Below are 110,415 nucleotides of genomic sequence, written 5' to 3'. Positions count from 1 at the left end.
CATTTTTTTCCTAGTTAAGAAAATATTTTTTCCTAACTGGAGAATTATTTTTTTCTAACTGGGAAAAAATAATTGCAAGACTGGTCAGTTTTCAGTCCTTTCTGGGAAATCCATTCTATCTGAGTTCCCGATAATGCAAATTCCCTTTTTCGGTCCTCTGTTCCGAAAAAGGGAATCTGTATCAGTCGGTCTGATCCGTAGCCAGTCCCGACACTTTTCAGTATAATATCGCCTCCGGTTATTTATTAGCTATTTTCACCGAAACTATCGGTTGTTGCTTTTCTGCATCCAGCGGAACGGCGCGATACTTCACTTTGCTGAAATCAATCGTCTTCAGGTCGATGCTGCGGATGGCACTGTTGTACATCGTGCGGTAGTAGATGATGCGGTCGGCCATGTCTGTTGCCGATGTCCACTGCGTAGCGCTCGGAATGTCGGCAGGTATCTTGCCCGCCTGAAACTCGATGCCCACGGGAATATCGAAGTTGTTCAGTATCTGGAAACCTTGAAGCACCGTCTTCAGTGCCGTGTCCTGCACCGGTGCCGTAGCCTGATAGAAAGCTGCCCGCACAAAGCGTGAAGGAGGTGTCACGTCGCCCGGTATACCCAGGAAACCACTGCCCGCTCCAAACGAAGCAAGCTTTGCACCGCCCAACGACTGAGCCGGAGCCGTACCCGGATAAAGGTTGACGTAATTGTTCAGGTTGGTAAGCTGCCAGTCGAAACTGGGCGAATTGGTCAGCACACCCAGCGGATTCTCATAGAACTTGGGCTTTCCATCAATCATTTCCAGCACAATCTGACGTCCCGACGGTTCGGTAAAACGCCAGTGAACGGTAGAGGCACGCGGATCTATATTAATAATGTGTACCTCGCTCACCGCCTGTTTCACTTCGTCCACGGTGGCACACTGGCCCAGTATCCACGAAACCAATTGCAGGTCGGCAATACTCTTGTCCTGCAATGCCTCGTCAAACTTCTCGTACTCACCATAATTGGGGAAGTAGAACAGCCCGGCCGAAAGCCCCGCTTCGTTCAGCCCCTCGGCCACAAAGTCTTTCTGTTCTACAGCCAGTCCCACGTATCCGTAACGCGCCTTGAAGGTCATGCCCGTAACACCCGCAGGCGTATATGAACGCTGCTCATAGCCGCGGGGCACAATGACGTATTGACTGTTGAGGTCGCTTCCGCCCCACTCGATGGTTCGTGCCACGACAGTGACACTATCTTTACTTTTCAGGGTAATGCCCGTGCAAGCCTCGGCAGGTAAAGAATAAGCAAACATGCTTCCTATGCCCATTGCAATTGCCAACAAAATCCTTGATTTCATACTCTTATACTTATTTATATATTAAAACTTTATTCATGCCTTATCGACAGAAAACAAACATACAACTTTTTCAAATCGCTACTGTTCTGTTTTACTCTGCCCTTCGTGCAGTTTTAAGTCATTTGAGAAGAAACAAAATCAGAATAGAATATGTTCAGTCATTTCAACAAACCAGCGGCTTTATTCCGAGAGCCGACAAGCATCAGGCATCTTTGCGCATAAGCGTTCTTTCGATATTGTATCGGGGTCGGTCTTTTACTTCGATATATATTTTTCCAATATATTCGCCGACAATCCCCAATGCAGCCAAGATAAAACCGCCTACTAACCAGATTGAAATAATCAGTGAAGCCCAGCCAGGTACCGTATCGTGAATGTAATGAGTGTACAGCGTCCATATCGTCACCCCAATCCCGATAAGTATAAAGACACAGCCTAGCCAGAAAATCATACGTACCGGCTTGACGGAAAAAGAAGTTATTCCGTCGATAGCGAAGTCGAGCATCTTCTTTAGCGGATATTTAGACTCTCCAGCCCAACGCTTGGATCGGTTATAATAGACGCACGTAGTCTGATAACCTATCAACGGAACCAAACCACGAAGAAAAAGGTTACGCTCACGGAAACGGGCCAACTGCTGTAACGCCCTCTTACTCATCAGACGATAATCGGCATGGTTATAGACCGTCTTTACGCCCATCATGTTCATCAGCCGATAAAAAGCCTGTGCCGTTTCACGTTTGAACCAGGTATCGGTTTTCCGTTCCTTACGTACTCCGTAAACTATGTCATAGCCTTCCTTATACCGGCGAACCATCTCCGCAATGACAAGGATGTCGTCCTGCAAGTCTGCATCAATAGAAACGGCAATATCGCAATAGTCCTTCACCAGATCAAGTCCTGCCATCAAAGCATTCTGATGTCCCACATTTCCGGCCAGATTCAGTCCGCACGCATAAGATTCGTGCTGATACAAGTCTTGAATGATGGGCCAGGTCTGGTCGGTACTACCATCGTTCACATACAATACATAACTGTCAGACGCTATCTGCTTTTCTTCTATCAGCTGGTCAAGCAACTGACTCAGCCTTTTGTGGGTTTCATGCAACACAGCCTCTTCTTTATAGCAAGGCACAACAATCGCCAGGCAGGGGATTTCTTTCATACCAAAACCAAGAGTTTATATTACTTTCTGCAATATTCGTAAGAAAACATGAGATTTGCAAATTATCGCCGCCGCTTTTTAGGCTTCCTGCGACTTTCCGTCCAGCCGCTTATTTTTAAAGACAAACCTTACGAGCAGAAAATTGACCGGAATAGCAATGGCAAACACCGGTACGGGCGCCAACGTTTTGGAAATGCCCAGCCACAGAAACAGATTCAGCAGCCCCATGTGAAGCAGGTAATTGACCAGATGCGCACCACCAAAACCGAAAGCTTTGCCCCACGAAGGCTTTTGTCCGAACGTGAAATAAGCCGTCAGATAGAAGTTGGCTACAAAACTGATGGCATAACCCAGCGTATAGGCCACATTGACATTGATGACCCACTGCAAGACAAAATAAACACCGTAATGCAAGGCTGTGGCAAACACGCCCACCATCACAAAACGAAAGAATTCGGGTAATTGTCTCAGCTTCTTTATATCCATATTTCGGTTCATGCTATCATTGCTGGTACAAAGTTAGGTATTGTTTCAGAATTATTCGTACTTTTGCGGCTGGAAAACGTAAATAAGAGACAAAGATTATGCTGGACAAAAAGCAAGCGTTCTGGTTTATCGCCCTACTGAGCATTCTGGTGATACTCCCCTTCATTGGCGAAACCATTTTCTACTCCAAAGGAGAACCGCGTGAAGCCATCGTGGCCGTTTCCATGCTCGAAAGCGGAAACTGGATACTCCCCGTGAACTATGGCACTGACATTGCCTATAAACCGCCCTTCCTGTACTGGTGCATCGCAGCCTTTTCGCTGATACCGGGCGAAGTAACCGAATTTACGTCACGCCTACCGTCTGCCTTATCGTTTCTGGCCATGCAAATGGTCTTCTTCTGGTTCGTAGCCAAGCGGAAAGATACGCAGACTGCCGTACTTACCTCATTGCTTCTACTCACTTCGTTCGAAGTTCACCGTGCGGCAGTAGCCTGCCGGATTGATATGCTTCAGGTATCACTTATCGTTATTTCGTTGTGCCTGCTCTTCCGTTGGGATGAGAAAGGAGCAAAAGGAATACCTTGGGTGGCTGTTTTACTGATGGGCTGTGCCACTCTGACCAAAGGGCCTATCGGCTCCATCTTTCCCTGCACTTGCATCGGTATCTTCCAATTGCTGCGCGGACGGGCATTCTTCAAGACGTTCGGTTCGCTGTTTGTCATCGGCCTGCTGACGCTTATCCCGATGGCCATCTGGTTCTATGCCGCTTATCTGCAAGGCGGACAACCGTTCGTTGATCTGATGCTGGAAGAGAATACCGGACGATTTGCCGGAACGATGTCGTACGAATCACATTATAATCCCATGTGGTATAACTTCCTGACCATCATTTGGGGATGGATTCCCTGGACGCTGGTACTGGTTATTTCGCTCTTCGGCCTCAACTGGAAAGGCATCCGCCTGCTGCCGGCCGGTGACTCGCTGAAGCAGCGCCTTGCCAAGGCTTGGAGTGCTTTCCGTAACCAGTCGCCTCTGCAACTGTTCACATGGGTGGTGATTCTGTTCATCTTTATCTTCTACTGCATCCCCAAGAGCAAACGCAGTGTATACCTGCTGCCTATCTACCCGTTCATGGCTCTGCTCATTGCCCAGTACCTGCTGGCGCTGACAAGCCGCTGGGCCAAGGCGTTCAAAATATCAGCCTACATTTTTGCTTCGCTGTGCTTCCTGCTGACAGTGGTCTTTGCTGCTGTCCGTCTGGGACTGATCCCCGACAGCGTGTGGGGAAACGGCCGTCATGCAGCCGAAAACATAGGCTTCATGCACGCACTCAAAAACGTCTCACTGCCCGTAGTGAAGTGGCTTATCGTTGCCCTGCCTGTTGTGGCCGGCATCTGCACCTTGCGTGCATTGGCAAAAAAAGCTGACGGGCGCTCGCTGCTCTACGCCACTGCAGGCTGTATGCTATGCCTGTTCGTATCGCTTGACGGTGTTTACCAACCTGTGGTGCTGGCCGAGAAGTCGGACAAGAAACTGGCCGAATGTTTCAACCAGTATGTACCCCAAGGCTACATCTACTCGTACACCGACCGCATGATACGTTTCTACGGCGCCAACTACTACCTGAACGACCGTATGCGCAACTTCACCCTGGAAAATCCCGAAGGCGAAGGCTATGTGGCCGTGTCGGTCAAAGACCAGGAATCCTTCCTGAACTACTGCAACGGTACGTACCAGGTAGAAGAAGTATACCATACGCCCTACCGCAGTTGCGACCTTCGGGCCGAAATACTGATTTACAAGTTTTCGAAACAATAACATTTATACAGTGATTTATGATGTCTCCCGAACTGTTGATTGACAAATATTATCCTGAACCGAACGAACTGAAACATATCTTACTGACTCACAGCCATTCGGTAGCCGACAAAGCCTTGCAAATGGCCGAGAAGCATCCGGAACTGAAGCTGGACAAAGAATTCATCTACGAAGCAGCCATGCTGCACGACATAGGTATCTTCCTGACAGACGCCGACGGCATCTACTGCTTCGGCGACAAGCCCTACATCTGCCACGGCTATCTGGGAGCCGACCTGGTACGCGCCGAAGGCTTCCCGCAGCATGCTCTGGTGTGCGAACGGCATACGGGCGCCGGCCTGTCGCTGGACAGAATCATTGCCGACAACCTGCCTGTGCCCCATCGGGAAATGGTGCCCGTCAGCCTGGAAGAACAGATTATCTGCTTTGCCGACAAGTTCTATTCGAAGACGCATTTGGACAAAGAAAAGACAGTGGAAAAGGCCCGGAAGAGCCTTGAACGCTACGGCGAAGCCGGACTGCAACGCTTCGACCGCTGGTGCGAACTCTTCTTGTAGCAATCTAAATTTCTTTAAAAAAGAGAATTATACGCATAAAATACGTACTTTTGCCCCTTCAAAGCGGAAACTAATTAGTAAATAACGTCATTGAAACCAAGAATAATCATATCGTTCGTACTGCTGTTCGTCTTGCTTTTCCTCTCGGGTGAGGCCGTGTCGCAACGACGCCGGGGAAAAATGATCCCCCCCAAGAGCCAGACAACCTCATCGCAGGCTGCAGGCGACTCGCTGACGACAGATTCTCTCAGAACAGATTCGCTGACTGCAGGCCTTTCCGGAAAAGACTCGCTGGCAGCAGACAGTGTACCCGTCGCTCCTAAGAAGGAAGGACTGGACGCGCCTGTCACCTACGAAGCTACCGACTCCATCGTATTCACCCAAAGCGGATTCGCTCATCTGTACGGCGAAGGAAAAGTGGTCTATCAGCAACCCCGCAAACCTATCGAACTGACTGCCGATGTCATCACCATGAACATGGACAGCAGCACGGTGTATGCCCACGGCGTGGAAGACTCGTTGGGAAACGTATCGGGTACGCCGGTCTTCAAAGACGGAGAAACACCCTACGAGACAAACACCATACGCTACAACTTCAAGAGCAAGAAGGGACTTATCAGTAACGTGGTGAGCCAGCAGGGCGAAGGATACGTGACCGGAAACAATGCCAAGAAAGGAACCAACGACGAACTTTACATGAAGAAAGGACGCTACACGACGTGCGACAACCACGAGCATCCGCACTTCTACATGCAGATGACCTATGCCAAGGTACGCCCCAAGAAGAACGTCGTAACCGGTCCTGCCTATCTGGTAGTAGAGGATGTACCCCTGCCGTTGGCCGTTCCGTTCTTCTTCTTCCCATTCTCAAGCAGTTATCAGTCGGGATTCCTGATGCCGACTTATATGGACGACTCTAACCGTGGTTTCGGTCTGACCGACGGAGGTTACTATTTTGCCATCAGCGACCAGATGGACCTGAAAGTACGGGGAGACATCTTCACCAAAGGTTCGTGGGCACTGAATGCAGAGTCGAACTACATCAAGCGATACAAATACTCCGGTCTGTTGCAGGCCAGCTATCAGGTGACCAAGACGGGCGACAAGGGTCTGCCGGATTATTCGGTAGCCAAGGACTTCAAGATTGTATGGTCGCACCGCCAGGATGCCAAAGCCAACCCTAACCAGACATTCTCGGCCAGTGTAAACTTCGCCACCAGTAGCTACGAGCGTACCAACATCGACAACATGTACAACTCGCAGGCCATGTCGCAGAACACCAAGACCTCCAGTATCAGCTATACACGCTACCTGTTCGACAAGAAACTGACGCTGTCGGCTACATCGAACATTGCACAGAACATGCGCGACTCGTCGATCAACGTAACTTTGCCCGACTTGAACATTTCGCTGACCACTATCTTCCCTTTCAAAAGAAAGAAAGCTGTGGGCGAAGAGAAATGGTACGAAAAGATTTCAGTACGCTACACCGGACGAATGAAGAACAGCATACAGACCAAGGACAACCTGCTCTTCAAGTCGAACCTGATCAGAGACTGGGAGAACGGTATGCAGCACGAAATTCCCATCAGCGCCACCTTTACCCTGTTCAAGTACTTCAACGTGACTCCCAGCGTGAACTACACCGAACGTTGGTACACGCGTAAAGTGATGAAAGACTGGGATCCGACAGCCGGCACCAACGGTACAGGTGCGGAAGTAAGCGATACGATATACGGCTTCAACCGCGTGTACAACTATAGCGCCAGCATGAGCGTCAACACCAAGATATACGGTATGTACAAGCCGCTCATCTTCCCGAAGAAAGCCATACAGATACGTCACGTCATCACGCCGTCCATCTCGTTCAGTGCATCGCCCGACTTCGGAGCCGAGCGTTACGGATACTGGACATCGTACATCAAGCCTAATTCGGACGGTCGTCAGGACACCGTAGTCTACTCACCCTATGCCGGACAGGCCTTCAGCCCACCCAGCCAGGGACGTTCGGGAAACATCTCCTTCAGCGTTTCGAACAACATCGAAATGAAGTTCAAGGATAAGAATGACTCCATCCGTAAGATCAGTCTGATAGACGAACTGGGTGCCAGCATCTCGTACAACACGGCTGCCAAAGTACGTCCGTGGAGTAACCTGAACCTGAACCTGCGTCTGAAACTCAGCAAGAACTATACATTCAGTATGAGCTCCACTTTCGCCACCTACGCCTATGCCTTCGACAAGAACGGTAACGTGGTGCAGAGCGACCGTACCGAATGGTCGTACGGACGATTCGGACGATTCCAAGGATATGGTACATCGTTCAGCTACACCCTGAACAACGACACGTGGAAGAAACTGAGAGCCCTGTTCACCGGCGAAAAAGCCGATGAAGGCGAAAACAAGAACGGCGAGGGACAAGGCGACAACACCACCGACGGAGATGCCAGCAACGAGGCAAACACATCCAGCCGCAACGAAAAGAAGACCGAAAAGGCCGCTGCCGACAGCGACGGCTACCAGGTGTTCAAGATGCCGTGGTCCATCAACCTCAGCACCGGTTTCAACATCAGCGAGGATACCAGCAAGCCTATCAACCGCAACACCATGCGCTACCCGTACAAGATAAGCTTGAACGCGCTGAACATCAACGGAAACATCAAGATCTCCAATAAGTGGGCCATCAACTTCAACTCGGGTTACGACTTCGAAAGCAAGGAAATCGTACAGACGGCCTTCAACATCACGCGCGACCTGCACTGCTTCAGCATGTCGGCCAGCCTCTCGCCCTTCGGACGCTGGAAGTACTACAACTTCACGATACGTGCCAACGCCAGCATCCTGCAAGACCTGAAGTGGGAGCAACGCAGCCAGACGCAGAGCAACATACAGTGGTATTAATCCCGCCAACAGGCTCCGGCGCATTCTTTCAGCCTGCCCCTTCGGCAGCACACATACGGATGAAATCGGATACACACCTATCATAAAGGCCGGTAACACGGGTTACCGGCCTCCTGATGACTTGCTGCAAACTCACTGCACACAAGTTGCAGCAACGCTGCACACTGGTTGCAGAGTCACTGCAAACGGGTTGCAGTATCACTGCAAACAAGCTTGCAGTATCGCTGCAAAGCGGTGTGCAGTAACGCTGCAAACAGGCTTGCAGTAACACTGCAACCCGCGTGCAGCAGTTCTGCAGTCAGCAGTTTCCACAAAAGATACTTGATGTTACCACACGATTTCCGCCTCGCCATGCTCGCGCAGATAGGCATTGGCCTGACTGAAGTGGTGGTTTCCGAAAAAGCCGTGATAAGCAGAAAGGGGAGAAGGATGCGCCGAAGTGAGCACAAGATGCCTGCTACGGTCGATAAAGGCACCTTTTCGCTGCGCATAAGCTCCCCACAGGATGAACACCAGATGCTCGCGCTGCTCGGCCAGCAGGCGTATGACGGCATCGGTAAAGGTTTCCCAACCGCGGTTCTGATGCGAACCCGCCTGATGCGCCCGCACAGTCAGCGTGGCATTGAGCAGCAGTACGCCCTGCTGAGCCCAGCGGGTCAGATTGCCTGTAGCAGGAATGTCGGTTCCTATGTCATCCTTGATTTCCTTGAAGATATTCACCAACGACGGCGGAAAAGGAATACCGTCGTTCACCGAAAAGCAAAGACCATGGGCCTGTCCCGGTCCGTGATAAGGATCTTGCCCGATGATAACGACCTTCACTTTATCGAAGGGGCAAAGATTGAAAGCATTGAAAATCAGCTTTCCCGGAGGATAGACAGGCCCATGGGCATATTCCTGGCGCACGAATTCGGTCAGCGTGCGGAAGTAATCTTTTTCGAACTCAGGCTGCAAACGCGCCTTCCAGCTCTCTTCTATCTGAACATTCATAATATATTTGTACGATTAGCATTTCGGCAGCTAAGATACAAATATTTTTCATCAAATCAGGTGTATGCCGCAAGCCTTGCACTCCTGACGCATGGATTCGGGCCAGATACTTGCCTGAATTTCGCCAATGTGCGCCTTCCGCAAGTAGAACATACACAGACGCGACTGCCCGATACCACCACCGATAGACAGCGGCAGTGTGTCGTCCATCAGTCGTTTGTGGAAGTAAAGTTCCAAGCGTTGTTCCTGTCCTTCTTCCTTCAGCTGTTGCAGCAGTGCCTTCTTGTCCACACGGATACCCATCGACGACAGTTCGATGCTGCGTTGCAACACGTCGTCCCACAACACCAGGTCGCCGTTCAGGCCCGGCAGGTCGTTCAGGCCCGGCGTCGTATAGTCATCGTAGTCCGGAGCACGTCCGTCGTGCTTCTTCCCGTCGCCCAGTTTGCAACCGATACCGATGATGAACACCGCTCCGTACTTCTTCGTGATGGCATGCTCGCGACACTTGGGTTCCATGTCCGGATACAGACGGCGCAATTCCTCGGCATGTATGAAGTGCAGCTTCTGCGGCAGGCAGGGCTTGATTTGCGGATACATCTCGTACACCATGTATTCCGTACGCACCATGGCAGCATAAATGCGGGTAACGATTTCTTTCAGGAAATCCACGTTGCGGTCGGCCTCGGTGATGACACGTTCCCAGTCCCACTGGTCGACGTACAGCGAGTGCAGATTGCCCAGCTCTTCGTCGGCCCGAATAGCGTTCATGTCTGTGTAGATGCCATATCCCGGCTCAATGCAATATTCGGCCAGCGTCAGGCGCTTCCACTTCGCAAGCGAATGCACCACTTCGGCCTGCGCATCGCCCAAGTCTTTTATCGGGAAGGACACAGCACGCTCCACACCATTCAGGTCGTCGTTGATACCCATTCCCTTCAGTACAAACAACGGTGCCGTGACACGGCGCAAACGCAATTCAGACGAAAGGTTCATCTGAAAGAAGTCCTTAATCTGTTTAATGCCAAGCTCCGTCTGCTTCAAATCGAGCAAGGGAGTATAGCCCTCAGGTTTTATCAAGTAACTCATGACTATTTATATCTTTCTTTAATTGTAAATTTGTCCGGCAAAGATAAAAATAATATTGATACATGCTACAATTTACACAAGAAAAACAGCAAAATGAAACACATTTAGCTGTATACATTCCAAAATAACAGCATAAGCAGACAAAAAGAACGACATAAAAAAAGAAAATTGTTAGGATTATGCAGAGATTTTTTATACTTTTGCCCTGCAAACGGCGCCGGTGATACCACCGTGTCTGCCGTCAAGGCATCAAGCACCTGTAGTTCAATGGATAGAATACTGGATTCCGGTTCCAATGATAAGGGTTCGATTCCCTTCGGGTGTACTACTTCCCCTCACATTTTCCCGTTACAAACTTATTGACATGCAAGGCTTTCAAGCCCTGCTATAGTATTGTGTCCTGCCTTCAACTACAGACCGGTACACCAACAGCCCCCACTTTACCTTACGACGAAAAGAAACAAAAAAGGCACATCGTTACCGATGCGCCTTTCTTACGTATGTTTCAGATAAACTTTCTGCGATTAAGCCTCTTCAGCTACCACTTCGAAAGGAATTTCTACAGAAACTTCCTTGTGAAGCTTAACGATAGCCTTGTAGTTGCCAACTTCTTTCACCGCATCTTTCACAACGATAATCTTGCGGTCGATGTTGTGACCCAGCTTAGCCAGCTCGTCAGCAATCTGAATGCTGCCTACAGAACCGAAGATAGTACCAGTAGAGCTTACCTTTGTAGCGATCTTCAATGATACGCCTTCCAGCTTAGCAGCCAGTTCTTCAGCATCTTTTTTGATTTTCTCCAGTTTGTGAGCACGTTGTTTCAGCTCTTCAGCCAGCATTTTCTTGGCAGCAGGAGAAGCAATGACAGCTTTACCTGTCGGAATGAGGTAGTTACGACCATAACCAGACTTAACAGTCACGATGTCGTTCTTATAACCCAAGTTGATAACGTCTTCTTTCAAAATAATTTCCATACTGTCTCCTCCTTATTATTTCATCATATCGGTTACATAAGGCAGCAATGCCAAGTGACGTGCTCTCTTAACGGCCTGAGCCACGCGACGCTGATACTTCAGTGAAGTACCTGTAATGCGACGGGGAAGGATCTTACCCTGCTCGTTCAGGAATTTCTTCAGGAACTCGGGATCTTTGTAGTCGATGTACTTGATACCGCTCTTTTTGAAACGACAGTATTTTTTCTTCTTAACGTCTACTGAGGGCGGAGTTAAATATCTGATTTCTGATTGAACTTGTTGTGCCATGATTAATCCTCCTTTTTAGTTGATTTTACACTTCTTCTTTTTGCAGCGTATTCAGCAGCATACTTGTCTTGTTTGAAAGTCAAGAAGCGGATCACACGCTCGTCACGACGGAAGTTGATTTCCAGTTTCTCAATAACAGTCGGTTCTGCATTGAACTCAATCAGCTGATAGAAACCTGTAGACTTCTTCTGAATAGGATAAGCCAGCTTTTTCAGTCCCCAGTTTTCTTCATTTACAATCTCAGCACCTTCAGCAGTAAGGATGCCTTTGAATTTCTCTACCGCTTCCTTCATCTGAACATCAGACAAAACGGGAGTTAAAATGAAAACGGTTTCGTATTGATTCATACTCGTTTAATTAAATAAATAATTTATTTGTTTTAAAAATGCGGCGCAAAGGTAGGCATTTTATTTTGAACTACAAACATTTAATGTTTTTTATGTGTCGATATAGGATTTATCGCCGAAGTGAAGTATCTTTGCCAAGTTGTTTAAACAATAATTTCATGATAGAACAATTCAATTTCGACATCCGCCTCATCTTTGCAATCTTAAACGGTAAAGTATCTGCCGCCATCAACCGCAAATTATCACGCAACTTCCGTCAGAACGGCCTGGAGATCACTCCGGAGCAATGGACTGTCCTCATCTTCCTGTGGGAAAAGGACGGCGTCACCCAGCAGGAACTATGCAATGCAACCTTCAAGGACAAGCCCAGCATGACCCGCCTGATAGACAACATGGAACGGCAGCATCTGGTAGTACGTATCTCCGACAAAAGAGACCGGCGCACCAACCTCATCCATCTGACCAAAGACGGTAAGGAACTGGAAGAACAGGCACGCATCATAGCAGGCAAAACGCTGAGAGAAGCCTTGAACGGAGTCACTGTCGAAGAACTCAGCATCGGGCAAGAAGTGCTGAAAAAGATATTTTTCAATACAAAAGACTGACCAAAAAGCTTTCTTTTCATCCCTTTACCGTTCATTCTTTATTAAAATATAGTTTTTTTGCACAAATAATTTCGCTTGTTAAAGAATTATGCTTTTCTTTGTAGCAAGAATACACAGCATATAATAATCTATTAAAAATACACACACATGAAAGGTTTATTAAAAAGTCTGGGACTGATATTAATCTTGATAGGAGTTGTCATCCTGATTGCCTGCTCCTTCACCGGCAATGTTAACAACAATGCCATATTGGGCACATCAGCAGTGCTGATTGTAATAGGTCTGGTTTCCTATATTGCCATCAATAAACGAGTTACAGATTAACATCAGAATAAAATGGTAAACAAAAAGGGCGGTTGCATAAACAACCGCCCTTTTTGTTTCTGCCCTCTTCTGGCAGACACGCCATCAAGACTCAACTTCGGGAGTAATCAGCTTATAGCCTTTACCATGAATATTGATAATCTCGATCGAGTCATCTTCCTTCAGATGCTTACGCAACTTTGTGATATACACATCCATGCTGCGTGCATTGAAATAGTTATCGTCAATCCATATTGTCTTCAAAGCAAAATCGCGCTGCAGAATCTCATTGGCATGAGCACACAACAAGCCCAGCAATTCAGATTCCTTGGTTGTCAGCTTCGTCTGTTTCTCCGGAGTAGAAAGGATCTGCTTCTGAGTATCAAACGTAAACTTACCTATCTTATAGATATTGCTTTCCTTGTTTTTCTTTCCACGCACACGACGCAGGATAGCCTCAATTCTGAAAGTCAACTCTTCCATGCTGAAAGGCTTGGTAATATAATCATCAGCACCAATCTTGAAACCTTCCAGAATATCTTCCTTCAGTGTTTTGGCAGTCAGGAAGATGATAGGAATCTCGGCATTAGCCGCACGAACTTCCTGGGCTAACGTAAAGCCATCCTTCTTAGGCATCATTACGTCAAACACACACAAATCATATTTATTCTTCAGGAAAGCCTTATAACCAGCCTCTCCATCAGGGTACAATTCAGCAGCATACCCCTTTGCCTGTAAGTATTCTCTCAAAAGCATGCCAAGATTTTCATCATCCTCGCACAGCAAAATACGCAATTTCTCGTCCATATTAATCATTTTTTAAGTAAAGGTAATGCAATAATAAATTTAGTTCCCACATTCATTTCACTCTCAGCCCTTATCGTTCCCTTATGGTCTGTGATAATTTTCTTCACATAAGCCAAACCCAGGCCAAAACCTTTCACATCGTGCAGATTACCCGTATGCACGCGATAGAACTTATCAAATATCTTCTTTAAATTCTCCTTCTTAATTCCGATACCGTTGTCCTGTACCGAAATCATCAGCTTACCCGATTCATTCCAAGTCCTTACCATCAGTTGCAAATCCACATCCGGACGTTTGTACTTCACGGCATTGTCCATCAGATTGAATATCACATTGGTCAAGTGCATTTCGTCAGCAGAAACCACCGCATCGGTTGCTTCCAATTCGGAATCAATCTTACCATTATAACGCTCTACCTTTAAAGCAAAGGTATTGATAACACTTGTTATCATTTCGTTGACATCCAAGTCCTTCATCTTCAAGACAGCCTTCTGGCGGTCAAACATAGACATCTGCAACACCTTCTCGACCTGAAAGCGCAAACGCTTCGTCTCATCATTAATCACTCCAGAGATATGCTGAAACATGGCAGGCGATTTTGCTACAGCCGGATCCTTCAACATCTGAGCCGCCAACGAAATAGTAGAAATCGGAGTCTTGAATTCATGTGTCATGTTATTGACAAAGTCATTCTTCATTTCCGTCAGCTTTTTCTGCCTGAAGACTATATATATGGTAAAGACAAAAGTTATCAGCAACACAAAAGTAAATATCATCGACGGGATCATAAAGAAACTGACCGAATCGAAAATATAACTATTCTTCCCCGGGAAATGAATCTTCACAATGCTCATGCGTGCCGGCGGATCGTTCAAGAACAATGGCTGCGCATACGAACTCTCACTGCCTTCGTCGCTATAGTCCGAACAACGGTACACTTCCCTGCCATCTCTGTCTATTACCTTGAAATGATAATCCAGATCAATGCCGTTATCAATCAAACCTGATTTCAAATATTGATCCAAGTTCTTGAAATTGACACGCTCAGCAATCGGCTTATTACTGGCGTGATAGATCATTTGCCAAACCACATCATCCATTAAGGCACGCTGATACAAATATCTGTTCTTTACAGCATCTACCAGCGAACGCGATGTCTGTGGAATGGTTTTCGTACCATGCTTGCGCGAAATCATAGCTCTGGGTAACTCCGACGGCTTATTGGTAAACGTCTTCAACTCAATCTTCGAACCATCCGGCGAAGTAATCATAAAACGTTGTGTCTGCACCATTGCTCCCTGCGAGCTCTGTTCCCACGCTTTCTTTTCAGCTTCGGAGATATCTTCACGTATCCAGCGTTCAACCTCCGCAGATTCCACATCCTTTGAAGCTGCCATCAAAGCACGCTTCACGGATTCATCAAACTGCTCGTTACGCATCTTCACCATTTCCTCAATATAGCTGATCTGCAGAAACAGCAAACTGAGAAAAGCAAGACCCATTACGGCACTCAATATCCATATCGTAGACTTTTTCATAGCGACAAAATTAACACTCCCTAATTAACATTCCTAACTCGTTAACCTGATTTAACCGGGCATTCTCGTTAATTAACCGTAAGCGTTTTTTTAAGTTACACTATATACACTACAACACCAAAAGTGGTCTTCTGTTTGCAAATTTAATAAAAAATTAAATATTCATATTCACATTTCCCCATATAATCGTGCCTCAAGACTAACTGAAGAAATATTTTTTCCTACTTGGGAAAATATTTTTCTCCAACTAAGAAAAAAATACTGCCTCTTACACAGATATTTTTAACATTCTCCATCGGTATCCATATAAATGTTAGAGCACGAATCATACAAAACTAGCAGATAGAACATATCTGTTAAAGTCTGTATAACTCGTGCTCTAAAGCAGTAAACGAAATCCAGCTAAGATATACTTTAATATTATCAGTTCATCCGTTACGACTAAGACAAACTAAAATTATCACAATCGGAACCCTGAACATAATAATTTCATTCAGTACATCCTACTTATTACGTAAAATGAATGCAGTCCATCAATTATTCTTCAGTTTGTTTAGCCTCAAATTCCTTAATAAGCTTATCCTGTACATCGCCCGGAACAAGTTCGTAGCTGGCAAACTTCATAATGAAAGAAGCACGTCCACCTGTCAATGAACTTAAAGCCGTAGAATATGAAGACATTTCCTTCAAAGGAACTTTCGCTACCAGTTTTTCATAACCGGCTTCGCTGCTCATACCCATAATCATGGCACGACGTCCTTGCAAGTCGCTCATTACATCACCCATCTTATCAGAAGGAACAAATACTTCTACGTCATAAATCGGTTCCAGAATCTTCGGACCCGCATTCTTAAAGGCTTCACTAAAAGCATTACGTCCGGCCAGCATGAACGAGATTTCATTGGAATCTACCGGGTGCATCTTTCCATCGTAAACGATAACACGTACGTCACGGGCATAAGAACCTGTCAACGGTCCCTGTTCCATACGCGACATTACACCCTTAAGGATTGCCGGCATGAAGCGGGCATCGATGGCACCACCAACCACACAGTTAACGAACACCAGTTTACCGCCCCATTCCAAAGGAATCTCTTCGGTTCCTTTCACATTCATCTTGAATTCCTGACCACCGAAACGGTAAGTATCCGGAGCAGGCATACCTTCGTAATAAGGTTCAACGATCAGATGAACTTCACCAAACTGTCCGGCACCACCCGACTGTTTCTTATGACGGTAGTCGGCACGTGCAGCCTTTGTAATAGTTTCACGGTACGGAATGCGAGGTTCTTCAAACTTCACTTGCAGTTTTTCATTATTTTCGAGACGCCACTTCAAAGTACGCAAATGGAATTCACCCTGACCGTGAACAATAGTCTGACGTAATTCTTTGGACTGGTCGATCACCCAAGTCGGATCTTCTTCATGCATACGGTTCAGAATAGCCATCATCTTTTCAGTATCCGCTTCGTTCACCGGTTTAATGGCACGTGAGTACTTGGAGTTCGGATATTTGATAAAGTTGAAACGGTTTTCAGCTCCCTTGCCATTCAGAGTATTTCCGGTATGTACATCTTTCAATTTGACAGTACAACCTATATCACCGGCCACCATCTCCTCTACCTTAATACGGTTGGCACCTGCACAAGCGTAAATCTGCGCAATACGTTCTTTCGAACCACGATCGGCATTCGAGAAATCATCACCTTCGTGCACCTTTCCACTCATTACCTTAAAATACTGCACATCACCAATGTGCGGCTCAACAGCCGTCTTAAAGAAATAAAGTGATGTCGGGCCGTTAGGATCCGGCTTCACGATTTCACCACGAGTATTATGTACCGGAGGCATTTCATCAACAAACGGAACTACATTACCCAAGAATTCCATCAGACGACGAACACCCATGTCTTTGCCTGCACATACGCAGAACACAGGGAACATGCCGCGAGAAGCCAATCCTTTACGGATACCCTCACGCATTTCGTCTTCTGTCAGCGAATCCATTTCGAAGAATTTCTCCATCAACGTTTCATCATGTTCAGCCGCAGCTTCTACCAATGCTTTATGCCATTCGGTAGCTTTTTCGATTTCTTCGGCCGGGATATCTTCGATAGTGGGAGCACCACCTTCGGGAGCCCACGAATATTTTTTCATCAGAAGTACATCAATCAACGAATTAAAGTTCGGACCAGTGGCCAAAGGATATTGTACAGGAACTACCTTCGAACCGTAAATAGACCTCAACTGCTCCAGAACCATATCATAATCGCACTTCTCGCTATCCAACTGGTTCACCAGGAAAATGACCGGTTTACCTAACTTTTCTGTATAACGGAAATGATTCTGTGTACCTACTTCCGGTCCATATTGTCCGTTCAACAATAAAATGGCCGTATCGGTTACGTTCAACGCTGTCATAGCAGCACCAACAAAATCATCACTACCCGGGCAGTCGATAATATTAAGTTTCTTTCCGTTCCACTCTACATGGAAAACGGTGGAGAACACTGAATAGCCATATTCCTGCTCCACCGGGAAGTAATCGCTGACTGTATTCTTGGCAGTAATTCTGCCACGACGTTTTATAATACCACTCTCATAGAGCAGCGCTTCCGTGAGAGTGGTTTTACCCGAGCCGTCATTGCCAAGAAGAGCAATGTTCTTAATTTCATTCGTCTGATATACTTTCATGATATATAGAATTTAAAGTGAATAAATCAGCTGCTTCCGCAAGCCATTGTCTTTTTGTGTGGCGCAAATTAGGCATTATAAAAAAGAAAAACAACGATTCGGGCAGTGTTACTAAACTATGTTTTGAAACATACCATTTTTCTTTCACCGCTTATAAAAGCCTCCCAAAGCGTCCAGAAACTAGTTATAAAGAGGATTTTGGTCTAAAATCCGTCATTCTTTGACAGATTTGTCTACCCCCATTCCACATTATTTCTGCTATCTTTGTAGCAGTGAAACTTTATTTTATTAATATCTGATACTACAATACCAAAGATGAAAAAGTTATTTTGGAGTTTGGCTCTGTTTATCGGAATTGTTTGTTCGGCTTCGCTGAAAGCCCAACCCGCAACGACGAACAATGCCATTGTACCGGGTGAAGTATGGAACGACACCGAAGGCAACCCTATCAACGCCCATGGAGGCGGAATCCTCTACCATGAAGGTACCTACTACTGGTACGGTGAGTACAAAAAAGGAAAAACCATCTTGCCCAAATGGGCCACTTGGGAATGTTATCGCACCGACGTGACCGGCGTAAGTTGTTATTCCTCGCAAGACCTGATGAACTGGAAGTTCGAAGGTATCGTCCTACCGGCCGTAAAAGACGACAGCAGCCACGACCTGCATCCCAGCAAAGTTCTGGAACGTCCGAAAGTCATCTACAACCAACGAACCGGCAAGTTCGTCATGTGGGCTCATGTAGAAAGTGCCGACTACAGCAAGGCTTGTGCCGGAGTAGCCGTCAGCGACTCGCCCACTGGTCCGTTCACCTATCTCGGCAGCTTCCGCCCCAACAATGCCATGAGTCGCGACCAGACCGTATTTGTCGACGACAACGGACGCGCCTACCAGTTCTATTCGTCCGAGAACAATGCTACCTTATATATAAGTGAACTTACCGACGACTACCTGCGCCCCAGCGGACGCTTTACCCGCAACTTCATAGGGCAGAGCCGCGAAGCACCGGCAGTATTCAAACACAACGGTAAGTACTATATGCTGTCGTCAGGCTGTACAGGATGGGATCCCAATCAGGCTGAACTGGCTGTAGCAGACTCCATCATGGGACCGTGGAAAGTAATCGGCAATCCCTGCACCGGCCCCGATGCCGATAAGACGTTCTACGCCCAAAGCACCTACGTACAACAAGTCATGGGCAAGAAGGACTGTTACATCGCCATTTTCGACCGCTGGAATAAGAAAGATCTGGAAAACTCACGATACGTATGGTTACCCATTTCGTTCGAAAACGGAAAAATCACCATCCCTTGGCGCGACCAATGGAATTTTGACTCATTTGCCCAGCAACCACGCTTCGAAGCCGGAAAAGGAACTTTCCTGCTGAACGGAAAGCCGTTCATCGTGAAAGCAGCCGAACTGCACTACCCTCGTATCCCCAAACCTTATTGGGATCAACGCATCAAGCTGTGCAAAGCTTTGGGCATGAATACCATCTGTCTGTACGTATTCTGGAATGCGCACGAATCGCAACCGGGCGTATTCAACTTTGAAGGCCAGAACGACCTGGCCGAATTCTGCCGCCTGTGCCAGCAGAACGATATGTACGTCATCCTGCGTCCCGGTCCCTACGTTTGTGCCGAATGGGAAATGGGCGGACTGCCTTGGTGGTTACTTAAAAAGAAAGATATCCGCCTGCGCGAATCCGATCCTTACTTCCTGGAACGTGTAGCCATCTTCGAAGAAGCCGTAGCCAACGAAGTGAAAGACCTGACCATCGCCAATGGTGGCCCCATCATCATGGTACAAGTCGAAAACGAATACGGTTCTTACGGAGAGAGCAAGCAATATGTATCGCAGATACGCGACATCGTACGCAAGAACTTCGGCAATGTCACCCTGTTCCAATGCGACTGGGCTTCCAACTTCACCAAGAACGGACTGCACGATCTCATTTGGACCATGAACTTCGGTACGGGTGCCAACATCGACCAGCAGTTTGCCCGCCTGAAAAAACTGCGCCCCAACAGTCCGCTGATGTGTAGTGAGTTCTGGAGCGGATGGTTCGACAAGTGGGGAGCCAACCACGAGACACGACCGGCTGCCGACATGATTGCCGGAATTGATGAAATGTTGTCCAAAGGCATTTCGTTTAGCCTTTACATGACCCACGGAGGTACCAACTGGGGACATTGGGCCGGAGCCAACTCTCCGGGCTTTGCTCCCGACGTGACATCGTACGACTATGACGCCCCCATCAGTGAATCAGGACAGACTACCCCCAAATACTGGGAACTGCGCAAGACACTGGAGAAATACATGGACGGTGAGAAACAGGCCAAAGTTCCTGCCCTCATCAAGCCCATCAGCATTCCTGCCTTCCAGTTCACTGAGATGGCACCGCTTTTCGCCAACCTGCCTACTGCCAAGAAAGACGAAAACATCCGCACGATGGAAGAGTACGACCAGGGCTTCGGCAGCATTCTGTACCGCACGACATTGCCCGAGACCAAAACTCCAGCGCTGCTCACCGTAAACGATGCGCACGACTATGCACAAATCTTCATTGACGGCAAGTACATCGGCAAGCTGGACCGCCGCAACGGCGAAAAGCAGATTACCCTGCCCGCCTGCCGCAAGGGAGCACAGCTCGACATCCTGGTAGAGGCCATGGGACGTATCAACTTCGGACGTGCCATCAAGGACTTCAAAGGCATCACGAAGAACGTAGAACTGACCATCGACATGAACGGTTATCCCTTCGTCTGCGACCTGAAGAACTGGGAAGTATTCAACATCGAAGATACGTACGAATTCTACAAAGGCATGAAGTTCGAACCCATCCGCTCGCTGAAGGACGAACAGGGACAACGCATTCCAGGCTGCTACCGCGCTACCTTCAACGTGAAGAAGCCCAGCGACACTTTCCTGAACTTCGAGACATGGGGCAAAGGATTGGTTTACGTGAACGGATATGCATTGGGACGTATCTGGGAAATCGGTCCGCAACAGACTCTCTACGTACCGGGATGCTGGTTGAAGAAAGGCGAAAACGAAATCCTGGTATTCGACATCGTAGGTCCGAAGGAGGCTAAGAGCGAAGGTCTGCGCGAGCCGCTGCTCGACCAGTTGCAGGTCAGCAAACCGCTGACTCACCGCACCGAAGGACAGAATCTGGACCTCACGGCCGAGAAGCCCGTACTCAGTGGCAGCTTCAAGCCCGGCAACGGATGGCAGGAAGTAAAATTCGACCAGCCTGTCAGCGGACGTTACATCTGTCTGGAAGCACTCAGCTCGCAAGACGGAAAAGACCTGGCCTGCATTGCCGAAATGTATGTACTCGACAAGGATGGCGAACGCCTGTCGCGTGAGCCCTGGATTGTGAAGTATGCCGACAGCGAAGACGTAGCTCACGTCAACCGTTCGGCCGACAAACTGTTCGACCTGCAGGAATCTACCTACTGGAGTACGACACCGGGCACAGCCTACCCGCACTCGGTAGTCATCGACCTTGGCGCCACCCACACCGTAAGCGGCATCCAGTACTTGCCCCGCATGGAGAGCGAAGTGCCGGGCGGCATTAAGGATTTCAAAGTTTACGTGAAGAAAGAAACATTCAAATACTGAATACTTCCCTAATAAAGACAGCGAGTCCCGCAGAACACTTCTCCGATCAGCAGCATCTTGCCGCTACGTCAGAAGTTCTGCGGGACTCTCTTTTATTCCTTTCCTTTATCCTGCCGTCGCTTGAAAATTCCCCATATCTTATCCGTTGTTAGCTCTGTTTTCTGTTTCATATTGCTTTAACCTGATCAAACTATCAGTTTATTGCGAATAAACAGACTGTTTATTTCTGATAAGCGACAGCGTGCCTGTACATTCCTCCTAGCATTCAAGCAGTAAAAAGATATAGAAACTTTATTATTACCTCCTTCCATCGCAGCAAACCATTATATATATGAAAACAGGAAAGGTGCACTCTCCATTACAGGAAAGTACACCTTTGAAAGAAAAAGATTACACGAAAGAGATAAGTCAATCTTACATCATTTGTTGCGCGTAACGGTATGCAGCACTTTGCCCGTCTTGTCAATCATGCGCAGTTCAAGCGTCTTGGGCGTGGCCGAGATGATGGAGAATCCCGGTTCGGGGCTACAGAATACTGTACCTTCGATGGGCTTCACCTTACGGCTGAGCGAACCGCTAGAGTTGGTCACATAGTCGATGTCGCTGCCATTGACACGCACATGCTGGAAGTTGTGGATGTGACCACATACATACATATCTACATGATGACGGCGCAGAATGGGGTCGACACGCTGCTGCATGTTCTGACGTTCGATTTCGTCTTTCGGCGTCTCGGCATAGATCGGATGGTGACCGACTACAATCACCCAGTCTTCTTTGGCTGCAGCCAAAACACCGTCCAGCCATTGCAACTGGTCGTCAACGTTTTGCAGACAGGCATCGGGATATTTGTCGTTCTCCTGACGATACTTGTCGATGAGCGGAGTAGTATCTATCCATACTATACGCACAGTAGTACCTTCTTCGTTGAAAGCCTTGGTGTAGTAACGGGCAGGCATCGTCCAGCGACGGCTTACGCGAGCATAGTCGAGCACAGCCTGCGTATTGCCGCGGTATTCGTGATTACCACAAATGGGGAACCAGTCGATCATCAGTTCGGGATGGCTGTAGATAAGTTCGTAATTGGTCATCCACAAAGGGTCGTTCACCGAACGTACGCCTTCGAAGTGGTGTACGTCACCGGCAGCAATCACAAATTCAGGTCCCACTTCTTCGGCCATCTCGCCCATCAGTTCGGCAATGGGTTTCTGGTCGTAGTAGCCGTTACGGCCCAGGTCGTTGGCTACATAGATGTTGAACTTATCGTCGTAAACCGAATAGTCTATCTTGTTTTGGGCAATGGCCCACTGGCCCAACAGGGCAAGAGTAAACAGCAGAAATAGTTTCTTCATTTTCATCATTTTGCTTTAAAGTTTATAATTCTGGTTAAACACATTTTTTATCGCTTTTTGTTAGTGCAAAAATAATTCCATTTTTGGGAAGAATTCTGGATAATATCAGCTTAACGAGAAAGAAAGGGAATCGTGTCAAAGCACAGACACCTCCCCCCTCTTTCTTGAACTGCAATTATTTAACAAATGAGCGATATAGAGTCATCTTTCAATCTTATCTGAATCAGAAATTGATTTTGAAACCGGCATTGACACGTACTCCATAGTATTCGGCCTGCATGGAGCGGTCGGAAGTTCCCTGATAGTAGCGCAAGGGCTGGTTCAGCAGATTGGTAGCTTCGGCATAGAAGGTAGTCTTCAGTTTCTTGCCAAAGGTGTAGCTGGCGTTCACGTCCAGGTAGTTCACCTTGTCGTAGTAGCGGTCGTAGAAGGCTTCCTCGCCTACTTCGTCGATGAAGTCGCTAGCAAAGTTATAGCTCAGACGGATGTTGAATCCTGCCTTGTCGAAGTAGAGCGAAGCGTTGGCCGTGTGCTCGGGCGAACCGGGCATGCGGAGGTCTTCGTTCTCACGGCCTTCGAAGTTGAAGTTCTTCACCTTACTGTAGGTATAGGTGTAGTTGCCGTAGAATCCGATGCACTTCAGTGCGGGAGCTATGAAGCCGAAGTCGCGCTGATAAGCCAGTTCGATGCCCAGTACGTCAGCATCGCCGGCGTTGCGGGGTTGGGTCAGAACGTCATACGTATGATTGTTGTAAGTGTAGTTGGTGATGCGCTGATCGACGATGAAGTCGTTGATCTTCTTGTAGAACAGACCTGCGCTGACCAGACCTACACTTTTGAAGTAGTACTCGGCACTGAGGTCGAAGTTGTAGGACAGGGTCGGAGTCAGATTGGGGTTACCCATCTCCAGTTCGTTGTCACTGCTCTTCACCACTACGTTCGGAATCAGGTTGGAGTATTTGGGACGTGCAATGGTGTTGGTGAACGAGGCACGCAGCTTAAGGTCGTCGTTGACGTCGTACTTCAGCAGGATGGAGGGCAGGACGTTGATGTAGCTGTCGGTGTAGTCGCCCGTGGGGTCGAGGCTTTCCTTGATGCCCTGGTCTTTATCCTTTTCGGTATAGACCCATCCGCTGTATCTCAAGTGTGTATTTTCCAGACGTACACCGGCCATCAGGTTCCAGCGTTTGCCCAGCTGCTGGTCGAAGCGGATGTATCCGGCACTGACGGTTTCGTGCGCCTTGAAGTTTCCGCCTTCTTCTTCCAGGTTTTCTTCGCCTTCGAACTTGCTGCTGTCACCGAAAGGCAGGCTGCCCAAGTATTCCTTGGTAAAGGCATCGCCCACTTTATAGCGGTCGCCGGCCATGTATCCGTCGCGATTCTGGTTCTTCAGGTTGGCCAGTGCTTCGGTCATGAATGTGCTTTCGTAGTCGCCTACGGGTTCGTAGTCGAAGAAAGTGATGTCTTTCTTCTTGTCCTTGTCAACGACTTTTGCTCCAAACTTCAGCTTGTTGGCATACTTTCCTTTGGCCATCGGCAACTCGAAGTTCAGGCTGAACTTCAGGTCTTTCTCCTTGATGTCTTCGAAGCTTTCGGTCAGTTCGTCCAACCCGTAATCGTCGGCGTTCATAATCAGATCGTCGGCATTCACAGCCGACATGTACGGACGGCGGATGTCGCTCCAGTCGGTATTCATGGCTACGCCTTCGCGGTTGAAGCCAATGTATCGTTCGTTGGGACGTTTTTCACCGGCCTGTGCATAAGAGGCTTTCCAGTCCATCTTCAGCCGACCGAAGAGGTGTTCACCACCGAGGGTGAAGTCCATGGTGCGCTGTTGCTCCAGACGGGCATTGCGGTTGTCGGGCGTACCACCCTTGGTCTGATAGATGACTTCGTATTCGTTGGGTGTGTCGTCGTCCCACTTGTAGGTGACGCGGTAGCGGTTCTCCCAGTCGTTACGGTTGTTGAAGATTCCCTTGAAGTCTATCTTGTGGTTGGCATTAATTTCCCAGTCCAAAGCCAGCGAATAACTCTGGCGTTCGCGGGTGACGTAGTACTGACGTATTTCGTATTCGTCGATGACCACATCGCCGTTGTCGTTCCGCTTGTAAGCCATCTCCACGTCGTCGCTGCCGGCAGGATTGTTCTGATAAGAAGCAGAAAGCATCAGTCCAAGCTTGTCGTTGAAGAAACGGTCGCCATAAGTAAAGCCCAGATTTAAGGCAGCCTTACCGCTCACCCAGTTGTAGCCGGTTCCGGCCGTAGCGGCAATGGTGCGTTTGTAGGGCGAGTTCTTGGTGACGAGGTTGATGCTGCCGCCGATGGCGTCGGCATCCATATCGGGAGTCACTACCTTGTTCACTTCGATGGTCTGAATCATGTCCGAAGGTATCAGGTCGAGCTGGACGTTGCGCGTGTCGCCCTCCGCCGAGGGGATGCGGTTGCCGTTGATAGTGACCGAGCTGAGGTCGGCACTCGTTCCGCGTACCTGTCCGAAGCGGGCCTCGCCCTGGTCGTACTGAACGTTGATGCCGCTGATGCGCTTCAGCGCGTCGCCGATGTTCGAGTCGGGAAACTTGCCCACCTGGTCGGCCGATACGACGTTGGTGATACCCAAACTGTTCTTCTGCGAACTCATGGCACGGCGTTGTCCGTGGAAGGCACCACCTACGACAACTTCCTGCAGTTCGACTCCTTCCTGCAGCACTACGTCCCGGTCTAAAGTCTTGCCTTCGGGAATGGTGATGTTCAGTTCTACCGGCGAATAGCCTACGTAGGTCACCTTGACAGTATAAGTTCCCGGGTCAAGGTTGGAGAATGTGTAGAATCCGTTGACGTCGCTCGTCACACCTGTGTGCAGTTTCTCAATATAGACAGAAGCACCCGGAAGAATTTGTTTGGACGCATCGACGATACGGCCGCGAATGGTCCCTTGTTTCGTTTCATTTGCTTTTCCGTCAGCCCAACTCACGTTGCTGACGCCCATAAACATAAATAAAAATAAGCACGCTTTTACAATCTGTTTCATACTTGTTTTCGCTGTTAATATTTTGCCGCAAAAGTACGGGGGTAGCGTTACGTGTATCTTGCGAAACATTGAAGAATGGGTAACAAAATTGTGACAAACATGTTACATGCACTGGAAAAGAAGAAGGGCCGGCACTACTCCCTTCCCCCCTCAAAAACCCTGTCAGAAGGGGCTTGTGAGAGGCACTTGTATGGCTCGCGAGAGACACTTGTACGGCTCGTGAGAGACACTTGCACGGCTCGCGAGCAACACTTGCACGGCTCGCGAGCAACACTTGTGTCGAACAAAGGGAGAAAAAAGGGCATAAAAAAAGGCCGTCTCAACCCCTCGCGGGAGAGACAGCCCTGCCTTAGTTAAAAATACCTATTAAAAACGATTACTTAAAACTAACAGTCTTTTTCCTTATCACTAATTCCTATATGAAATACAATCTTAACTATACAGTATTAATGTCTTTAGACTATGCAAATATACATATACTATTCATTCGAAAGTAGCATAAATCGGTCAGATTATGGCAAAAATCATTCAAAATTGCAAATTCCAACGATCTTTCCACTCAATTACAGGCATTCCGGCCTCGTTGAAGCGAATCGGCAACCAGATGTAAGCAGAATACATCAGACTCTTCGGTTTCCATACATCGGCCATGAAAATATACTGTCCTTCGCCTACCGGCAACACGAAAGTACTCTGTCCGCCGAAGGTTTTCTCTGCATCCGGACCCACCATCGGACTGGGATGCTGCGTCCACGGTCCCCAGATGGAAGTGGCCGAAAACATACGCGCCTCGTTCGGATCCCAACCCGTACAGCCCGAAGTAATCATCCAATACAGGCCATCGTGCTTGAAGATGGCAGGCGCCTCGTTGTGTCCGCCGGGGAAGATACGGATATACCGACCCGTATGTCCTTGGTAGTCGTCTGTCAATTCGGCTATCTGCAAAGTCAGGTTCTCCTCGGACGAATAGATGTGATACGCCTTTCCGTCGTCATCGACAAAAAGAGTCATGTCGCGCGACATTTGTCCGCCAGCCAGGTCGCGCTTCACAAACAGTCCTTTGTTCACGGCCTCGCGCCAGCGGGGTGTCCACCATTCTTTATATTCGTCCATGTTCCATTCCGTCGCACGTTCTTCGTCTGTCATGTTTTCCGGATAGATGCCGGGATTCACACGGCCGGAACCGACGTAGCGATATGGTCCCGCAGGCGTATCGCTGACAGCCAGTGCGGCACGGGCAGCCTCGTAACCTTTTCCTTTCAGTTCAAGGTGGAACCACATGACAAACTTCTTCGTACGCGCATTGTATATCACCTTGGGACGCTCCATGATGCAACCCACCTCGATGTCGTCGCCTGCCTTGTCGGAAACAGCAAGAGCTACGCCTTCGTACTTCCAGTGACACAAATCATCGGACGAATAGCAGTTCACGCCCACTTTGGTCGAGAATCCTTCGTCCGGCCGGTGTTCGCCAAACCAATAATATTTTCCCTCGTAATAGAGAACCCCGCCGCCATGAGCGTTAATATAGGTTCCGTCCACATCGTTCCAAACTCCGGCAGGCACAATGGTGCCGCCTGCTGCGTCGGCTTTGCCGTTTTTTGTGTGAGCGCAGCTGCCCAGCAGGCAGGCCAGCAACATCCATACGGATAACAGATACTTCTTCATAAGCACTTCAGTCTTTGTCATTCAGTTTCTTTATGTTTTTCAATAACCATGGACAAAGTTAGCTGTAAATGCCTTATTTCGAGGTATAGGATTGTGTCATAAATACGAAGAAATGTTTCAAAGTTCGTCCCACGCAGGCGGATTTACCTTGAGCAGGTTCCTTACAAAGAAATCGTAACGTTTGTGCTCGCCGAAATCCTCGCCCATCGTATGTCGTGCTCCGGGAATGACAACCAGTTCAAAGTCTTTGTTCGCCTTGATCAGCGCATTCACCACCTGCATGGTCGAAGCCGGATCTACGTTGTCGTCCATCTCGCCCACTACTAGCATCAGCGGACGGGTCAACAGGTGGGCATTCTCAACGTTTGAGCCTTCCCGATACTGTTCGCCTACAGGATAGCCCAGCCACAGTTCGTTCCACCAGATTTTATCCATGCGGTTATCGTGGCAGCCACAGGCCGAGTAAGCGGCTTTATAGAACTCCGGATGGAACAGTACAGCCGTCATCGACTCCTGTCCACCGGCCGAACAGCCATAGATGCCCACGCGATCGATGTCCATATAAGGATACTTTGTGGCAGCAGCCTTTATCCAAGCTATGTGATCGGGCAGTCCGGCATCCTTCAGATTCTTGTAGCAGACGTTTTCGAAGCTGCGTGAACGGAACGAAGTACCCATACCGTCCACCATCACCACAATGAAGCCCAATTCGGCAATCGAGGTCATGTACCAGTTGTAGGGAGTAAATGTCTTGGGCACATACTGGCTGCCCGGTCCCTGATAGATGTATTCCAGTACCGGATATTTCTTATTGGGGTCGAAGTTCGTAGGTCGGATGATAATGCCCCACATGTCGGTCTTTCCGTCACGTCCCTTTGCCGTAAACACTTCTGGAGCCTTCCAGCCCTCAGCAACAAGACGGCTGATGTCGGCCTGTTCGAGCGGCATCACTACACGACCGTCGGTTGCACTGCGCAACACAGCCACCGGCGCTTTATCTACCATCGAATACACATCAACCAGGTAGCGCATATCGTCCGAGAACCAGGCCTGATGCATTCCCTCGTCGGGTGTCAGGCAAGTCAGTCCTGTACCATCGAAACCAATGCGATAATAGCGTATCAGATAGGGATCTTCGTCGGGCTGTACACCGTTGGCCGAAAAATAAATCTGACGGTTTGCCTCGTCCACCCGCACTACCTGGCGAACATACCATTCGCCTTTCGTTATCTGGTTGACAACTTTTCCCGTTGTACGGTCGTACATGTACAGGTGATTCCAGTTGTCCCGCTCGCTTGCCCAAATAATGTGTTTGCCATCCTGCAAGTCGTAACGGTAGCGCAAGGGATAATTCACGTACTTCTCACTGGTTTCCTCAATCAGTGGACGCACTTTTCCTGTTTCGGCCGAAAGCTCCAACACGCGATACACCTGATGTCCACGCTGATTATACTCAAAAGTCACTGCCCGGCTGTCGCTGTCCCACTGTGGTCCCCACAAGTCGTACTGGCGATCGAACAGTTCGGTCGAAGGCTGTATGGCCTTCCCGGTTTCCACTTCGTAAATGCAAGGCACCTTGAAAGGCAGTTCGTCGCCGGGTTTGGCATACTCCTGCTTATGCAAACGGGGTTGTAACTGGTCCTTGGGTGACGATTCCACGTAGTATACGTAGCGTTTCTCCACAGGCCGTATCTTGCAGGCAGCCACCTTCTTGCTGTCGGGCGACCAACGAATGTAGGCTGAATAATAATTGCCCAGCGTTCCGTCTATACTAAGCTGACGTTCCTTTCCGGTGGCCTGTTCTTTTACATATATATTATGGTTCTTGATGAAAGCAGTATACTTACCATCCGGCGATACTACCGGAGCAGCCGTTTTCTCATCGTCTACCTCCATCCAGTGACGCTGTTTGCCCGGCGCAGGCACAGCCCCTTGGTCCGTCAGACGATTCTTCCGCACAGCATACATCCACTTGTGTCCGGCAAAAGCAAACCGGAGCGTATCCAGTCCACTGCTTACCGAAAGCCGTTCCAGCGAAAGAGCAGTCGATTCGACTTTCTGCCCGGAAGAAGCAGAAAGAGCTTCGGCCAGCCGTTTGTGGTCGAATAATTCTTTCCGCGAGCTCTTATCGGCATTTACCAGAACATATATACGTCCTTCAGGCGTACGACGCACATACCAGAAACTGTGAGTCCCGTCTATCCAGCTGGGAACCACGTTGGAGTAATACACTTTGTTAGCACTATATTTCTCCCTCAACGAATAGGCACGGCGATAGTCCTCAGCCGTACCCTGTGCCAGAGCTGTGCCGCAACAGCACATCACCCCGAGCAACCATAAACTTAATCGAAATAACTTCATAGAAAGATACGTTATACATAAAAAAGAGGCACGGATGTTACGGAATGCCACAGAAGTATCAATCAACCATTCTGTGAAATGCCGTATGATCTGTGCCTCAAACTATACGTTAACAGGTGATACGATCTTATTCTGTATCAGAGTCTGCTATTAATAATCCATTTTCACACTGTTGCACACCGGAGTCAGTACAAACGAGAACTCATAGTCTGCATAAGGAACCTGATACTGCGGCAATGGCCATGCTCCCCAGCTGTTTACACAGCCCAAGCCCATCTGTGCTTTATCGATACAGAGGTTGGTCAGGTCAGCTTCTTCCACTTCGGGAGAGTGACGCTGGTCTTTACCCCAACCATCGTCAAGCGATTCGATGGTATAATGCAGTGCAGAAGCCGAGAAAGGTGCGTCGGCTACAATCTGCAAACCACGGTTGGCTGCATTCAACTGCTTCCACCAACGGATATCAGTCTTTGTTCCGTTCTCCTGCGGACGAATGTAAGAATAGAACTGTTCGTCTACCGACTGGCGGTAAATGCCCAGATCGGTGCTATGGTTACGGTCGCTGTAGTTCTCAATCGGACCACGACCATAGTATTCAACTGTCTCGAACGACTTCGGCATCTGCATCTGCATTCCGAAACGGAACATCGGAGATACTTTTGCCTGCGGATCTACTGTCATCTTCTGAGTAACTTTAACAGCTCCCTTGTTGTTGATGACATAAGTCAGGTTCAACTTAGCAGATACTTGCTTCATATCATAGTCGGCATATACCACGATCTGTCCGTCCTTGCTTTCCCATTTGAAAGAAGTCAGCTTCAGTTCCGGGTTCTTCCATACAGCATATTTATGCTGCAAACCTGCACCCATATCATTATCGGTCGGAGCACGCCAGAAGTTAGGAGTAAGTGCAGCGCCCTCGTTCATCAGTTCCAAACCTGCTACACGGTAGCGGCTCAAGTAACCGCTGTGTTTATTGAATTCCATGCGGAAGTCTTCACCGTTTACAATCAGATAATTCCAATCGTTTTCCTGAACTTGGGGAACAACGGTTTCTACATTGACGGTTTCTACATTTTTCAGTTCAAGCGCAGGAGCCTTGTAAGCATTCAACACGAGCTGGTCTTTAGCTACAGCATATCCGGCAGGCAATACACCTTCTTTTTGTTTCAGGCGATAAGTCACGTTCAAGAGCCACTCTTTGCACTCGCAAACCTTACCCAGGTCAAGCTTTATCTTGGTAGTCTGGTGAGGTGCAACGTTCAGGTTCTCGACACGTCCGCTGCGAACGGCTTTTCCGTTGGCCAATACAACCCACTCCATGTAGTAGGCAGAAAGGTCGCGGAAGAAGTTTTCGTTGTAGACATTGATTTCGCCCTGTGCAAGGTTGGCCGGTGTGGTCCAGATGTTCTGATAGTAGTAACCTACTTCATACATGTGCGGATTGGGCACACGGTCGGGGCTGATAAGTCCGTTGTCGCAGAAGTTGTTGTCGGAAGCATCGAAACGGTTGAAGTCGCCTCCGTAAGCATAGATGGATACGCCATCTTTGCCTTTCCAACGTACAGACTGATCGACAAAGTCCCAAATGAAACCACCCTGCAAGTGAGGATACTTGCGGATGAGGTCCCAATATTCCTTGAATCCGCCTTGCGAGTTACCCATAGCGTGCGCATATTCACACTGTATCAACGGCTTCGTCAGATCGTTGCGCTTAGCGTATTCTTCCATATGTCTGTAGTCGGCATACATCGGACAGTAAACATCGGTAAATTCATTACCATGTGCCTGCTCGTACTGTACGGGACGGCTGGTATCTTCCGACTTGATCCAGCGATAGGCAGCTTCGAAGTTCGGTCCGAAGCCTGCTTCGTTACCAAGTGACCAGAAGATGATACTGGGGTGATTGAAACCACGTTGCACGTTGCGTTGGTTACGTTCCATGTGAGCTTTTGCATAGTCATCACGACGTGCCAGTGTAGATTCGCCATATCCCATACCGTGAGATTCGACATTGGCCTCGGCTACTACGTAGATACCGTACTTGTCGCACAGATCGTACCACAGATTGGCATCGGGATAGTGACACGTACGTACAGCATTGATATTGAATTTCTTCATCATCTGGATGTCCTGCAACATACGCTCGGGCGATACGACATATCCGCCGTCAGGATCCATTTCATGACGGTTGGCTCCCTTGAACAGCACTGCCTGACCGTTGACCAGAATCTGTCCGTTCTTCTGTTCGATCTTACGGAAACCTACTTTTACGGGAATTACTTCGTTGCTGCCCTGAAGTGTGGCACGCAATGTATATAAATAAGGTGTCTCGGCACTCCACTTATTGGGGTTCTCAACATTGAGCACTGTGGTCGAGCTACCTTTGGCTGTTGCTGTAGCCACTTGCTTACCTGCTGCATCGAGCAGTTCCAGATTGACTGTTCCGCTACCCTTCAGGTCAAGCTTAACAGACAGAGAACCGTTCTTGTATTCAGCATCGAGGTCGGGAGTGACACGGATGTCCTGAATACGTTTCTTGTCGCGAGCGTAGAAATAACAGTCGCGACCTACACCGCTATAACGGAAGAAGTCCTGATCTTCAAGATAAGTACCGTCGCACCAGCGGAATACCTGGAAAGCAATCAGGTTTTTCTGGCCGGGCTTCAGATAAGAAGTCAGGTCGAATTCGGCTTCCAGCTTGCTGTCTTCGCTATAGCCTACGTACTTACCGTTTACCCACAAATACATGTTGGAAGTAACGGAACCGAAGTGTGCAATGATGTCCTTGCCTTTCCACGAAGCGGGAATGACAAATTCGCGACGATACGAACCTACGTGATTATTAGCAGTAGGAACTTCGGGAGGATTGTTTTTGTACTGATTGCGCCAAGCATAGCCTACATTGACGTAAATGGGGTCGCCATAACCGTTCAGTTCCCACATGGCAGGCACTCGCATGTCATCCCAGCCTTTGTCGTTAAAACCGACTTTCCAGAAGTCTGTAGGACGAGCATCGGCATCTTTCACCCAGAAGAACTTCCACAGCCCATTCATGGTCATATAGTTGGAAGACTGCTTCATGTTTTCCTTAGCTGCCGCGTCGGCCGACTCGTAAGCAAAATAGTTAGCGTGCATCGGAGCACGGTTCACTGCATTCACCTGCGGATCCTGCCATTCCTTGAAAGACTGTGCACTGCCGCTCACGGCCAAGGCGGCAAACAGTCCTGTAATGAGTTGTTTCTTCATGATATAATTTTTTATGTTTGTAGCAGCATGGAGTGTTTTTCTTTCCACGCCGCTACAAAGATAAGGGAAATGCTGTTACAAACAGGAAAAATATGTTTCAAAATAGGGGCAATTTAATTCAATTGCAAACGATAGACCCCAAAAAAGTGTTCCGGAAGCTGCAATTCGAGCGTCTGACCTTTCACTTGTACCGGACGAACGCGCGGAACAAGTGTTTCCTGTTCCAGTGTATTGACCGTCTTCAAGTCGCCGTCGTGCAGATAAGTGCAGGTACCTGAAACGAGCTGACGCTTCTTCAAACCGGTAAAGTCTATCTTCACCTCGGCAGGATGACTTGCCACATTCACCAACTTGACGATAATTTCGCCTGTCGGTTCGTCCCAAGCCGCTGTCGCGTAAAGGCTGTCCTGTCCGGTGACGGGCTTGCCGTCCATCTGCAACTTCAGCACATCGGTTCCGGTATTCATGCCGTACATCTGCTGCACGTAGTAGTTGGGGGTGCGCATCATACGCAGGTTGTCGAACCAGATAAGGTCCGGATTCCACTGCCAGGCATCCACGTGTGCAAACAACGGAGCGTAAGTGGCCAGATGAACCACGTCGGCATTGCGTTCCAGTCCGGTCATGAAGGCTGCTTCGGAAAGTGCGGCATACAGATTGTTAGCCTTGCCGCTGGCATGATCGTGTGCGGCATATTCGCCGGCAAACACTTTCGGACCCTTACGGTCGTAACTGTCGTAACGGGCTGCGTTGGCCAGGAACCAGTCGGGAGCCATGTAGTAGTGTTCATCCACCAGATCGACACCGATACGTTTCATTTCGGGCCACAGATAGTCGAACTGTTCGCCACCTGCACTGGGGCCAGAAGAACCAACAACCTTAATGTCGGGATACTTGGCACGGATGGCTTTCGTAAAGACTTCGAGCCGTTCGGGATAAACTTCGCCCCACTGCTCGTTGCCGACGGCAATCATTTTCAGGTTGAAGGGAGCAGGGTGGCCCATGTCGGCACGTACCTTACCCCAGGTGGTATTCACATCGCCGTTGGCAAACTCTATCAGGTCGAGCGCATCCTGCACGTAGGGATCAAGCTGGTCGAGGGGAACGATTTCGTTGCTCTCGTACTGGCACGAAAGGCCACAGCTCACTACCGGAAGCGGTTCGGCACCGATATCCTCGCTCAGCAAGAAATATTCGTAGAAGCCCAGACCCAGGCTTTGGAAATAGTCGGGGAAAGCTTTGTGCTTGAATGTATAGTTCCAGCGGTTCTCGTTCAGCGGACGGTTTTCGACCGGACCGACCGAGTTCTTCCACTGATAGCGCGTAGCCAGACTGTTACCCTCGATGATACATCCACCGGGGAAACGGAAGACACCCGGATTCAGGTCGTACAGTGCCTGTACCAGATCGGCACGCAAACCGTTTTCACGTTGCTTCCAAGTATTAACCGGGAAGAGGGAGATATGGTCCAAATCGACCGTACCTTTGCTCTGCGCCACAATGCGCAGGCGCGAATGAGCATCGGTAAAGGAAGACTTCAGCACGACTGTTACCTTCTGCCACTCCTGTCCCTTGATTTCGATTTCCTTCTTTACGGGGTTTTCAGCATTGGAATTGACCAGCTCGACAGACAACTTCACCGGCGTAGCATCGGGTGTGCGGGCATAGACCGAGAAGCGGTATTCCTCGCCCTGCTTCAGGCCGATGCCACGGTAGCCTTCATTATCGATGCCAGCACGCAGCAGGCGACCGTCGTTGACAATACGGATGTAGTGCGGATTGCGGTCGAAGCAAGGTTTCTCGTCTTCTATCGTTACTTGTCCGAAGGAAACCCACCCAACAAACGGTTGCGGGAACTCGAACGAACGGTTCTTCACCAGTTCGGCATACAAGCCTCCGTCGGCTCCGAAATTGATGTCCTCGAAAAAGACACCGTACATGGTAGGCTGTATCTTGGCTGTCGGTTTGGCGACATCCACCGTCATTGTGTGCTGAGCCTGTACGCCCAAAGCCAATGACAAAGCTAATAATGCAGTCAATCGTTTCATTTTCTTTATATTAAGTTTCGGTTGTTCATTCTGTAAAAGCACGTTTCACAAGGGGCGTGAGCCGTGCAAGTGTTGCTCGCGAGCCGTACAAGTGTCTCTCATGAGCCACACAAGTGTCGCTCGGGAGCCGTGCAAGTGTCCTACAAAAGGGGGACAAATGCCCCCTTTTTGCCTGTTGCGGACACATCTTTATTATTTCTTTTCCAGATTCTGGTGGATTCTGATTACCGTGAACGAATAGGCAGGCATGCTGTAAGCAAAATCACAGCCCGTCAGTTCGAAGTCGGAAGTCACGGGACGCGCCGTCTTATCCTTCGGATCGCCCGTCAGGACGGTCTTCACGGCAGTAGGAGCTGTCAGCGTCACGCCATCCAGCTTCACTTTCGAATTTACTTCGACGGGAAGCATGTTAACCAGCTTCACGATGTAGTCGCCGGTTGCATTGTCCTTCACCACCGATACGCCGACACGCTTCTTCACACCGTCCTGCCAGTTGTTCAGCTGCACAGTCGAGGTGATGTATTCGTCTCCGGCATTCTGTCCGTACATCTGTTGGGTATAGTAACCCACGGTAGGCTTCACTTCCGTATTGTTGAAGTAAATCAGGTCGGGATTCCATTGCGTATGTCCCTCTTTGGCCAGAAGAGGCGCATACGAAGTCATGGTCACCACGTCGGCGTTGCGTTCCACGCCTGTCAGGTAGAGGGCTTCGGCCAATGCAGTCTCGATGTTGTTGGGTCGTCCCGGCAAATGAGCTGCATACTCGCCCAGATATACCTTCGACTTGCTGCGGTCGTAACGGTCGTAATAGTCCTGATTGTGGATCAGCCAGCCCGGAGCCACGTAATAGTGTTCGTCCACCATCGGAATATCCAGTTTGGAAGCCAGCTTCCAGCCTTCATCATAGTCGGTACCTTCGTAGAAGGGGCCTACCGTACCAATGACAGTAATGTCGGGGTACTTGGCACGCACGGCATTGTATATCATGGTGAAGCGTTCCTCGAACACGTCGGTAATCAGGTCTTCGTTTCCAATCCCGATGTATTTCAGTCCGAAGGGTTTCGGATGTCCGGCTTCGGCACGCTTCCGTCCCCACTCCGTCTTCTTGGCATCGCCGTTGGCATATTCTATCAGGTCGAGTACGTCCTGCACGTAGGCATCCATTTCCTCCATCGGAACGCCGCCCTGCTGTCCGCTGCATCCCAGTTCGCCTTTCGAATGATGGCTGCATGTACCCGAATTCTGGCAAGGCACACCTGCGGCCAACACCGGTACCGGCTCTGCGCCAATGTCTTCGCAGAACTGGAAGTATTCGAAGTAGCCCAGTCCGCGCGTCTGATGATAGCCCCACAGATTGCGCAAAGGCTTGCGGGCTTCCAGCGGACCGATGGAGCCTTTCCAGTCGTAGATGTTGTCTACACCGTCGCCGTGTGACACACATCCGCCAGGGAAGCGGACAAAACGCGGCTTCAGGTCGGCCAATGTTTGCGCCAAATCGGCACGCAGACCGTTCTTCCGCCCTTTGAATGTGTTTTGCGGGAACAAGGAAACCATGTCCAGATGATAAGTACCTGCCGATTGAGGTTCGAGCGACAGCACACCGGCACGCACGTCAGCCGTTACTTTCAGTACGGCTTTCAGCTGCTTCCAGTCTTTCGACGAAACGTTTACAGTTGTCCGTGCTGCTTCATTGCCCTTCTCGTCTAGCAGGCGTACCACAAGCTTGCCGCCTTTACTGCCCTGTGCCACACGGGCAAAGAGAGAGAGGTCGTACTTCTCGCCCTGCTTCAGGGCAATGCCGTCGTAACCGCTGTTCTGCAAAGAAGCACCCGCCTGCTTCACGTCGAGCACGGCATAGTGGGCATTGTTCGCATGGATGGGATCATCGGTTGCAATGGCCAGGCTGGCAGCCGCATCGCCTCCCTGCACTGTCCAGGCATAGCTGTGATCCCAGCGCTGATGGGCTTTATCTTTCTCCGAGTATTCAAAGTCACGGTTCTGCACCAGTTCGGCATACAGTCCGCCATCGGCTCCGTAGTTGATGTCTTCAAAGAAGATACCGATGAGATGCTCGCTGATGGCTTTCTTCTGATCGGTCTGTACGGTAATGGTGGCCTCAACGGGCTTCAGTCCGGCAAAACGGACAGCATCCTGCTCGGTGCGTTCGTCGTAAAGCATGCCACGGAAGTTCTTGTGGTCGGCATAGCGTTGCATTTCTTCGATCAAAGCATAGGGCACGCGTTGCACGTAGCCGCTTTCTTCCCGTCCGCCGATTGTAGCCTTTGCCTCGGCAACAGGAAATGTCTCGGCCGGAACATGCTGGGCGCGTTCGGCAGGCACAAAATAACTCTGACGCTCCCACTTCAACAAGTCAGACGAAGCGGCATGTGCCACTACCTGACCGCTTTGGGTGGCCTCCCACGTGCAGTGCCATTTTCCATCGGCTTTACCCTGCACCAGACGGGGACGGAACATCTTCTTTCCACTACCCCACGGGCCGAAGTCCGACCTTACATAATTATAACCTCCAGCCACCGGTGTCCAGTACTGACGGTCGCCACTCCAGGCAAATTTCAAGCCACTTTGACCGTTGGCATCAGCATACGAAAAGAGGTATACCGAGTCGGGCACATTGGCTACTCCTGTGATTCCGGCATGCAGGGAAACGCTTCCCATAGCCAGAAGACATGAAAATAAAATCTTCTTCATTTTTCAAATGGTATCAGTTTATCAGATTATTACATGCAAATGATTCCTCCTTGCGGCGCGATGGTTACTTCGGCCACGGAACCTTTCTTCAGTTTCAGTTCTTTCTGCACCGGTGCCAGTTGTTTGTCGTCCGTGTAGAAAGAAACTGTTTTGCGGCCTTCGAACATCGGCAACGATAACTTCAGCTTCAGCGGTTCTTGTGTGGCATTGATACCAGCCACGTACCACGCATCACCATGACGGCGTGCCAACACAACGTACTTGCCCGGATAACCATCGATGAAGCGGACTTCATCCCACGTAGTAGGCACCTGCTTCATGAAGTTAATGCACAACTGTGGAGCATCTGTCAGATTGTTGGGAGCCAATGCAAAGTTCTGGATCGGGTTCTGGAACAGCACGGCAGTCGCCAGTTGGAAGACATCGGTCGTGCGACGGGTAGTGCCACCGTCGTTACCACGATTCAGACGTTTGTTGAGGAACGTACCGCCAAACTCCATGCAACCTACCGTATTGCGGATAAACGGATGCAGGCAGGCATTAAACGCCTCGTTGTCGCAGAAATGTTGGCTGAATATCAGGTTTTCGGAAGCCAACACAGCTTCGCTACCCACATAGTTGGGATACATACGCTCCCATCCGCGGGGCAAGGTGCAGCCGTGGAAGATAACCATCAGTCCGTGGTCGTCGGCATCGCTCAGCAAGTCTTCGTACAGGCGTATCGTTTCCTGTTTGTCACCGCCCCAGAAGTCTACCTTGATACCTTTCACTCCCTGGCTCTGCATCCAGCGCATCTCCTGTTTGCGAAGAATGGCGTTGTCCATTCGATTGATAGGTCCTTGTTCGATATCGTTCCAATAACCACTGGAGCTGTACCACAGGAATACATCAACTTTTTTGCTATGAGCATATTTGATCAGGTCTTCCATTCGTTCGCGACCGATATAGGTATCCCACCAGTTATCTATCAGCACGTATTCGTAGCCCATTGCTGCAGCCAGGTCGATGTAGCGGACCTGATCGTCGTAATTGATGCTGCCATCCTGCCACAGAATCCAGCTCCAGGTTCCACGCCCCATGCGATAATCGTGCTTCGTGGCGTAGCGCGGCTCCACCACATCCCAAGGAACGGTAGTCTCGACAATCGGTTTCAGACTTTCGCCCACAGTAATCGTGCGCCAGGGAGTGCTGCCGGGCAGGGAAAAAGCAGGTTCGGCAGTGCCGTTGCCATTGTTCTCCTCGGGCATAGGGAAAGCAATCTGATACATGCCATCCTTGAAGTCGCCCAGACGGGAACCGCAATAACGGCTGTCCACACCCGTCTCGCTGAGTAATACCCAGCCGTCTTCGCCCACACGGAACAGACAGGGAAATGTATAACCGTGCCCATACTGCGAGCGTACATCCATCGGTGCATCGGCTTTATACTCTTCTTCGTAACTGGGCTTGGTACGTTTCCAGCCAATCATGGCATCACTCTGCGGACAGAGGAATGTTGTGGTCTGTTCGGGGAAGCGGAATCCGGTGGCTTCGGACATGACGCGCACACTGCCCGTACCGTTCTGTCGGGGAAGCGTATAGCGGAAAGCGACATCGTTGTTGCTGACGCGGAAAGTGACCGACATCTTCTTTCCTTCAGCTGTCTCGAATGAACAGACCAACTGATTGGCCTGATAATGAATGTTTGAAGCCTTGATGCGCGACTGCTGATAAACGGTGTCGATGGCCGTTGTTGAATGTCCGGTCAGTTTCAGTTGTCCGGCAAAATCGCCCATATTGGTTTTCAGCCCCAAAGGAGAGTCGAGCAGCATCACTTTGCCGTTGTAGGTTACGGAATACGAAGCACCTTTGTCTCCCGAACAATTGACAGCAAGCTGCAACTTACCGTCGGGGCCGGCTACCGTCGCATCTTGTGCAACTACCGGCAAAGTTGCCATACACAGGAAAAGAGCCGGTATCAGTTTTAGTTTCATGGTATAAAATATTATGTTTGTTTGTGATTTGGATAATGTTTAAAAAGTGGGCACTACCGGTTGAATGGTACCGTCGTCGTTGAACTGCAGACGATCGATGCACACTTCACGGTGTACGCCCGGGGCATCTTTGAGATACCATTTATTAATACGATGATAAACGATCATCCACTCATCAGTACCGGGAATTTGCAGTACGGAATTATGGGCGGTACCGTAAATCTGCTGTTCGGGATTCTGCTTCAGCACAACGGGCTGCGCTGCGACTTCGATGGGACCCAAGGGCGACTTGGATGTGCCGTAAGCCACATGATAGTTGGGCGAACCCGTATCGTCAACCGACCACATGAAATAATACAGTCCGTTGCGATAGAACACGTAAGGAGCTTCGCGATAGGCATAGTCCTGCAACGTACCACCTTTGGGGGTCATCACGGTGAGGGTTTTCTTCTTGATGGATACCATGTCTTTGTTCAGTTCGGCTCCGGCCATGTAGCCGTTGCCCCAATACAGGTAGGTCTTACCCGAAACGGGGTCGGTAAACACGTCCACATCAATCTGCTGGCCACCACCCACGGGCGATTCGGTGATGATGGGATGACCCAGATCGACAAACGGGCCTGTGGGCGAGTCGGCCACGGCTACGCCGATCTGCTTGCCCTGACCGTTCTTGGGATTACCGCTGTAATAGAAGTAGTACTTATACTTACCCTTCACCAGTTTTTCTTCGATGCAGGGTGCCCAGGCGTTACCGTTGGCCCAGGGAACCTGTTCAGATTTCAAATCGAGAATGACGCCCTCGTACGTCCAGTGTTTGAGATCATCCGACGAATAGGCTGTGAAGTACCAGCCTCCCCAACCCGGCTGTCCGTCGGTGGTGGAGTAGATGTAGTATTTCTTCGTCTGATGCGAGTAAACGATTTCGGGATCGGCATGGAAGCCTGGCAACACGGGGTTGTTGGGAAGCTGTCCCAACTCGGCAGGTTTGCCCCACTTCTCGGTGATGCGCAACAGTTCGTCGCGAGTGATGGGGATGATGGTACCATGACGCGGATGGAAGTTCATCTTCACGTCGTTATCTATCACCTTGAAGTTTTTCAGGTCGGTCGTTTCGGTGAACTGGTAACGGCCTTTCATATAGACGTCGTACATCAGGATGTACTTGTCCTGCCCTATCAGTTTGAAGGTTCCTGCGCCTTCGACGGCATCGGTAGTCTGCTGCTTGTAGTCAGGCTCTTCGGTCCACTGTCCGGAAGTCAGCGAACGGGTAGTGGCCACTTTAATGCCGTTGCCGTGTCCCTCGGTCTTGTAGAACAGGTGGAACACGCCATCCTTATACACAATGTCGCCATCGATGCACGACTTGCGGTTCTCGGGCAAGAAGAGGACTTTGGGTTCGCCTTCCAAGTCGGTGAAATCGTCGTTGGCATAGGCATAATAGATGATGTCCGGACCGCCTGCATACTGCATGGACCAGTAGACCATGTATTTTCCGGCTTCCGGATCGAAGATGGTCTGCGGCGCCCATACGCGCTTCAGCGATTCCTGACCTTCGTACTTTTTCTGCATGTTGATGACGGTGTGAGTCCAGTTGACCAAATCGTTGGACTTAAGCAGCACCATGGCGCGGTTGGAGTCCCAGCCGTTGGCCGATACCATATCGGTCAGTACCATATAGAACGTTTTGCCGTCCTCGCCACGAAGGATGTGAGGATCGCGCACGCCGCCCGTCGAACTGATAACTTTGGAATCGAGCACCGGCTTGCCACCGTTGAGTGCCCAGTAAGAATATCCGTCCATGCTGACGGCATAGCATACGGCCTCTTCACTGATGTGATTGCCGGTGAAATAAGTGAATAAATAAGCTGCATAATCTTTTTCCTGAACTTCTTTCTGCTGGGAAAAAGCAGACAAAACTACTGAGAAAATCAGGCTGATTGCTACTGCAATGGATTTAAAAGTGCTTCTCATGGTTACGACGCTTTTGTTAAGTGGATTTTTTACATTTTTATTTGGTGTCAAAAATACACAATCAGACAGACATATGCAACTACAAATCAATCAAAATGGGGGCAGAAATGGTTCATTTGGCATAAAATTCTGTCGCAACCCATGCACAAACCTGTCAGACGAGTCAAATAGCAGTTTTTTTTTCTTCTGGCATGTCCATTGTCCTCGCCCTGACTTTCTACCAAAATCGACAAGAGACGTCACCCTTCCGCCACAGCATTTCATCCTGACACACAATCCACGACGAATCACTTTATTTTGACACCATCAAAAAGAGGAAAAGCTCTTTGTCCACCGCGCAAAAGCCCATTTCGAAACACACGAATGCAATGCCCGAGACAGACACTTGCGTGGTTCGCGAACAACACTTGTGTGGCTCGTGAGCAACACTTGTACGGCTCGCGAGCCACACTTGCACGGCTCACGAGCAACACAAGTGTAGAACAAGCGGGTAATCCACATATTCACAAAACACTGATTACCAAAAGAATAGTAAATCCATAAAAGAACTGTTTTCCGAATAAAAATGAGTCCGCAGACCACCTTCGAAAAAAGCGGCTGCGAACACCCAAGAATAAAGAAAAATTTGAGAAATCGTTATCGGTACAGCCTCACGGCTACAAACAATATTTACATCAGATAGCGCACCATCTCGCAAGCGGCCAGCAGGAATGCTCCGACTCCGAAGTTGGAGGTAGACTTGGCATCGACTACCTGGCCTGGTATGGCCTTTTCGCCAATGGGCTGCACATAACCCACACTGCCATCGGGCTGCAAAGCCACGGTAGACAAGTATTTCCAGGCTTTCATCACTACGGGTTCGTAGGTAGCCTTGTCCAGTAAGCCGTTGTTCATACCCCACAGCAAGCCGTAAGTGAAGAATGCCGTTCCGCTGGTTTCGGGGCCCGGTGCATGTTCAGGGTCGAGCATACTGCGCGTCCAGTAGCCCTTGGGTTGCTGGCAGGCAGCCACGGCCTTGGCCATGGTCTGGAAACGGTCGATATACTCCTGACGGTAGCGGTCGGTTTCGGGCAGGTCCTTCAGCACCTTGGCCAGTGCGGCAAGCACCCAGCCGTCGCCACGTGCCCAAAAGTCTTTCTTTCCGTTCAGACTCTTGTGTTTGGGATAGACGTACTTGCCGTCGCGATAGTACAGGCCTTCTTCGGCATCGTACATGATGCTGTTGGCGTATTCCCAGTATTCGTGCAGTTTTTCCAGATAAAGCGGATTGTTGGTCAGCTTATACATTTTGGTCATCACGGGCATCACCATGTACAAACCGTCGGCCCACCACCAGTAGTCATTCTTGTCGGTACTCATCTGATATTCCATCACCTCGCGGGCACGGGCTACTTTGTAATCGGCCGGTTCCACGTTGTACAGGTCGACGTAAGTCTGGAAACAGATCTGATAGTCGCCGAAGAGGACATACTCGTCGCTCTCGCCGTAGCTGTATTTCCACTTCGATTTGTCGTCGCTCTTGGCTCCCTTCCACTCGTTGTGTTTGGCCCAAGCTTCGGAATAGTTGTAGTAATCACGGTTACCGGTCAGAAAAAAGGCTTCCATGTTGCCGGTGTGATAGGCTGCGTTGTCCCAGAAAGCACGTCCGTGCTTCGGATGCGTCTCCTGCCAGTGACGGTTCACTTTGTCGATTATCTTGACCACGTTCTTCGCTTTCGGGCACTGTGCCAAGCACGGTGTTCCTCCCAGGCAGAAAGTCAGGGCCAGCAATGCAAAAATAATTTTCTTCATAATGTCTGTATGTCTTTGAGTTGTTTTATGATTTCATGTAATATGCAACAGGTCAGCGACCGACTTCCAGCACGTAGACCGGTTGCGGAGCAAATTCGACGGTACGTTCGCCGTCGCCCTGACGGGTGTGCTGTACGAAGAGGTGCAGACGACGCTGTTTCTTCCACAATTCAGTGTCGTGCGAGGGTTCCCAGGCATCTACGGCAAAGTCGGTCAGGTCGGCAAACTGCCACTTGCCGTTGGCCACATCGGCAGTATGGGCCACAGACACCTTGCTGTCCCGTTCTTCGTCGCGAAAGACGTAATATATCTCGCCGTCATCCACCACGATACGCGGACGCGCAATGGGAATCATCTTCGTACCTCCGCCCTTGAGCGAGAACGGAACAGTACGTTCGCCTACCTGACGGCTATGCCACTCCAGCCCGTCGTGCCACACAATGCGATACTGGGGCACGTCGCTGTCAGGGTCACGCCAATAGGTAGCGATGTACGGATTGCCTCCGGCATCGGCACTCATGCTGGTCTGGTTGATCAGTTCCGAATTCTGCGGAATGCGACAGGCATACTCGGCGTTGCCCAGACGGATGGGCAAGTCGTACTTTCGTCCATTGGCCTTGTACCAGGTGACGCCATTGTCGTAGGAACGGGCGTAACAGAGGTCGTGATTAGTCTCCACATGCCACGTTTCGCGCCACACCCACGACAAGTGGATGGTACCCTGCTCGTCCACGTAGAGTTGCCAGTAAGCATTACGCATGTCCTCGCCATCAATCAGCACGTCCTGCACCCGATGCCATCGCCCGGTCTTCACGTCGTAACGGTTCAGCATCAGGTTACCCCGCCCCGATGAACCGGAACGGTAGGCAAACAGCAAATCGCCACCCGACAAGAGATAAAACTCCGGATAAGTCACGTTACCTTCGTCGACACCGGTCATCGGTTCCTTCTCGCCCAGTTCGAGCGAATAAGGTTTCAGGCTGCGACAATAGTTCAGCGGATGGCCGTGATGGTCGAAAGCCACGTGCAGATAGCCCTTGCCGTCGATCATCATGCTGATGACGTTGTGGGCATCCTTTACATTTCCCTTGTACTGTGTGCGGTGCAGTGTCCAACGGTCGGAACCGAGCTTGCGTTTGCCCAACATCAGATAGCCGTCGGCATCGTAATAGGCTATGTACTGCTCGTCGCCACTGGTCACCAGCGAGTTGTTACGGAACACTGTCGTATTGACCGACGTCTGACTGTATCCCTCGCCTACTTCCACGAGCCTCGCGGCAGGCACAGCCTCCTGCGCCATTGTTCCAAGGGGCAGGCAAGCCAATGCCAGCAGCAGACATGTATTTCGAAAGTTTCTCATATCAGGAATAAAGGTTGTAAACAGAGAAACCGGAAAAATTACTCATAATAAGCATGATCCTTCGGGAAATCTTCGCCCTCCCAAGCCTTCTTGCTGGTCCAGCTTTGCGGAGCGTCGGTCCAGAAAGGATGATCGGCCGGCAATCCCAGCGGCAAGAAAGCCAATGAAGCCATGTAAAGGCTACCATTATTGGTATACCAGTCGGAGATATTGGGTTGCGAACCGTTGAAGCCGAGTGTGAGGAATCCCTTTTCGTTGAAGTTGCGGTTATCACCGAACATGCGCTTGATGACAGCCGTCATGGCAGCACGCACCTGTCCGTTCGACAGTTCCTTCGGCAACCATCCGCGCCATGCCAGCAAGGCCAGAGGCTGAAGCGTACCGGTGCGGTAAGTAATGGAACGGCCGTATACGGGGAAAGTACCTTCGGGCGAAATCAGACGTTCCAGAATAGAGCCATAGCGCTGCATACGCTTCTGGGCACGCAGGAAGTTGCAATCGGGCGCATTCCAAACCTTGTTTTTGCCACTGTTGGTGAATACTTCAAGACACTCAACGTACATGGGATGCAGCACGAAGCTGTTGTAATAGTCGAAGGCAAAGCCCGGTCCGTCACTGTAGAAACCGTCGCCTACATACCACTCTTCGACCTTGCGAAGTGAAGAGACAATGCGGTACGTATCGCTCTTGGCTCCTGCCTTACGCAAGAAGCACTCTACCGTCGATGAAAACAGTAACCAGTTGGTATAAGGCGGATCGACACGGCGTAATTGGCTGAACTCTTCGATGTAGCGTTGCTTCGTCAGGCTGTCGAGCGGCATCCACAAAGCATCGTATCCACGCAAGAAACTTTCGGCCACGTAAGCGGCATCGACCAGTGTCTGTCCTTCCTTGCGCCACAACAGGTAATCCTTACCCTGTGGATCAACAGCCTGAGCATAGCTCTTCAGTGCCCATTCGCGCAACTGCTTGCGCTGCTTACCTTCAGCCGTATCATCATCGGGCAACGAAAGCCACGGTGCCAGACCGGCCATCAGACGGCCGAAGCATTCCATGTAAGTCACCTTCTTATTGCGTCCGTCCCATGTAGGACTGAGCTCTACCAGCATATTTTCCTGCAGGCGGCCTTCACTCATGTTGCTCAGTACAGGAGCCGCCATACGGTACATCACGTCGCACCACAGTTCGCGGTCGGTCATTTCTTTTTCTTTCTTATTCTTTGCCGAAACAAGCTGAGCCGGCAACAACAAAGCTACTACCAGGAGTAGCCATAAGCTTTTTCTTGTCTTCATGATATTTTGTATAATGGTTTATTGATTACATATTATAATAAGTTATTTCTTCTGATAGACACGCACGTAGTCTATCTCGTATTTCATAGGCAGAGCAGCATCGTCTATCGGTCCGCCGTTGATGCCTCCGATGGCAAGATTCAGCAACAGATACATCGGCTTGCGGAATGGATTGCTTCCCTGGCCTATCTTACCGTTTATTGTCTCGCTCAAAGGAATCTCGTTCAGCAGTTCATCGTCCAAATAAAGCTTGATGCTTGTTTCGTCCCAATCCATACGCCACAGGTGAAACTTGTCTGCCCAGTTGGCATCACGGTCAGTAAAATGAGTAAAAGGAATCTTGGCACTGTTCCATTTGGCATGATATGGACGGTCGGTACCCCAGCAGGCATTGGCCAGAATATGTGGCACACCCTTGATGCGGTAATACTCCATCACATCAATCTCACCGCACGAAGGCCACTGTACCCCTTTTCCCAGCAACCAGATAGCCGGCCATGCCCCTCCGGCTGTAGGAATCTTGGCATACACTTCGAAGCGTCCGTAAAGGAATTCCTTCTTCCCGGCAGTCGTAACCGATGAGGACGTATATTCGATGAACTCACGTTTCTTGCGCCAGTCCTTACTGCCCGCCTCGTACAAAGGGTTCTTCCGTCCTTCCACTTTGCGGGCTTCGATCACCAGTTTTCCATCCTTGCAATAAGCATTGTCAGGCTGGTACCACTGCGCTTCCTCGTTGCGTGCAAAACCGTTCTCGTAATTCCACACCGCTTCGTCCAGTTTTCCGTCACGGTCGAACTCCTCACTCCATACCAGATTCCACTCCTGTGCAAATCCTCCTGCCCATGCTCCGCAAACGAGAAGCACCGACAAAACACCTTTTTTACAATATTGTATCAGCATATCTTTATGTTTGTTTACGTATTTATTGCAAATATACGTCATTCAGCCCTATAAAACCTGCCATAAATAAGCCAAAAAAGGGCAAGAATCAGTCAAAAGAGAAAAAATATCCCGTATTATTCAATCCCTTGACAGGAATAAATAATACGGGAATTATAGAAAATCAAGCGTTGGCCTTATTCAGCTTTCTGATATACCCGTACGTAGTCGATATGGTATTCCATAGGCAGATTTGAAAGGTCTGGCGCCCCTCCATTTCCTCCCATTGCCAAATTCAAGAAAATCTGCTGGCCTAAACCTCCGTCACCACTATTTCCTGCATCACGGAACGGATTACGCCAAGATCCTCTCCACCAATCATTCAGACCACCAGATCCATTAGAAGTATTGTTTAAATCAATCTCATTCATCAGTTCTCCATCTAAATACAATTTAATGTACTGATCATCCCAATCCATCCGCCAAACATGATATTTGCTTGCCCATTTCGAATCTTTATTCGTAAAGTCGCTCAAAGGACGATTATATGAATCCCATTTTGCACTCCAACGAGTGTCACTTCCCCAACAAGCATTAGCATGAATACTCGGAGTACCGCTTACTAAATAATATTCCAGTAAATCTATTTCACCTCCGAGCGGCCATTCCCAACACCAGCTATCATTACTAATGCCAGTTGTCCAAATAGCAGGCCAAGCTCCTCTGGTTGTAGGAATCTTAGCACGAACTTCCATAGTTCCATAACGGAAACGGAATTTAGAAACAATACTACTCGAAGTGTACTCGGCATATTCACGATTCTTCTTCCAATCACTGCTACCTTCTTCATAATTTGGATTGTCCACACGTTGACGTTTTCCAGTAATAACCAAAGCACCATCTTGGCAAACCGCATTCTGATCGGAATACCACTGCAATTCTTCATTACGTTGAAATCCTTCCTCGAAACGCCATTTCTCCAAATCGGGAGCACCAGTACCATTGAACTCATCATGCCATACCAATTTCAGATCAGTTTCCCCATATGCGTCACCTATTTCAGGAACATCCGTCACAGGAAAATATTCCGGTCCTTCCTCTTCTTCCTTCACGTAAGTCACAGTTATAAAATACATCAATGTATTTACTTTCGAATTGATCTGATAAAAAGTAGAATTTAATATTCTAACAGGCAATACATACGTTTTAGATTGCTTTAACTCTTTCTGAATGTAATCGACCAAATTTTGCGAAAATATCAAAAGGGAAGCCTCTTCTGAAAATACATTACCTGCAAATAATGTCAACTTATCGGCCGACAATTGGTAAAACTCTTCCGGTAACAGTTCCACATCAACATATTTCGCATAAAGTCCTCCCTCCAAAGATTTAGCGATTGCCGTATTTAATGAATCTGCATCTATTATTAAGTCTACAGTATTTTCTTGCCCGGCTACACGCTCCTGATAAAGAGCAGCACTTAAAGCATAGGAATAATTCTCTGAAGTTTTTTCAGGGTCATATTTAAGTTCCGGAACATTAATATTGCATTCGGCTCCGTTCCAAACCTCACGTGCCTGTACCAAATTCAGTTGATTCAGATCTATATTGCCTTTATATTCCAAATCTACATATTCTTTGTTACAGCTATAAAATCCGATAGAAAAGACAGTCATACAACAGACCGCTATCCATTTCATATTATTTTTCATAACAAACTATTTTCTTTAAATTAATCCAAAGGAACTGTTTCAGGATCATAGACTTCCACATCCACATCATAAAAAGAGAACTCCGACATATGGAAATATTTCTTATTCTGTGAAGATGTGGTCACACTGAAGCGAAAATGTTTAAACTTTTTGCCAGGAGCTACAAAATCTGAGGAATAATCAGTTGCACTTGTAGCAGGTAATCCCACCAAAGAAGCCACTGTTTCCCACACTTCGCCATCTGCACTAATCTGCAAATCAGCAGAAGTAGGGTATCCATCCGTATTACTTGTGCTACGAGTAGTATACTTGATAGCAAAGTTTTCATGTTCTTCCCTGAAATCAATTTGGATATACTGGGGAAGGTCAACCTGCGGCTGACTCCAACGAGTATGGAAAAAAGTGTTCACATCTCCATCTATCAAGTTTTTGATAGGTCCTTCAGAAGGTTCTTGATTATCCGTACTAAGTTGATCTTCGGTAATTGTTACCTTTGTCCGGTTCTTTTCTGTCAAGGTAGCCGGTGCCGGACCTGATTTAGCCTTCATCTCTGTTACAATACCCGCCTCATGAGCTGCGTTGAAAGTCTGAAAAGAAAAAGTATAGTCACCAAAACGTGCACGAGTATCTTCTACCAACAACCCAGTTGCTCCTTTTGATACCAATTTGCAAACCTCTTTCTTCTGCAAAGGATCAGTATAACGAATCTTCATATAAGAAAAACCTTCTTCCGTTGCTGGCCATGTCAACTGAATCGAACCCGGCAAAGCCTCTGCCTTCACTTTGGAAACATCGAACGATATAGGAGCTGCCGAAGAGCCTTCCAATTCAAACACTTCTAATTTATCGTCACATCCAACTGTACAAACCAATGCACAAGCCAATGCAACCATATATTTTAAACTATATCTCATATGCTTAGTTTTTATAAAAGAATCCTACATTATTATCATAATAATTACCAGCCGGGATTTTGGGTAAGATTCGGATTTAAACGAATCTCACTATCCGGTATAGGGAACAAATACATCTTATCATCCCATACTAAAGACTTCGTAGTCTTCTTATACGAAAAGATATTGTCACCTGTCTTTGTAATCTCCATACGTGAAATACTTGTAAATCCACCTTCTTTCCAACGGCGTACATCCCAAAAGCGGTGCCCTTCAAAAGCTAGTTCTACCATACGTTCGCGTTTATAACGTTCCCAAAATTCCGCTCCACTCAATCCTTTTGGCAAAAGAGGCATATTCACATCCGAACGGGTACGAATTTTGTTTACAGCATCACGAGCAGTCAGAAAAAACTCATCTGTTACTTGTTCAGGAGAACCTATATATTGATAAAGAGCCTCGGCATAGTTCAGATAAAATTCCCCAAGTCGGAAGGTAATCCAACTGTGACGTTTTCCACCTGTACCTTCACCAGAACTGATATCAATAGTGCCATCCAAATACTTTTTCAGATAATAACCTGTAGGAGTCGCATATGAAATCGGAGCACCATTACGTCCTCCTATATAGGTTTCCAACGGAAATGGATTTGTATTAGGCCACTCATCACCATTACAAGCAATAGTCATCTTAAAACGAGGATCTCTTCCTTCATACGGATTACGTGGATCCGGTTCACCACCATTCTTCATCTCATAAGCATCAACTAAAGTTTGTGTAGGACAGTTACCAGATTGACCGTTCTCCATACCAATAGGGAAATTATAATACTCTGGAGAATTAATATCTCCTAAACGGCGAGCAAAAATCACTTCACCAGCCTTGTAATTATCAGTTCCCCAAAGGTCGGTATATTTTCCCAATGTAATGTCGTTCATTGCACAATAATCAATTACCTCCTGATTAGCCAAAGCTGCTTCTTTCCAAAGTTGTTTATCACCACTCTTGTTAAAAAGCTTACTAGCACGATAAAGTGCTGCGCGAGCCTTTAACGCCAAAGCGGTACCCCGATTTACACGTCCCGTTTCCGGATTGCTCACACCACCGGCTGCATCTTCCAGGCCATAATAGGAAACCGGCAACTCAGATGCAACAGCATCACATTCAGAAATAATAAAATCAAAAACTTCGTCAGCTGAAGTACGTCCCAAAGAATTGGCCTCTTCTTCTGTCAATACTTCAGTGGTGAAAGGGACATCACCATAAGCACGAACAAGCAAGAAATAATAGTAAGCCCGCAACAAACGCACTTCATACTGATAACGATTGAAACGTTTCATCTGCTCTTGATAATCTTGCGTAAAACGCAAATCATAAAAATCCAGATTCTTAGTTTCTTTCAGGAAATAGTTACATGCACGGATAGGCGTATAATAACCAAAATAAGAAGTTGTATAAAGTGCTGTCCAGTTTCCGTTCGTAAAATCAAGCACCGAAGAATATGTCAATGCCATTTCTGCCTCGTCACAAGCTGAAGCCAACGAGGTGAGACTGGGCATATCCGAATCCAGCCAAGAATAGATATTGTTCACAAAACCGGCTGTACGTCCGAAATCCGAAAATACATAGTCTTTGTTATAATTGGTATACTCATGATAGTCCATTTTATCGGTACATGCCGATAAACCTGCTACACAAGCGAAAACCAAACATATATTTTTCAATCTCATATATTTATTAGTTTATTGGTTCAATATTTATAAGCCATTATTAAAGTCCAAGTGACACACCAACATGGATAGAACGAGTTGCCGGATGATCGTAAGGAGACATCGCCTCAGGATCAGTTATTTCGATGTTATCTATCGAGAAAAGATCAACACCACGTACATACACCTTGGCTGTTTTCATCTTAATCTTACTTAGCCATGCCTGAGGAATCTTGTAATAAACTTCGCAATTACGCAATTTCAAGAACGAACGATCCTGCAACCATATCGAACTATTATAATTGTAGTTATTATCCACACGCTCTGTACTCAAACGCGGAAAACGAGCATTCGGAGTTTCAGGTGTCCAACGGTTCTCATAATAATAGTTTGCAATAGATGTGTTATCAATCAATGGCAAATAAAAAGCATATGAGTTCAAGGCAGCCGTATAATTACTTACACCCTGAAAATAAGCGTCAATGCCCAATCCTTTCCACTCAAAGCCTACATTGAAACCATAATATATTTCAGGACAGGTTGTATTATACCCCATCGGAATCACATCGTTCGAATTAACCACACCGTCACCATTGACATCTTTATATTTAATATCACCAGGTTTTACAGGTCCAAACTGTTGCGGAATGCTGTTGGCAATATCTGCATCATCAATAAAGAAGCCGACAGCCTGCAATCCCCAAATCTGTCCTACAGGTTTGCCCTTGGCATAAAGATAATCATAAGCTTGGGGAGTTTCCATCTGCTCTTTGATTTCACTGGTATAATAAGAGAAATTACCTCCTAAACGAATGCGGAAGTCACCAAAATTCTTATTATAATCCAAACCGATTTCTGTGCCCCAGCTATCCACAATACCACCATTCACATACGGAGCAGAAACGCCAATGATAGAAGATACCTGTCCAGCTGAACTTACCCAAATATCCGAACGCCTTTCATAAAAGCCATCAATAGTCAATGTAAGTCCTTTCAGCATAGACATATCCAAACCAAGGTTGTACTTATATGCCTTTTCTGTCGTTCCATTCAAAGAAGGCAAACGCCCTTCCTGCCAACCACCATCACTTCCCGTATGGTTGTCCTTGATAGGATAGCTGTTACCACCTACTACAGTTTCATTCCAATATCCATTAGATGGAATATTGTCTGTCTGAATGATACCAAACGAACCACGTAACTTCATAAAATCAATCACATTCTGATTTTTCATAAAACTTTCATTAGAAATGACCCATGCCAAACCAATAGTAGGCGCCAATCCCCAACGGCTATCGGGATCCAAACGGTTAGAAGCAGAAGAAGTCAACGTGAAATCTGCAAAATAGCGATTCTTATAACCATAGTGAGTATACCACGATGCGCTTTGTGTAAACAAAGTATTACCTACACCATTTTTATTGTCGTATTTATAAGTATATAACAACATAGTATAGATGTCGTGTACTCCAAAACTACGTTTCCAATCAACATTTGCTTGAAAATTAAAAGAACGATGCTGCCAATCCAGTTTTGAATAATTATTGGCATCAATAGAACCGTCATTAACACCGCCCTCAAAATTAGAGAATTCTATCGGTTCACCATTTTCCCACTTGGTAACAGTCTGCATACCATACTTGGCACGTTGTCTGTAATCCTCCCAATAAGAAGCAATGTTATCGTAACCGATGCGCAGAGTAGCTCCTAAACCTTTAGTAATTGAAGATAAATCTTGTTGTAAAGCCATATCGGCATACAAAGCACGGGTATGTCCTTTCGTATAGCCACGTCCTTGAGCCAAATATACAGGATTATAACCTTCTCCCCAAGTAGCATTACCTCCCCACAAACCACTCTCTGTTCTGATGGGGAAAGCTGCAGAAGGAACCATAAAAGTCTTGTATATCAGATTCTCTCCACTTGATGCAGGACGGCTAAACTCATTCAAAACACCCATGATATTGGCTTGCATGCGTGTGGTAGAAGTCAAATCAATATCCAGATTCGAACGGAAGTTTGCCTTCGAATATTTTTCTTGGGTTGAATATCCGGCATTTGAATTAGCATTATTGATAAAACCGCGATTATTTTGCAGGTTCATCATCGTAAAATAACGCATTTTTGAGGAACCTCCACGGAATGTCAACGTAGCGATGTCAGATGTTCCCCTGTCACGAAATACTTCATCTGCCCAATTGACATTTGGATAAAGATAAGGATATTTTCCACTCTGAAAAGCATTCAGTTCATTTTGGGAATAGCGTGCTGTTCTGCCATCATTGGCCAATGCTTCGTTAATAGCATTCGCATAGGTATAAGAGTCAGCCATCTCAGGAATATCAGTCTGAGAATTGAATGCATGGTCATAAGAGAAATTTATCTCACGCGTCCTGTATTTACCACGTTTAGTTACAATATTAATCACACCATTCACGCCCCTATAACCATAAAGAGCCACAGCAGCCGCATCACGCAACACGGTTACAGACTCTACTTCCTCTGGAGTAATATAATTCAAGGCGTTCCAATTGTTATCCCGTTCCAGTCCATCTACGACTAACAATACTCCGTTATTACCGTTCAGGGTCTTAAGTCCACGGACATACATGGAAGGAATCTGATCCCATACAGAACCGGTATTCTGCATGGTCGTCAAACCTGTAACATTTCCATACAACGAATTACCGATATTAAAGGAAGAACGATTGTCAATCTGATCGGCATAAACAGTTGATGCCGCTCCGGTAGATTCGGCATTTGTTTGCTTCAAACCGAAACCGTAATTCACAGCTTCAGTAGAGAAATCCATGACGATGGTTATTACCTTATTATCGTTCTTGCCCACCGGAACCACTTTGGTTGCATCATTCCAAGTCTGTATTTTCAAGGTACTTCCTTGCTCGGCAGCTATCTCAAACAATCCGTTCCGATCTGTGGCGACCTGTACCAACGGGTTGGCTTCAACAAACACCAACGCACCTTCTACCGGATTGCCCTGCTTGTCTACAATTTTACCGGTCACATTGTTTCCTTGTGCAAAGCCTTTCATGGCAACACAAGACAACATGGCCAAAGCTAATATCTTGTATTTTTTCATATCTTTATTTCTTCATTAATTGTATATTTCTACACAAACATTAATTCCACCCCGGGTTTTGAGTCAATCCATACTCTTTATTCACCTCGGATGGCGGGAAAGCAGACAAATACCATTTTGTACTGAAGTTTGTCCACCAAGAGCGTGCTATATTTCCCAAAGTAAATATCTCATAACGGAATTGAGCCGGTTTTTCAGGGAACTCATCCCTATTTCCATCGGTTCCGCTCCAAGGTTTATCACCACCACCATCGTTACGATAAATACGTAAACCATGCAACGGCTGTTTAAACAAGTCTGCACGTTTGTAGCGGATCAGGTCAAAGAAACGAACATCTTCCAAACCCAATTCACAAGCACGTTCACGAAGAATTTCTTCAAGCAAAGCTTCTTTATTGCTTGTCAGGTTCTTACCTGGATTGCAAGCATCCAGATCACCCAATCCAACACGTGCACGCACTTTGTTGACATTGGCTATAGCACCTGCAAAATCGCCCTTTGCCTGCAGACATGCTTCAGCATAAATCAGATACATCTCTGCCAACCGCAAATAAGGCCATTCCAAATAGTTACCTGCCAAACTACCTTTTCCTTCCTTGAAAAACTTGTAGCAACGGAAACCTGTAGCAGTCTCGCCAGTTTCAAGACGAGAACCATCAATGTTCTCACGTCCGCCAACCCATAATTCTGCCGCATGGTCGCCATAACGTGCGCCGTTTACCAACATTGTCTCATACAAGCGAGGGTCACGGTTAGGCTGGTCGTAATCATTATTTTCAAAGAAAGGGTGTGCACCGTCTTTCAGATAGTCTTCGGTAAAGGGTTTTCCATCGCTCATAGGGAACATCTTCATATATTCCAAAGTAGGAGTATAACCGCCGAATGTCACCCATTCACCCCAATAATACCACCAATCCCAATTGTATTTACCAATAATACGGGTAGAAATCAACAATTCTGTATTGTTTTCACGAATAAAATAAGCTTTGTTGAAAGCAGAACGATAGCCTGAAGACGTAGCCGATTGGGACTCAATCAATGAATAATATCCTTTATTTTCCAGTTCAGTGAAAAATTCATTGCAAGCTGTCCAGCAGCGGTTCCACCAATCTGCACTATATCCCCCATACCAAACTTGTTTGCTTTCGACCGCAATTTGAGGATTCTCAGTACAATAAGGTTCATTATCATTGAACAACGGACTGGCTGCAAACAACAGAATCTTACACTTCAGCCCCATAGCTGCGGCTTTGGTAAAGCGGCCTTGCCAGTTGACATCGTCGCTACCCAAATCCCAAGGAAGCACGGCGGCAGCTTCATCCAACAAGCCAACCATGTAATTCACTGTTTCCTCAGCTGTTGCACGAGGCACCTCATACGAAGCCTCGATGCCATATGTCTGTTTCACAAGTGGAAGTCCTCCCAAATGACGGAAAAGGTCGAAATAGCGTGATGCAATTATAACTTTCGCTTCGGCAGCAAGACGTGATTTCTCAGCGCCATCCATATCAGGAACACGGTCTACGTTTTCAATAAACATCCATGCAGCCCGGATTGCTTCCCAACAGTTCTCTTTTGTATAATTGAAACGAGTGTCATCGCCCGTATCTTCGTCGCTTGCCTTGTAAGCACCCGAATAATATTTACGGTTCACTCCATCCCACGAATTGTGGCTGTGCCAGCAATCGGACAGAACTTCAAACATACCTGTGTTCATCTTCCCATCCACAGCATTCCAGTTTGTTGCCAAACCATAATACAGATAGCTATACGTCTTCCACAAAAAAGCACGTGCATATTCGGCCTTAGAAAAAATAGTGTCCTGGTTCATATCACCGGTACTCGGAGCTTTCTCCAGAAAGCTATCGCCGAACTTTATCTGATCGACACACGAGGAGAACAACAACATGCCTCCTGCAAATGCCGCAATAAACCATTTAGTCAGTTTTTTCATATTATTTCTATTTACGTATGAAAGGATTAGAAACCTACTTTCAAACCTATGTTAAATACTCGCGTCAAAGGATAGTTAGGGCGGTCGCTCTGACGAGATTCCGGATCACCCCACATAAAGTTCGTGAACGTCAGCAGATTGTAACCGTTCACATAGAGACGGCAGTTGTTTACCTTTATTTTTTTCAAGAAGGGGAAATCCATGTTATAACCGATTTCCACATTCTTCAAGCGCAAGTAGCTGGCATTAACCAAATACAGGTCGCTCTGGGCATAGTTATTGTTGGCATGACTGCTCGATGCACGCGGAAACTTAGCCGTAAACGAATCGGCCGAAGAACGCCAAGTATTTTCATATTGATAGAGCAGCAAACCCTTTTGGTTGGTATCACCCAACGGACGACGGAATTCGCTTAACATACGATCCACATTCCAAGCACCGGTCCATTGCATAGAGAAGTCGAACTTGCCCCAAGCAAATCCTGCTGTCAGACCGGCTGTATATTCTGGTATATCGGTAAAACCGATATCGCGGGTAGCATCGTTACCATCCAACTTGCCGTCACCGTTCAGGTCGACGTACACTGCATCACCAGGAGCCAACGTAATACCATGGTCGGCAATGGGACGGCCAAACTCCTCCTGATAGCGGGCATCGGCAGTCTCATCGTAGAATCCCCAGAATTTATACATCAAACGAGAATTAATACGTCGGCCTGTTTCGTACAACCAAGGTTCATTCTGTTTCACCTCGTTCATATAAACAATCTTATTAGTAGCATATGACATATTGAAAGTTGCCCAGTAACGAAAATCCTCACTCAACTGGTCATTCCATTTCAACTGCAATTCGTAACCTTTGTTTTCCACCTCACCTACATTGACGGGAGGAAGCACCATACCCAAAATACCGGGCAAGTAATCGGGCATGGTCAGAATATCTTTACGGCGTTCGATAAAATAGTCTACCGAAACACTCAGGCGGTCTTTCAGAATATTGAAATCGATACCGTAGTTCTGTTTCAGCGAGGTCTCCCATTTAGACTCCGGATTGGTTTGAGAAGCTTCCCAAGCACCCGGTTTCTTATTCCCTACATTCTGGCCGAAATAATATCCGTCATACTGACCAAATCCGTATTTGCCAGGTAAATAAATGAAACGTTCCGAACCGTTCTTATCGTTACCTACCAAACCTAATGATGCACGTACTTTCAGATAGCCGACAACATCCTTCAAAGGTTCAAAGAAAGGTTCTTCGCTGATTACCCATCCTAACGAACCGGCTGGGAACAGACCATATCGGTTACCCGGAGCAAAGTTTTCAGAACCGTTGTACCCCACGTTGAACTCGGCCATATAACGAGTCTTCCAGTCGTAGGTCACACGTCCTACAAAACCAACGTAACCCGAAGGTATGTAGTTATAAACACCACCCGGATAGTATTTCTTCGACTGATTGTAAAGAGCCAGAGCCGAAACGTTGTGATCGCCAAACTTACGGTTATAATTCAAAGCCAACTCCATGTACCAGTCACGAGCCTTCCCAAAGTCTCCGTCGCTATAACTCAACTGGCTGTCCGATCCTGATTTGCGGAAAGAAATAGAACCGTCGTCAGCCACAATCGGAGTATAGCTGGCTACCGAAGCATACGATCTTTTTACATTAGAGTATGCCGAATTATAAGAACCTTTCAACTTGACAGAAAGTCCTTTTGTAATGAAATCCAGTTTTTGGTCGAGTACCAAGTCGACGTTCAACACATTGTTGGTTTTTACACGGGCACCTTTGCCATAATAAGAAGCCAAACCATCGGTCCCCGTAAACGGCAGGTAATCGCCGTTCGACTTGATATACATGCCATTCACAATACCTGCACTGGCAAAAGGAACAGCCCAATACAACTTACGGAACAACTGGTTCTGGTCTTCGTCCGACTCGGGCGTGCGTTTCACTTCCACACGACCACCGATGTTTACCGAAAGCAACGTCGTCTTTGTAATGTCAAAGTCCAGGTTGGCACGATAGTTGTAACGCTTGTAATCAAAGTTAAAGTCATCGGCTGCCTTGAACTGCTTGAACATACCGTTCTGCGAGAACATACCAGCTGAAACGAAATATCGCATCTTGTCCGTACCACCCGAAATGTTCACATTGTGCTGCGACTGGATAGAAGCTTTGTTCATACAGTAATCAATCCAGTTGATATCCGGATAAAGAATCGGATTGGTATGATCGCGGAAAGCGGCAAGCTGCTCGTCAGTAAATATCTGCGAACCACCGTCGTTAATGCTCATCATATTGTAATAATCGGCATACTGATAAGAATTGGCAAAGTCCAAATCCTTTGTACGGACATTTACACCTACCGAAGTCGAAAATGAAATCTTAGCCTTACCTTCGGCACCGCGTTTGGTCGTAATCAAGATAACACCGTTGGCACCGCGTACACCGAACACGGCTGTTGCCGAAGCATCTTTCAACACTGTCACACTTTCAATTTCATTCGGGTCAATCTGAGACATGTCACGTTCCACGCCGTCCACCTGAATCAGCGGCGTTGTAGAAGCACCATCGGCATATGTTGCAATACCACGTACATAAACCTCTGCCGCATCGGCACCCGGCTCACCGGAATATTGTACAGAAGATACACCTGTCACCTGACCGGAAAGAATATTGTTCACCGATCCGGCCGGCGTCTTCAGCAAATCGTCACCCTTCATTGAAGAAATGGCACCGGTCACAGATACTTTCTTCTGCACACCGTAGGCCACAACCTCTACTTCGCCAAGCATCTGCGAATCTTCTTCAAGCACAATGTTCAATGTAGCGCCAGCTTTCTTCAAAGTCACCACCTGATCTTTGTAACCGATAAAGCTAATCTTCAACTTACTTCCTGCAGGAACATCAAGCGTAAACTTACCATCCAAATCGGTAATCACACCCACCGTCGTACCTACAGCCATTACGTTGGCACCAATCACAGGTTCACCATTGATATCCTTCACTACACCCGTCACTCTCACCGTACCCTGCTGCACCGTCTCCGGCATAGGTCTATCCTCTGCATATCCTTTTATCGGAGCCGAGAGGAAAAGGCACAATAAAATTGCGGCTGGAAGCAATCGGCGAACGTTAGGATTTCGCCATCCTGAGAAGTTTTCTTGCTTTTCCATTAGCAATAATTTTAAGATTAAACATGTATTATTAAAAAAAATGAATTTGTTTGCGTTTCTTCACAATCGAATTCAGCTACAAAAATATTCCTACCCTATGCAAAAAACCTTCTGAAAGGGTCCAAAGAGGTTGAATTTAGTTCCATGAAACAATATTCAACAAGAAATGAAACATTATTCAACATGTAGATATATTCCTTTTTACTTAAACAATGTTACAAAACATATAAATTAAGAATTGAACGAAATGCAGTCGAAAAATGCAAGATAAATGCTCCTCCGTTTCAAAATCCAACCGGAGAAGTCCAACCGCACAGAAAGTGATTGACGGATGTTTCACCGGCTACTGCTCTGTTCGGCAGCAAGTTTCCTGGTGAAGTTTCACCGTAAATCGTTCGATATAAACACATTACGTTGAAAGATAAGCATCCGGTACACACTGTATGCGGGAAAACGGTGAAACATCCGTAAAGTCTCAGCTTTCACCGTATGCCACTGTATATCAACAATTAAAGGATAGGGGTGAAAGCGTGAAGGCTATTTCCGGAATTCTGTTCACCATCTGCGAAGGTTTCACCTGACTATAGTCTGCCTACAGTCCATCAGTGCGATTCTAAAGTATCACTTTACGAGCATCATGTAGTACATGGTGAACGTAAACACCTACGTTAGCTGGAGCGCATAACAAGTAATGCTCGAAACCTTAACAAACAATGTCACGAAAGGTAACAAGCAATGTCCGCGAGCGACACAAGCACGGCTCACGAGCAACACAAGTGTGGCTCGCGAACAACACTTGCACGGCTCGCGAGCCATGCAAGTGACGAACAAGCAAGATTATTCCTCGATTACTCCGCCTCCCTGCGTGAAGCGTTCCATATACTCGGTGGGCTGCATACCAATTTCTTTCTTGAAACTGCTACTGAAATAGCGTGGGTCGTTGTAACCCACAGCATAAGCCAAATCGGAAATTCGGATGTTTTTCTTTTCTTCCATGATGCGGCAGGCAGCCTTCATGCGGATATTACGGACAAACGATACGTAAGTCTGTCCTGTAAGCGACTTCAGCTTGCGGAAACAAGTAGACTTGCTGGTGTGCATCTCTTCCAAGAAGTCCGACTGATCGAAGTCGGCATCGGCCAGATGGCGGTTCACGCAGTCGATGGCCCGTTGCAGGAAGTCTTCGTCGATGCTTGTATAGTCCAAGTCCTTTACTTCGAACACCAATTGCTTCTTGAAGTCCATGCTGCGCCGCTCGCGTGTACGGAGCAGGTTACTGATACGGGCATGCAGCACACTCAGGCTGAAAGGCTTGGAAATAAAGGCATCGGCTCCCGATTCGTAAGCCTCTACCCGGTCTTCTTCCTTATTCTTTGCCGTAAGCAGGATGATAGGGATATGCGAAGTTTCAAAATGTCCCTTAATGTAACGACACAGTTCGATGCCGCCCATTTCGGGCATCATGACGTCAGACACAATCAGGTCTACTTCTTGGTTGGCCACTATCTTGACGGCTTCCTTACCGTTGGCAGCCGTGCAGATGTTATAATCGGTTCCTAATAGTTTTGTCATCAGTTGCAGCAAGTCCTCGCTGTCTTCCACAATCAGCAGCGTGCGGCGAACGACAGGAGGCAGCGATTCCGTTTCCTCATCGGAAGTTGTTCTGGGAACAGCCGTATCTACGCTACCGTCCTGCAACGGCGTTACCTCCCGAGGTTCTACGACTTCCGACAGCGAATCGTCTATTTCTTCTTCGGCATAAGCGTCCCGCCGCGCAGGGAAAGTAACGATAAAGGCAGTCCCCTTCCCCTCCTCGCTCTCTACCTCGATGGTACCGTGATGCAGTACTACCAAGTCGCGTACCAACGACAACCCGATGCCTGTACCAATGGTCTTGAACTTCCGGTAGTCGCCCTCATAAAAGCGTTTGAAGAGTTCCTTCTGCGCATCTTTCGAGATGCCCGGCCCGTCGTCCTTCACAGTGAGGCACACCGTATCGTCTGCCCGCCCTTCCAGCGTTACACAGACGGTTCCACCGGGACGGTTGTACTTCGAAGCGTTCGAAAAGAGGTTATAAAGAATCTTGTCCAGCTTATCTGGATCGAAATAGACCGGCATCGGCCCAGGCGGGCAGGAAAGGCTGAAGTGCATATCCCTACGCGACATCAAAGGCCGGAAGCTGTCGAGGCTCCGACGTACAAACAAAGCCAGATCGGCACGCGAGACCTTCAGCTTCAGGTTACCGCTCTCGGCCTTGCGGAACTCCAGTATCTGTTGCAACAGTCTTATCAGACGGTTAATGTTGTTGTTCATCACGCGATACTGGTCTTTGTATTCGGGCGCAACACGCTTCAGTTCGTCCACCGAAGCCGAAAGAATGGTCAACGGTGTAAGCAACTCATGAGTGATGTTGGTGAAGAACTGCAACTTGGCATGGTTCACTTCTTCGACCTTGGCCTTTTCCATTTCGCGCAGATGGAGCGCGTTGCGCAGGCGGATGCGGTTGCGTACCTGCCTATATGTGCCGTATGCAGCAGCAACTATCAACAAAACGTACAAGGTGTAAGCCCACCACGTCTCCCAAGGCGGAGGCAATATCACCACTTTCATCCGATAGGGTTCCTTGCTCCAAACACCGTTTGAATTGGAAGCTTTCAGAAGAAACGTGTAAGTACCCGGTTCCAGATTGTTATAATAGGCAAAACGTTTGGAAGCATCGGTATACTGCCAGTCATCATCGAATCCTTCGAGCTTGTAGGCATAGTTGTTCCGCTGGGGGGAAGCATAGTCAAGCGCCGAGAACTCGATACTAAAGTTGTTGTGCTGGTAGTCCAGTCTGATTTCTTCGGCAAAACTCGGCGAAAGAGGAGAGATGTCTGTGCGTTCCGCATCGGGCAACAACTTCCACGACTGGTTATAGACTTTAATGTCCGTTACCTTCACTGCCGGAGGTGGCACCTGCACTTCCAGACTGTCTGGATAGAAACTGTTATAACCCTGGTGCCCGCCGAAAAACATTTCTCCGTTACCGGCCACCGTCACGGCTCCCCGCAGGAAGATGTTATCCTGCAAGCCGTCTATCGTAGTATAAAGACGGAAAGAAGCATTATCTTTCAGATTGTCAGGAACCGTAAGTCGGACAAGCCCGGCATTCGTCCCCAACCAAAGGTTGCCTTCCTGATCGTCCCTGATGCTGGCAACAGCATCGCCCGGAAGATTCCATCGGGCATGCATCGGTAAAAAAGAATCGCTTTCCTTGTCATAATAGTTAAGTCCGCTGCCTCCCGTACCGGCCCAAAGGCGCCCGTGTGCGTCACGATGCAGACAGTCTACATAATCGTTGTTCAGTTTATGATTGCGGGAAGAATAGGCCTGCAACTTCCATTCGCCGGACGAAGCATCACAATGCAGCCTGATGACCCCATGCGTACCCGAAGCTACCCAGATGTCACCGTCGCTCCCCTCTACCACGCCTAATGTCACAACACTACGCATAGCGTCATTCTCCACCATAAGCGAATCGAAGCGGACCGCCTTTCCGTCAGCCCGGCGCATGGATACACCGTTGCGGGTAGAGAACCACAGATTGTGCTTGGAATCTTCGTAAACATGATAGACACAATGTCCGGCCAGCCAAGGCGCTTCCTGCGGAGAATAATGCTTTATGTTCCATTGTTCCAGCCCTTTTTTCTCTATTTCGTAGGCACCATCGTCGTAGGCAGCAAGCCAGATGTGCCCGTCGAGCGAGCTCTGCATAATGGACATCACTGTAGTAATATCGCGATACCCATGCGTATCCGGCAATTGGGTATAATAAACGGTTTTCCCGGTATTACGGTCCTTGACGGCCAACCCATAGGATCCCATCCCCAACCACAAGCAGTTATCACGATCGATCAGCATGCTGCGTACCGAAGTGGTTTTCATCACACGCTTCAACTCCTGCAATCCATCCCATACGAAATCGGCTTTGCGGGTATTGGCCTTGGTGATGCCGCCACCAATCATCCCCATCCACATCAGTCCCTGGCGGTCGCACAGCACCGACGTCACTTCATCGCTGGCAATGGAGTATTCGGAATCGTCCGGATAGTAATTACTGAAAACTTCACGGCCGGTATAGTCGCCTCCATGCAGAGACAGCACACTCAGCCCACGGCGGGTTCCTACCCAAAGTGATCCGGTATTGATATCTTCGGCTATGCTATAGATTATGTCGTCCGAAATGGCAGTCGGATCGGCCGGATTGCTCCGGTAAGTGACCCATGTTGTACGAGTCGGCTCGTAAACGTCTTTCAGCAACGTCAATCCGCCACGCCACGTACCCACCCAGATATTCTTATAACTGTCCTGAAACAAGACGTGCGCCGAATTCTGTTCGTTCAGGCGCGGATAAGCAAAATACTTGCCTGTAGCAGTCTCGTAGCGATAAAGACCACGATCCCAAGTCCCAATCCAGATATCCCCTCTGTCGTCTTCGAGCAACGCTTTTACCGTAGTTTTCGGCATCACATTAGCGGTTTCAGGATAACCGAAAGAACGGAAAGTATTTGCTTTTTCATCATATTCGTACAGTCCCCAGTCTGTTGCAAACAGAATGCGTCCTTTTTTCGTTACCAGAATCTGCGGAATCGTATTTCCGTTCATTTCAGGATTGTCTATCTTACGCATCTGCCCCGTACGCTTATCCAGCACGTTCAGTCCGCTATACGTACCGATCCAGAGATTGTGCTTATTGTCTTCGGCCACACAAAGAATATTGTTACTGGTCAGCAGATCGGGATTGGCGAAATTGGATTTGTAAGCTACGATGGAGTAACCATCGTACTGAAACAAACCGTTCCGCGTTGCAATCCACAGATAGCCGTCACGGTCCTGATAAATGGACTGTACTTCCTTGTTTGGCAAGGTGTTCAGAATGAAAGATAACTCAAAAGACAAAGGAGCCCTTACAGGCTCGGCTGCCCGGCACATAAAGGGAATAAGAAACCAGAAAAGAATGAGGATGAATCGGTGAAGCATTTTCTGTCTCCTTAAATTATTGTTATTCTCATGTATGGCGCAAATGTACATAAAAAAAATGAATACCTAAAACTGTCGCTCCAAAGATGCAGGAGAATAAAGTCGGAAAAATCGTTATTTTTTCCCTAACTTTGTCCCATAAATCAATAAAATACTCATCATGGCCGGCATCTACATACATATCCCGTTCTGCAAGACACGGTGCGTCTACTGCGACTTCTACTCCACCACCCAAAGCCAACTGAAGAAACGCTACATCCGAGCCCTGTGTCAGGAACTGCGCTCGCGGAAGGAGTACCTGAAAGGCGAACCGGTGCGAACCGTCTACTTTGGCGGCGGAACTCCCTCGCAACTCGACGAAGAAGACTTTGCCCTTGTATTCGAAACCCTCGAAGAAGTATACGGGCTGGGTGCCTGTGAAGAGATAACCCTCGAAGCCAACCCCGACGATCTGACTGACGACTATGTCGCCATGCTGCACAACCGGCTCCCCTTCAACCGCATCAGCATGGGCATACAGACGTTCGACGACGAAATGCTGCGTCTGCTGAACCGCCGCCACAACGCCAGCCAGGCCATTGAAGCCGTCGGACGCTGCCGGCGGGCAGGATTCGGAAACATCAGCATCGACCTCATCTACGGGCTGCCGGGCGAGACGGACCGCCGCTGGCAAGACGATCTGCAACAGGCTGTGGCTCTGGACGTGGAACACATCTCGGCCTACCACCTGACCTACGAAGAAGGTACACCGCTGTACGACATGCTGCAGGCTCACCGCGTCAGCCAGGTGGACGAGGACAGCAGCCTGCGCTTCTTCTCTGCCCTGACAGATACACTGGGCAAAGCGGGATACGTGCACTACGAAATATCCAACTTCTGCAAACCCGGCCGGCACTCGCGCCACAACACTTCCTACTGGCAAGGCATTCCCTATCTGGGCTGTGGCCCGTCGGCTCACTCGTTCGACGGCATCAGCCGCGAATGGAACGTATCGTCGCTGACGCAGTATATTGAAGGCATGGAAAGCGGCAACCGTCCGTTCGAAACGGAATACCGCGACACCGCCACCCGCTACAACGAGTGCGTCATGACCGCACTACGCACCATGTGGGGCATACCGATGGAGCAGTTACGGCAGGAATACGGCGAGAAGCTGTACCGATATTGCCTCGACATGGCCGCTCCCTACCTGACTGACGGCAAGCTGGAACTGAAAGACGGCTTTCTACGGCTGACGCGTCGGGGCATCTTCGTTTCGGACGGCATCATGAGCGACCTGATGTACGTGGACGACTGAATCCTGCTTTTTGTCGTCACCCTGGACTCCGCACACGCCACACGCATTTTCCGAACGGACAGTTGCCCGATGTTCGCAAAAACAATTACCTTTGCGTCCGAACCAACCAACCGACCATGACCGAACAGGAAGTCAGACGCTATTTGAGACAGATGAAGGAAGAAGACTCCGAACGAGCCTTCAAGGGCTTCTACGACCTGACTTACGACCGCCTGTTCCGCATAGCCTACTACTATGTCCGCGACGAAGACGCCGCTCAGGAGATAGTGCTCGACATCTTCATGCGCCTGTGGCAGATGCGCGACCGCCTGCCCGCAGTGAACAGCATCGAAGACTACTGCTTCATCCTCACCAAGAACACCTCACTCAACTATCTGGAGCGTGAAAACCGGCAAAGCCCCTTGCCTGCCGAACACCTGCCCGAACCGGCCGACACAGCCTCATCGCCCGAAGAGACGCTGATCAGCGAAGAACTTTTTGCCCGCTACGTCAAGGCACTGGACCGCCTGCCCCAGCGTTGCCGCGAAGTCTTTATCCGCATCCGCGAAGAGCGGCAAAGCTATGCACAAGTGGCCGAAGCATTGGGCATCAGCGTAAAGACAGTGGACGCACAACTGCAAAAAGCCACCACCCGCCTCAGAAAGATGCTGTTGCCCGACGAAGGCGATGAATAATACGCTAAATTAACTTTTATTACCACATCTCCAGTAGGGGATTTCCTGACAACTCACGTCTTTATAGCAAACAAGCTTACGTGGGCTTTGAGCCGTGCAAGTGTGGCTCGTGAGCCGTACAAGTGTCGAACGCGAGCCGTACAAGTGTTGCTCGCGAGCCGTGCAAGTGTGGCTCAAAGGCCCCGTAAGCAAGTGAAAAGAGATTTAATAACAAGCAGATAAACAGCTATTTAGATAAAACCAGAAGAGGAGCCCGATTGCTCCGATTCGCCTGACTATACATTTAATGTTTCTTTTACATATTTATAAACAACATGAAAACAATCTGCCAACTGACTATCGGAGCCATGTTGCTCCTGTCCGTGCTTGCCTCGTGCAGCAAAGACTCCAAGTATCCACACGATTACATCGGATTCGAAAAGCATAGCTTCGACTATGCCTTCGACCCAGGAAGGAGCAGCGAAGAACTGGATGTGAAAATCATCGCCGCCGACAAGAAAGATCAGGACCGCGAAGTAACAATCGAGGGCGTAACGCCTCCCGGCAAGAAACCCGTATTCAGCATCCCCGAAAAGAAGGTGGTGATTCGTGCCAAAAAGAAGTCGGCCAACGTACGCATCAAAATCTATCCCGAACGGATAGGCAAGCAAGGCACCCTGCGGTTGGTATGTACTCCGAAAGACAAAGAGGTGAAAAGTACGCAACTGATGATAAAGCTGAAGCCCAAAGGAAAGAAATGACAGAAGGAAAGGAAACGCCCCGACCGAAAGGGAACAGGCAGAGAAAAAACGGCTTTTTAAGATAAACGAAAAAAAAATCGCTCCGACAGTAGGGAATCCGGACGCAACCACTGTCTTTATAAGCAAAAAGAAAAAACAAGATGAAAGACCCGTTTGATAATCTGCTCGACCGTCTGGCCCGTTCCACCCGCTCGCCACGGGGAAGATATTCGGCCGACAACAGCTGGAAGATACTGGAAGACAGAATCTTCGCACACGCACACCGCCAACGCCGTTTCCGCCTCTGGCTGACGGGGGCGGCAGCCACCGTCCTGCTCTGCATAGCCGGATGGACGGCCTACGAAGCACTGCGCCCCGTGCCCATGCAGACGTTCTCTACCCTGGCCGAAGTACGCAACCTGACGCTGCCCGACGGCACGGAAGTGACGCTGAACCGGTATTCGTCGCTCACCTGCCCCAAACGCTTCGAACACGACCGGCGCGATGTACGCCTGCAGGGTGAAGCCTACTTCGAGGTAAGTAAGGATGCCCGACGCCCCTTCACCGTGGAAGCTGGCGGAATGGAAGTGCAGGTATTGGGTACTCATTTCAATGTGGAAGCCTATCCCGCCGATACCGAGGTAAGGACTACCCTGCTCGAAGGTTCCGTAGCTGTCAGCACCGACCGCGGCAAGAAACGCCTGTTACTGCAACCCAACGAAGCAGCCGTCTACAACCGCCATACCGGATTATTACGGCAGGAAGCCACTCCGACGGCCGACGACGAGATAGCCTGGAGCCGCGGACTCTTCCTCTTCCGCCAACAGACGTTGCAGGAGATCGCACGACAGCTATCCAACGCCTTCCGCACGCCCATCCGCATCGAAGACGCGCAACTGGCTACGTACCGTCTTACTGCCACCTTCGGCAGCGGTGAAAGTCTGACGGAGATACTCGACGTGTTGCAGCAGGCTGGCCATTTCGGCTACCGTGACGAAAGCGGAACCATCGTCATCAGCCCCCGACAGACAAAAGCCATCGAAAAACAATAATACATGAACATATATACAAAAACCAAACACTATGATTCAATCTAATTTCTTTCAACGCCACCACATCAGAGCCTTGCTTATGATGTGTGTGGTTCTGCTAAGCGTCCGGATGCAGGCACAAAGCTCCAATGCCCGGCTCACCATGGAAATACGCAACGCCACTTTGGAAAGTCTGGTAAAACGACTGGAAAACTCCACCGGATTCACCTTCGTCTACGGCGAGGAAGTACGGCTGAACGGCCGCATCAGCTTGCAAGTAAAGCAGCTCACCATCAGCGAACTGCTGGAACAGGCCTTCCGCGACCAGCCTGTGGAATTCTCCATCAACGGAAAGCACATCGTGCTGCGCAAGCGCGAAATGCCCAAGAAGAAGGAACGCCGCCGATTCACCATCAGCGGTTGCGTCACCGAGCAGGGGTCGGCAGAGACCCTCATCGGTGCCAACGTCACCGAAGGCCGATATGCCACCGGCACCTCGACCAACACCTTCGGCCTCTACTCGCTGACCCTCCCCGAAGGAGAGGTCAGCTTGACGTTTTCCTACCTGGGCTTCCGGCCGCAACAGAGCCGCTTTGTTCTGACACGCGATACGGTCATCAACATACAGCTGGCCGGCAACGTCGAGCTGCAGGAAGTAGTCATCACCTCACAACGCAAAGAAGCCGGCATCCAGTCTGCCAACACGGGTTCGCACGACATCCCCATCACACAGATACGCCACACGCCCTCCATCCTGGGCGAAGCCGACGTGCTGAAAACCCTGCAACTGATGCCGGGCGTACAGGCTGGTATGGAGGGATTTGCCGGCATGTATGTGCGTGGCGGTACGCCCGACCAGAACCTGGTGATGCTGGACGGCATCCCCGTCTACAACGCCGACCACCTGATGGGTGTCTTCTCGGTATTCACTCCCGAAGCCGTTAAGAATGTCAGCCTCTTCAAGAGCAGTTTTCCTGCGCGCTACGGCGGCCGTCTGTCGTCCATTGTCGATGTGCGCACCAACGACGGCGACCTGCACCAGTATCACGGTTCGCTAAGTATCGGCTCGCTGACAGACAAACTGCACCTCGAAGGCCCCATCCGCAAAGGCAAGACTTCCTTCTCGCTGAGCGGACGATTCATGCCCACCACACTGATTCCCAATGCAGTAAACACATCCGAGTCATATGGTACTCACATTTCCACCGATAAATACAACTATTACTTCTACGACCTGAATGCCAAACTGAATCACAAGTTCAACGACCGCAGCCGCCTCTTCTTAGGCTTTTACCGCGGCAAAGACCATTACCACTATTACAACGACGACAAGCCGACTGACTATTCATCCTCTCCGCAGCAATATTACACCAGCAAAGCCCGCCTGAACTGGGGTAACCTCATCGGCTATGCCCGCTGGAACTATGTATTCAGTCCCAAACTGTTTGGTAACGCCACCGTAGCGTACAACCAATACCGCATGACCCTACAAGAAGATACCGAAAACCGTAAAATACAGAACGGCAACACATTGGAACACCAAATCTATACATCAAAATTCCACTCGGGCATACGCGACTGGAGTGCTCGTATGGATTTCGACTATACGCCCTCTACAAGCCACCGCGTACGGTTCGGCTCCGAATTTATCCACCATCTGTTCAGTCCCGGTGTCTCCACCGCACACGAAGGGAACTACGGAACTTCCACCACACCGGCAGACACCACCTACCGAACCAGCATCAATCAGGCACAACGGGGTTTCGAACTCTCCCTTTATGCCGAAGACGACTGGGAACTGTCCGACCGGCTCAGCCTGAACTGGGGAGGACGCCTGACCCTCTTCCACACACAGGGTAAGAGCTATCTGTCGGCACAGCCCCGCCTCTCCCTGCGCTACGACCTGGGCAATGGTCTGGCAGCCAAAGCCTCGTATGCCCACATGGCACAATACGTACATCTGCTCTCGTCCACTCCCCTCTCTATGCCTACTGACTTGTGGGTACCCATCACCCGCAACATACGCCCCATGTACTCCAACCAATATGCTGCCGGACTCTACTACGACGGGCTGTCGGGTTGGGAATTCTCCGTAGAAGGCTACTACAAACAAATGCGCCACATTCTGGAGTATCAGGACGGCGTTTCCTTCTCCGGCAATTCCACCTATTGGGAAGAGAAAGTAGAGATGGGCGAAGGACGCTGTTACGGATTGGAAGTGATGGCACAGCGTACGGTGGGTAAAACAACCGGGTGGATTTCGTACACCCTCTCCAAAAGCGAACGCCGTTTCAAAGACGGTAGCATCAGCCAGGGACAATGGTTCCCGCACAAGTACGACCGCCGTCACAGTGTGAACCTCTGCCTGAACCACAAGTTCAGCGACCGCATCGATGTAGGTGCTTCGTGGATATTCTACACCGGAGGCTACATGACTGTACCCGAACGGCAAACCATCGTCATCAAGCCCGACGGTAGTATCGGTCAGGAAAACTACATTTCTCACCGGAACAACTATCAGCTTCCTCCCACCCACCGGCTGAACGTCGGCATCAACTTCAACAGGAAGACCAAACACGGTATGCGTACGTGGAACATCAGCATTTACAACCTTTACAATGCCATGAATCCCAACGTCGTATATACCAAACAAGAAAATATCTACGAAATTTTTGCTCCCGGAGAGATCATCACACAGGATACCAAAACCACCATCAAGAAGCTGACCATTCTGCCCTTGATTCCCTCGGTGACCTATACATACAGATTCTAACTCCTAAACATGAAAGATATGAAACATATTCCCTGCATATTGCAAATTATTCTGGTTACCTGCATCGCACTGACTGCATGTACCAACGAAATCCCTTACAACGAACAGGCTCGGGAACCTCAACTGATACTGAACGCCCAACTCACTGCCGACGCAAAAGAGAACTATGCCTACCTGCACCTCAGCGAAGGCAACCGTATCGGACGGGTGACACAAGGCAGTCTTACCTTATATATTAATGGAAAAACCGCTGAAACACCCGAAGAGATTTCGCCCGAAGAACTGTGCAGCGACCTGAAAGGGACGATAGACGACGAACAGTTCGAGCAACTGCTTCGTAATATCCACTTCAAGAAGTTCCGCATCACCTCCGAACTGCACCCGGGCGATCACATCCGCTTGGAGGCAATAGCCGAAAACGGAACTTACCATGCAAGCGCAGAAACCACCGTTCCCCGAGCCGTCGAAAGCCTGCAAGTGGATACAGCCCTGACCTATCTGCGCGAGTATGCAGGAGATGTACTTTATCGCCAGTATAAAATCACCCTGAAAGACCTGCCCGGCGAAAAAAACTACTACCGGCTGGACATCAGCCACGAACTACAGCAATTGGTGACATACTGGACCTATCGTTACGACGCAGGAGGAAATCTCGTAAAAGAACAACGCGACACCTTGCTAACCTCCGTCCCGATGCCCAAGATTATCAACCGCGAAGACATCATCCTGACCGATGGCCATCCCCACAACTACAACGACGAGGAGAATGAACTGTTTCCCACCACAAGAAACAAATACAACCTGTTTACCGACAATCGTTTTCCCGATGCATCGGCCACCTTGAAAGTCTATACGCCTACTTACCATACCGAACCGCCATACTTCCTCAACTACATCAACTACCACAACAGCCAGACCATTACCGTCAGCATCTATAGCCTTACCGAAGAACAATACCGCTACCAGAAGGCTCTGAACACACTCGATGACGAAAATTACGAAGAAGTTCTGATGGAACCCGTCAGTATCCCCACCAACGTTACGGGTGGACTGGGATTCGTCGGTGCCGATTCGCGCACACAGTTCGTCCTGCACATTCCCTGACAAGTATCAGGATGGTCTGACAAAAAGCCTAAAGAAGCAATACGGACATAGGATATTTCGGTAAAAAGGCCTACTTTTGTGCCCTCAATCTACTGAAACAAGAAATTATGTTTGTACTGATCATTATTGCACTCATGCTGGGCGGTGTAGGAACGGGCTATCTGTTGCGCCGCTGCAACACACGCCCCGTGGGCCGCATCATTACCATATTAATATGGTTGTTACTCTTCCTGCTGGGCACGGAAGTGGGGGGCAACCCGGACATCATCAACGGCCTGGGCACGTTGGGAGTAGAAGCACTGCTCATCACCCTGTTTGCCGTACTGGGCAGCAGTCTGGCAGCCTGGGGATTGTGGAACTACATCTGCCGGAAAGGAGGTAACGAAAAGTCATGAAAGGTAGTCTCATCATCATCGCCTTCTTCGTACTGGGCATTGTCTGCGGACACCAACACCTGCTGCCCGACAGCCTGAACGTAGCCGATCTCAGTTTCTACGCCCTCTGCGCACTGATGTTCTTTGTAGGTATCAGCGTGGGTTGCGACCCTAAAACCTTGCTGAGCTTCCGACAACTGAATCCACGTTTTGCCCTGCTACCGCTGATGACCATCGGCGGCACGCTGGCCGGATGCCTTGTCGTCTCACTACTGCTGCCCCACCGCAGCGCGGCTGACTGCTGTGCCATCGGTTCGGGCTTTGGATACTATTCGCTTTCCAGCATCATTATTACCGAATACAAAGGTCCTGCCATGGGCACCATTGCCCTGCTGAGCAACATTATGCGCGAAATCATTGCCCTGCTTGCCGCTCCACTGCTGGTACGCTGGTTCGGTAAACTGGCTCCCATCGCCGTAGGAGGTGCCACAACCATGGACACTACACTGCCCATCATCACCCGATACAGCGGCAAAGAGCTGGTAGTGGTATCTATATTCCATGGTTGCCTGACAGATTTTTCCGTAACCTTCCTTGTCACTTTATTCTGTTCGTTATAGGCAAACCTACTTTTGTCTTTTTGTAAGCGAAAAGCAGATATATTCCACCCATTAATGCTAAACGGCCTATAATATTACGTTCTTATTACAAAATATACGGAAAACAGTACGTTTTCACACATCAGAATTGATATAGGTCAAAAAAGAAGTGCCTTTCATACACTTTCTTTTTCATTTGTTTTTGTGTTATAAAACATGTCCATATATTTGCATCGGTAAAAAGAAAGACTAAGCGCTTAGAGTTTTTCAATAGGTATTAGAACAAGATTTTTTTAGGATAACAAAGTTTTTAGGATTAACAATTAAAAAAGTAGGTATTATGAAACGTTTTGGATTAACATTAGTGGCAGCATTCTGCTTGGCAGCTACAACTTTTGCAGCAGGCAATCAACCGACAACGGAAAAGAAGTGGGAAGGTTCCATCAATGTAAATACATTGAGCAAATACCTGAAGTTGACTCAAAGCCAGCATGAAAAAGTGGCAGACATTTGCAAATATTTCAAAAAGCAGATGACATTGGCCAACGAAGTAGCAGAAGATCAGGATGAAATGAGACGTAAAGCTGTTCAAGCCAACCTGAAACTGATGAAGGAAACTTTGGATGAAAAGCAATACGAAGAGTATGCAAAGGTTCTGAACACTACGTTGGAAAACAAAGGTATCGAAGTGAAGTAACACTTCACTCCGATAATTAAGGATGAAACTGATTTAACAATTCAAATAAAAAAGGCATCGGAGAGCAATTCTCCGGTGCCTTTTCTGATTAACGCTGCCACCATGATGGCAACGCAATCGTTCTAACCAGTCATATATTTACCTACATGTGTAGACAGAGCTACTTTCACAAGCAAAATCTGTCTTGCAGTTCTTTTTTGTATTTCTTCGAGACGAGCAGTTCGTCCACCTTGTCGAAAGGCGGATAAAGCAGACATTTACTGTCTTTTATAATCATCAGATAATCAATATTAATGATGTACGATTGATGTATCTGCACAAAACAGGGCGAATACTGGATAATCTGCTCGGCTGTCATTCCACGGCGCAATACAAGAGGTGGCTGCTGACTCAATATCACTTCCCACTGCTTACGCTCGGAACAGTAACGGAAAAAACCGATCTCGGCCGGATGCAATGCACGCATATCGTTTGTCGGAGTGAACACAATGAATGTCTGCCCGGCATGCAACGGAGTTCCTGCATACGGCACAATCCGGCTGTCCGCCTCTTTCTGACGTATAAACCTTTCCAGAATATCTTGAAGGTCCTGTTCTTCGAACGGTTTCAGCAAATAGTCGAAAGCCGACTCACGAATGGCCTGTATCATGTACTTGTCGTAAGCCGTATAAAAGACAACTTTCATATTCCAGGAAATCGAATCGCGTATGTCCTGCAGCAGTTCCATCCCTGTCATATCGGGCATCTCTACATCCAGGAACAACAGGTCGGGGCGTACTTTGGTGATGACCTTCTTTCCCTGCTTCCCGTTTCGGGCCACTCCCTCCACCTGGAAGCGGGTATCTTTGCGCAGGCTGAAGTCCAGATTCTCCAATGAAACGTCGTCATCGTCCACTATTACCACTCTAAATCTCTCCATAGCTTTCGTCGTTTTGTTGGGCGAATATAAATATTATATTTATTTCACACAAAAGCGCAAACGAAGAATGTGGACTATCCGGACGTTTATCGAGATTATCCAATCGAAAAACGTTACTAAGAAGACATTCTTAAATCGTATAGTCGTACTTGTCGGGAAGCAGGAAAGCGACTTCGCACCCTGTCTCGCCACTGTCGAGAAGAACATTGTGCACCGAAACGTCGATTGTTTCCTTGTTCTTCATGTTCAGAATCTGAATGGTCTGCATGATGACTTTCATACCGGTGCCCGTCCCCCGATTGCGACTGTTCGGACGGTAACCTCCACCGTTGTCAGTCACTTTGATACTGATGGCATTTGCCGTACGCGTTACGGTTATCCACAGCCGGCGTTCGCCTTCCTTGCCGCGCAAAGCATGCTTCACGGCATTCTCTACGGGAATCTGTATCAGCATGGAGGGGAGCATGACCTGTTCGGGATGCACATCGGGAGCCAAACTGATTTCGGGATAGAAAGCATCGCCCAGCGAACGGCGCTCCAGATCGATGTAAGTACGCACAAAGTCCAACTCTTCGGACAGAGTGACGCACAACTGCTCGGCCAATTCCAGATTGCGGCGCATCAGCTTGACCAGCGAAGCCAGTTCGTGTTTCTCTTCCTCCTTGCGTCCGGCCATTTCCTGATTGAGCACATTGAAGATGAAATGAGGCGAAAGCCGGTTGCGGATGTTCTCCAGACGAAGGGTAGAAACGGTACGACGACTTTCGACAAGCAGCAGAGCACGCTTCTTCTTGCTATACATATAAATAAAGACTATCACGAGGAAAGCCGCTCCGCACAAGGCAATCCAGATGATACGGGTCTGCCTTAGTTCGAGCACTTCGTTTTCCTTAGCCTGAATGAGCACTTTCTGCGACATCAGTGTAGAGTCCTGCTGATAACGCAGGGCAAGGTCGGCCGTACGCATCTTGACGTGTTCGTTGCGGATGGAGTCATCCAGTTCACGGTTCTTCTTCAGGTAATCGTAGGCCTTATGATAGTTTTGGGTCTGTTCGAAGTAGCGTTGCAGGTTGCGGTTGCGCACATGAATCAGGTCGGGGTAGACGTCGGGCGAAGTGACGCTCGAAGCCAGTACGCGGCGGGCGCCTTCCAGATCTTTCCGCAGCAGACAGAGGCTCATCTTCTGTGTATCGATGGCGTAAAGGGCGGCAGGCATTCCGTATTCCTTGAAAAAAGGCTCACACAAGTTGATATAAAGGGCTGCCGAATCGGGCTGTTGCAACGAAATGAAGCAATCGGCCAGGTTCAGCCACGTCAGGTTACGTTCGAACACCATTTCAGGATATTCCGTCGTCAGGTCTATCACGCGGCGGAAGTAGGTAAGGGCCGTTTCGTAATCGCCTCTGTAGTAATAGGACGTACCGCGGTTGTTCAGGTAGAAGTGTTTCTCGGTAGGCCTCATCTCGTCGAAATACCTGGCTGCCAGATTGTAGTAATGATCGCACTGTTCGAAGTCGCGCAGCCATACATAGATCTGCCCCAATCCGTAATAAATGGGATATTTCTGCGAGTCGGGCAGCTGAAGCGAATCGCACAGCAACAGAGCACGACGATACCAGGCCGCTCCCACGTCCAGCTTGCCTTGCTGGTTGCAGGCATCGGCCAGATTGATGAGGATGTCGGGCACGCTTTCCTTATGGTTACTCTGCATACGGAGCTCGTAAGCACGATGGTAGCAAGCTGCCGCCGAGTCCATATAACCTGTACGCACATAGATGTTGCCTTTGCTGTTGGAGCAGTCACTTGCCAGGTCGGCCAGTTGCGGCGAAGAAGGCTGACGGCTGATGAAGTCTTCGATTTGCCGCACCACAAGCCGTGCCGAGTCCATCTCGGAAGTAACCAGATAGGTTTTCAGCGCCATTGCCAGATAATTGTACCACGTCAGACTGTCGTGCGATGCCTGCATACCCCGCACTGCCTTGGCCCGCACTTCGTAAGGATGGGTCGAAACAGAATCGCCGTTCAAAGCCGAAAAGCGTTCGAACGTCCGCAGTTCGGAAGGGCGTCCTTCTTTCTCCCCGGAAGCACAGGCTGCCAGTGCCAGCAGGCAAAGCAGCAAAACGATATGGTACAAGCGTTTTATCATCTAATGGTCACCATTGTAGCACCGAATCCGTATTCCTGAAACGAAGCATCCTGCGCCTTACAGGAGGAATATTTGCGCTTCAGTTCGTCCAAAATAGCTTTGCGCAACACGCCGTCGCCCTTGCCGTGGATGAAGACGATGCGCTGTTCACGCTTGTTCTTATATTGTTCCATCACCTCACGGAACTTGTCGAGCTGGTAGTTCAGCATCTCACCGTTCGACATGCCGCGCGTGTCGTCCAACAGTTCGCCGATGTGCAAGTCCACCTCTACGATGCCATTCTTTCCGCCTTGCTTGGCTGCGGGCTGGTGTTTTTTGGGGGCATCGGCCGAACGTTTCTGCATCAGAGCTTCCTGAAGATCCTCGGCCGACACGTACACCTGACGGGCAGGTTGATCGTTGCGCACCACGTCGTATATCAGGGCAGGCGTTTCGAAGAAGTCGGTAGGCAGGAAAGTATGCAATTTGTAGAACTTCACCACATCGATACGCAGTTCCACACTGACTGCGGGCTTCAGCTGGAAGGAGCGACGGTCCTTGAAGGCCACGAGCTGCACGGCCACGCGTTCCAGGTCGTTGAGCGACGATTTTTCGAACTCTTCGAGCAGCAGCTTGGTGTTAGGCTCTATCAGTCCATGCTGGCGCACTGTCCATGCCTTTCCTTCAGCGCCCAGATAGGTGTAGTACAGGTAATAGTTACTATCATTCACCAGATAGCTTTCGAACGGAGTAGTGCTGACAGCCTTGATGTCTTCGGGCACAAAAGCCAGATAGACGTTCAGCACATCACCACCTTTCATCTCCGGCTGGCGGTAGACAGATATTTCGGGCTTTTCTACCCGATGCAGAGGCTGCTCGTAAGCCTGCTGCGACGCAGCGGGACGGGCGGGCTGCTCCTCGGCTTTCTTCCGTTCGGCCTTGGCAGCTTTTGAAGCGGGTGTGGGCACGTTATAGTCGTCGGTCTCAATCACCACCACTTCGCGTATGTGCATCGGGATGTCAAACCCGTCAGCATCTTCTACCAGTACAATGTCTTTACCTTGAAATCCGGTGACCTTTCCGCCACCAACTTCGCTCAGAAAGCGAACTTTATCTCCTATTTTTATCATGTCTTTTCTGTTTAGTCATTCGGTTTCCTTGTGGCAAAGATAGTGAAAGGTGAGCGCAGAGACAAATGAAAACCAAAGTTTTCAATTTGGCTATGCCGAACCGCATCCTATCTTATCTAAAGATACGTAAATATCACTAAAATGACACGAGATACCCCCAAGACAAGTGTTTCTGCAAAGGAATGTCCTTAAAAGCCATACGTCACCGCCTTGTTACAACCCAGTCCGCTGTTTCTATCCTGCACAATCGTTCTATCCACGCAGGAAGTTACATCTCGCGCGCCGGGATATACATCCCACGTGCTGAGATATGCATCCCACGTGCTGAGATATACATCCCGGCGCGCGAGATATAAAGAAAGTAAAAGAAAAAAGGATTCATCGAACGGTGAAGACACATCTAGCAGCTGAGAGAATAGTAGGTTAGGACATAATGGGAGGCAGAAATAAACAAGGGATGACGTTTCACAACGCCATCCCTTTACCTTTTCAAAACCTCATCTTCTTTTCTTTTCACGCTCCAAAGAAAAGAAAACGCAACTTTAGGAGAGAGTCTGCTATTTCCTTACCCATACAATGTCTGTCACCGCCCATCCGGTTCCCGTAGGAGTTCCTTGCTCGTCGGTGATACTATAATAGAATCCGTCCACATGCTGTCCTGCCCAGGTTCCGTTGTCCTGGAATGTAAGCGTCATAAGTCCTGTCTCCTGATTGAAAGCAACCGGGGCTACATATTCAATTTTCGTATCCCATGACAGTCTTCCGGCCTTATCGTATGCACACAGTACGATGTTCCGTTTGGCATCGTAAGCTCCCAACACCTGATTGAAGCGGATGACGAACTTACCGTTCTCGTAACTGATTTTATAAGGACCATCAAAAATACTTCCTTTGGGATACACGTTATACACCAACGGAGTTGCCGATTCTTCCAGCCGGCATGTGCCGTATGATTGCTGCACACCATCTACCGAACGGAAGCAATCGAATTCACCCTCCATGTTGAACTGCGAATATGTGTACTGCATCTTGTATACCTTCCCGGCACTGACAGTCAGCGTTGCAGAACGGATTCCCGTAGGAGATCCCGGGGGAAAATCGGCTATATTGACCGTCAGTTGTTCACCTTCCAGTTGATAAGTCAGCCAATCGGCCGAACTTTCAATCTGAATTTCATTAGCCGATTTTAGATGAAATGTCAACTGTTCTCCATTCTTACCCAAAGCTCGGCCTTCAATGTCCGAAATAGGAACATCTCCCATCTGATAGATGGCAACTTGAGTACTTCCCGATGCTGACTGAAGAGAGATGACGGCCGTCCGGCTCGACTCACTCTGATTGGGAGCAACTTTCAACTGAATCACATTCCCACTGGCAGTAGCCTGACACCAGTTGACAGAACTGGTTGCAGTAACAGGATCTGCGGAATTCACTTCGATCGTTCCTTCTCCGCCGAAGCAGTCATAAGAAACATCGGACTTCACAACTTTCAAAGTGGCTTGTACTGTTTCATCGTCGTCGGAGCATCCTACAAATCCGATGCAACATGCCATTAACAACAAAGTATATATTTTCTTTATCATACGTTTTTCAGTTATTTGGTTTACCATTTTTCTGTTCATAGGTTGCCAACCGTACAAAGCCGGCAACCTAAGATTTCAGCAGCGTATCAGTCATGCTTAAGCAAAGTGATGTGAGCAAAGCGCGACTCTCCATATGCCCTGTATTCTCCCGGTTGTCCCCACAAAATCATACCCGTAGTGGCTTCTTCACGTCGGCCATCGTCTACAAACCGATACAAATTAGGATTATCTGCATCACGTTCGCCGTACATACCATATCGGAAATCGGTTCCTCCCCAAGTAAGGCGGCCACTCTCGGCATTCCATACAGACAGATAATTGCCACTTCCGTCGAGCAACTGCTGGTTGAGCAATTCCATGCGCGGAGTCTTCACCCCATCGACTACCGGCTCGGCATACGTCATGATAACATCAATCGGAAGCATTCCTTTGATGATATAGTTTTGTTTATACGCTCCAATTGTAAGTTCGATTTCCAACGACGAAGCTCCATAATAGCCATTATACTTCATAGTATACTTGCCCAGATATTGCGTATAGTCCTCCATATTCGGGTCGTAACGGAACGGAATAGTCTGTCCTTCGTATTCGAAAGCCTGATCGGTAAACGACCATCCAAAAGAATCTACTTCTTTGCCCCCTATCAGCAGAGGCGAATAAAAACGGATACCAGTCGACGTAAACAAATACGCAGCACTCTGCAATTCCTCAGTACCGATCTGAGCAGAAAGTTTACGGTCGGACGGGAAAGACAAGCTGACCGACTGTCCGTTGATAGTGCCCGACGCACCTTCTACTCCAAACAATGAGTTATAGTCATCTCTGATTTTCTGCACAGCAGTCAGATAACTTTCGGCCGATTCCTCCATACGTATCATCCTCATGACGTTCTTGGTCTTCTTGCCCTTCAAGATGATTTCATTGTCAGAATGCCCCATGATGATAAACTCGTAATCGCCTTCATATCCTTTTCCCAATCCGGCACCTTCCTGCTTGTCAGGATCGGCAAAGTAATGGATAATGGAATTATAGGTATCAAAATTCAACGTAGGCCCCATGTCCGAACCCATGGAATAAAGACTGGTCTCCGTGTACGACGGACTACTGGCAGTTTCGCCGGCGGCAGTCACTTCTTTCTCCGTAAACTTCAGAATCATGTTATAGCCTCCGTAAGCCTGGGTAGCCGAAGGAAAATACTCCAGCCTCCAGCCCTGTTCCGAACTGACCAACAGATCACGGCAGGCCTTAATTTCTTCGTTGATACGCTGTTGGGCCGGCTTGTCGAAAAGGTCGTCCACTTCAGGAGCACAAGCCTGAAACAATCCTGCCATTAAAAGTATGATATATAAAAGTTTGTTTTTCATAACTTCAGTTTTTAGTGTTATACATTCGTTATCCGACAATCATCAGGGCAGTGCATTGATATCCATACGCTGCAGTTCGTCGCAGCGCCGGTCAATCGCCGCACGCAGCTTGTCCATATCAATCTGGAAATTGGTACGCATGTAATCTTTTACAATGCCCAGCTTCGTTTGTATAATGGCCCATCCTTCTGCTCCGGCACCTTCCTCCAGCGCTTTCCATTGAGCATCGGTCCAAGTCAGGAAACAGGCTGTCATTTCAGCAATATCCTCACCCGGCTGGCTGCTGCCGTAAGCAGTAACAAAACCAAAGGGCGCATAATCGGCCATGTCGTGACGGTTGTTCCATCCGGAGGGCGAATAATGTCCTTCGCTCAGGTCGTTGTACTCAACAGGATATTCCTTGGTCTGATGCAGAATGTGAGCAAATTCATGATGCATAGTCTTGAAAAACATTTCGTTCAGGTCGGCAATGTCGGTAGGATCAAGCCAGTTTCCGCCTACCAGTGTCACCTTCAAGCCGCCTTCCGCGTAACCCAAAGTAATGGTACCGTTGGGATTCCACTGACGCGAACCGACCAGATGAATGATTTTGGGAGCGTATTGCCGCGTGAAGTTGATGCCACCTATCTCATCGTAAGCCTCGAACCACACATGCTTCACAATACGTGCCATCTGTACAGCCAGATCGTACTCAATAGGAACCAAGTTATTGCTCAAACTCGATTCAATGTCCTCCATCCTGTATTTGAAGTCTACATTGTAAGGATACAGGTAGTTATTGTCCAGCCAGATGTCCAGTTCGTTCTTTTCCATTTCCACTTCGTCATCAAAGATGCTGGTGGGATTCAGGTCTTCTTCGCTGCATGCGCCACAAAGCATGGCACTCAAGAGCAGAAATAATAAGGAATATTTCAGTTTCATAATCGTAATCTGTTTATATATCGTTATGTTTTGCTAAAAAAGTCATCTTGGATTGGGAGTCATATCGCCCGGGGCAAACAATACCTCTTGCGGTATCTGAATGGCTTTGCGCGGATCGTCCGGCAACAGGGTCAAAGGCTCTCCATTATAGATGTTGTGCTGATAGGAAATACCATAGCGCTTGATGTCCATCCAGCGGATACCTTCGTGCAGACCTTCTACCCGGCGTGCATGGAGTACGGCATGAATCAGATAAGTCTGTTCTTCCGTATAGGTAACGCCTGTATGCAGTTCCTTCACATTGGCATTGGGGTTGCCTTTGCTGTCGGTAGCCTTGTAGAAGTCGATAATCTGCTGGGCACTGCAGGCCGAAATACCTTTTTTCATGTACCAGTAAGACAGGTCGGTAGCGGCAGCTTCATACTCCTGCTTCAGCACGTGTGCCTCGGCACGGCAGAGCAACGTTTCGTCGGTAGTGAAAGCGGGAATGACAACGTGCGGCTGTCCGGTCTGGGCTATCTGGTTGGTGATTTCGAAGATTTCGGTCATCTTCGGGATGAAATAGCTCATGTAATTGTAATGGAACACCGTGTTGTAAACAGTCAGCTGCTTGTTTCCGGGGAAGTAAGACCACGCCAGCTGCGAACGGAAAATGTCGTTGGTGATGCCGTAACGCTGGTTACCTACACGTCCGTAAAGCGAACGGTTGGTTATCAGCAGCAGGTTTGCCGGTTCGTCAGCACTGATATAACCGTAAGTCCATTCCTTGGTGGTGGTAAACTTGTCATATCCGTTCAGGTTTCTCAATACGCTTGTCGGATCGGTTCCGATAGCTTTGGTTGCATATGCGATAACCTTATCGTAATCTTTTCCGTAAAACAGGTTGAAACGTGCCGCAAAAGCATAAGCCGCTTTTTCGTTAAAGTGATACATAGGGACATTGAAAGTGATTCCGGCTACCAACGGCAATGCTTCTTCAATATCTTCGTTGATTTTACGATAAGTATCCTCCAGCGTACCACGTTCGTAAACCACGCCTACCGATTCCTCGGGAGCAGTAATATAAGGAATACCCAGTTCGTTGGCAGCAGTGCGTTCGTTATAAGCCATGCAGAACGTATTGGCCAGCATAAAATGTCCGTAAGCACGGCACAACAGTGCTTCCCCTTTGTAAGGCAGGCACTCGGCCGGTGTACCCATCTCCTCAATGGCACTCAAAGCCTGATTGGCCGAAGCAATAGCACGGTAATTGGCATCCCAGACTTCCTGCGGACTATCCCAGTCAGACTCTACGGCATCTTTCCACATATACGACTCAATGGCCAGGTTCATCGGACTGGAGTACATGTCACCATTGTCGGCATAGTTGTCGGACATGAATTCGAACATAATGGTAGGATGCAGTGTAGGATAAGCAGACAGCAGGATATCCCTTACCTTAGTGGGGGTATTGATTTCCGTACGTTTGTCGGGCATAGTGTCGAGAAAACTGTCGCAAGACTGCATGCTTCCCATCAAGCCGGCAACGCCTAATGCAAATAATATATTTTTTGTTTTCATGATAGATAACTGTTAATGGTTAGAAATTGGCTCTTACTGTGAACGTAAACTGCTTGGGTACCGGAGCGGCCACACCACCAGAATTGAAGAATTCCGGATCCTGTCCGTTCAGCTTCTTGTCGGCATAAATCAGGAAGAGATTCGTACCTTGCACTTTCAACGAAAGGCCTTTGACAATCTTCTGACCACCCAGCAGGCTCTTCGGGAAATCGTAACTCAACGAAATCTCTTTCATTCGGATGAAACTACCGTCGGCAATACGTGCATCAGAATAGTTGTATGCGTTGTAACCATAGTTCATGTTGCTGTACTTATTGTTATCACGTGTACTGGCTATGACGGGGATATCGGTAATCTTCTCGTTGCCCGGCATCATCCAGCGGTTCTTGAATTCCTTGGGAGTAGCGTCCAGGTCGTTGTAGCTGCGCGCGAACCGAGGATCGAGACGAACCTTGTTGCCTGCGGCATAAGTAATAAACACATTCAGCTTGAAGTTCTTCCAGGTAAAAATGTTACCGAAACTACCGGTAATGGTCGGATCTTTTGGACCTTCGTACTTCAGGAAATCCAGATTTTCCAGCTGCTGGAAGTTGATACTACCGTATTGGGTCTTATCCACCAGTTTCCCGTTCCACATAAAGGTCGGATAACCGTCAGAATCAAGTCCGGCAAAAGGTATGGAGAAGATACTACCCCACTGGTAGCCTTCGCGTTGTCCGTAACCGGTCACAAGATCGAACAAATAAGTCTGTGATTTAAGGTCGGTAATCTGCGTCTTGCTGTAACCGAAAATAAAGTCGGTACTCCAGCTAAAGTTCCTGGTAACGATGTTGCGGGTCGAAAGAGTGGCCTCGTAACCGTGCGACTTCATGCTGGCCAGGTTGGCATTGCGTCGTGTTTCACCACCCACACCTTGTGTCAGTACGGCACCAATCAGGTCGTAGTTGTTACGCTTATACCAAGCCAATTCCAGATTAATACGGTTGTCAAGGAAACCCAAATCCAATCCGATATTCAACTCATGCTTCTTTTCATAAGTCAGGTCGCCGTTGGCCAATTCTACAATCTGCAAGCCCGATTCACCCACCGATGCACTGGGACGCCAAGGTGTGAAACTGTTGATGTTAACCACCGAGTTGGTAACGTATGACGGACCTGCGTCGGCTGTCAAACTGTAGGAGCCTTTGAGGGTCATGTGCGAAAAGGCCGGTTCCAGATGTTGGAAGAAGGATTCTTCGTGTACGTTCCAGGCGGCGCCTACGTTCCAAGTGGGCAACCAGCGGGCCGAACGGGCCTTACCCAGACGGTTGGTTCCTTCGTAACGGATCGTTCCCGTCAGGCTGTAGCGTCCTTTATAAGAGTAAGTTCCGGTAGCAAAGTAGGCCAGCATGCGTTTCTTGGTATTGTACAACGAATAATAGGTAGAATTATTTTCGCGCATCTTCTTGAAAGCATGATAATCGAAATACGGAATCTCACCATTCTCGTACTGCATACCCCAACCCTCGAACGAATTGTTGCTGCGGTCGACGGCATTGGCTTCCATACCGGCATACAGGTTCAGGATATTTTCTCCTCTGAACACCGTGTTGTAGCTGGCTGCCGCACGGAAGTCCCAGCTGAGCATGCGATAATCGGTCTTATTGTAGAAACCACCATTTGGCAAAATACTGAAAGGCAACGAATTGAGTACATCCGGATCGGTATAAAGCCAGGTATTGCTATTGCGTATGGTGGCATCGTCCATGGCACGATAAGCCATCGCCTGGTTGGACGACTCCAATATTTTATGTTCCTGCGAGGAAGAAGAGTATTTGGCTGCTCCCAACACGCTCAGTTCAAGTCCCTTCAGCGGTTTCCATTTCAGTTCGCCCTGAAAGCGCAGATCCACGACGTTCAGGAAGATGTTATTGGTATTCAACTCGTTGAAGATGTTGAAGTCGGCATAGTTACGGGTATAGATTTCGTCCGGATCCAGCGTACGCGAAGTGTTCAGTGCATACGAATAGGGATTGATATCGAAACCACGCGATACCTCGCCCGACACAGCGTCGCGCGACTGACCAATGGTACCGGGTGCCTTCTGCTTACGATAAGAAGCATTGCCGATAACGTTGAGCGACAGTTCCTTAGTCAGGTTATAAGTCGTATTCATATTAGCCGTATAGCGTTGCACGCTACTGCTCTTCATCCATCCCGGATCGGTCATCACACTGAGCGAGATGTATGAGTTCGACTTCTCCGTACCGCTTGATATGCTCACCGAGTGGTTCATCATCAGTGCATTGCTGAAAAGCAGGTCGAACCAGTCGGTATTGCGGTATTCGGCTGCCCGAAGGTATTCGTTACGGGCCTGCACCGTATTGAGCAAACCAAACTGGCCTGTCACAGGGTCGTATGTATTGATAAGGTGATACATTCGGCCGTAAACGCCACTGTTGGCAGCCCGGTAGGTACCGGCCAAATTCAGCCAGCCTTTATTCTGCAACTCCTTGTATACGCCCATCTGGTCTTGCGAGTTCATGATGTTGAACGTACGGTACGAAGGCTTCAAGCGGGTAGTAAACTCACCGGTATAGCTGAACCGGGTAGTACCGGCCTTTCCTTTCTTGGTGTTCACTACAATCACACCTGCCATGGCACGGGCACCGTAAATAGAGGTAGCCGAACCGTCTTTCAGAATCTGAAAACTCTCAATATCATCCGAGTTCAATCCGGCAATGGCCGAACTGATCAGTGTAGTGGCATCGCCCGAAGAAAGGTCGTTGGCTCCGATCTCTACCACATCCTCCATGATGACTCCGTCCACCACCCACAAAGGTTTGGAGTTACCGTAAATAGAGGTGGCTCCACGTACCCTGATTTTGGGTGCCGTACCGAACGTACCCGAAATGTTCTGTACGGACACACCTGCCGCACGTCCTTCCAGGCCACGGCTGATGTCGGCCATACCGTCCAGTTTCACATCGGCGGCAGACAATTGGTCGGCTGCTCCGGTAAAGAGGCGTTTGTCCACCTTGGTCATACCGGTTACCACCACTTCTTCCAGCATCTCGGAATCGGGCATCAAAACCACTTTCATATTCTTTCCACGCGTGATCTGCACAACTTCCTTTCTGAATCCGATAAAGGAAATCTGCAATTCTTTGGCCGATGCAGGCAAATTGTCCAACCGGAACTTGCCATCAACGTCTGTTGTCACTCCGACCGTTGTGCCGACCACCAATACGGAAGCCCCGATAACCGGCTGATTGTCTTCACCGGAAATGACGACTCCGCTTACTCCTGTCTGTTGCGCTGTCATGGAAGCAATTCCTACAAAAAGGAAAAGCAATGACACAAGAAGTTTGTTTTTCATGCTCTTTGATTTTAGATTAGTATATAAAGTTAAAGAATCATCAGAAAACGTTTTTTCATACCTGTCATAATTTGGTCCTCCTATAAGTATAATATTTCCATTGCCGGAGTGTTTCCCCGGCGTGTTTTTCAAAAAATAGATATCTGCAAGGCTTTTCAATCCTTACTTATATAGGGTGGAATTAAGAAGAACAAGGAGACCTCCTGTTGCTATCATAATACTCTCTCTCAAAAATTATGAATAATTTATTTGGATTTCACAAATATATATATCCTTGCATATATTTTACTATAATCAGGCATGTTTTATAACATAATTACTAAAATTGTTCAAAAAAGGTTTCCATTCGTTTGCAGAAAAAAGCGTTCGAGAACCTCATGACAAAGAAAACCGGTTATCATAGACAAGGCTATATACAAACACATTGCGCCTTGACGCCAGTCGCTATACGTACAACCGGCATCAAGGCGCAATTCGTTTTATATCAGTACTCAAGTTTCGCAAGTGCGAAACTTGTAGAAGTTAAAGGAGTTAAAAGGAGTTATCGCCCGTCTTGGACAGGCTTAGGAGTTAAAAGCCAATAGAGAAACAAACAGCTCACAATGTATCGGCTTAACTCCTTAACTTCTTAACTCCTTAACTACAACCGATTAATAAACTTGCGAAACTTATATCAGTATATATCGGTGGTGACTTCTAAAAATGACAAGAGATGCCCAGCTGCGTAGTCAGCACAAACAAGCCGAACTTGTCACGCTGCTTCCAAGGGATGAAATCAGCTTGTACTTCCGACGGATTGAGCGGCGAATAGAGGGCATTTACCTCCAGACAGACACCCCAGTGGCGGGCAAAGGTGTATTCCAGATTAAGAAAGGCGTTAAGCCCCACACTGGAAGCAGACGTCTTAACATCGGGATGGCCGGAAAAAGTCGATTTACTTTGATAGTGCACATAACCGGCACCTCCCCCCATCGTGCCAAAGCAGGAGGGAAACAGCGTTGTCCGCTTCAAGTAAGACGCCTGAGGAGCCACATACAGCAGGTTGACTTTCTCCTTCACTCCCTCGTCGCGGAAACGTTGCGAGTGCATATCATCATACAGCAAAAGCCCATACCCCACACTGTTAGAGGAAGAATAAGTCATCAGCCGGAGCGTATTGGCCACACCACCGCCCTTGCCATCCACATCCCAAGCCGAAATGCCATGCGACGAAGCGTAACCCGCAATTCCCCAACTATATGTAAGCACAACCGACCTTGCAGCCGGTTCGGCATCGGTCAGGTATATCTTCTGCGCCCGAAGCGCAAAGACACCCGAGAACATCATAAACAGCCATACGGCAAGCAATCTGTTCAAAGAGAAAATCAGAACCTTTTTTCCCATGTTCTTACAATATTACAACGTGAATAACTACCTAAAAACCGTCTATTCCTCTTCCATCAAAACCCGATCTTTCAGTTTCCAAATACGGATATGTAGGAAGAAATCAGAAAGAATGACAAACAAGAAAGGCAAATCTAAAAAAGCCCATATATCACTTCCGACATCAATTATCCATATACATTTAAAAACAATTGTCAGAAAGTGAAGACCAAGAGCAACCCATAAAAAACGGCGCCACATACGAACCTTCGAATCATGTTCAAATTTGGCATTTTCCAGAAATTGCTCCGACTGTTTTTTATCCCGCAAATACTGGCGCACATAAAACCCGACACACCCCACCAACAACACAGTTACCAGTAAATAATACACCCAATTGTACCGGAACATCATACCGATAAACCAAGCCCAAAAGAATATAGTCACCAAAGAGACTTGCATCGCATTCCATCTGAATTTCGTTTTCATACATACACATTTATAAGTTTCTACAAATAACGTTTCACAGACATATTTCCTAATCGTTCAATGAGTAAAAGCATAGAAAACTGTACTTAACGCCAAAGTAACGTTAATGACCACGATGAAAATGTTTCTGATTGTAATGTCAGTCATGAAAACGTAGCATAACACAGAACATAGAATGGCTGCCAAAAGCCATTTTCCAAGTTTCTGCAATGGCGGTTTGGCTACTTGAACTCGTTTGGAAACCAATTCCCCAATCAGACTACCACTCATTGTAAACATCAAAGCCATAGAAAAAGAAAACAACCTATTGTTCTCTTGACATAAAAGGGACGTTGTGAATCCTGCAATAGCCAAGAAATAATAAATCAGGGGAGCAATTAATTTCTTATTCATGGTTCTGAAATCAGTTAGCTATTTCTTAAAAATAAGAGCGTACAGAAAAATAGATGTCACCTCGGAACAGTTTCAGCTCATTCCGTCCTTCCAATTCTACCTTATGGCCATTCATTTCATAGGAAGAAGCCTTGCCGCCGGTAAAAGAGCACCCAAGCCCGGAGTACAGATTAGGATACAGCCGATAGTAAAAAGAGCAATCGAAATTCGAAGCCCAAAAACCTTTTTTTGCCTTAAAACTTTCTCCGTCGCAAACACCGCTGTTTTTATAATAAGCATATCCTGCGCCGCACATAAAATCAAAAATCAACCGATCCGTCACATCGTACCGGCAACCGATTTGGGGAGCCAAATAATTCAGCGACAAATCGCTGTTGACCCATTCACCGCTATGCAACGCAAAATCTGCCGTAGCTCCAAAAAGATTATACTTCAGCCCCACCTGAAAGTTTTGCTGAAATCGATACGTGGCTTTAATGCTGCCCGAAAAACCCTTATCATATTGCTGCCGATAAATTTCTCCAAAAGGAGAAAGATTTGTAGTCCCGAACAATTTACCGCCACCTAAATCTACCGAAATCGCGACTTTTTCCTTACGCTCTTGTTCTTGTGCAACACAAATCAAGCAACAAAACAAACAGAAACAAAAAAGAATACTTTTTCTCATAACCATAAATTGAATTTAAACAAGATTATTTCTCCGCCTGCAAAGCCCGATCTTTCAACTTACGAATCCGATTATCAAGAACTACGCTGCAAATAAGAATCAGAATCGTTGACTGACATTCAATGATTGAGATGACAACCACATCGGACACCCATATCCATGTAAAAACAAAGGAAACAAATGCAATCCCCAGACTTATCCACAGCAAACAACGCCATTTCCGGACATTCGAATCATTAGCAAGCAACAGATCTGCTTCACACGAACAACATTCAGAATTACTTCTGTCCTGCAAATACAACCTCCAATAAACCCCGATACAACCTACTAACAGCACAGTTACCAATGAATAATATACCCAATTAAACCGGGACATCATGCCAAGGATCAAAGTCTAAATGAATATATTCGTCAAAGTGACTTGCATCGCATTCCATCTGAATTTCGTTTTCATAAATACACTACTTTAAATGTGACAATAAAAATGAATCGGGAAAAAGAAAAAGTTGCCTACGAAAAAAATTAGATTAAGGATATAATTTATCGTAAAGAGACTCCATTTTTTCAACTTCAAGTGGCAGGCATAAAGTTAACAAAGAATAGAGCTATAGCGTTTTCGGCTCGAAATTTACTAAAATAAATATAAAAAGCAAAATATTCTGCCCCTTTTTTCTTTTCCTGCACACTGCTGCTTCCACACTTGTATGGCTCCTGTTCCACACTGGTGTGGCTCGCGAGAAACACTTGTACGGCTCGCGAGCCATACAAGCAATACTCGTGGAGATTGCAAACAATACTCGTGGGAATTGCAGGCAATACTTGGCGGGTTTGTGAGTCATACTCGCGGGCTTTGTGGACAGAACCCGGCGGCATTGCTTGCGATAGGCGGCAGGATTGCTTGTGTCCTGGCCGGACATTGCTTGTTGTGGTGACTGACTTTTGATGTTACACGGCTAAAAAACAAACATTCGGGATTTTGGTTTCACGGCTTCACCACGTATTTTTCATGCTGATATACAAGGGAATATGGTGAAACATCATGTTTCACAATCGCTACACTGAAGGTAAGTGAAACATAAATCGGGATGGTGGTACTACACATTAATTTTTTCTCAGTTAGAGAAAAATTTTTTCCTAACTGGGAATTTATTTTTTCCTAACTGGGGAAAAAATGCAAGACTGACATTGCTGTCACCCCTTCCAGGAAATCCGTTCTGCCAGAATTTATCGTAAGCGCGGAGACGCTTACACAGTGACACTAGCCGTGAAACATATCTTTCACCGGAAAAGGTTTGTAATGAAAGAGTTACGGCAGGGTGAAAGCGTGAAGGCTATTTCGGAAAAATCAAACATCATACAGGGTGAAAGCACAAGTTGAGCCCCCAAAGTCCCTCTTTAGCAGTGTAAAGTCCCTCTTTGCAAAGCCGAAGTAAGACTTTGCGTACCGACTTGTCGGTTGCTGAAAAATGCCACAACAACTTCCCCGCAGCTATTCGCGCATTCCCTAATTATCCGTACCTTTGCACCCGAAAAAGGAGAAATACGATTATGAGACAAGACCCTAAACATATCCGCATCAGCGAGTTCAACTATCCGCTGCCCGACGAGCGCATCGCCAAGTTCCCCCTGCCCGTACGCGACCAGTCCAAACTATTGGTTTACCGCCACGGACAGGTGACCGAAGACCGCTTCACCTCCCTGCCCGACTACGTGCCGGCAGGCAGCCTGATGGTGTTCAACAACACCAAGGTCATTCAGGCCCGCCTGCACTTCCGCAAGGAAACGGGCGCACTGATCGAGGTTTTCTGCCTGGAACCCATCGAGCCAAACGACTACGTGCTGAACTTCCAGCAGACTGAGCACGCCGCCTGGCTCTGCATGGTGGGCAACCTGAAGAAGTGGAAAGAAGGCCCCCTGCGCCGCGAGATGACCGTAAAAGGACGCCCGCTGACGCTGACTGCCGAGCGGGGCGAGTGCCGCGGCACCAGTCACTGGGTGGACTTCCACTGGGACAATCCCGAGGTGACCTTTGCCGACATCCTCGAAGTGTTCGGCGAGCTGCCCATCCCGCCCTACCTGAACCGCGAGACACAGGAAAGCGACAAGGAGACCTATCAGACGGTCTACTCCAAGATAAAAGGCTCCGTAGCTGCCCCTACAGCCGGATTGCACTTCACGCCCCGCGTGCTCGACGCACTCCGCACAAAAGGCGTTGACCTGGAAGAACTGACGCTGCACGTAGGTGCCGGCACCTTCCGCCCCGTGAAGAGCGAAGAAATCGAAGGGCACGAGATGCACACAGAGTACATCTCCGTATCGCGCGGCACGATAGAAAAGCTGATAGCCCACGAGGGGCAGGCCATAGCCGTAGGCACCACATCGGTGCGCACGCTCGAAAGCCTCTATCACATCGGCGTCACCCTGTTGCAGAACCCTGACGCTACGGAAGAACAGTTGCACGTCCGCCAGTGGCAGCCCTACGAAATGGAAGGCGAAGCCCCAACAGCGGTCGAAGCCCTGACGGCCGTCCGCGACTATCTGGACCGTCACGGCATGGAAGCCCTGCACACCAGCACACAGATCATCATCGCCCCGGGCTACGACTACCGCATCGTCCGTGCCATGGTGACCAACTTCCACCAGCCACAGAGTACGCTGCTGCTGCTCGTCTCGGCCTTTGTCCACGGCGACTGGCACACCATCTACGACTATGCCCTGGCCCACGACTTCCGTTTTCTGAGCTACGGGGACTCGTCGCTGCTGATACCGTAAGATATTCACCACAGAGGACACAGAATCGCACAGAGTTCTTCCAAAGGAAACAATCTATACTTCGTGATCCGGTATCTTCTGTGGTGGCAAAACATATAAGTCATGAATCAAGACAACAACCAAGAAATGTTTCCCCTCGTTGATGAAGAAGGGAATATCATCGGTGCCGCCACACGCGGCGAGTGCCATAACGGCAGCAAGCTGCTGCATCCCGTCGTACACTTGCACGTATTCAACTCGCGTGGCGAACTCTATCTGCAAAAGCGTCCTGAGTGGAAGGATATCCAGCCGGGCAAGTGGGACACGGCCGTAGGCGGGCATGTGGATTTGGGCGAAAGTGTAGAACAAGCCCTCCGTCGTGAAGTACGCGAAGAACTGGGTATCACCGAGTTTACGCCCCAGCAGGTGACACACTACGTCTTCGAATCAGCCCGCGAACGCGAACTGGTCTTCACCTATAAAACAGTTTACGACGGCCCCGTCAACCCCAGCGACGAGCTGGACGGCGGACGCTTCTGGCCCATCGAAGAAATACGTGCCAATCTGGGAAAAGGAGTCTTTACGCCCAATTTCGAGGGAGAGATAGAGAAAATCATTTAAAACAGTGAAGGTGTGTCAAAACTTAGTTATGGTATCTGACTCCCCTCCTTCTGGAAGGAGGAGAGTTTCAGATACTTTTGTTTTTGACACCCTCATGCAAACCGGACATACCAGAGCATAAAAAAAGAATGAAGAACCGTCCTGCACAAGGCAGGAAATTCTTCATTCCTCATTATTCGTTCTTCATTTAATAGCGTTTATTTCGCCAGTTCTTCGATTACCTTCATAATCTGCTGACCGATTTCTTCAGCTTCCTCCTGTGTGTGAGCCTCGCTGTATACACGGATAATCGGTTCGGTATTACTCTTACGCAGGTGTACCCACTTCTCGGGGAAGTCAATCTTCACACCGTCGATGTCGTTGATTTCCTCGTTCTTGTAGATTTCCTTCACCTTAGCCAGGATGGCGTCTACATCGGTTTCGGGAGTCAGGTCTACACGGTTCTTAGCCATGAAGTAAGCAGGATAAGTAGCACGCAGTTCGCTCACCTTCTTGCCTTCGTGTGCCAGATGACTCAGGAAGAGGGCAATACCTACCAAAGCGTCGCGTCCGTAGTGGCTGGCCGGATAGATGACACCACCGTTGCCTTCGCCGCCGATAACGGCACCTACTTCTTTCATCTTCGTGGTTACGTTTACTTCACCTACGGCCGATGCGTAGTATTCCTGTCCGTAGCTACGAGTCACGTCGCGCAGGGCACGAGTCGAGCTGAGGTTCGACACGGTGCTACCCGGTGTATGCTTCAGGATGTAGTCGGCTACGCTGACCAGTGTATATTCTTCGCCGTACATGCGTCCGTCTTCGCAGATGATGGCCAGACGGTCTACGTCGGGGTCTACTACGAAAGCTACATCGTTCTTGCCGGCTTTCATCAGGTTCATGATGTCGCCCAAGTTCTTCTCCAACGGTTCGGGGTTGTGCTGGAAGTCACCTGTAGGCTCGCAATAGAGTTTTTCAACGTGCTTCACGCCCAGTGCTTCGAACAACTGAGGCAGGATGATACCGCCCACGGAGTTCACGCAGTCGATGGCTACGTGAAAGTCGGCCTTGCGGATAGCTTCTACGTCCACCAGGTCGAGAGCCAACACGCTATCAATATGCTTCTGGTTATAAGTCAGGTCTTTGCGGTAAGTTCCAAGTTTGTCCACTTCGGCGTATTCGAAAGCCTCGGCCTCGGCTATGCGGAGCACCTCGTTGCCTTCTTCCTTGTTCAGGAATTCACCCTTTTCGTTCAACAGTTTCAGGGCATTCCACTGACGGGGATTGTGTGAAGCGGTAAGGATGATACCACCGCTGGCACCTTCCATCGTAACTGCCAGTTCGGTAGTCGGTGTAGAAGCCAGGTCGATATCGACCACGTCCCATCCCATACCCATCAGGGTACCTACCACAACGTTCTTTACCATCTCGCCGGAAAGGCGGGCGTCGCGGCCTACTACAATTTTGTTGCTTTTAACGGTACACGTCTTACGGATAAGAGTGGCGTACGCTGAAGTGAATTTCACAATGTCGAGTGGATTGAGTCCCTCGCCTGCACTGCCGCCGATGGTTCCGCGGATGCCGGAAATAGATTTAATCAGTGTCATAGATAATAATTTAAATTATTTGGTTAGAAATGAAGTATCAATATATCTGATATTTACGTATGTCGTAGAAATAAGGATACACATACTGGCTGGCAGTCTGGTGTCCCATCTTCGAAGGAACAATCAGTTTTACATGAGCACGGTCGCGCACATAAGAAAGAGGCACAAGCCAACCCGGCGGTACAGCCGTTTTATAATAAGAAAGCATATAACCGCTTATAAAAATGCCGGCAATGGAAGAAGAGGTTACCTGATAGAGGAACTCGTCTACATCGACTGCATTGATGTTGGACAAAGTTGTGTCCTTGTCGAGCAGGCTGTACTCCATGAAGCGTACCAGAACAATGTCGTTCGGCTTCACCGTATCGGCAGGATTTTCGGAGCCTTTGTCTACGATGTTCATGTAGACTCCACTGGCCAGCTGTACGTATTCGTTCTCGGCCGTCATCGAATCTTGTGCATAGAATTCGCTTTGCGAGATGACTTTGATGCCGTGTTCGTTGATGAAGTCGGCAATGGCGGCATCTTCTTCTTCGCGCATCTCGGCGTAAGTCTTTGTATTGTCGCAAGCCTGAAAAGCCAGGCTCAGTGCGAACAGGGTAAATAAAAATAAGGTAAGTTTCTTCATTTCTGTCAATTAGTAATTCTGTACAAAAGTATCTGATTTCCCCGAATATTGAAAGCCACGGACTGAAAGTTCGTATCTTTTAACCTTTCGTCACGTATGCAAGGCGTTGTGCACGGCTGCATACGGCACCGTAACGGTCTACTTCAGCAACAGGGGCTTGTATTTTTCCAACGCCTGTTCGAACACTTTTTTCGCTTCTTCCATCGTTCCGTAGAATTCGCCTCCCGAAGCGTTCAGGTGTCCGCCACCTCCGAAAAACTCGGCTGCCAGCTGATTGCAGGGGAAGGTGCCGACCGAGCGCAGCGATACCTTAATCATAGGCCGTTCGGTGTCCTCGCGCAGGAAACAGGAGAAGACAACGTTCTTGATGCTGAGCGGAATGTTGACAAATCCTTCGCTGTCGCCACGGATGTAGCTGAACTGGCTCTGTTCTTTCTTGGTCAGCGTGATGAGGGCAGCACGGTGCTCATGATAGACCTTCATCTGCGTCAAGACGTGCCCCATCAGACGCAAACGGCTTTCGGAATAAGTATTGAACACCTTGCGGTAGATCTCGTCTTTATCGATGCCTTTGGTGAGGAGTTCGCTGATGATGAAATAGATTTCGCGGTTGTTCGAGTTATACGTGAACCCGCCCGTATCGGTCATCATACCGGTGTAGATGCATTCGGCACACTCGCGCGTGATATCGCTGAAGTAGCCCATGCGGCAAATCAGACGGAACACCAGCTCCGACGTCGACGAAATCTGCGGATGCGAAATGGTAATCTTACAGAAATCCTCGGGATGCAGGTGGTGGTCAATCAAGATTTTGCGTGCCGGCGAGGCCAACACAGCTTCCTTCATGGCGTCGATACGGCTGGTGGCATTGAAGTCGAGGCAACAAATAACGTCGGCTTCGGCTATCAGCTTGTCGGCAAACTCCTTATAGCGATCGTACAACAGAATGTCCTTACTGCCCGGCATCCACTTCAGGAAGTCGGGGAAAGCGTTCGGTACAATCACGTTAGCAGTCTTATCCTGCGAGTTCAGGAAGTGCCACAATCCCAGCGAAGAGCCGATGGCATCGCCGTCGGGACCCACGTGCGACACAATCACCATCTTGTCCGCACGGTCCAGCCATTTGGCAAAATGGTCGATATTGGCTTGTTCAATAACTTTCGTCAACATGTTCTTTTCGTTTTACTTCGAAGCGGCAAAAGTACAAATAAAGTTTGGAAGGACAGGCACGCCGGACGAAATATTTCCCAACCCGCCCGCGAGCAACACTTGCATGGCTCGTGAGAGACACTTGTACGGCTCGCGAGAGACACTTGCACGGCTCACGAGCCACACTTGCGTCGCTCAAACGCCCCGGCAGAAAGGCCTAAACCCAAGAAAGACGAAAACAAAGAATTTGTTTAGAAAAGTTAAATATCACAACTTCCCAAAACAAATCTCTACCATTTCCGTTTAATGACAATGAAAACCCGCCGGAAAGATCCGACCGGACACATAGAAAACGCCGAAGCCGCAAATGTGCAATGAACAATTCGACTCAAACGACGTTTATAGTATACAAAAGCGCAATATGCCTTCACCCCAACCGGCGAGACACATCGCGCTTTTTTCATGGCCGAAGCCGAAAAAAGAACAACAGGTAAAAGAGATTCAGGATAACAAACGTATAACAGGTATTAGAGAGAACCACAACTTACAGAGACAGGATGAAAAAGATTGTTTGGATAACATTTTTATGCAGTCTGGCCTTTATCTCCTGCCAACAGGATGAATGGGCAGACTCCTTACAGACGGCGGCGGACACACCTACCGTCAGACTACGGAGCGACCGCTACGAGAACGACGGTGCCCACACCCGCCAAACTACCGAAACCGATGCCCCTTACGACCGGGTAGAATTCTACGTAGTCGATGAAGACGGCGCCATAGCCAGCGGCCTGAAGGGCATCTACAACCACCAAAACCAGGAAATCAAAATCGAAGGCCTGAAGGAAGGCGAATACGAACTGCTGATTCTTGCCATCAAAGGCAATCTGCTCGACGACGGGGCCACCATTCACCCCTTGAAGCAGAAAACCGACCAATGGATCAGCTTCCCGTCCGACCTGCAGAAACCTCTCGAAGCCGAATATTTCTATTCGAAGACCCCTTTCAGCGTCAGCCGCGAGGCCGTTGCCGGAGGTCACGAATACATCGTGCATCTGCCCGCCGAAATCGTGCAGAAGCGCATCATGGGGCGTCTCGACCTCGGCCTGCTCTACAACAACGACGACGTGCGTACTGCCGCAACGCAGAAGACACTGTCGTTTCACACCGGTACCTTCTACACAGCCTTCACCGGCGACGGAGGATATGCCGGACAAAGTAACGGGCAGACCGATCCCATCGAGCTGAACGACCAGAACACCTACTGGTTTATGCCTACCACCGCAGATGCGCAGATTAATGCCGAAATCAGCCTCACTACCACCCACTATCGGGGCGGTGAGCGCCAATGCAGCTACCTGTTCGGTGTAGACGCCATAAACCCTAACCGTATCGAACAGGTACACGCACGGATGGAGCATCCCGACGACTATCAGGGCACCATGTACGTCACCCGACAGGCTTACAACGAAGGTAATCATGCCAAGATACTGCAAGACGGAGAGTCCAAAACCATCTATGCCGACCCGGCACAACGGAGGTTCAACACGGCACACCCGCTGCAAATCAAGGTGAACGATGCCGGTCAGCTTCATGCCCGCTTCTATTCGCCTCGCGACCTGAAACGGGTGCTCATCAAGGCACAAATTCCGTCCGTCAGCAACGAGTATTTCGATTTGGCCTACTTCGACTCCATACCGGCTTTTGCCGACTTCTTTCACGAAGTCGCCTTCAGCAGCCGTAACGGCATGTACCGCACCGAGTCGGGCAAGCTGATCGAAATCGGCAATCTGACACCTGCACAGCTCGCCGGAGCCCAATACAAGATAGAGTCCGACGACCCGTACTGGGCCAAGATAAAATCCATCGTACACGGTTGGGACATCTACTTCAGCCTTTACGGAGGCGACCCCGACCTGCCAAACGGAGGCCCGGTAGGCAACTGGATGGGTATACGTCCCGTACATTGCCGCGAGGTAGTGGCCATGTTTATCAACTTCACTTACATGATCGGCATGGACGAACACGAAGAAATCCTCAGAGCCAACGAAGACATTCTATATGGCAACGGTGGTGTAGACGACAAGGTGACAGCCGATCAAGTACTCTCGCAGATGCGTAGAGAACGTACCCTGCAAGTAGGACTGGTATACTCGGGTAACGGTGTTATCGGACTGGGTGGAGGCATTATATTCGGAGCCTATCAAAACGCCTGGCTTACACACTACAATAACACCTACGCCTGCGAAATCATGTTCCACGAGTTGGGCCACGTGATGGGATACAACCACAGCAGTGCGTTCACCTACGGTCCTTGGGCACAGAAGCTGATGAACAACTTCTACGTCAACAATCTGCATCAGTTCCCCATCGACTCACCGTCGTACCTCAACAGCCGGAACAACCCGACCCTGTATCCCTGATGGCAAAGGCCTACACCGCACCATAGCCGTGCACACGTACTTATTAAAACTTAAAACAACGAACAATGAAATACAATTTTATTGCTTGCTGCCTCTTTGCGTCCCTACTGGGAGCCGGATGCACTGCCGAAACCGAATTTTCCGATACACCCGCCGCAGGACAGTTATCTGTGATTCTGCAACCTGCCGGGCTGCAAGGCACTGCCGCTACCACCGACGACAAACGGATGAACGACGTAAAAGCTTTCCGTTTCGACGACGGACAGTTGCAGGAAACTTACGGTCCGCTGGTACCCGGCGATGACGGCCGCTGCTATCTGAATCTCGCCGACAACCGCGGAACCCTCTACTTCCTGGCCAATGCCTCGCAAGTAACAGCCTTGGAAGCACTGGTACCCGGCGCTACTACCCTCGACGACTTTCTGGCCCTCTCGGCTTCGACCAGCGATATGACGGAACACGGACTGTTGATGAGCGGTAGGGAGGAACTGGGCAGTCAGTCAGCGTCGGAACTGACCGTTGCCATGACACGCAGCGTTGCCCGCATCGACCTCGAATCGACCGACCAGGGTGTAGAAGTGCTGCAAGTCAGTATCGACGGCCTGGCCGACGAAGGTTACCTTAACCCGCAGGCAACCGCCACCCATCCTCAGGATGCAGCGACCACCCGCTTCGACAAGCAGTATAACACTCCCCTGTCCAATGCCCGCGAAACAGTCTTTTACATCTGCGAGCAACAGGGCACAGACATACAGGCCGAAGTACTGGTGCGTTTCCGAAATGCGCTGCACAAGCTGAAGGCTACCCTACCCACCACCATCCGACGCAACACGGTCTACACCATCCATGTGTACGGACGCGGAGGTGACGTAATGATGAACATCAGCAACGGCGACTGGGAACAAGGCGATACCTCCGGTTCTGAAGCCCAAATCAAAGCAAGGGTTAATGTCGAAGCCTCTGCCTTACCGGCCAACGTCAAAGTAAACAGCACCTGCGACAGTGTCTTCATCCCCTATACCGAGAACAATTTTAACCTCGTTCTCGATGCCGAACCGGGAGCAACAGTCACAGTCGACGGACGCATCACCGGAGTCAGCGTACAGGCTACAGCTAGCCGTAACCTTGAACCGGTAGCACGCCTTGCAGTGAGCAATGTTCACCGTCTGCCCGGTACCATACGCGAATACATCTATGCCGATGTATACCAAGAGCAGATCCACAAAGGGCGCATCGTGCTTGCTTTCTTGCCCAGTCCTATCCAGCTCGAAGGCAGCATTATCCTCGATGAAGACGGTATATGCGACTTCGGCCGATACATAGAAGGAGAACTGGGACGTCTCACTCTGCCCGCTGGTAAAATAGCTACAGTAGAAACGGACAACGGACAGACACCGTGGATAAAACTGGCTGAGGATGCCGGCAGTTATCGCATACTGGGCGGATGGAAACCCAACGATCCCGAAGCCGACGGACGCATGCAGGAAGCCCGCCTGGTCATCACCGACAGCGACGGAAGCAACCGCGAAGCTTATCCCATACGGCGCAGAAACAGGGGACTCCCCGTTGTCAACATCGACGGAACCTGGTGGTGTAAATACAATCTGCGGGGTAACGTCAAGAGTTTCAGCGACCAGATCAGCATAGCCGATGACCTGGCAACAGGAACCGGCGTACTGGAACGCCTGACCACCTGCAGCGACGACGAGCTGTTGGTTCTAATGGGCGGACAGTATCAGGGTGGCAATCCTGACGAACTGCCACTGAGCCACAACGGAACTGCATTCTACCACGAAGGGATGAAAGGCTCCGCACAAAACTGGGGGCAAATACCTGCCACGCAAATGGCACCCGATGGCTATCAGTTGCCAACATACGACGATTATGCTTTCTTCGTGTGGAGCACCAACTGCAATATCGGAGGTGTAGGTACCCGAACCCACCAGAACAGCCAGGGACAAACCATTACCGTGAACATTGTAGAACGTGAAGCCCGATTTCTGGACCAATCCTACGGTACGATAGCCTTTTACGACTTCGAGTACGAAGGCAATCACTGGACACTGTACGGACTAGGACATCAATGGAACAACACTGCCGGAAACATCGCACAAATGTCCATCATAATGGCCATTACCGGAAACACATCGAGCAGCTGGTACATGGAAGGCTATGCACAAGCCAGCCGTCCGGGGCAGAACTGGTTCAAATTTACAGCACAAAACTCTACCAAGACCCGTGCAGTACGCTGTATCAAAAGTCCGGTAGAATACATATACAACTAATACAATCACTGTTTCAGCCGATAGCTGACAACATGTAGTTTACATTTTATATTATTAACCAAAACTAAACAAACGATTATGGAATTGAAGTTTATGAAGGCTATGACCTTTGCAGTATGCACCACATTTGTGATGACGTCTTGTACGAACGATGCAGAAGAAAATCTGCCGTCCGGCAACCCGGGTACTACAATCATCAATGCCCGACTGGCCGCCTACGAAAGTCTGATTCAGGCTGCTGATGGCGAAAATGACATAACCGACGTTAAAGCTTTCCTGTTCAGAGATGGGAAAATGACAAAAATCTACGAACTGGGAGCTCCTGAATCCGAGAACTATAACCTGCAAATAGACAGCCGTTCGGGTAATCTTTACCTGTTGGCTTATACGGGCGGAACCATCCCCACCGAAGGTCTGGAAGGGACAGAACTGGATGAAACGAACTGGAAACAAAGTATCATCAACATGCCTGCTAAAACAGAACACTTCTTCACCGGAATGCTGGCTTTGGAAAGCACCGGAAGCCAGACAAGCACTGCTTCTGTATCGCTGAAGCGCGGAATGGCACGTTTCGACCTGGCCGTAGAATCGATCGAGGAAGTATCGGTAAAGAACGTCACTGTACGCAATCTGGCCAATTCGGCTTACCTGTTCCCGCAAGAAGGTATCCAGTCGCCGTCCAACGCCAACCGCAAGGATACAACCGTGGTATTCCAGCAACCTATCACCGACGGCAAATCGGGGATGCTCTATGTATACGAACAGGAGAACCAGAGCATAGAAATCAGCGCGACAGCCGTTATCGGCGGTGAAGAGAAGACACTGACCAAAGCCTTCGACGGTCCGCTGAAGAGAAATACCGTCTATACCATTACCGTACGTCAGGATCGCCTCGATATCAAGCTGAACGTATCGTACGACGAATGGGAAGAAGGTACCAACACCGACCTGACTCCTTACAGACGGCGACGCTAAATGCCAGTTGTAAGTTTTTGAGTTTTTAAGTTCCTGAGTTTTTGAGTTTGCGGGGTTCCTACTTTTCTACAGAGAGGGAACTCTACAAACTCAAAACTGAAGGAACCCAAAAATTCAAAAGAGTCAGGAACCTTAAAACTTAAGAAAGCAGAAACTTAGAAACTTAAAAACTCGGGAACTTAAAAGCTTAAAACTTATGAACATCCAAAGATACATTACACGGACAACTGCCCTGCTGGTAACCCTGCTGATGCTGAATGCCTGTTCGGACGAGCATACCAACGAAAACTTCGCCGACAACAGCCATACCTTGCTTCGGGTTAGCCTCAGCCATTTCAACGCCGAAGGACAGGCACAACCCGTATCCGGCGAGAACCGCATCGAACGCATGGATGCCTATTTCTTCGAAGATGGGGTATTGACCGAATACCATCCCCAACTGACAGCCGAAAGCGAGAACAGCTACAACCTCGACCTGCAACGTCGAGCTGGTACGCTGTACGTGCTGGCCAATGCGGAAACTGGTCTAGTGCCCGAAACCGGTGTGCTGACCGAAGCGGACTTCCGCCAACAAACCCTTACGGTCGCAAACGGACACGTACAGCCCTTCCTGACCGGACAGATCGGACTAAGCGGACAAGCCGTCAGTACCATTCCTCTGACACTGAAGCACGGAACGGCTCGACTCGACTTCCGCGCCCGCGTAGCAGGCAGTTTCAGCGTACACCAGTTCGGAGTAAGGAGTGCGGCGAAACAGACATTTGTCCTTCCGCAAACCGACGTACAGACACCGCAGGGAGCCGAAAAAGAAGACATCCTGCTGACCTTCGACCAAGGACTGAAACAGGACTCGGCAGCCATCATGTATCTGTACGAGCAGACCAACCCCGACCTGAAAGTTTACGTAAAAGCCGAGATGGACGGAACTACCTACGAAATGGAACAGCCCTTACCCGAAGTACTGAAACGCAACACAATCTACACCATAACCCTACGCAAGGACCTGAGTGGAGCACACCTCGTGGTTGAGGAATGGGCAAAAGGCGAAGATACCGAACTCATCCCCAGTCTGGACAGCCGGCTCACCGTTGACCGGTCTGCCTCGCAACTGCCCGACGATGTACAGGTGACCGACGGAGGAAGTACACTCATTTTCCCGCACAACGCCACCGAAGTGCTGCTGGCCGTAGACTGTGATGACGAACTGGAGATGCTCCCCCTCGAAGGCTATCCGCTGACCGTAGAGCCCGTGACACAGACACGCGGAATCGAAGGTAAGAACCTGTTTCGGATACGCAAATTGCTCTATCCGCCGGGCCATGCCAGCGATGAAGCCAGCCTGCAGTTCCACCGCAAAGGACTGGACAACTCCTATCCCGAAGACCACATTCGCTTGGTGTTGCAAGCCAACCCGACGCAAATGGAAGGATTGCTGGATTTTGATTTGCAAAATTATGCCCACCGTTTCGACCATTACATCGACAACGAACTGGCAACAATCACCTTGCCCGAAGAAAAAGAAATCTTTGCCGAGTTCAACGAAGGTGAAGATCCGTGGATGAAAATCGCTCCACAAGAGGAAGGCAGCAACGTCTATCGTGTACTGGCCGGCTGGAAGCCCAACGATCCTACTGCCAACGGACGGGTACAGGAAGCACGAATCGTCATCCGCAACAAAGCCGATGGTTCGGCACGCGAGGCATATACCGTGTCGCGCCGCAATTACGGACTACCTGTCACCTGGCTGCACGGCGTATGGTGGTGCAAGTACAATGCCCGCGGCAACTCAAAATCGTTCGACGACCAGATTCTTTCGTCCAACGACCCTGCCGTAAAAGCCGGAACCACGGTATTCAACTACCTGCGCGACTGCACCATCGACGAGTTCTACGACCTTTGGGGCTGGGCTTATCAGGGAGGACGCACACAGGGCATGCAAGTAATAGTACAAGACGGCGTCGCCGTGCTTGACGGATTCACCACAGCGGGCAACACACACATGAACAAGCTGGAGCCCACCATCCTTGCCCCCGACGGCTACGAGGTGCCCAGCATGGAAGAGTTCAACCGCGTATTCGATGCCACCGACCACGTATGGGTGATGTGGAACGGAACCCATATCCTGAAGAATCCCTGGGAAGGGCACAGCAAGATACAGCGCGAACAGCGCCGGCGGAACGATCTCGTCATCGACGAACTGGCTCTGAACGACCTCATCTACATCGCCATGAAGAGTCCCGACTTCACGCAATACGAGCCTGTTGTGTGGTATGGCCCGTCTGCCCAATGGAATACATCGGGCATCTACCACGGCCACTACAACAACATACTGTTTACCGTATATTCGCCCACAGGCAGCGGATGGTATTTCAACGGCAGCATGGCCGGCCTGTACCTGACGCAAAACGGTGCCGGAGTGCACGATACCCGTATCCTGCGCTTCAAGAAGTCGCCCGTGGAGTACATCTACGGTGAAGAGTAAGGGATCATTCTGATTCTGAGATAGAAAAGACGGAGAGTAGCGTTCAACACGACGATTTGTTGAACGCTACTCTCCGTTTCGTTTTTATATTTCCCGAAGCCATTCTATATTTGCAGCCGGAAGGGACAGGACGAACTATGCACGTATGGTTCGTGAGCCACACAAGTGTGGTTCGCAAGCCACACAAGTGTCTCTCGCGAGCCGTGCAAGTGTGGCTCGTGAGCCGTATAAGTGTTGTTCACAAGCCATGCAAGTGTATTCGCACGTCATGCTTGCACAGTCTGTGCACCGCAACAGCCCGCAAATATTACACAATATGTCGTCAATAATCCCTTTTCTGCAACATTTAAGGGCAAAAAGGCAGGTTGAACCTGCCTGCGGTACACAAAGCATAGCATAGCAAAGCATAGCATATCCCCTCCTTCATAGTTCCCCCGAAAGCGTGGGAACTGCCGGAACGGCCCGGAGGCCTTGGAGGAGGCTTAGGCTTTCAACGCTTCTTCATCACGCTGTTCACCACACGGACGGTAGAGACGAGCTTGTTGGTCGAGGTAAAGACGTCCACGTTCCAGACATGCGACGAGCGTCCCTTGTGGACGATGGTACCCACGGCCCGCACCGTATCGCCTTCGAGTGCCGACGAAATGTGATTGCCGCTCACCTGCATCCCCACGACCATCTCGTCGGGTTGGCAAAGAATCATCGAACCCAGTCCGGCCACCGTCTCGGCCAGTGCCAGTGTGGCTCCTCCGTGCAGAATGCCGAAAGGCTGCCGCGTACGATGGTCCACCGGCATAGTAGCCTCCACACGATCCTGATCGGCGTAGGTGTACTGTATTCCCAGATTACCCATCAGGGCGTGGCGTGCCTGAGCGTTCAGCTGGTCAAGGGGAACATCGCCGATGCGCACTTCGGCCAGTATCATTTTCTCAACGGCTGCTGCTACACCGTCTTCCTCGTTCGAGGCAGTGATGTAGTCGGCACAAGCCTTCACCGAGTCGGGTGCCTGCCCCATGGCTACGCCCATGCCGGCCAGCTGAAGCATGGCTACGTCGCACGTACCGTCGCCGATGGCCATTACTTCCTCGCGCTTCACGCCCAGATGTTCGAGCAGGGCACCCAGCGTATTGGCTTTATCAACCGAGCAGGGCACTACCTCCAGGAAGAAGGGTTCGGAGCGGAATACGTCGAGCACGCCACTCAGACGTTTCTTCCAGTGCTCTTCAAGGGCTACCAGTGCCGCTTCGTCGTCGCTCACCAGCATGCACTTGCACGGGGCAAAGTCGATGGCGGTCGAGAACTCTTCCTCCTCTATCACGACCAGGTCGTTCAGTTCGGCTTCGTCCAGCACATGTTCGTCGTCCGAGTTGTTGGTCAGAATCAGGTTATCGTGGTAAGTAAACAGGGCAAAGCCGTTCTTCCGGGCTTTCTTCTCCAGGTAAGGCAACATTTCGGGGTTGATCCGGCGTTCGAAAAGTATCTCTCCGTTCTGTGCATTGATAATCTGGCAACCGTTGTACGACAGGATAAATCCACCGTAATTGCCCAGTTCCAGGGTTCTGGCCACTTTCATCAAGCCGTACGACGGACGACCCGATGCCAACACCACACGCACGCCCATCTGCTGTATCTTCAGCAGGGCCGACAAGGTACGCTTCGTAATCTCCTTTGCGTCGTTCAGCAGCGTACCGTCTACATCAAGAACCAATAGCTTGTACTTCATGGCAATAAAGATTTAATGGTTTCCTCTATTGGGACACAAAGTTAAGGATTTGAACGAGATAAACAATTTTCTTTACGCTTTTTAAGGAGGGACGAGGGACAAGTTAACGAGGAGACAAGGAACAAGAGACAAGGCTACAGACAGCAAGAGCGCTTCCTATGTACTTATCACCTTTCCCCTCATCACCTCCTTCCTCGTCAACTCGTCCCCTTGCCAACTCGTCAACTAATAAATCAAGTACACCAGCCTCGTCACCAACAGCAGCGCCACTCCACCCAATGCCCAGTAGACAGCACGTGCCGTAGGGCGATACAGTGCCCTGCAAAGCAGGTAGATGCATACATAAATCATGATCAGTTCTGCCACATGCAGCCTAATGCCGTCGACCGACGAACCCGGCAACGACTCTATCCAGCGCAGTCCCTCGTTTTGCAAGCGCACCAGCACCCGAAGTCCCTCAGCCAGCGGTTGTTGCAACACGGGGAAAGGCGTAAGCAGCAGTACGCCCACCGCTACATACAGCACCAGCGACACCAGCGGAATCACCCATAAGTTAGTCAGCAGAAAATGGACAGAAAACCGTCCGAAGTAGAATGCCACCAGCGGAGCCGCCCCCACCTGTGCCGCCAACGAAACCGCCAGCAATCCATACACCCATCGCAGGAAACGGTTGCCGAATGGGCACAGCGACCACAATCCCGGCATCAGCAACAGAATAGCCGCCACTGCCGAGAACGACATCTGGAAACCTACGTCGAACAGCCAGCACGGACGCCAGCACAGCATCAGGAATGCAGCGACAATCAGTGCATCCATCGTCAGCACCTTTTCGGTACGCAGTCCCACCACCACAAACAGCGAACACATCAGCACCGCACGCACCACCGACGACGAAAGCCCCGTCAGGAAAGCAAACGCCCACAACAGCCCCACAGCTACCAGCGACAGAAAAGGCTTCAAACGCCTCCACCGCTTCCACAAGGGTACGAAAAACACAAGAATCAACGCATAGATGAAACCGACGTGCAGTCCCGAGAGTGCCAGTACATGACTGGCTCCCGACACAGAATACGTTTCCATAAGTTCCTTGCTCAAATCGGTCTTGTCGCCCAGAGTCAGCGCGGAAAGCACCGCCAACTCATCGCCTGCAAACCCCAGACGACGATAGATGCCCAGCAACTCTTCACGCAGGTCGAGTGCCTTCTGCCGCAGGGTACGTTCCGAGGAATGCCCCGTCTTTATCCATTTCCCCGCGGGCACATAGGCCGTACCGCTCACACCGTTGTGTTTCAGGTAGCGGGCATAGTCGAACCCGGCCGCCACACCCTCGTTGGAAGGAGGTTTGAGCCGCGCTCTTACCCACAGCGTGTCGCCCCGCTGCAAGGCAAGCGAAACGGAATCTTTAGCTATATAGAACAGAAATTCAGGTCGCCCGTAGCAGAGCGAAAGCGTATCGCCCCTCGCCTCGGCCAGCAACCTGGCCCGGCACATGACGGTCTTGGGCTTCGGTTCGGGAACCTCAGTCAGCAGAATCTGGCAGTCGGAAATCCCGTTTCCGACGTCGTAGTGCGTAAGCTTCAGTTGTTGTCCCATCAGCAAAAAGCCAATGGTAAACATCGTCGCATAAACCACCAGTCCGAAAAGAACTCTGCCAGAACGTCGCAAGCACACCATCAGCAGCACACATGCCACCCCTACTGCCAGGCTGACGTCCGTCCATTGCCACGACGGGCAATAGTCGGCACACGCGATGCCAGCCATCAGCATTACCAACAGCCGCAGGAAAGGATGTCGCCGCCAGACAGACGACATTTACAGCCGCTTTAACGAACGGATAGCCTCTTCCTGATCGGGAGCCGCAAACACGGCACTGCCCGCTACCAATACATCGGCACCGGCAGCCACCAGCCGCGCACCCGTTTCCAGATTCACGCCGCCATCCACCTCGATCAGGGCATCCGAACCCGAAAGCGTAATCAGTTCGCGCAGCTCGCGTACCTTCTCTATCGAATGTTCGATGAACTTCTGTCCGCCAAAGCCGGGATTGACACTCATCAGCAGCACCATGTACACGTCGTTGATGATGTCCTTCAGCATGCACACCGGAGTGGCCGGATTGATGGTCACCGCCGGCTGCATGCCCGCCTCACGAATCTGTTGCACCACGCGGTGCAGGTGGGGACAGGCTTCGTAGTGCACGTTCATCACGTGTGCGCCCAGTGCCTTCACTTCGGGAATAAACTTCTCGGGCTGCACTATCATCAGATGCACGTCCAGCGGTTTGTGTGCCAGCTTGGCAACGTACTTCAGCACGGGGAAGCCGAAAGAAATGTTGGGCACAAACACACCGTCCATGATGTCGATGTGCACCCAGTCGGCTTCGCTACGGTTCAGCATCTCAATGTCGTCCGCCAGATGACCGAAGTCGGCAGACAGGATAGAGGGAGAAATAATCGGTTTCATAACACAGTCATAGTATCTCTAAAGGTTCTGTTCTCTGTTTCATCTCACGAAGCGCGCCTCGTCCGTCAGCCGGAAGCCGCGCAGCAGTTCGTCGGTCTTCAGCCGTTTCTTGCCGGGAAGCTGCAAGGCGCAGATGCCCACAAATCCGTCGGCTGCCGCCACGCGGATGTAGGTCTTGCCGTCGGTCTGCAGCGTACCGGGCTCCAGCGAATGGGGCGTCATGATCTTTTCCGTCTGGAAGATTTTCACCACGACCGGTTCGCCTTCCGGCAGTTTCAGCTCTGCCCATGCGGCAGGATAGGGCGAAAGGCCGCGCACAAAGTCGTAGATGCGCTTCACCGGCTGGTTCCAGTCGATGCGGCATGTCTCCTTGAAGATTTTGGGAGCCGGTTTCAGCTCGCCCGTCACGCCCATCTCTTCCTGCGGGATGCTGTGGATGCTGCCGTCCAGAATGGCGTCCACGGTTTCGGTCACCAGTTTGCCGCCCAGCACCATCAGCTTGTCGTGGACGATGCCCACGTCGTCGGTATCGGCTATGGGGACGCGCACCTGCTGGATGACTTCGCCCGTATCAATCTCGTGTTTCAGGAAGAAAGTCGTGATGCCCGTCTCCGTCTCGCCGTTGATGACTGCCCAGTTGATGGGCGCCGCGCCACGATATTGGGGCAGCAGGGAGGCGTGCAGGTTGAAGGTTCCCAGGCGGGGCATGTTCCACACCACTTCGGGCAGCATGCGGAATGCCACCACAATCTGCAGGTCGGCCTTCCAGGCACGCAAGGCTTCCACAAACTCCTCGTTCTTCAGTTTCTCGGGCTGAAGCAGGGGCAAGTTATGTTCCAGCGCATACTGCTTGACGGGCGAGTATTGCAACTTGTGTCCGCGACCGGCAGGCTTGTCGGGCATGGTGATGACGCCCACTACGTTGTAACCGCCTTCCACCAGGCAGCGCAGGGCCTCCACGGCAAAGTCGGGAGTACCCATATATACAATGCGTAAATCTTCTTTCTTCATTTGTCTAAGGATTTTAGGGGCAGCCGCAACAGGTGAAGCCGCTTTAGTTATCCGCAAAGGTAGGCAATTCTTCCTTATCGTCAAAGATTTATCTTTAGAATGGTGAATGGTTAATGATTAATGGTTAATGAAGGGAGATGGTGAAGCAGAAAAGCGAAAAAAATATAAGAAAGATATTGATATATAATGATAAAATCTTATTTTTGCGATTAGTTCATAGCACACAAATCTGATATTTATGGCAGAAAAGCACTCTGTAATAAGCACAACGCGTATGGCCAGCTTCGCAAACAAAGAGCAGCCTTCCCCCCTTTACTGGCAAAGGGAGGTTTCTTGTGTGCCCTTTTCCATTCATCATCCATCCAATAAGTCAGCTAAGAATTTGGATATGTGTGGAATTTGTGTAAACAC

The 110,415-nt window shown here is 49.1% G+C and carries 71 protein-coding genes and 1 tRNA gene; 22 read left to right on the top strand and 50 right to left on the bottom strand.

Annotation, left to right across the window (positions count from 1 at the left end):
- Positions 1 to 238: 238 nt before the first annotated feature.
- The 3 genes from Q3C19_RS09510 to Q3C19_RS09500 form a co-directional block, all read right to left on the bottom strand.
- On the bottom strand, positions 239 to 1,300 hold the full coding sequence (locus Q3C19_RS09510) for a choloylglycine hydrolase family protein (protein ID WP_302728930.1): 1,062 nt from the start codon (positions 1,298 to 1,300) through the stop codon (positions 239 to 241).
- A 232-nt stretch (positions 1,301 to 1,532) separates the two neighbouring features.
- On the bottom strand, positions 1,533 to 2,495 hold the full coding sequence (locus tag Q3C19_RS09505; protein WP_071150494.1) for a glycosyltransferase family 2 protein: 963 nt from the start codon (positions 2,493 to 2,495) through the stop codon (positions 1,533 to 1,535).
- A gap of 78 nt (positions 2,496 to 2,573) precedes the next feature.
- Positions 2,574 to 2,975 carry a GtrA family protein gene (locus tag Q3C19_RS09500; protein WP_277121347.1) on the bottom strand — a complete coding sequence of 134 codons (402 nt, stop codon included), beginning with the start codon at positions 2,973 to 2,975 and terminating at the stop codon, positions 2,574 to 2,576.
- 104 nt (positions 2,976 to 3,079) lie between these two features.
- Between Q3C19_RS09500 and Q3C19_RS09495 the strand changes: the two genes are divergently transcribed.
- The 3 genes from Q3C19_RS09495 to Q3C19_RS09485 all read left to right on the top strand — a co-directional run bounded on the left by Q3C19_RS09495 (position 3,080) and on the right by Q3C19_RS09485 (position 8,259).
- The gene (locus Q3C19_RS09495; protein ID WP_302728921.1) at positions 3,080 to 4,801 is read left to right on the top strand and encodes a glycosyltransferase family 39 protein; all 1,722 of its coding nucleotides are present in this window, start codon (positions 3,080 to 3,082) and stop codon (positions 4,799 to 4,801) included.
- Between the two features lie 20 nt (positions 4,802 to 4,821).
- Entirely contained in the window at positions 4,822 to 5,358 is a 537-nt protein-coding gene (locus tag Q3C19_RS09490) for an HD domain-containing protein (protein ID WP_288180188.1), read from the top strand.
- Between the two features lie 90 nt (positions 5,359 to 5,448).
- Complete coding sequence (locus tag Q3C19_RS09485) at positions 5,449 to 8,259, top strand: putative LPS assembly protein LptD (RefSeq protein WP_302728919.1); 2,811 nt, start codon at positions 5,449 to 5,451, stop codon at positions 8,257 to 8,259.
- Between the two features lie 327 nt (positions 8,260 to 8,586).
- Here the strand turns inward: Q3C19_RS09485 and ung are convergent, their stop codons facing one another.
- Together ung and asnA are read right to left on the bottom strand one after the other, a co-directional pair.
- Positions 8,587 to 9,249 (bottom strand): uracil-DNA glycosylase, encoded by a 663-nt coding sequence (gene ung / locus Q3C19_RS09480; protein WP_022163950.1) that lies wholly within the window; start codon positions 9,247 to 9,249, stop codon positions 8,587 to 8,589.
- Positions 9,250 to 9,300: 51 nt separating this feature from the next.
- The gene (asnA, locus tag Q3C19_RS09475) at positions 9,301 to 10,338 is read right to left on the bottom strand and encodes an aspartate--ammonia ligase (RefSeq protein WP_022163951.1); all 1,038 of its coding nucleotides are present in this window, start codon (positions 10,336 to 10,338) and stop codon (positions 9,301 to 9,303) included.
- Positions 10,339 to 10,591: 253 nt separating this feature from the next.
- Between asnA and Q3C19_RS09470 the strand changes: the two genes are divergently transcribed.
- Positions 10,592 to 10,663: transfer RNA gene (locus Q3C19_RS09470), tRNA-Arg, on the top strand.
- Between the two features lie 199 nt (positions 10,664 to 10,862).
- On the opposite strand, the gene rplI is transcribed toward Q3C19_RS09470, so the two are convergent.
- The 3 genes from rplI to rpsF are packed head-to-tail and all read right to left on the bottom strand — an operon-like array spanning position 10,863 to position 11,947.
- Positions 10,863 to 11,312 (bottom strand): 50S ribosomal protein L9, encoded by a 450-nt coding sequence (gene rplI, locus Q3C19_RS09465; RefSeq protein ID WP_022163952.1) that lies wholly within the window; start codon positions 11,310 to 11,312, stop codon positions 10,863 to 10,865.
- Between the two features lie 15 nt (positions 11,313 to 11,327).
- Entirely contained in the window at positions 11,328 to 11,600 is a 273-nt protein-coding gene (rpsR, locus tag Q3C19_RS09460; RefSeq protein WP_022020414.1) for a 30S ribosomal protein S18, read from the bottom strand.
- A 2-nt stretch (positions 11,601 to 11,602) separates the two neighbouring features.
- A complete protein-coding gene (rpsF, locus tag Q3C19_RS09455; protein WP_005657357.1) occupies positions 11,603 to 11,947 on the bottom strand; it encodes a 30S ribosomal protein S6 in 345 nt (114 codons plus the stop codon).
- A gap of 158 nt (positions 11,948 to 12,105) precedes the next feature.
- Here rpsF and Q3C19_RS09450 point away from each other — a divergent pair, with 158 nt between their 5' ends.
- Both Q3C19_RS09450 and Q3C19_RS09445 read left to right on the top strand, forming a co-directional pair.
- Entirely contained in the window at positions 12,106 to 12,552 is a 447-nt protein-coding gene (locus Q3C19_RS09450; protein WP_022163953.1) for a MarR family winged helix-turn-helix transcriptional regulator, read from the top strand.
- Positions 12,553 to 12,699: 147 nt separating this feature from the next.
- On the top strand, positions 12,700 to 12,876 hold the full coding sequence (locus Q3C19_RS09445) for a hypothetical protein (RefSeq protein WP_022163954.1): 177 nt from the start codon (positions 12,700 to 12,702) through the stop codon (positions 12,874 to 12,876).
- Between the two features lie 84 nt (positions 12,877 to 12,960).
- Here Q3C19_RS09445 and Q3C19_RS09440 read toward each other — a convergent pair whose 3' ends face one another.
- From Q3C19_RS09440 to Q3C19_RS09430, 3 genes are all read right to left on the bottom strand, one after another.
- Positions 12,961 to 13,662: a response regulator transcription factor gene (locus Q3C19_RS09440; protein WP_022163955.1), complete on the bottom strand. Its 702-nt coding sequence runs from the start codon at positions 13,660 to 13,662 to the stop codon at positions 12,961 to 12,963.
- Between the two features lie 5 nt (positions 13,663 to 13,667).
- The gene (locus Q3C19_RS09435) at positions 13,668 to 15,200 is read right to left on the bottom strand and encodes a sensor histidine kinase KdpD (protein WP_022163956.1); all 1,533 of its coding nucleotides are present in this window, start codon (positions 15,198 to 15,200) and stop codon (positions 13,668 to 13,670) included.
- Positions 15,201 to 15,737: 537 nt separating this feature from the next.
- Positions 15,738 to 17,894 (bottom strand): translation factor GTPase family protein, encoded by a 2,157-nt coding sequence (locus Q3C19_RS09430; RefSeq protein WP_302728904.1) that lies wholly within the window; start codon positions 17,892 to 17,894, stop codon positions 15,738 to 15,740.
- Positions 17,895 to 18,209: 315 nt separating this feature from the next.
- On the opposite strand from Q3C19_RS09430, the gene Q3C19_RS09425 reads away from it, so the two are divergent.
- A complete protein-coding gene (locus tag Q3C19_RS09425) occupies positions 18,210 to 21,521 on the top strand; it encodes a beta-galactosidase (protein WP_302728902.1) in 3,312 nt (1,103 codons plus the stop codon).
- A 419-nt stretch (positions 21,522 to 21,940) separates the two neighbouring features.
- Here Q3C19_RS09425 and Q3C19_RS09420 read toward each other — a convergent pair whose 3' ends face one another.
- The 20 genes from Q3C19_RS09420 to Q3C19_RS09325 form a co-directional block, all read right to left on the bottom strand.
- Entirely contained in the window at positions 21,941 to 22,873 is a 933-nt protein-coding gene (locus Q3C19_RS09420; protein ID WP_302728900.1) for a metallophosphoesterase, read from the bottom strand.
- A gap of 223 nt (positions 22,874 to 23,096) precedes the next feature.
- Entirely contained in the window at positions 23,097 to 25,901 is a 2,805-nt protein-coding gene (locus tag Q3C19_RS09415) for a TonB-dependent receptor (protein WP_071150498.1), read from the bottom strand.
- A 528-nt stretch (positions 25,902 to 26,429) separates the two neighbouring features.
- The gene (locus tag Q3C19_RS09410) at positions 26,430 to 27,569 is read right to left on the bottom strand and encodes a glycoside hydrolase family 43 protein (protein ID WP_071150836.1); all 1,140 of its coding nucleotides are present in this window, start codon (positions 27,567 to 27,569) and stop codon (positions 26,430 to 26,432) included.
- A gap of 117 nt (positions 27,570 to 27,686) precedes the next feature.
- Entirely contained in the window at positions 27,687 to 29,930 is a 2,244-nt protein-coding gene (locus Q3C19_RS09405) for a S9 family peptidase (RefSeq protein WP_302728896.1), read from the bottom strand.
- Between the two features lie 150 nt (positions 29,931 to 30,080).
- The gene (locus Q3C19_RS09400) at positions 30,081 to 33,179 is read right to left on the bottom strand and encodes a glycoside hydrolase family 2 TIM barrel-domain containing protein (protein WP_302728894.1); all 3,099 of its coding nucleotides are present in this window, start codon (positions 33,177 to 33,179) and stop codon (positions 30,081 to 30,083) included.
- 113 nt (positions 33,180 to 33,292) lie between these two features.
- Positions 33,293 to 35,227 carry an alpha-L-arabinofuranosidase C-terminal domain-containing protein gene (locus tag Q3C19_RS09395; protein ID WP_302728892.1) on the bottom strand — a complete coding sequence of 645 codons (1,935 nt, stop codon included), beginning with the start codon at positions 35,225 to 35,227 and terminating at the stop codon, positions 33,293 to 33,295.
- Positions 35,228 to 35,419: 192 nt separating this feature from the next.
- On the bottom strand, positions 35,420 to 37,936 hold the full coding sequence (locus Q3C19_RS09390; protein WP_302728890.1) for an alpha-L-arabinofuranosidase C-terminal domain-containing protein: 2,517 nt from the start codon (positions 37,934 to 37,936) through the stop codon (positions 35,420 to 35,422).
- Between the two features lie 29 nt (positions 37,937 to 37,965).
- Positions 37,966 to 39,909, bottom strand: coding sequence for a glycoside hydrolase family 97 protein (locus Q3C19_RS09385; protein WP_302728888.1), 1,944 nt, complete (start codon positions 39,907 to 39,909; stop codon positions 37,966 to 37,968).
- A 39-nt stretch (positions 39,910 to 39,948) separates the two neighbouring features.
- A complete protein-coding gene (locus tag Q3C19_RS09380) occupies positions 39,949 to 41,880 on the bottom strand; it encodes a family 43 glycosylhydrolase (RefSeq protein WP_302728886.1) in 1,932 nt (643 codons plus the stop codon).
- 669 nt (positions 41,881 to 42,549) lie between these two features.
- The gene (locus tag Q3C19_RS09375; RefSeq protein ID WP_302728884.1) at positions 42,550 to 43,671 is read right to left on the bottom strand and encodes a glycoside hydrolase family 88 protein; all 1,122 of its coding nucleotides are present in this window, start codon (positions 43,669 to 43,671) and stop codon (positions 42,550 to 42,552) included.
- A gap of 52 nt (positions 43,672 to 43,723) precedes the next feature.
- Positions 43,724 to 44,971: a BNR repeat-containing protein gene (locus Q3C19_RS09370; protein ID WP_302728927.1), complete on the bottom strand. Its 1,248-nt coding sequence runs from the start codon at positions 44,969 to 44,971 to the stop codon at positions 43,724 to 43,726.
- 98 nt (positions 44,972 to 45,069) lie between these two features.
- Positions 45,070 to 46,323, bottom strand: a complete 1,254-nt coding sequence (locus tag Q3C19_RS09365; RefSeq protein ID WP_022163754.1) for a DUF2264 domain-containing protein — start codon at positions 46,321 to 46,323, stop codon at positions 45,070 to 45,072.
- A gap of 42 nt (positions 46,324 to 46,365) precedes the next feature.
- Complete coding sequence (locus tag Q3C19_RS09360; protein WP_022163753.1) at positions 46,366 to 47,226, bottom strand: family 16 glycosylhydrolase; 861 nt, start codon at positions 47,224 to 47,226, stop codon at positions 46,366 to 46,368.
- Between the two features lie 176 nt (positions 47,227 to 47,402).
- Entirely contained in the window at positions 47,403 to 48,917 is a 1,515-nt protein-coding gene (locus tag Q3C19_RS09355) for a family 16 glycosylhydrolase (RefSeq protein ID WP_071150507.1), read from the bottom strand.
- Positions 48,918 to 48,937: 20 nt separating this feature from the next.
- Positions 48,938 to 49,831 (bottom strand): discoidin domain-containing protein, encoded by an 894-nt coding sequence (locus tag Q3C19_RS09350; RefSeq protein ID WP_071150508.1) that lies wholly within the window; start codon positions 49,829 to 49,831, stop codon positions 48,938 to 48,940.
- A 44-nt stretch (positions 49,832 to 49,875) separates the two neighbouring features.
- Positions 49,876 to 51,540 carry a RagB/SusD family nutrient uptake outer membrane protein gene (locus Q3C19_RS09345; RefSeq protein WP_277121328.1) on the bottom strand — a complete coding sequence of 555 codons (1,665 nt, stop codon included), beginning with the start codon at positions 51,538 to 51,540 and terminating at the stop codon, positions 49,876 to 49,878.
- Positions 51,541 to 51,580: 40 nt separating this feature from the next.
- Positions 51,581 to 54,619, bottom strand: coding sequence for a SusC/RagA family TonB-linked outer membrane protein (locus Q3C19_RS09340; protein ID WP_071150510.1), 3,039 nt, complete (start codon positions 54,617 to 54,619; stop codon positions 51,581 to 51,583).
- A gap of 40 nt (positions 54,620 to 54,659) precedes the next feature.
- Positions 54,660 to 56,573, bottom strand: a complete 1,914-nt coding sequence (locus Q3C19_RS09335; protein ID WP_071150511.1) for a RagB/SusD family nutrient uptake outer membrane protein — start codon at positions 56,571 to 56,573, stop codon at positions 54,660 to 54,662.
- Positions 56,574 to 56,599: 26 nt separating this feature from the next.
- Complete coding sequence (locus tag Q3C19_RS09330) at positions 56,600 to 59,749, bottom strand: TonB-dependent receptor (protein WP_302728876.1); 3,150 nt, start codon at positions 59,747 to 59,749, stop codon at positions 56,600 to 56,602.
- A gap of 837 nt (positions 59,750 to 60,586) precedes the next feature.
- Positions 60,587 to 64,771 (bottom strand): two-component regulator propeller domain-containing protein, encoded by a 4,185-nt coding sequence (locus Q3C19_RS09325; RefSeq protein ID WP_302728874.1) that lies wholly within the window; start codon positions 64,769 to 64,771, stop codon positions 60,587 to 60,589.
- Between the two features lie 160 nt (positions 64,772 to 64,931).
- Between Q3C19_RS09325 and hemW the strand changes: the two genes are divergently transcribed.
- From hemW to Q3C19_RS09280, 9 genes are all read left to right on the top strand, one after another.
- On the top strand, positions 64,932 to 66,068 hold the full coding sequence (gene hemW, locus Q3C19_RS09320) for a radical SAM family heme chaperone HemW (protein WP_302728872.1): 1,137 nt from the start codon (positions 64,932 to 64,934) through the stop codon (positions 66,066 to 66,068).
- Between the two features lie 116 nt (positions 66,069 to 66,184).
- Positions 66,185 to 66,742: an RNA polymerase sigma-70 factor gene (locus Q3C19_RS09315; protein WP_302728870.1), complete on the top strand. Its 558-nt coding sequence runs from the start codon at positions 66,185 to 66,187 to the stop codon at positions 66,740 to 66,742.
- A 314-nt stretch (positions 66,743 to 67,056) separates the two neighbouring features.
- Positions 67,057 to 67,482 carry a hypothetical protein gene (locus Q3C19_RS09310; protein ID WP_277122098.1) on the top strand — a complete coding sequence of 142 codons (426 nt, stop codon included), beginning with the start codon at positions 67,057 to 67,059 and terminating at the stop codon, positions 67,480 to 67,482.
- Positions 67,483 to 67,622: 140 nt separating this feature from the next.
- Positions 67,623 to 68,513 carry a FecR family protein gene (locus tag Q3C19_RS09305; RefSeq protein ID WP_302728867.1) on the top strand — a complete coding sequence of 297 codons (891 nt, stop codon included), beginning with the start codon at positions 67,623 to 67,625 and terminating at the stop codon, positions 68,511 to 68,513.
- Positions 68,514 to 68,595: 82 nt separating this feature from the next.
- Positions 68,596 to 71,265 carry a TonB-dependent receptor gene (locus tag Q3C19_RS09300; RefSeq protein WP_302728925.1) on the top strand — a complete coding sequence of 890 codons (2,670 nt, stop codon included), beginning with the start codon at positions 68,596 to 68,598 and terminating at the stop codon, positions 71,263 to 71,265.
- An 18-nt stretch (positions 71,266 to 71,283) separates the two neighbouring features.
- Complete coding sequence (locus Q3C19_RS09295; RefSeq protein WP_302728865.1) at positions 71,284 to 72,369, top strand: DUF4249 domain-containing protein; 1,086 nt, start codon at positions 71,284 to 71,286, stop codon at positions 72,367 to 72,369.
- Positions 72,370 to 72,476: 107 nt separating this feature from the next.
- Entirely contained in the window at positions 72,477 to 72,764 is a 288-nt protein-coding gene (locus Q3C19_RS09290) for a LysO family transporter (RefSeq protein WP_302728863.1), read from the top strand.
- Complete coding sequence (locus Q3C19_RS09285) at positions 72,761 to 73,363, top strand: lysine exporter LysO family protein (protein WP_071150520.1); 603 nt, start codon at positions 72,761 to 72,763, stop codon at positions 73,361 to 73,363. The genes Q3C19_RS09290 and Q3C19_RS09285 overlap by 4 nt, the downstream gene beginning before the upstream one ends.
- Positions 73,364 to 73,682: 319 nt before the next feature.
- Positions 73,683 to 74,039 carry a hypothetical protein gene (locus Q3C19_RS09280; RefSeq protein ID WP_022163785.1) on the top strand — a complete coding sequence of 119 codons (357 nt, stop codon included), beginning with the start codon at positions 73,683 to 73,685 and terminating at the stop codon, positions 74,037 to 74,039.
- Positions 74,040 to 74,205: 166 nt separating this feature from the next.
- Here the strand turns inward: Q3C19_RS09280 and Q3C19_RS09275 are convergent, their stop codons facing one another.
- From Q3C19_RS09275 to Q3C19_RS09220, 12 genes are all read right to left on the bottom strand, one after another.
- Entirely contained in the window at positions 74,206 to 74,958 is a 753-nt protein-coding gene (locus tag Q3C19_RS09275) for a LytTR family DNA-binding domain-containing protein (protein ID WP_302728860.1), read from the bottom strand.
- A gap of 130 nt (positions 74,959 to 75,088) precedes the next feature.
- Positions 75,089 to 77,104 (bottom strand): histidine kinase, encoded by a 2,016-nt coding sequence (locus Q3C19_RS09270; protein ID WP_302728858.1) that lies wholly within the window; start codon positions 77,102 to 77,104, stop codon positions 75,089 to 75,091.
- The gene (locus Q3C19_RS09265) at positions 77,101 to 78,210 is read right to left on the bottom strand and encodes a DUF2027 domain-containing protein (RefSeq protein WP_302728923.1); all 1,110 of its coding nucleotides are present in this window, start codon (positions 78,208 to 78,210) and stop codon (positions 77,101 to 77,103) included. The genes Q3C19_RS09270 and Q3C19_RS09265 overlap by 4 nt, the downstream gene beginning before the upstream one ends.
- 560 nt (positions 78,211 to 78,770) lie before the next feature.
- Positions 78,771 to 79,796, bottom strand: coding sequence for a BACON domain-containing protein (locus Q3C19_RS09260; protein ID WP_302728856.1), 1,026 nt, complete (start codon positions 79,794 to 79,796; stop codon positions 78,771 to 78,773).
- An 86-nt stretch (positions 79,797 to 79,882) separates the two neighbouring features.
- Positions 79,883 to 81,160 (bottom strand): DUF4302 domain-containing protein, encoded by a 1,278-nt coding sequence (locus Q3C19_RS09255; protein WP_302728854.1) that lies wholly within the window; start codon positions 81,158 to 81,160, stop codon positions 79,883 to 79,885.
- 42 nt (positions 81,161 to 81,202) lie between these two features.
- Positions 81,203 to 82,081 (bottom strand): putative zinc-binding metallopeptidase, encoded by an 879-nt coding sequence (locus tag Q3C19_RS09250; RefSeq protein WP_022163779.1) that lies wholly within the window; start codon positions 82,079 to 82,081, stop codon positions 81,203 to 81,205.
- Positions 82,082 to 82,123: 42 nt separating this feature from the next.
- Positions 82,124 to 83,641: a RagB/SusD family nutrient uptake outer membrane protein gene (locus Q3C19_RS09245; protein ID WP_302728851.1), complete on the bottom strand. Its 1,518-nt coding sequence runs from the start codon at positions 83,639 to 83,641 to the stop codon at positions 82,124 to 82,126.
- Between the two features lie 19 nt (positions 83,642 to 83,660).
- Positions 83,661 to 86,999 (bottom strand): SusC/RagA family TonB-linked outer membrane protein, encoded by a 3,339-nt coding sequence (locus Q3C19_RS09240; RefSeq protein ID WP_277122080.1) that lies wholly within the window; start codon positions 86,997 to 86,999, stop codon positions 83,661 to 83,663.
- A 696-nt stretch (positions 87,000 to 87,695) separates the two neighbouring features.
- The gene (locus tag Q3C19_RS09235) at positions 87,696 to 88,382 is read right to left on the bottom strand and encodes a hypothetical protein (RefSeq protein WP_302728848.1); all 687 of its coding nucleotides are present in this window, start codon (positions 88,380 to 88,382) and stop codon (positions 87,696 to 87,698) included.
- Between the two features lie 42 nt (positions 88,383 to 88,424).
- The gene (locus Q3C19_RS09230) at positions 88,425 to 88,850 is read right to left on the bottom strand and encodes a hypothetical protein (RefSeq protein ID WP_302728846.1); all 426 of its coding nucleotides are present in this window, start codon (positions 88,848 to 88,850) and stop codon (positions 88,425 to 88,427) included.
- A 57-nt stretch (positions 88,851 to 88,907) separates the two neighbouring features.
- Complete coding sequence (locus Q3C19_RS09225) at positions 88,908 to 89,243, bottom strand: hypothetical protein (RefSeq protein ID WP_071150530.1); 336 nt, start codon at positions 89,241 to 89,243, stop codon at positions 88,908 to 88,910.
- A 25-nt stretch (positions 89,244 to 89,268) separates the two neighbouring features.
- Complete coding sequence (locus Q3C19_RS09220; protein WP_159434523.1) at positions 89,269 to 89,910, bottom strand: outer membrane beta-barrel protein; 642 nt, start codon at positions 89,908 to 89,910, stop codon at positions 89,269 to 89,271.
- 1,548 nt (positions 89,911 to 91,458) lie between these two features.
- Here Q3C19_RS09220 and Q3C19_RS09215 point away from each other — a divergent pair.
- Positions 91,459 to 92,682, top strand: coding sequence for an S-adenosylmethionine:tRNA ribosyltransferase-isomerase (locus Q3C19_RS09215; RefSeq protein WP_302728843.1), 1,224 nt, complete (start codon positions 91,459 to 91,461; stop codon positions 92,680 to 92,682).
- A 102-nt stretch (positions 92,683 to 92,784) separates the two neighbouring features.
- A complete protein-coding gene (locus Q3C19_RS09210; protein WP_302728841.1) occupies positions 92,785 to 93,282 on the top strand; it encodes an NUDIX domain-containing protein in 498 nt (165 codons plus the stop codon).
- A 197-nt stretch (positions 93,283 to 93,479) separates the two neighbouring features.
- Here Q3C19_RS09210 and glmM read toward each other — a convergent pair whose 3' ends face one another.
- The 3 genes from glmM to Q3C19_RS09195 all read right to left on the bottom strand — a co-directional run bounded on the left by glmM (position 93,480) and on the right by Q3C19_RS09195 (position 96,666).
- Positions 93,480 to 94,868: a phosphoglucosamine mutase gene (gene glmM, locus Q3C19_RS09205; RefSeq protein WP_022163767.1), complete on the bottom strand. Its 1,389-nt coding sequence runs from the start codon at positions 94,866 to 94,868 to the stop codon at positions 93,480 to 93,482.
- A 37-nt stretch (positions 94,869 to 94,905) separates the two neighbouring features.
- Entirely contained in the window at positions 94,906 to 95,496 is a 591-nt protein-coding gene (locus Q3C19_RS09200) for a DUF4827 domain-containing protein (protein ID WP_277122922.1), read from the bottom strand.
- Between the two features lie 138 nt (positions 95,497 to 95,634).
- Complete coding sequence (locus Q3C19_RS09195) at positions 95,635 to 96,666, bottom strand: bifunctional oligoribonuclease/PAP phosphatase NrnA (RefSeq protein WP_022163765.1); 1,032 nt, start codon at positions 96,664 to 96,666, stop codon at positions 95,635 to 95,637.
- Between the two features lie 536 nt (positions 96,667 to 97,202).
- Here Q3C19_RS09195 and Q3C19_RS09190 point away from each other — a divergent pair.
- From Q3C19_RS09190 to Q3C19_RS09175, 4 genes are all read left to right on the top strand, one after another.
- The gene (locus tag Q3C19_RS09190; protein WP_302728838.1) at positions 97,203 to 99,065 is read left to right on the top strand and encodes a hypothetical protein; all 1,863 of its coding nucleotides are present in this window, start codon (positions 97,203 to 97,205) and stop codon (positions 99,063 to 99,065) included.
- Between the two features lie 65 nt (positions 99,066 to 99,130).
- Positions 99,131 to 101,350 (top strand): hypothetical protein, encoded by a 2,220-nt coding sequence (locus Q3C19_RS09185; RefSeq protein ID WP_302728836.1) that lies wholly within the window; start codon positions 99,131 to 99,133, stop codon positions 101,348 to 101,350.
- 78 nt (positions 101,351 to 101,428) lie between these two features.
- Complete coding sequence (locus Q3C19_RS09180) at positions 101,429 to 102,325, top strand: hypothetical protein (protein WP_071150541.1); 897 nt, start codon at positions 101,429 to 101,431, stop codon at positions 102,323 to 102,325.
- Positions 102,326 to 102,521: 196 nt separating this feature from the next.
- Entirely contained in the window at positions 102,522 to 104,807 is a 2,286-nt protein-coding gene (locus Q3C19_RS09175) for a hypothetical protein (protein ID WP_302728817.1), read from the top strand.
- 490 nt (positions 104,808 to 105,297) lie between these two features.
- On the opposite strand, the gene Q3C19_RS09170 is transcribed toward Q3C19_RS09175, so the two are convergent.
- The 4 genes from Q3C19_RS09170 to fmt form a co-directional block, all read right to left on the bottom strand.
- Complete coding sequence (locus Q3C19_RS09170; RefSeq protein ID WP_302728815.1) at positions 105,298 to 106,530, bottom strand: Cof-type HAD-IIB family hydrolase; 1,233 nt, start codon at positions 106,528 to 106,530, stop codon at positions 105,298 to 105,300.
- 225 nt (positions 106,531 to 106,755) lie between these two features.
- Positions 106,756 to 108,342: a ComEC/Rec2 family competence protein gene (locus Q3C19_RS09165; protein WP_302728813.1), complete on the bottom strand. Its 1,587-nt coding sequence runs from the start codon at positions 108,340 to 108,342 to the stop codon at positions 106,756 to 106,758.
- Positions 108,343 to 108,993, bottom strand: coding sequence for a ribulose-phosphate 3-epimerase (rpe, locus tag Q3C19_RS09160; protein ID WP_277121627.1), 651 nt, complete (start codon positions 108,991 to 108,993; stop codon positions 108,343 to 108,345).
- 39 nt (positions 108,994 to 109,032) lie between these two features.
- Positions 109,033 to 110,004 (bottom strand): methionyl-tRNA formyltransferase, encoded by a 972-nt coding sequence (fmt, locus tag Q3C19_RS09155; protein ID WP_287642261.1) that lies wholly within the window; start codon positions 110,002 to 110,004, stop codon positions 109,033 to 109,035.
- Positions 110,005 to 110,415 lie beyond the last annotated feature (411 nt).

It is taken from the genome of Bacteroides sp. ET489 (assembly GCF_030518095.1).
Classification (GTDB): Bacteria; Bacteroidota; Bacteroidia; order Bacteroidales; family Bacteroidaceae; genus Bacteroides; species Bacteroides ndongoniae.
The sequence above is the reverse complement of the archived record's forward strand: the minus strand, read 5'-3'. Positions and strand labels throughout refer to the sequence as shown.

Coding starts and splice junctions, on each gene's coding strand:
- Q3C19_RS09350 (WP_071150508.1), bottom strand. CDS start 49,831: ATGAGATATAGTTTAAAATATATGGTTGCATTGGCTTGTGCATTGGTT.
- Q3C19_RS09175 (WP_302728817.1), top strand. CDS start 102,522: ATGAACATCCAAAGATACATTACACGGACAACTGCCCTGCTGGTAACC.
- Q3C19_RS09370 (WP_302728927.1), bottom strand. CDS start 44,971: ATGGCGCAGGAGGCTGTGCCTGCCGCGAGGCTCGTGGAAGTAGGCGAG.
- Q3C19_RS09410 (WP_071150836.1), bottom strand. CDS start 27,569: ATGAAGAAGTATCTGTTATCCGTATGGATGTTGCTGGCCTGCCTGCTG.
- Q3C19_RS09275 (WP_302728860.1), bottom strand. CDS start 74,958: ATGGAGAGATTTAGAGTGGTAATAGTGGACGATGACGACGTTTCATTG.
- Q3C19_RS09280 (WP_022163785.1), top strand. CDS start 73,683: ATGAAACGTTTTGGATTAACATTAGTGGCAGCATTCTGCTTGGCAGCT.
- Q3C19_RS09185 (WP_302728836.1), top strand. CDS start 99,131: ATGAAATACAATTTTATTGCTTGCTGCCTCTTTGCGTCCCTACTGGGA.
- Q3C19_RS09490 (WP_288180188.1), top strand. CDS start 4,822: ATGTCTCCCGAACTGTTGATTGACAAATATTATCCTGAACCGAACGAA.
- Q3C19_RS09380 (WP_302728886.1), bottom strand. CDS start 41,880: ATGAGAAGCACTTTTAAATCCATTGCAGTAGCAATCAGCCTGATTTTC.
- Q3C19_RS09425 (WP_302728902.1), top strand. CDS start 18,210: ATGAAAAAGTTATTTTGGAGTTTGGCTCTGTTTATCGGAATTGTTTGT.
- Q3C19_RS09345 (WP_277121328.1), bottom strand. CDS start 51,540: ATGAGATTGAAAAATATATGTTTGGTTTTCGCTTGTGTAGCAGGTTTA.
- glmM (WP_022163767.1), bottom strand. CDS start 94,868: ATGACACTGATTAAATCTATTTCCGGCATCCGCGGAACCATCGGCGGC.
- Q3C19_RS09430 (WP_302728904.1), bottom strand. CDS start 17,894: ATGAAAGTATATCAGACGAATGAAATTAAGAACATTGCTCTTCTTGGC.
- Q3C19_RS09230 (WP_302728846.1), bottom strand. CDS start 88,850: ATGAAAACGAAATTCAGATGGAATGCGATGCAAGTCTCTTTGGTGACT.
- Q3C19_RS09325 (WP_302728874.1), bottom strand. CDS start 64,771: ATGCTTCACCGATTCATCCTCATTCTTTTCTGGTTTCTTATTCCCTTT.
- rplI (WP_022163952.1), bottom strand. CDS start 11,312: ATGGAAATTATTTTGAAAGAAGACGTTATCAACTTGGGTTATAAGAAC.
- fmt (WP_287642261.1), bottom strand. CDS start 110,004: ATGAAGAAAGAAGATTTACGCATTGTATATATGGGTACTCCCGACTTT.
- Q3C19_RS09310 (WP_277122098.1), top strand. CDS start 67,057: ATGAAAACAATCTGCCAACTGACTATCGGAGCCATGTTGCTCCTGTCC.
- Q3C19_RS09270 (WP_302728858.1), bottom strand. CDS start 77,104: ATGATAAAACGCTTGTACCATATCGTTTTGCTGCTTTGCCTGCTGGCA.
- Q3C19_RS09450 (WP_022163953.1), top strand. CDS start 12,106: ATGATAGAACAATTCAATTTCGACATCCGCCTCATCTTTGCAATCTTA.
- Q3C19_RS09340 (WP_071150510.1), bottom strand. CDS start 54,619: ATGAAAAAATACAAGATATTAGCTTTGGCCATGTTGTCTTGTGTTGCC.
- Q3C19_RS09255 (WP_302728854.1), bottom strand. CDS start 81,160: ATGAAAAACAAACTTTTATATATCATACTTTTAATGGCAGGATTGTTT.
- hemW (WP_302728872.1), top strand. CDS start 64,932: ATGGCCGGCATCTACATACATATCCCGTTCTGCAAGACACGGTGCGTC.
- Q3C19_RS09375 (WP_302728884.1), bottom strand. CDS start 43,671: ATGAAGAAAATTATTTTTGCATTGCTGGCCCTGACTTTCTGCCTGGGA.
- Q3C19_RS09395 (WP_302728892.1), bottom strand. CDS start 35,227: ATGAAACGATTGACTGCATTATTAGCTTTGTCATTGGCTTTGGGCGTA.
- Q3C19_RS09505 (WP_071150494.1), bottom strand. CDS start 2,495: ATGAAAGAAATCCCCTGCCTGGCGATTGTTGTGCCTTGCTATAAAGAA.
- Q3C19_RS09330 (WP_302728876.1), bottom strand. CDS start 59,749: ATGGAAAAGCAAGAAAACTTCTCAGGATGGCGAAATCCTAACGTTCGC.
- asnA (WP_022163951.1), bottom strand. CDS start 10,338: ATGAGTTACTTGATAAAACCTGAGGGCTATACTCCCTTGCTCGATTTG.
- Q3C19_RS09495 (WP_302728921.1), top strand. CDS start 3,080: ATGCTGGACAAAAAGCAAGCGTTCTGGTTTATCGCCCTACTGAGCATT.
- Q3C19_RS09225 (WP_071150530.1), bottom strand. CDS start 89,243: ATGAATAAGAAATTAATTGCTCCCCTGATTTATTATTTCTTGGCTATT.
- Q3C19_RS09420 (WP_302728900.1), bottom strand. CDS start 22,873: ATGAAGAAACTATTTCTGCTGTTTACTCTTGCCCTGTTGGGCCAGTGG.
- Q3C19_RS09260 (WP_302728856.1), bottom strand. CDS start 79,796: ATGATAAAGAAAATATATACTTTGTTGTTAATGGCATGTTGCATCGGA.
- Q3C19_RS09445 (WP_022163954.1), top strand. CDS start 12,700: ATGAAAGGTTTATTAAAAAGTCTGGGACTGATATTAATCTTGATAGGA.
- Q3C19_RS09415 (WP_071150498.1), bottom strand. CDS start 25,901: ATGAAACAGATTGTAAAAGCGTGCTTATTTTTATTTATGTTTATGGGC.
- Q3C19_RS09400 (WP_302728894.1), bottom strand. CDS start 33,179: ATGAAGAAACAACTCATTACAGGACTGTTTGCCGCCTTGGCCGTGAGC.
- Q3C19_RS09510 (WP_302728930.1), bottom strand. CDS start 1,300: ATGGGCATAGGAAGCATGTTTGCTTATTCTTTACCTGCCGAGGCTTGC.
- Q3C19_RS09300 (WP_302728925.1), top strand. CDS start 68,596: ATGTGTGTGGTTCTGCTAAGCGTCCGGATGCAGGCACAAAGCTCCAAT.
- Q3C19_RS09295 (WP_302728865.1), top strand. CDS start 71,284: ATGAAACATATTCCCTGCATATTGCAAATTATTCTGGTTACCTGCATC.
- Q3C19_RS09220 (WP_159434523.1), bottom strand. CDS start 89,910: ATGAGAAAAAGTATTCTTTTTTGTTTCTGTTTGTTTTGTTGCTTGATT.
- Q3C19_RS09390 (WP_302728890.1), bottom strand. CDS start 37,936: ATGAAGAAGATTTTATTTTCATGTCTTCTGGCTATGGGAAGCGTTTCC.
- Q3C19_RS09360 (WP_022163753.1), bottom strand. CDS start 47,226: ATGCTGATACAATATTGTAAAAAAGGTGTTTTGTCGGTGCTTCTCGTT.
- Q3C19_RS09435 (WP_022163956.1), bottom strand. CDS start 15,200: ATGAAAAAGTCTACGATATGGATATTGAGTGCCGTAATGGGTCTTGCT.
- Q3C19_RS09195 (WP_022163765.1), bottom strand. CDS start 96,666: ATGTTGACGAAAGTTATTGAACAAGCCAATATCGACCATTTTGCCAAA.
- Q3C19_RS09190 (WP_302728838.1), top strand. CDS start 97,203: ATGAAAAAGATTGTTTGGATAACATTTTTATGCAGTCTGGCCTTTATC.
- Q3C19_RS09355 (WP_071150507.1), bottom strand. CDS start 48,917: ATGAAAAATAATATGAAATGGATAGCGGTCTGTTGTATGACTGTCTTT.
- rpsF (WP_005657357.1), bottom strand. CDS start 11,947: ATGAATCAATACGAAACCGTTTTCATTTTAACTCCCGTTTTGTCTGAT.
- Q3C19_RS09180 (WP_071150541.1), top strand. CDS start 101,429: ATGGAATTGAAGTTTATGAAGGCTATGACCTTTGCAGTATGCACCACA.
- Q3C19_RS09250 (WP_022163779.1), bottom strand. CDS start 82,081: ATGAAACTGAAATATTCCTTATTATTTCTGCTCTTGAGTGCCATGCTT.
- ung (WP_022163950.1), bottom strand. CDS start 9,249: ATGAATGTTCAGATAGAAGAGAGCTGGAAGGCGCGTTTGCAGCCTGAG.
- Q3C19_RS09440 (WP_022163955.1), bottom strand. CDS start 13,662: ATGGACGAGAAATTGCGTATTTTGCTGTGCGAGGATGATGAAAATCTT.
- Q3C19_RS09165 (WP_302728813.1), bottom strand. CDS start 108,342: ATGTCGTCTGTCTGGCGGCGACATCCTTTCCTGCGGCTGTTGGTAATG.
- Q3C19_RS09245 (WP_302728851.1), bottom strand. CDS start 83,641: ATGAAAACAAAAAATATATTATTTGCATTAGGCGTTGCCGGCTTGATG.
- rpe (WP_277121627.1), bottom strand. CDS start 108,993: ATGAAACCGATTATTTCTCCCTCTATCCTGTCTGCCGACTTCGGTCAT.
- Q3C19_RS09285 (WP_071150520.1), top strand. CDS start 72,761: ATGAAAGGTAGTCTCATCATCATCGCCTTCTTCGTACTGGGCATTGTC.
- Q3C19_RS09335 (WP_071150511.1), bottom strand. CDS start 56,573: ATGAAAAAACTGACTAAATGGTTTATTGCGGCATTTGCAGGAGGCATG.
- Q3C19_RS09170 (WP_302728815.1), bottom strand. CDS start 106,530: ATGAAGTACAAGCTATTGGTTCTTGATGTAGACGGTACGCTGCTGAAC.
- Q3C19_RS09405 (WP_302728896.1), bottom strand. CDS start 29,930: ATGAAGTTATTTCGATTAAGTTTATGGTTGCTCGGGGTGATGTGCTGT.
- Q3C19_RS09290 (WP_302728863.1), top strand. CDS start 72,477: ATGTTTGTACTGATCATTATTGCACTCATGCTGGGCGGTGTAGGAACG.
- rpsR (WP_022020414.1), bottom strand. CDS start 11,600: ATGGCACAACAAGTTCAATCAGAAATCAGATATTTAACTCCGCCCTCA.
- Q3C19_RS09240 (WP_277122080.1), bottom strand. CDS start 86,999: ATGAAAAACAAACTTCTTGTGTCATTGCTTTTCCTTTTTGTAGGAATT.
- Q3C19_RS09305 (WP_302728867.1), top strand. CDS start 67,623: ATGAAAGACCCGTTTGATAATCTGCTCGACCGTCTGGCCCGTTCCACC.
- Q3C19_RS09235 (WP_302728848.1), bottom strand. CDS start 88,382: ATGGGAAAAAAGGTTCTGATTTTCTCTTTGAACAGATTGCTTGCCGTA.
- Q3C19_RS09210 (WP_302728841.1), top strand. CDS start 92,785: ATGAATCAAGACAACAACCAAGAAATGTTTCCCCTCGTTGATGAAGAA.
- Q3C19_RS09200 (WP_277122922.1), bottom strand. CDS start 95,496: ATGAAGAAACTTACCTTATTTTTATTTACCCTGTTCGCACTGAGCCTG.
- Q3C19_RS09385 (WP_302728888.1), bottom strand. CDS start 39,909: ATGAAACTAAAACTGATACCGGCTCTTTTCCTGTGTATGGCAACTTTG.
- Q3C19_RS09215 (WP_302728843.1), top strand. CDS start 91,459: ATGAGACAAGACCCTAAACATATCCGCATCAGCGAGTTCAACTATCCG.
- Q3C19_RS09315 (WP_302728870.1), top strand. CDS start 66,185: ATGACCGAACAGGAAGTCAGACGCTATTTGAGACAGATGAAGGAAGAA.
- Q3C19_RS09365 (WP_022163754.1), bottom strand. CDS start 46,323: ATGAAGACAAGAAAAAGCTTATGGCTACTCCTGGTAGTAGCTTTGTTG.